The sequence below is a fragment of the Tenacibaculum aiptasiae genome (assembly GCF_965221665.1).
Classification (GTDB): domain Bacteria; phylum Bacteroidota; class Bacteroidia; order Flavobacteriales; family Flavobacteriaceae; genus Polaribacter; species Polaribacter aiptasiae.
The window spans coordinates 1,095,756-1,211,098 of record NZ_CBDCSN010000002.1 but is presented as its reverse complement, the minus strand read 5'-3'; the positions used below and the strand labels follow the sequence as shown (position 1 = coordinate 1,211,098).

The 115,343-nt window shown below is 29.5% G+C and carries 118 protein-coding genes, 1 tRNA gene and 1 pseudogene (2 of these 120 cut by a window edge); 39 read left to right on the top strand and 81 right to left on the bottom strand.

The genetic code is table 11. The annotated features are described in order from the left end of the window. The 23 genes and pseudogenes from ACOQN8_RS05880 to ACOQN8_RS05770 all read right to left on the bottom strand — a co-directional run. Positions 1 to 45: the 5' portion of a hypothetical protein gene (locus tag ACOQN8_RS05880; RefSeq protein WP_420551980.1), read on the bottom strand. It extends 756 nt beyond the left edge of the window; the window shows 45 of its 801 coding nt (coding positions 1-45); its start codon is at positions 43 to 45; its stop codon lies beyond the left edge, outside the window. Between the two features lie 314 nt (positions 46 to 359). Beyond that, positions 360 to 950, bottom strand: a complete 591-nt coding sequence (locus tag ACOQN8_RS05875; protein ID WP_420551979.1) for a DUF6624 domain-containing protein — start codon at positions 948 to 950, stop codon at positions 360 to 362. Between the two features lie 201 nt (positions 951 to 1,151). Continuing rightward, entirely contained in the window at positions 1,152 to 1,736 is a 585-nt protein-coding gene (locus ACOQN8_RS05870; RefSeq protein ID WP_420551978.1) for a nucleotidyltransferase family protein, read from the bottom strand. A 26-nt stretch (positions 1,737 to 1,762) separates the two neighbouring features. Further along, entirely contained in the window at positions 1,763 to 2,152 is a 390-nt protein-coding gene (locus ACOQN8_RS05865; protein ID WP_420551977.1) for a biotin/lipoyl-containing protein, read from the bottom strand. 189 nt (positions 2,153 to 2,341) lie between these two features. Continuing rightward, complete coding sequence (locus ACOQN8_RS05860) at positions 2,342 to 2,923, bottom strand: hypothetical protein (protein ID WP_420551976.1); 582 nt, start codon at positions 2,921 to 2,923, stop codon at positions 2,342 to 2,344. A 2-nt stretch (positions 2,924 to 2,925) separates the two neighbouring features. Next, positions 2,926 to 3,420, bottom strand: a complete 495-nt coding sequence (locus ACOQN8_RS05855; protein WP_420551975.1) for an RNA polymerase sigma factor — start codon at positions 3,418 to 3,420, stop codon at positions 2,926 to 2,928. Continuing rightward, positions 3,413 to 4,294: an alpha/beta fold hydrolase gene (locus ACOQN8_RS05850; RefSeq protein ID WP_420551974.1), complete on the bottom strand. Its 882-nt coding sequence runs from the start codon at positions 4,292 to 4,294 to the stop codon at positions 3,413 to 3,415. The genes ACOQN8_RS05855 and ACOQN8_RS05850 overlap by 8 nt, the downstream gene beginning before the upstream one ends. Before the next feature lie 73 nt (positions 4,295 to 4,367). Further along, a complete protein-coding gene (locus ACOQN8_RS05845; RefSeq protein WP_420551973.1) occupies positions 4,368 to 5,069 on the bottom strand; it encodes a hypothetical protein in 702 nt (233 codons plus the stop codon). Between the two features lie 153 nt (positions 5,070 to 5,222). Next, positions 5,223 to 5,885: a CPBP family intramembrane glutamic endopeptidase gene (locus ACOQN8_RS05840; RefSeq protein WP_420551972.1), complete on the bottom strand. Its 663-nt coding sequence runs from the start codon at positions 5,883 to 5,885 to the stop codon at positions 5,223 to 5,225. Between the two features lie 113 nt (positions 5,886 to 5,998). Then, positions 5,999 to 6,838 (bottom strand): LytR/AlgR family response regulator transcription factor, encoded by an 840-nt coding sequence (locus ACOQN8_RS05835; RefSeq protein WP_420551971.1) that lies wholly within the window; start codon positions 6,836 to 6,838, stop codon positions 5,999 to 6,001. A gap of 85 nt (positions 6,839 to 6,923) precedes the next feature. After that, complete coding sequence (locus ACOQN8_RS05830; RefSeq protein WP_420551970.1) at positions 6,924 to 7,424, bottom strand: hypothetical protein; 501 nt, start codon at positions 7,422 to 7,424, stop codon at positions 6,924 to 6,926. Positions 7,425 to 7,449: 25 nt separating this feature from the next. Next, a complete protein-coding gene (locus tag ACOQN8_RS05825; protein WP_420551969.1) occupies positions 7,450 to 8,196 on the bottom strand; it encodes a hypothetical protein in 747 nt (248 codons plus the stop codon). 18 nt (positions 8,197 to 8,214) lie between these two features. Then, a complete protein-coding gene (locus tag ACOQN8_RS05820) occupies positions 8,215 to 8,598 on the bottom strand; it encodes a hypothetical protein (protein ID WP_420551968.1) in 384 nt (127 codons plus the stop codon). Beyond that, a complete protein-coding gene (locus ACOQN8_RS05815) occupies positions 8,595 to 8,822 on the bottom strand; it encodes a DUF7660 family protein (RefSeq protein WP_420551967.1) in 228 nt (75 codons plus the stop codon). The genes ACOQN8_RS05820 and ACOQN8_RS05815 overlap by 4 nt, the downstream gene beginning before the upstream one ends. Before the next feature lie 39 nt (positions 8,823 to 8,861). Then, positions 8,862 to 10,100 (bottom strand): hypothetical protein, encoded by a 1,239-nt coding sequence (locus ACOQN8_RS05810; protein WP_420551966.1) that lies wholly within the window; start codon positions 10,098 to 10,100, stop codon positions 8,862 to 8,864. Positions 10,101 to 10,143: 43 nt separating this feature from the next. Then, positions 10,144 to 10,983: a tetratricopeptide repeat protein gene (locus tag ACOQN8_RS05805; protein ID WP_420551965.1), complete on the bottom strand. Its 840-nt coding sequence runs from the start codon at positions 10,981 to 10,983 to the stop codon at positions 10,144 to 10,146. A gap of 169 nt (positions 10,984 to 11,152) precedes the next feature. Next, positions 11,153 to 11,743 carry a hypothetical protein gene (locus tag ACOQN8_RS05800; RefSeq protein WP_420551964.1) on the bottom strand — a complete coding sequence of 197 codons (591 nt, stop codon included), beginning with the start codon at positions 11,741 to 11,743 and terminating at the stop codon, positions 11,153 to 11,155. 145 nt (positions 11,744 to 11,888) lie between these two features. After that, positions 11,889 to 12,956 carry an NAD(P)/FAD-dependent oxidoreductase gene (locus ACOQN8_RS05795; protein WP_420551963.1) on the bottom strand — a complete coding sequence of 356 codons (1,068 nt, stop codon included), beginning with the start codon at positions 12,954 to 12,956 and terminating at the stop codon, positions 11,889 to 11,891. A gap of 44 nt (positions 12,957 to 13,000) precedes the next feature. Continuing rightward, entirely contained in the window at positions 13,001 to 15,613 is a 2,613-nt protein-coding gene (locus tag ACOQN8_RS05790) for a LodA/GoxA family CTQ-dependent oxidase (RefSeq protein WP_420551962.1), read from the bottom strand. A gap of 605 nt (positions 15,614 to 16,218) precedes the next feature. Continuing rightward, complete coding sequence (locus ACOQN8_RS05785) at positions 16,219 to 16,440, bottom strand: hypothetical protein (protein WP_420551961.1); 222 nt, start codon at positions 16,438 to 16,440, stop codon at positions 16,219 to 16,221. Positions 16,441 to 17,018: 578 nt separating this feature from the next. Further along, positions 17,019 to 17,747, bottom strand: a pseudogene (bla, locus tag ACOQN8_RS05780) (subclass B1 metallo-beta-lactamase); the annotation flags it as partial. Between the two features lie 28 nt (positions 17,748 to 17,775). Further along, positions 17,776 to 18,462: a DUF6624 domain-containing protein gene (locus tag ACOQN8_RS05775; protein ID WP_420551960.1), complete on the bottom strand. Its 687-nt coding sequence runs from the start codon at positions 18,460 to 18,462 to the stop codon at positions 17,776 to 17,778. A 138-nt stretch (positions 18,463 to 18,600) separates the two neighbouring features. Then, positions 18,601 to 18,993 (bottom strand): nuclear transport factor 2 family protein, encoded by a 393-nt coding sequence (locus tag ACOQN8_RS05770; RefSeq protein WP_420551959.1) that lies wholly within the window; start codon positions 18,991 to 18,993, stop codon positions 18,601 to 18,603. A 129-nt stretch (positions 18,994 to 19,122) separates the two neighbouring features. On the opposite strand from ACOQN8_RS05770, the gene ACOQN8_RS05765 reads away from it, so the two are divergent. Next, positions 19,123 to 20,013, top strand: a complete 891-nt coding sequence (locus ACOQN8_RS05765) for a LysR family transcriptional regulator (RefSeq protein ID WP_420551958.1) — start codon at positions 19,123 to 19,125, stop codon at positions 20,011 to 20,013. On the opposite strand, the gene ACOQN8_RS05760 is transcribed toward ACOQN8_RS05765, so the two are convergent. The 6 genes from ACOQN8_RS05760 to ACOQN8_RS05735 form a co-directional block, all read right to left on the bottom strand. Then, positions 20,010 to 20,432, bottom strand: a complete 423-nt coding sequence (locus ACOQN8_RS05760) for an SRPBCC family protein (RefSeq protein ID WP_420551957.1) — start codon at positions 20,430 to 20,432, stop codon at positions 20,010 to 20,012. The genes ACOQN8_RS05765 and ACOQN8_RS05760 overlap by 4 nt on opposite strands. A gap of 58 nt (positions 20,433 to 20,490) precedes the next feature. After that, a complete protein-coding gene (locus ACOQN8_RS05755) occupies positions 20,491 to 21,060 on the bottom strand; it encodes a Crp/Fnr family transcriptional regulator (protein ID WP_420551956.1) in 570 nt (189 codons plus the stop codon). A 50-nt stretch (positions 21,061 to 21,110) separates the two neighbouring features. Further along, a complete protein-coding gene (locus tag ACOQN8_RS05750; RefSeq protein WP_420551955.1) occupies positions 21,111 to 21,398 on the bottom strand; it encodes a YciI family protein in 288 nt (95 codons plus the stop codon). 68 nt (positions 21,399 to 21,466) lie between these two features. Continuing rightward, positions 21,467 to 21,928 carry a hypothetical protein gene (locus ACOQN8_RS05745; protein ID WP_420551954.1) on the bottom strand — a complete coding sequence of 154 codons (462 nt, stop codon included), beginning with the start codon at positions 21,926 to 21,928 and terminating at the stop codon, positions 21,467 to 21,469. A gap of 21 nt (positions 21,929 to 21,949) precedes the next feature. Beyond that, entirely contained in the window at positions 21,950 to 23,542 is a 1,593-nt protein-coding gene (locus ACOQN8_RS05740; protein ID WP_420551953.1) for an alpha/beta hydrolase, read from the bottom strand. A 70-nt stretch (positions 23,543 to 23,612) separates the two neighbouring features. Then, positions 23,613 to 24,329: a 3'-5' exonuclease gene (locus tag ACOQN8_RS05735; RefSeq protein WP_420551952.1), complete on the bottom strand. Its 717-nt coding sequence runs from the start codon at positions 24,327 to 24,329 to the stop codon at positions 23,613 to 23,615. 360 nt (positions 24,330 to 24,689) lie between these two features. Between ACOQN8_RS05735 and ACOQN8_RS05730 the strand changes: the two genes are divergently transcribed. Continuing rightward, a complete protein-coding gene (locus ACOQN8_RS05730; protein WP_150898157.1) occupies positions 24,690 to 25,388 on the top strand; it encodes a response regulator transcription factor in 699 nt (232 codons plus the stop codon). Between the two features lie 55 nt (positions 25,389 to 25,443). Further along, positions 25,444 to 26,487 (top strand): sensor histidine kinase, encoded by a 1,044-nt coding sequence (locus tag ACOQN8_RS05725; protein ID WP_272151082.1) that lies wholly within the window; start codon positions 25,444 to 25,446, stop codon positions 26,485 to 26,487. Between the two features lie 38 nt (positions 26,488 to 26,525). Here ACOQN8_RS05725 and purD read toward each other — a convergent pair whose 3' ends face one another. The 4 genes from purD to rnpA all read right to left on the bottom strand — a co-directional run bounded on the left by purD (position 26,526) and on the right by rnpA (position 31,597). Further along, a complete protein-coding gene (gene purD, locus ACOQN8_RS05720; protein ID WP_420551951.1) occupies positions 26,526 to 27,800 on the bottom strand; it encodes a phosphoribosylamine--glycine ligase in 1,275 nt (424 codons plus the stop codon). Between the two features lie 76 nt (positions 27,801 to 27,876). Beyond that, a complete protein-coding gene (locus ACOQN8_RS05715) occupies positions 27,877 to 29,556 on the bottom strand; it encodes a DUF6909 family protein (RefSeq protein ID WP_235274435.1) in 1,680 nt (559 codons plus the stop codon). 42 nt (positions 29,557 to 29,598) lie between these two features. Further along, positions 29,599 to 31,224, bottom strand: coding sequence for a S41 family peptidase (locus ACOQN8_RS05710; RefSeq protein ID WP_420551950.1), 1,626 nt, complete (start codon positions 31,222 to 31,224; stop codon positions 29,599 to 29,601). Then, entirely contained in the window at positions 31,214 to 31,597 is a 384-nt protein-coding gene (rnpA, locus tag ACOQN8_RS05705; RefSeq protein ID WP_150898162.1) for a ribonuclease P protein component, read from the bottom strand. The genes ACOQN8_RS05710 and rnpA overlap by 11 nt, the downstream gene beginning before the upstream one ends. A gap of 139 nt (positions 31,598 to 31,736) precedes the next feature. Between rnpA and ACOQN8_RS05700 the strand changes: the two genes are divergently transcribed. Beyond that, positions 31,737 to 32,915 carry an acyl-CoA dehydrogenase family protein gene (locus ACOQN8_RS05700; protein ID WP_420551949.1) on the top strand — a complete coding sequence of 393 codons (1,179 nt, stop codon included), beginning with the start codon at positions 31,737 to 31,739 and terminating at the stop codon, positions 32,913 to 32,915. A 93-nt stretch (positions 32,916 to 33,008) separates the two neighbouring features. On the opposite strand, the gene ACOQN8_RS05695 is transcribed toward ACOQN8_RS05700, so the two are convergent. From ACOQN8_RS05695 to ACOQN8_RS05650, 10 genes are all read right to left on the bottom strand, one after another. Continuing rightward, on the bottom strand, positions 33,009 to 33,146 hold the full coding sequence (locus ACOQN8_RS05695) for a hypothetical protein (protein WP_175578591.1): 138 nt from the start codon (positions 33,144 to 33,146) through the stop codon (positions 33,009 to 33,011). A 104-nt stretch (positions 33,147 to 33,250) separates the two neighbouring features. After that, positions 33,251 to 33,793, bottom strand: a complete 543-nt coding sequence (locus ACOQN8_RS05690) for a pyridoxamine 5'-phosphate oxidase family protein (RefSeq protein ID WP_420551948.1) — start codon at positions 33,791 to 33,793, stop codon at positions 33,251 to 33,253. A gap of 1 nt (position 33,794) precedes the next feature. Beyond that, positions 33,795 to 34,466, bottom strand: coding sequence for a LytR/AlgR family response regulator transcription factor (locus ACOQN8_RS05685; protein ID WP_420551947.1), 672 nt, complete (start codon positions 34,464 to 34,466; stop codon positions 33,795 to 33,797). Next, positions 34,463 to 35,107, bottom strand: coding sequence for a sensor histidine kinase (locus ACOQN8_RS05680; RefSeq protein WP_420551946.1), 645 nt, complete (start codon positions 35,105 to 35,107; stop codon positions 34,463 to 34,465). Before ACOQN8_RS05680 ends, ACOQN8_RS05685 begins: the two co-directional genes overlap by 4 nt. Positions 35,108 to 35,492: 385 nt before the next feature. Then, entirely contained in the window at positions 35,493 to 36,149 is a 657-nt protein-coding gene (locus tag ACOQN8_RS05675) for a hypothetical protein (RefSeq protein WP_420551945.1), read from the bottom strand. 111 nt (positions 36,150 to 36,260) lie between these two features. Next, entirely contained in the window at positions 36,261 to 37,742 is a 1,482-nt protein-coding gene (glpK, locus tag ACOQN8_RS05670) for a glycerol kinase GlpK (RefSeq protein WP_420551944.1), read from the bottom strand. Positions 37,743 to 39,615: 1,873 nt separating this feature from the next. After that, positions 39,616 to 40,293 carry a response regulator gene (locus tag ACOQN8_RS05665; RefSeq protein WP_420551943.1) on the bottom strand — a complete coding sequence of 226 codons (678 nt, stop codon included), beginning with the start codon at positions 40,291 to 40,293 and terminating at the stop codon, positions 39,616 to 39,618. Further along, positions 40,286 to 42,121, bottom strand: a complete 1,836-nt coding sequence (locus ACOQN8_RS05660) for a tetratricopeptide repeat-containing sensor histidine kinase (protein WP_420551942.1) — start codon at positions 42,119 to 42,121, stop codon at positions 40,286 to 40,288. The genes ACOQN8_RS05665 and ACOQN8_RS05660 overlap by 8 nt, the downstream gene beginning before the upstream one ends. Positions 42,122 to 42,191: 70 nt before the next feature. Beyond that, entirely contained in the window at positions 42,192 to 42,341 is a 150-nt protein-coding gene (locus ACOQN8_RS05655) for a hypothetical protein (RefSeq protein WP_420551941.1), read from the bottom strand. Between the two features lie 270 nt (positions 42,342 to 42,611). Then, entirely contained in the window at positions 42,612 to 43,142 is a 531-nt protein-coding gene (locus tag ACOQN8_RS05650; RefSeq protein WP_420551940.1) for an RNA methyltransferase, read from the bottom strand. 64 nt (positions 43,143 to 43,206) lie between these two features. On the opposite strand from ACOQN8_RS05650, the gene mutS reads away from it, so the two are divergent. Further along, entirely contained in the window at positions 43,207 to 45,816 is a 2,610-nt protein-coding gene (mutS, locus tag ACOQN8_RS05645) for a DNA mismatch repair protein MutS (RefSeq protein ID WP_420551939.1), read from the top strand. Positions 45,817 to 45,899: 83 nt separating this feature from the next. Here mutS and ACOQN8_RS05640 read toward each other — a convergent pair whose 3' ends face one another. Further along, positions 45,900 to 46,694, bottom strand: coding sequence for a universal stress protein (locus tag ACOQN8_RS05640; protein ID WP_420551938.1), 795 nt, complete (start codon positions 46,692 to 46,694; stop codon positions 45,900 to 45,902). Positions 46,695 to 46,833: 139 nt separating this feature from the next. Here ACOQN8_RS05640 and ACOQN8_RS05635 point away from each other — a divergent pair, with 139 nt between their 5' ends. Further along, complete coding sequence (locus tag ACOQN8_RS05635) at positions 46,834 to 48,168, top strand: MATE family efflux transporter (protein WP_420551937.1); 1,335 nt, start codon at positions 46,834 to 46,836, stop codon at positions 48,166 to 48,168. Here ACOQN8_RS05635 and ACOQN8_RS05630 read toward each other — a convergent pair. Continuing rightward, positions 48,165 to 48,620, bottom strand: a complete 456-nt coding sequence (locus ACOQN8_RS05630) for a GNAT family N-acetyltransferase (RefSeq protein WP_420551936.1) — start codon at positions 48,618 to 48,620, stop codon at positions 48,165 to 48,167. The two genes, ACOQN8_RS05635 and ACOQN8_RS05630, sit on opposite strands and share 4 nt — an antisense overlap. Before the next feature lie 48 nt (positions 48,621 to 48,668). Here ACOQN8_RS05630 and ACOQN8_RS05625 point away from each other — a divergent pair, with 48 nt between their 5' ends. The 3 genes from ACOQN8_RS05625 to ACOQN8_RS05615 all read left to right on the top strand — a co-directional run bounded on the left by ACOQN8_RS05625 (position 48,669) and on the right by ACOQN8_RS05615 (position 50,171). After that, positions 48,669 to 49,436: an enoyl-CoA hydratase/isomerase family protein gene (locus ACOQN8_RS05625; RefSeq protein WP_420551935.1), complete on the top strand. Its 768-nt coding sequence runs from the start codon at positions 48,669 to 48,671 to the stop codon at positions 49,434 to 49,436. Between the two features lie 3 nt (positions 49,437 to 49,439). Beyond that, positions 49,440 to 49,613: a hypothetical protein gene (locus ACOQN8_RS05620; RefSeq protein WP_175578604.1), complete on the top strand. Its 174-nt coding sequence runs from the start codon at positions 49,440 to 49,442 to the stop codon at positions 49,611 to 49,613. A gap of 108 nt (positions 49,614 to 49,721) precedes the next feature. Further along, positions 49,722 to 50,171 (top strand): 6-pyruvoyl trahydropterin synthase family protein, encoded by a 450-nt coding sequence (locus tag ACOQN8_RS05615; protein WP_150898174.1) that lies wholly within the window; start codon positions 49,722 to 49,724, stop codon positions 50,169 to 50,171. A 170-nt stretch (positions 50,172 to 50,341) separates the two neighbouring features. Here ACOQN8_RS05615 and pth read toward each other — a convergent pair whose 3' ends face one another. From pth to ACOQN8_RS05600, 3 genes are all read right to left on the bottom strand, one after another. Beyond that, positions 50,342 to 50,908 (bottom strand): aminoacyl-tRNA hydrolase, encoded by a 567-nt coding sequence (gene pth / locus ACOQN8_RS05610; protein ID WP_420551934.1) that lies wholly within the window; start codon positions 50,906 to 50,908, stop codon positions 50,342 to 50,344. Between the two features lie 139 nt (positions 50,909 to 51,047). Further along, complete coding sequence (locus tag ACOQN8_RS05605) at positions 51,048 to 51,623, bottom strand: 50S ribosomal protein L25/general stress protein Ctc (protein WP_150898177.1); 576 nt, start codon at positions 51,621 to 51,623, stop codon at positions 51,048 to 51,050. Positions 51,624 to 51,645: 22 nt separating this feature from the next. Next, complete coding sequence (locus tag ACOQN8_RS05600; protein ID WP_150898178.1) at positions 51,646 to 52,587, bottom strand: ribose-phosphate pyrophosphokinase; 942 nt, start codon at positions 52,585 to 52,587, stop codon at positions 51,646 to 51,648. 123 nt (positions 52,588 to 52,710) lie between these two features. Here ACOQN8_RS05600 and ACOQN8_RS05595 point away from each other — a divergent pair. Beyond that, a tRNA-Leu gene (locus ACOQN8_RS05595) sits at positions 52,711 to 52,792 on the top strand. Between the two features lie 63 nt (positions 52,793 to 52,855). On the opposite strand, the gene ACOQN8_RS05590 is transcribed toward ACOQN8_RS05595, so the two are convergent. Genes ACOQN8_RS05590 through ACOQN8_RS05575 form a run of 4 tightly spaced genes read right to left on the bottom strand, consistent with a single transcriptional unit; the run spans position 52,856 to position 60,160 of the window. Next, positions 52,856 to 53,533, bottom strand: a complete 678-nt coding sequence (locus tag ACOQN8_RS05590; protein ID WP_420551933.1) for an ion channel — start codon at positions 53,531 to 53,533, stop codon at positions 52,856 to 52,858. A 7-nt stretch (positions 53,534 to 53,540) separates the two neighbouring features. Continuing rightward, entirely contained in the window at positions 53,541 to 56,654 is a 3,114-nt protein-coding gene (locus ACOQN8_RS05585; protein ID WP_420551932.1) for an efflux RND transporter permease subunit, read from the bottom strand. A 56-nt stretch (positions 56,655 to 56,710) separates the two neighbouring features. Further along, positions 56,711 to 57,799 (bottom strand): efflux RND transporter periplasmic adaptor subunit, encoded by a 1,089-nt coding sequence (locus ACOQN8_RS05580; RefSeq protein ID WP_420551931.1) that lies wholly within the window; start codon positions 57,797 to 57,799, stop codon positions 56,711 to 56,713. A gap of 27 nt (positions 57,800 to 57,826) precedes the next feature. Further along, on the bottom strand, positions 57,827 to 60,160 hold the full coding sequence (locus ACOQN8_RS05575) for a TolC family protein (RefSeq protein WP_420551930.1): 2,334 nt from the start codon (positions 60,158 to 60,160) through the stop codon (positions 57,827 to 57,829). A gap of 275 nt (positions 60,161 to 60,435) precedes the next feature. Here ACOQN8_RS05575 and ACOQN8_RS05570 point away from each other — a divergent pair, with 275 nt between their 5' ends. After that, positions 60,436 to 61,572, top strand: coding sequence for a helix-turn-helix domain-containing protein (locus ACOQN8_RS05570; protein WP_420551929.1), 1,137 nt, complete (start codon positions 60,436 to 60,438; stop codon positions 61,570 to 61,572). 4 nt (positions 61,573 to 61,576) lie between these two features. Here the strand turns inward: ACOQN8_RS05570 and ACOQN8_RS05565 are convergent, their stop codons facing one another. The 7 genes from ACOQN8_RS05565 to ACOQN8_RS05535 all read right to left on the bottom strand — a co-directional run bounded on the left by ACOQN8_RS05565 (position 61,577) and on the right by ACOQN8_RS05535 (position 68,168). Next, entirely contained in the window at positions 61,577 to 62,155 is a 579-nt protein-coding gene (locus ACOQN8_RS05565) for a DUF1835 domain-containing protein (protein ID WP_420551928.1), read from the bottom strand. Continuing rightward, on the bottom strand, positions 62,148 to 63,257 hold the full coding sequence (locus ACOQN8_RS05560; protein ID WP_420551927.1) for an NTP transferase domain-containing protein: 1,110 nt from the start codon (positions 63,255 to 63,257) through the stop codon (positions 62,148 to 62,150). Before ACOQN8_RS05560 ends, ACOQN8_RS05565 begins: the two co-directional genes overlap by 8 nt. After that, the gene (gene moaC, locus ACOQN8_RS05555; protein ID WP_420551926.1) at positions 63,250 to 63,726 is read right to left on the bottom strand and encodes a cyclic pyranopterin monophosphate synthase MoaC; all 477 of its coding nucleotides are present in this window, start codon (positions 63,724 to 63,726) and stop codon (positions 63,250 to 63,252) included. The genes ACOQN8_RS05560 and moaC overlap by 8 nt, the downstream gene beginning before the upstream one ends. Positions 63,727 to 63,735: 9 nt before the next feature. Further along, positions 63,736 to 64,980: a molybdopterin molybdotransferase MoeA gene (locus ACOQN8_RS05550; protein ID WP_420551925.1), complete on the bottom strand. Its 1,245-nt coding sequence runs from the start codon at positions 64,978 to 64,980 to the stop codon at positions 63,736 to 63,738. Positions 64,981 to 64,992: 12 nt separating this feature from the next. After that, complete coding sequence (locus ACOQN8_RS05545; protein ID WP_420551924.1) at positions 64,993 to 65,310, bottom strand: hypothetical protein; 318 nt, start codon at positions 65,308 to 65,310, stop codon at positions 64,993 to 64,995. 12 nt (positions 65,311 to 65,322) lie between these two features. Next, positions 65,323 to 66,315, bottom strand: a complete 993-nt coding sequence (gene moaA, locus ACOQN8_RS05540; protein ID WP_420551923.1) for a GTP 3',8-cyclase MoaA — start codon at positions 66,313 to 66,315, stop codon at positions 65,323 to 65,325. 83 nt (positions 66,316 to 66,398) lie between these two features. Beyond that, complete coding sequence (locus ACOQN8_RS05535; protein WP_420551922.1) at positions 66,399 to 68,168, bottom strand: MutS-related protein; 1,770 nt, start codon at positions 68,166 to 68,168, stop codon at positions 66,399 to 66,401. Between the two features lie 75 nt (positions 68,169 to 68,243). Between ACOQN8_RS05535 and uvrC the strand changes: the two genes are divergently transcribed. After that, positions 68,244 to 70,046, top strand: a complete 1,803-nt coding sequence (gene uvrC, locus ACOQN8_RS05530; protein ID WP_420551921.1) for an excinuclease ABC subunit UvrC — start codon at positions 68,244 to 68,246, stop codon at positions 70,044 to 70,046. Next, on the top strand, positions 70,043 to 72,238 hold the full coding sequence (locus tag ACOQN8_RS05525; protein WP_420551920.1) for a patatin-like phospholipase family protein: 2,196 nt from the start codon (positions 70,043 to 70,045) through the stop codon (positions 72,236 to 72,238). Before uvrC ends, ACOQN8_RS05525 begins: the two co-directional genes overlap by 4 nt. Before the next feature lie 59 nt (positions 72,239 to 72,297). Here ACOQN8_RS05525 and ACOQN8_RS05520 read toward each other — a convergent pair whose 3' ends face one another. Together ACOQN8_RS05520 and ACOQN8_RS05515 are read right to left on the bottom strand one after the other, a co-directional pair. Beyond that, the gene (locus tag ACOQN8_RS05520; RefSeq protein WP_150898193.1) at positions 72,298 to 73,842 is read right to left on the bottom strand and encodes an Rne/Rng family ribonuclease; all 1,545 of its coding nucleotides are present in this window, start codon (positions 73,840 to 73,842) and stop codon (positions 72,298 to 72,300) included. A 285-nt stretch (positions 73,843 to 74,127) separates the two neighbouring features. Next, positions 74,128 to 74,418, bottom strand: a complete 291-nt coding sequence (locus ACOQN8_RS05515; RefSeq protein WP_068702156.1) for an HU family DNA-binding protein — start codon at positions 74,416 to 74,418, stop codon at positions 74,128 to 74,130. Between the two features lie 129 nt (positions 74,419 to 74,547). Between ACOQN8_RS05515 and mutY the strand changes: the two genes are divergently transcribed. Genes mutY through ACOQN8_RS05490 form a run of 5 tightly spaced genes read left to right on the top strand, consistent with a single transcriptional unit; the run spans position 74,548 to position 78,441 of the window. Continuing rightward, entirely contained in the window at positions 74,548 to 75,594 is a 1,047-nt protein-coding gene (mutY, locus tag ACOQN8_RS05510; protein ID WP_420551919.1) for an A/G-specific adenine glycosylase, read from the top strand. Between the two features lie 36 nt (positions 75,595 to 75,630). After that, a complete protein-coding gene (locus tag ACOQN8_RS05505; protein WP_150898195.1) occupies positions 75,631 to 76,071 on the top strand; it encodes a single-stranded DNA-binding protein in 441 nt (146 codons plus the stop codon). Between the two features lie 19 nt (positions 76,072 to 76,090). Continuing rightward, positions 76,091 to 77,392 carry a gliding motility-associated protein GldE gene (gldE, locus tag ACOQN8_RS05500; RefSeq protein ID WP_420551918.1) on the top strand — a complete coding sequence of 434 codons (1,302 nt, stop codon included), beginning with the start codon at positions 76,091 to 76,093 and terminating at the stop codon, positions 77,390 to 77,392. Further along, positions 77,385 to 77,942: a gliding motility lipoprotein GldD gene (gene gldD, locus ACOQN8_RS05495; RefSeq protein ID WP_420551917.1), complete on the top strand. Its 558-nt coding sequence runs from the start codon at positions 77,385 to 77,387 to the stop codon at positions 77,940 to 77,942. The genes gldE and gldD overlap by 8 nt, the downstream gene beginning before the upstream one ends. Before the next feature lie 22 nt (positions 77,943 to 77,964). Further along, positions 77,965 to 78,441, top strand: coding sequence for a hypothetical protein (locus tag ACOQN8_RS05490; RefSeq protein WP_420551916.1), 477 nt, complete (start codon positions 77,965 to 77,967; stop codon positions 78,439 to 78,441). Between the two features lie 2 nt (positions 78,442 to 78,443). Here ACOQN8_RS05490 and ACOQN8_RS05485 read toward each other — a convergent pair whose 3' ends face one another. After that, on the bottom strand, positions 78,444 to 79,466 hold the full coding sequence (locus tag ACOQN8_RS05485) for a COX15/CtaA family protein (RefSeq protein WP_420551915.1): 1,023 nt from the start codon (positions 79,464 to 79,466) through the stop codon (positions 78,444 to 78,446). An 86-nt stretch (positions 79,467 to 79,552) separates the two neighbouring features. Continuing rightward, positions 79,553 to 80,008, bottom strand: a complete 456-nt coding sequence (locus ACOQN8_RS05480) for a cation transporter (protein ID WP_420551914.1) — start codon at positions 80,006 to 80,008, stop codon at positions 79,553 to 79,555. An 89-nt stretch (positions 80,009 to 80,097) separates the two neighbouring features. Between ACOQN8_RS05480 and ACOQN8_RS05475 the strand changes: the two genes are divergently transcribed. Next, positions 80,098 to 80,970 (top strand): DMT family transporter, encoded by an 873-nt coding sequence (locus tag ACOQN8_RS05475; protein ID WP_420551913.1) that lies wholly within the window; start codon positions 80,098 to 80,100, stop codon positions 80,968 to 80,970. 75 nt (positions 80,971 to 81,045) lie between these two features. On the opposite strand, the gene ACOQN8_RS05470 is transcribed toward ACOQN8_RS05475, so the two are convergent. Together ACOQN8_RS05470 and ACOQN8_RS05465 are read right to left on the bottom strand one after the other, a co-directional pair. Next, the gene (locus ACOQN8_RS05470) at positions 81,046 to 83,100 is read right to left on the bottom strand and encodes a M16 family metallopeptidase (RefSeq protein ID WP_420551912.1); all 2,055 of its coding nucleotides are present in this window, start codon (positions 83,098 to 83,100) and stop codon (positions 81,046 to 81,048) included. Positions 83,101 to 83,121: 21 nt separating this feature from the next. Next, the gene (locus ACOQN8_RS05465; protein WP_420551911.1) at positions 83,122 to 84,444 is read right to left on the bottom strand and encodes a M16 family metallopeptidase; all 1,323 of its coding nucleotides are present in this window, start codon (positions 84,442 to 84,444) and stop codon (positions 83,122 to 83,124) included. 208 nt (positions 84,445 to 84,652) lie between these two features. On the opposite strand from ACOQN8_RS05465, the gene rplU reads away from it, so the two are divergent. The 4 genes from rplU to ACOQN8_RS05445 all read left to right on the top strand — a co-directional run bounded on the left by rplU (position 84,653) and on the right by ACOQN8_RS05445 (position 88,431). Next, complete coding sequence (gene rplU / locus ACOQN8_RS05460) at positions 84,653 to 85,138, top strand: 50S ribosomal protein L21 (RefSeq protein ID WP_150898202.1); 486 nt, start codon at positions 84,653 to 84,655, stop codon at positions 85,136 to 85,138. A 22-nt stretch (positions 85,139 to 85,160) separates the two neighbouring features. After that, positions 85,161 to 85,421 (top strand): 50S ribosomal protein L27, encoded by a 261-nt coding sequence (rpmA, locus tag ACOQN8_RS05455; RefSeq protein WP_150898203.1) that lies wholly within the window; start codon positions 85,161 to 85,163, stop codon positions 85,419 to 85,421. Positions 85,422 to 85,778: 357 nt separating this feature from the next. After that, positions 85,779 to 86,516, top strand: a complete 738-nt coding sequence (locus ACOQN8_RS05450; RefSeq protein ID WP_420551910.1) for a LytR/AlgR family response regulator transcription factor — start codon at positions 85,779 to 85,781, stop codon at positions 86,514 to 86,516. A gap of 1 nt (position 86,517) precedes the next feature. Then, entirely contained in the window at positions 86,518 to 88,431 is a 1,914-nt protein-coding gene (locus tag ACOQN8_RS05445; protein ID WP_420551909.1) for a tetratricopeptide repeat-containing sensor histidine kinase, read from the top strand. On the opposite strand, the gene dinB is transcribed toward ACOQN8_RS05445, so the two are convergent. The 5 genes from dinB to trhO form a co-directional block, all read right to left on the bottom strand. Continuing rightward, positions 88,428 to 89,510 carry a DNA polymerase IV gene (gene dinB, locus ACOQN8_RS05440; RefSeq protein ID WP_420551908.1) on the bottom strand — a complete coding sequence of 361 codons (1,083 nt, stop codon included), beginning with the start codon at positions 89,508 to 89,510 and terminating at the stop codon, positions 88,428 to 88,430. The genes ACOQN8_RS05445 and dinB overlap by 4 nt on opposite strands. A 9-nt stretch (positions 89,511 to 89,519) precedes the next feature. After that, entirely contained in the window at positions 89,520 to 89,918 is a 399-nt protein-coding gene (locus tag ACOQN8_RS05435) for an ACT domain-containing protein (protein ID WP_420551907.1), read from the bottom strand. An 80-nt stretch (positions 89,919 to 89,998) separates the two neighbouring features. Beyond that, complete coding sequence (locus tag ACOQN8_RS05430) at positions 89,999 to 90,229, bottom strand: ferredoxin (protein ID WP_150898208.1); 231 nt, start codon at positions 90,227 to 90,229, stop codon at positions 89,999 to 90,001. After that, positions 90,229 to 91,476: a peptidase U32 family protein gene (locus tag ACOQN8_RS05425; protein ID WP_420551906.1), complete on the bottom strand. Its 1,248-nt coding sequence runs from the start codon at positions 91,474 to 91,476 to the stop codon at positions 90,229 to 90,231. The genes ACOQN8_RS05430 and ACOQN8_RS05425 overlap by 1 nt, the downstream gene beginning before the upstream one ends. After that, positions 91,476 to 92,507 (bottom strand): oxygen-dependent tRNA uridine(34) hydroxylase TrhO, encoded by a 1,032-nt coding sequence (gene trhO, locus ACOQN8_RS05420; RefSeq protein WP_420551905.1) that lies wholly within the window; start codon positions 92,505 to 92,507, stop codon positions 91,476 to 91,478. Before trhO ends, ACOQN8_RS05425 begins: the two co-directional genes overlap by 1 nt. 201 nt (positions 92,508 to 92,708) lie before the next feature. Here trhO and ACOQN8_RS05415 point away from each other — a divergent pair, with 201 nt between their 5' ends. From ACOQN8_RS05415 to ACOQN8_RS05405, 3 genes are all read left to right on the top strand, one after another. Continuing rightward, positions 92,709 to 93,206 carry a GNAT family N-acetyltransferase gene (locus ACOQN8_RS05415; RefSeq protein ID WP_150898211.1) on the top strand — a complete coding sequence of 166 codons (498 nt, stop codon included), beginning with the start codon at positions 92,709 to 92,711 and terminating at the stop codon, positions 93,204 to 93,206. Then, positions 93,203 to 94,210, top strand: a complete 1,008-nt coding sequence (locus ACOQN8_RS05410; protein ID WP_235274389.1) for an aspartate-semialdehyde dehydrogenase — start codon at positions 93,203 to 93,205, stop codon at positions 94,208 to 94,210. Before ACOQN8_RS05415 ends, ACOQN8_RS05410 begins: the two co-directional genes overlap by 4 nt. Positions 94,211 to 94,277: 67 nt before the next feature. Continuing rightward, positions 94,278 to 94,931 (top strand): HD domain-containing protein, encoded by a 654-nt coding sequence (locus ACOQN8_RS05405; RefSeq protein WP_235274388.1) that lies wholly within the window; start codon positions 94,278 to 94,280, stop codon positions 94,929 to 94,931. Between the two features lie 120 nt (positions 94,932 to 95,051). On the opposite strand, the gene ACOQN8_RS05400 is transcribed toward ACOQN8_RS05405, so the two are convergent. The 6 genes from ACOQN8_RS05400 to ACOQN8_RS05375 form a co-directional block, all read right to left on the bottom strand. Next, entirely contained in the window at positions 95,052 to 95,441 is a 390-nt protein-coding gene (locus ACOQN8_RS05400; RefSeq protein ID WP_420551904.1) for a hypothetical protein, read from the bottom strand. 228 nt (positions 95,442 to 95,669) lie between these two features. After that, on the bottom strand, positions 95,670 to 97,391 hold the full coding sequence (locus ACOQN8_RS05395) for a helix-turn-helix domain-containing protein (protein WP_420551903.1): 1,722 nt from the start codon (positions 97,389 to 97,391) through the stop codon (positions 95,670 to 95,672). Positions 97,392 to 97,394: 3 nt separating this feature from the next. Continuing rightward, entirely contained in the window at positions 97,395 to 98,177 is a 783-nt protein-coding gene (locus tag ACOQN8_RS05390) for an enoyl-CoA hydratase/isomerase family protein (RefSeq protein ID WP_272150463.1), read from the bottom strand. Positions 98,178 to 98,181: 4 nt separating this feature from the next. Next, entirely contained in the window at positions 98,182 to 99,594 is a 1,413-nt protein-coding gene (locus ACOQN8_RS05385; RefSeq protein ID WP_420551902.1) for a sensor histidine kinase, read from the bottom strand. 50 nt (positions 99,595 to 99,644) lie between these two features. Beyond that, positions 99,645 to 100,112, bottom strand: a complete 468-nt coding sequence (locus ACOQN8_RS05380) for a hypothetical protein (protein WP_420551901.1) — start codon at positions 100,110 to 100,112, stop codon at positions 99,645 to 99,647. Between the two features lie 3 nt (positions 100,113 to 100,115). Further along, complete coding sequence (locus ACOQN8_RS05375; protein WP_150898466.1) at positions 100,116 to 101,267, bottom strand: DNA polymerase III subunit; 1,152 nt, start codon at positions 101,265 to 101,267, stop codon at positions 100,116 to 100,118. A 127-nt stretch (positions 101,268 to 101,394) separates the two neighbouring features. Here ACOQN8_RS05375 and ACOQN8_RS05370 point away from each other — a divergent pair, with 127 nt between their 5' ends. The 3 genes from ACOQN8_RS05370 to ACOQN8_RS05360 all read left to right on the top strand — a co-directional run bounded on the left by ACOQN8_RS05370 (position 101,395) and on the right by ACOQN8_RS05360 (position 104,431). Continuing rightward, on the top strand, positions 101,395 to 101,619 hold the full coding sequence (locus ACOQN8_RS05370) for a FeoA family protein (RefSeq protein ID WP_150898219.1): 225 nt from the start codon (positions 101,395 to 101,397) through the stop codon (positions 101,617 to 101,619). A gap of 3 nt (positions 101,620 to 101,622) precedes the next feature. Then, positions 101,623 to 103,728, top strand: a complete 2,106-nt coding sequence (feoB, locus tag ACOQN8_RS05365; RefSeq protein ID WP_420551900.1) for a ferrous iron transport protein B — start codon at positions 101,623 to 101,625, stop codon at positions 103,726 to 103,728. 214 nt (positions 103,729 to 103,942) lie between these two features. Next, positions 103,943 to 104,431, top strand: a complete 489-nt coding sequence (locus ACOQN8_RS05360; protein ID WP_420551899.1) for a DUF3575 domain-containing protein — start codon at positions 103,943 to 103,945, stop codon at positions 104,429 to 104,431. Between the two features lie 58 nt (positions 104,432 to 104,489). Here ACOQN8_RS05360 and ACOQN8_RS05355 read toward each other — a convergent pair whose 3' ends face one another. From ACOQN8_RS05355 to ACOQN8_RS05345, 3 genes are all read right to left on the bottom strand, one after another. Beyond that, positions 104,490 to 104,945 (bottom strand): nuclear transport factor 2 family protein, encoded by a 456-nt coding sequence (locus tag ACOQN8_RS05355; RefSeq protein ID WP_420551898.1) that lies wholly within the window; start codon positions 104,943 to 104,945, stop codon positions 104,490 to 104,492. Between the two features lie 87 nt (positions 104,946 to 105,032). After that, the gene (gene brnQ, locus ACOQN8_RS05350; protein WP_420551897.1) at positions 105,033 to 106,304 is read right to left on the bottom strand and encodes a branched-chain amino acid transport system II carrier protein; all 1,272 of its coding nucleotides are present in this window, start codon (positions 106,302 to 106,304) and stop codon (positions 105,033 to 105,035) included. Beyond that, positions 106,305 to 106,760 carry a hypothetical protein gene (locus ACOQN8_RS05345; RefSeq protein ID WP_420551896.1) on the bottom strand — a complete coding sequence of 152 codons (456 nt, stop codon included), beginning with the start codon at positions 106,758 to 106,760 and terminating at the stop codon, positions 106,305 to 106,307. It abuts the gene before it with no gap. Positions 106,761 to 106,903: 143 nt separating this feature from the next. Here ACOQN8_RS05345 and ACOQN8_RS05340 point away from each other — a divergent pair, with 143 nt between their 5' ends. The 3 genes from ACOQN8_RS05340 (at position 106,904) to upp (ending at position 109,040) form a co-directional block, all read left to right on the top strand. Then, positions 106,904 to 107,680: an alpha/beta fold hydrolase gene (locus ACOQN8_RS05340; protein ID WP_420551895.1), complete on the top strand. Its 777-nt coding sequence runs from the start codon at positions 106,904 to 106,906 to the stop codon at positions 107,678 to 107,680. Positions 107,681 to 107,741: 61 nt separating this feature from the next. Beyond that, the gene (locus tag ACOQN8_RS05335; RefSeq protein WP_420551894.1) at positions 107,742 to 108,317 is read left to right on the top strand and encodes a hypothetical protein; all 576 of its coding nucleotides are present in this window, start codon (positions 107,742 to 107,744) and stop codon (positions 108,315 to 108,317) included. Between the two features lie 69 nt (positions 108,318 to 108,386). Further along, positions 108,387 to 109,040: a uracil phosphoribosyltransferase gene (gene upp, locus ACOQN8_RS05330; RefSeq protein WP_420551893.1), complete on the top strand. Its 654-nt coding sequence runs from the start codon at positions 108,387 to 108,389 to the stop codon at positions 109,038 to 109,040. A 2-nt stretch (positions 109,041 to 109,042) separates the two neighbouring features. Here upp and ACOQN8_RS05325 read toward each other — a convergent pair whose 3' ends face one another. Beyond that, the gene (locus tag ACOQN8_RS05325; protein ID WP_420551892.1) at positions 109,043 to 109,945 is read right to left on the bottom strand and encodes a DUF6427 family protein; all 903 of its coding nucleotides are present in this window, start codon (positions 109,943 to 109,945) and stop codon (positions 109,043 to 109,045) included. Between the two features lie 42 nt (positions 109,946 to 109,987). On the opposite strand from ACOQN8_RS05325, the gene ACOQN8_RS05320 reads away from it, so the two are divergent. The 4 genes from ACOQN8_RS05320 (at position 109,988) to ACOQN8_RS05305 (ending at position 111,927) form a co-directional block, all read left to right on the top strand. Continuing rightward, on the top strand, positions 109,988 to 110,206 hold the full coding sequence (locus ACOQN8_RS05320; protein ID WP_150898235.1) for a DUF6341 family protein: 219 nt from the start codon (positions 109,988 to 109,990) through the stop codon (positions 110,204 to 110,206). A 12-nt stretch (positions 110,207 to 110,218) separates the two neighbouring features. Continuing rightward, positions 110,219 to 110,890 (top strand): tRNA (guanosine(46)-N7)-methyltransferase TrmB, encoded by a 672-nt coding sequence (gene trmB, locus ACOQN8_RS05315; RefSeq protein WP_150898236.1) that lies wholly within the window; start codon positions 110,219 to 110,221, stop codon positions 110,888 to 110,890. Positions 110,891 to 110,985: 95 nt separating this feature from the next. Beyond that, positions 110,986 to 111,597: a hypothetical protein gene (locus ACOQN8_RS05310; RefSeq protein ID WP_420551891.1), complete on the top strand. Its 612-nt coding sequence runs from the start codon at positions 110,986 to 110,988 to the stop codon at positions 111,595 to 111,597. A gap of 3 nt (positions 111,598 to 111,600) precedes the next feature. Further along, the gene (locus tag ACOQN8_RS05305; protein WP_272150478.1) at positions 111,601 to 111,927 is read left to right on the top strand and encodes an MGMT family protein; all 327 of its coding nucleotides are present in this window, start codon (positions 111,601 to 111,603) and stop codon (positions 111,925 to 111,927) included. Here ACOQN8_RS05305 and ACOQN8_RS05300 read toward each other — a convergent pair. Continuing rightward, the gene (locus tag ACOQN8_RS05300; protein WP_420551890.1) at positions 111,922 to 112,821 is read right to left on the bottom strand and encodes a sterol desaturase family protein; all 900 of its coding nucleotides are present in this window, start codon (positions 112,819 to 112,821) and stop codon (positions 111,922 to 111,924) included. The genes ACOQN8_RS05305 and ACOQN8_RS05300 overlap by 6 nt on opposite strands. A gap of 127 nt (positions 112,822 to 112,948) precedes the next feature. Here ACOQN8_RS05300 and ACOQN8_RS05295 point away from each other — a divergent pair, with 127 nt between their 5' ends. The 3 genes from ACOQN8_RS05295 to ACOQN8_RS05285 all read left to right on the top strand — a co-directional run. Next, on the top strand, positions 112,949 to 114,079 hold the full coding sequence (locus ACOQN8_RS05295; protein WP_150898240.1) for an Mrp/NBP35 family ATP-binding protein: 1,131 nt from the start codon (positions 112,949 to 112,951) through the stop codon (positions 114,077 to 114,079). A gap of 9 nt (positions 114,080 to 114,088) precedes the next feature. Continuing rightward, positions 114,089 to 114,325 carry a NifU family protein gene (locus ACOQN8_RS05290; protein WP_150898241.1) on the top strand — a complete coding sequence of 79 codons (237 nt, stop codon included), beginning with the start codon at positions 114,089 to 114,091 and terminating at the stop codon, positions 114,323 to 114,325. Positions 114,326 to 114,389: 64 nt separating this feature from the next. Continuing rightward, positions 114,390 to 115,343, top strand: the 5' portion of a protein-coding gene (locus ACOQN8_RS05285) for an NAD(P)/FAD-dependent oxidoreductase (RefSeq protein ID WP_150898242.1). 102 nt of this gene lie beyond the right edge of the window; 954 of the gene's 1,056 nt are visible here — the first part of the coding sequence; the start codon lies at positions 114,390 to 114,392; the stop codon falls past the right edge of the window.

Sequence of the window (115,343 nt, the reverse complement as noted above, 5' to 3'; positions counted from 1 at the left end):
TGAAGTTGTAATTATGCACAATGCAATAAGTATCATTTTTTTCATAAAGTTTTTTTTAATGTGTAGTTACTTGTTTGTATGAGGAATTTTTAGGTACTCATAGTCAACTTATTTAAATCTTAAGAAGTGCAGCACTATTTTTTAATGTTTCTTTTTCAATTTTTGCGTGTCTAATGTACTAAAAGCTTATTAGTATTGCAAGTGGGGTAGAGGGTTTATGAAAGAGATTGATTGTGGAGGTGTTTTTGTTTTTTTATTTAGATACTAATAGTGCCAATAGCAATATTGATATTATTACTATTGACACTACTCTAAATGCTTTTTATATTATTTGATTATACGATCGATAATCTATATTTTTAATTTGAATTGGGTTGAATATCGAAATACTTTAAATAACCCTCTATTGGTTTCATTCCCATTTCCTTTCTTCTTTCGTTTACTGTTTCTGGATTTTCTAATTTATATAATTTACCATTCTTTATTTGTGAACCATATATTTGTGGTTTGCCCTCATCCATTAACATTCTATCTTTCATTAAAGCATATTGCTGTTTGGATAAGTCTCCATTTTCTACCGCTTTTTCTATTTGTGGAAAATACTTTTTTCTAATTTTTTTATTACTATGTTGCAGCCCTAACCAGATGGCATTCATTTGTTTTTGAGACACCTCCTTTAATGTTGGCATTCCACATTTTTCAATAATACTTATTACTAATTCTTGATTTCTATGATCTTCTTTACCGTACTTGATGAGGTCATTTGCTTTTCTAATCCTTTGATCGCTTTCATATACTTCGCTCAAGATTTGTTGTTTTTTACTGCAGTCTACTTCAATAACGTCTACTGAACCTACATAGACAAACCTGTCCCAATTTATATATAGGAATGTTGAAATTGCTACTATTAAAATAGTAAAAGTACTCAGGAAAATTTTTCTCTTTTTCATTTTTTTAGAATTTATTTTTTGATTTAATATAATTCATAACAGTTTTGTTATGATTTGTGTAAAATCGATTTTCAATAACTGAGCCAAGTAAAAACGTAAGACAATTTGTCTTTTTAAAGGACTTATTGACTGATTGTTTGAAGTTTTTTAACCAATTATTTCTGTTATATTCTATGAAGAAGAGTTACGATACTTTGTTTTTTATTTCCAAGGTTCTATTTGAATATTTTCCCACCTCTTTTTAAAACTATCGGTCATTTTAATATAATTATCCTCACTCATTGTGAGTTTATTTGGTTTTACAAGCATATTAAAAGCATCCTTCAAACCATATGGTGCATATATTTGGTACTCTTTTGTTTTTCGAATTCCAATTGCAAATGCTGAAAGCCAAGTTTGTATTCCGTTTTCTGTATTATTAAATGGTTTTATTTTATTTCCGAACTTTTCTGGATACCATTCGTGGACATATGCTTGATTGGTTATGTCGAGAGGGAATTTATGACTTATTAATTTTTCTATTTCTAATTGATGGACTTTTGATTGCTCCCTTTTTTCATTTTTTGAATAGTATACGATATCAAAATCTTTTACATTTTTAAGTGTTGATTCTCCGTTTAAATTATTCCAAATTATTTGTGTTATTGCTCCTCCTGCAACATAATAATCTTTTAGTCCATACTTTGTACAAGCCTCTAATGTTTCTACTATTTCGGGACAATCTATGATTAGTGAAATTAGCTTTTCTTTTAGCAATTTATTTTTCTGTGTGTTTAATGTATTCAATGTATGTTGGTGTTGTAAAAGGGAGGTTATATTCCTTCTATTTTTACAATTTCGGTTCCGTTTGTTAGTTTTTGATTGAGTCTGCAGGTGTTTACTATTTTTCCACTATAAAAAGTTTCAAATTCCATTGTAATCTTCTTGTTTTCTATTTCACAAATTACATTTCCACTTTTTACAATATCACCTGGTTTAACATACCATTTTGTTAAAATGAATCCTTTTTGGTTTCCCATTTTTGGTAGGAAGATTGATTTGGTTTTTCCTTTTTCTAATTTGGTTTCTGTTTGGGTTGAGGTAGTTCCCTTTTTCTCCATTTCTTCTTTTGTTTTGAAGTTTGGATTGCTTTTTAAATCGTTTATAACCGTATTTCGGTTTTCATTGGAAAGAAATAGTTTACGGATTAGGGATTTTATCATTATATAAGATTGATTTTGCTGTAGGTATAGCGTTGTATTTTGATGTTTCTTTTTCAATTTTTGTGAGCGTAATGTACTCAATGTATGTTGGTATTGCAAGTGGAGAATTTACTTCTATAAATACAAAGCGGTTCTAGTTTGCACTAAAACCGCTAATTCTTTTATACATTGTTTGAAACTGATTCTTTTCTAATTTTCATTTTCTAATTCAGTAATTAGATTTGATGTTTCTTTTTTTATTGCTGTCATAAACTTTTTATGCTTTAAATATCCAAGAATAAAAAGGACTATTGTTGAAAGATGATAGAAAATTCTGTTCTTACTGGTTAATGGAAAGCCGAAAATAGATTCCTTTTCATAAAATAAGCCTAGTAAAGCAAAGTTTAAAGCTAAGATTGCTAGAAATAGATATATTAAAATATGTGTTGTTTTAAATGCTTGTTGATTTTTTATTCTTTTTATGAAACTAAGGTTTGTATAATCTGACTCGTGAGAAATGATTTTATTCATTTTGTAGAGCGAAATCAATTTTATTATAATGGCTGCAAATAAAAACAAATAGGCTAGTGTGTAATATATACCTGCGACAATTTCTGTATAAAGTATTACCGAAACTATAATTAGAAATACTAAAATAATCATTAAGAATGTACTACGGAATTTTACTTTTTTTTCGATTTTACTTAATCGCTTAATTAGTTCTTCTATATTGTGTGAATTGGTCTTTTTTTCTAGCCACATGTTTTGCATCTTTTTAATTTGTTCGTCCATACTTATTTAATTTTTTTAGCCAGTTTTTTCTTGATTCGATTTACTCTTACTCCAACATTCGATATACTAATTCCTGTTATGTTTGCTACCTCATTATAACTAGTTTCTTCTAATATTAAACTAATAATTATTCTGTCAATTTTATTTAACGAAGCTATGGCTTGGTATAATTTGTTAACTTTTTCCTGATCGTAAACCGATTTTGTATTAATGGGCTCTGCTTTTAAATTTTCAGGTATTACATTAGTATGTTTGTTTTTTAATTTCTTTGTTTTATTTATGAAGGCGAGAGCTGTATTTGTGGTGATTCTATAGATCCAAGTATCTATACTACTTTCCTCTCTAAAGTTGCCTAGATTGTTCCAAATTTTAATTAAGACTTCTTGAAATAAGTCGTTTGCATCTTCTTCATTTCCCATAAAACCTAAACTAATACGATAGATTTTATCTTTGGAATGGTCGTAAACTTTAGTGAAATATTGGTCTTTGTTATTCATAAGCGAGCATAAACGATTTTATTTCTTGTAAAGTCCAATTTGGGTCATCTAGCATAATAAAGTGCTTCGCTTTTTTGGCAATTTTTATTTTACAGTTTTTGGCTGTTATAAATTGATTCTTATAATTTGCTTTTACAATTTCTTCTGTAAAGCCATAATTTTTTAAGCCATACCAACTACCTAAAACTAATATTGGGATGGTTACTTTTTTAATTTCAGGTCTTAAGTCTGTAATCATTAATTCGAATGTTGATTGAGCAATTGTTGCTCGGTCTGATTCTAATGACCATTTTGTAGCCAATTTAATATTATTTGAATCTGTAATCATCATTTTTAATGCTGTTTCTTGTTGAGCTGCAAATTGACTGTTTGAAGCAACAAGTAGCATTTCCTTCATCTGTTTGGCTTGTGGTTTTATATTCTGTTTTGTTGCATTAGGATTATATACCAATGGTCCAAAGGGATATGAATCGATGATTATAATTTTTGATAACAGTTTTGGGTATGTACTTGAAATTGATAAAATTAAAAAACCGCCTAAACTGTGACCTATCAGAATTGGTTTTTCGTTTAGTTCGGTTTTTATATATTTTACTATCTCTTCTTTTATTCTAGGTAAGAATCCCTTTTCTAAATTAATTGGTTTTTGTTTTTCAAAACCTGCTAACGTTAATATATGGCATTGATATTTCGTTTTTAACGAATCTACTGTTTGATTCCATACATCTCCTGAGCTAGCCATACCCGGAATAAGAATTATAGGTTTTCCTTTTCCTTTTGTTTCTACCTTAAATGGATATTCGTTTTTCTTAGTTTGTGAAAATGTAATATTTTGTATTAATAAGACTAATATTAAAATACCTAGTTGTTTCATTTTTCTTAATTGTTCTATTGTAAATATTATTTACTCTTTAGATTAACAACCAAGATATTTATTACACTTTTTTTTAAGGTTTTTTTGAGTTTGTATGTTGGTTGTTGTGGCGAAAACTTGTAAAACCACGGTTTGGACAAAATGTATAGATATTATCTTGATTTCTTTTTTTTCCTTCTCCAACTGTCCATCGAAATGTAAGGCAATGATTAGGTCCGTCTAGTTCTATAATTTCTATTCTTGTTGGTCTGCGTGATGGATAGGTACGTACTTCTCCTTGTTTCCAATATCCTAGTGGAAATTTACTTCCTAATCCGTCATATGCTCTTTCTCCCCATTGTTTTCGTTTATCATAAATTCTAACCAATCCATCTTTTGAATTGTTAATGGTAAAAAACGATTCTACATTCCCTCCTCGTTTGGTGTTATATATTCTTCGGTAATAGGGAATTTTATTACCTACCCATTCAATTTTTGTGTTGTTCTTTTCTGTTTTGAAAGGTCCTGTAATAGTATAGTTAGTGCATCGTTTTCCTGTTAACGGATGACAAGAAGTAGCTGTGGTAGCAACTTTTTTTAGTGTTAATTTATGTTTTCCATCCCATTTAGCTCCTGTAAATAATTCCACAGGAATGAATCTCTTTTTTGTGGATTTATTATATGCTTTTTCCCAATAATTCTTTTCTTCTGTGCTTGTTAAAACTTTGTTTTTTGTCTTTTGTCCGAATGATATGTTACTGATACTCACTATTAGGAATACTGCTAATAATCTCATTTTACTACTTTTTTAATTTAAAAGTTCAATATTAATTATGTGAAGCTTTTTAAAAAAAAGAGATGTAGTCAACTGTAGAATTCATGTTATGAAATGCTATTTTGATGGTAATTCAAAAGAAGAGTTATAAATACTAGAGTTTGTTTGGTATAATTATACCAAACCAAAGTATATACATATGAGTGCTATGGTATCAAAAAAACCATGTACTGCTATAATAAACCATAAATCGTATTTACGTAAGTAATATATGAGTGCTAAGAGTGCTCCTACTATTCCTGTAACTAATTGCCCTGTTATTCCTTGATAACTGTGCATAAAGCCAAAAAAACAAGCTAAAAGAATAATATTAAGAGCAATGCTTACTTTGCTTTCTCCAAAGAATTTTACAAATTGTCGCATGAAATAACCACGAAAGATAATTTCTTCTCCAAACCCGGCAGTTGCCCACACTAATAATAAAGCCACTAAACAGGCTGGAAGATTTCCTTTTAATTGATCAAAAGCTGAATAATCTATTGGTGCTCCTGTAAGTTTTGTAATTCCAGGAACTAATATTAATACATAGAAAATAAAGAGTGCCAGTGCAACTAATGGTGCTAGTATAAAGATGTTTTTGGTGGTAAATTTTTTGCGTTGAAAACCAAGTTCTAATAATGCTTCTTTTTTATATTCTATATAGTTTGCTATAATAACTAATATTGCAATGACTATGTTTTCTATGTAACCTATACTGAAGGGACCAAACCATAAAGTACAGATAATTATAATGGTAATTAAAGGGATTAATGTTTGTTTTAAGGTGATTTTGTTCATTGTTTGGAGTTTTTAATTCGAAACGAAATAATGAACTAATTTTTTTAAATCCCTTTTAAATACTGATGTTTTTGCTGAATGGTCGTGAATTTTTACTGAATAGTCGATATCTTTTATTGATACCAATTTAAAAATGCTTTTCGTTTGTAACGACTGATATTGATTTCGGCTATTGCATCATTTTCAAATGTTGTTTTTAACTTAATTAGCAACTTACCGTTTTCAATTTTTTCAACTTGATCTACTGCATTTTTATGAATGATAATTTTACGATTGGCTCTAAAAAATAACTGGTCGTTTATTTTTTCCTCTAGTTCATTTAATGTAAAATCGGTATTAATTGTTGTTCCATCATTTTGTACTGCAAAAACAATTTTATTTTCAATATAAAAACATCTAATATCTTCATAAGTAAGTTTTGTTATTTTTGTAGCGTTTTCTATAGTTATTTCTGCATCTTTTAAAGAAAACTTATATAAATTATAGATGTCTTGTGCGTAGAATAAGCTGATGAAAATAAAGCATATTAATAAGGTGATTAATAATCCTATTAATAAATAATAAAATACTCCTATTTGTCCTCCTGCAATTATATTTAAAAGGATATTTACAGGTATATACATGATGGCTATGTACCCTAGTGTTGAAATTATAAACCAGGTTATAGTTTTTATATCTACCTTTTTTGAGAAATGTTTTTTCTTATAATATTTGAAATTAAAGTCTGCTATGATTCCAATAAGAATTGATAAAATAATTGTTGAAAGAAACCCTTCTATAGGAAACCTATAAGATTCACTAGTTGGAAAACTTTCTCGTTTAGCTAAATGATTTACGACTAAAGAGAAAAAAATTAATATGACTACCTTCTGAAACCAATACCATGTAGCACTATTGATAAATTTATGCCATGTTGTTTTTATTGTATTCTTGGTTGGTTGTATAGAACTCATGGATTAGAAGCTATTTTTAATCCAAAAATAAAGAATAATTTTTGCTATGTTAGTATTGTAAATGTATGATAGGAATGCTTTGTTTTTAATCTTTTATTAAGTGTTCAATATCTTGGGTAGTAAAAATGTAAGAAAACCCATTTCCATCTGCTCCCATTGCTTCTGCATTTGCAATAACTATTTTGAGTTCTTTGAATAGATAATTTCCATGTTCTATTTCTTTAAACTCATATCCTTGAGAGCTTAGTTGATTTAAATAGCTGGTGATATCTTTTCCAAACTCCATTTCTATTTTATTTATTTTAACCTTAACACCCCAATGAATTTCTAATTCTTGTAGTTGATTGTTTTTATTATAATTTAAAAAGAAATAGTTTTCTTCTTCTTTAATGTTTTGATAAACATCTCTTCTTTGTTCTATGTTATGACTTGTATCTCCATCAAAGAATTGTGATACTTCTATAGTTTCATCTTCTTCTTTGTGCTTATCCTTTAACTTTTGTCTGACTAATTTTCTGTCTTCATTCCAGTTGAATATATCAGTATTTATTTTGAATCCTTTATTTGGTAATATTTCTAATATCATCCTTTGTTTGGTTTAGACGATTGTTTTAATACTTATAAGTAAAGTATTCTTCTAATTTTTCAGAATCATATTCTATTATTTCTCCTGTTGTAGCATTCATTTTAAAATGATGTTTTACTTCTGGAAAACAACTAGGCCCAAAAATACTTCCATTTCTAACTAATGTATTTGTCTCCCAAATAAAAGATTTAGTTTTTTTATCGAACCATAATTCTATACTGAGTTTTTTATATGGAATTTTTCTACGAATTAACTCTGAATGTACTGAGTCTATTGGTATTGTTTTATTGAATACTTCAGTTGTAGGGAACTGAATGTCTTTAATTATTTTTCCATTTTTATCTAGCATTAAATTCAAACCAATTTTTTCGATTCCGATTTCTGGTTTTTTTAAGTGATATGTTGCTGAATATACAGGAAATGCTATGATTGTATCACATTCTTCTTTTTCTTTTTGTTGTCCTAAAAGAGATACGATATCATCTGAATTTCTCTTAATTTTAATTGGCTTATTTGAAAATACATTAACGTTTTTAAATTCCAGTTTTTGAAAAATTGAATCTCCTAACCTTTGTTTGAAGTAAGCTTTTATGTTATTATGTATGTCAGTTGGAATTTTGTCTAAAGTATTTAATTCAGCAGAATAACAGCTGTTAATGTTTTTATAGGATTCTAACTTTGAAACTAATTGAGGGTATTTATCTCGTGAGTATTTATTACACGATATAAGAATGATGGTAATAAATAAGAAATGTAATATTTTATTTTTCATCTAGGAAGTAGCAATTTGTTATAAACAAAGTTTTATTTCTAAAGGGTATTTTTTTCCGTTGATATAGGTTTTTCCTAAAATTATAATCCAATTATTTAGAATACTTATATTAACATCAACATCATTATGTTCCATAAAATATAATGCTACTTCATAGTTATTTTGATTTTGTTCGTTGATAACAATTTGTTTGCTTTTACCTAAATCTATCTGATGTGCATAAAATTCTGGTGGATATAATCCATAGCTGAATTCAAAATTTTCTTTATCACATAATTGATCGAAGACATTTTCATCTGCTTTTATGGTTAAATCAATTATTTGATTTCCATTTATTTCAATAATACTTTCGTTACGATCTATGGAGAAATTATAATCTCCTATTGAAAATCTTTCTTTCATTCGTATATTTTTGCTCCTTCTAATATTGTTTTGAAGTTTTGCCAGCTAGGCTTGTCTGCATTAATATTCATTTTCATATTATCATAATAGCCTTGAATATCTTCTGTATATGCCTCCATTGCCTCTATGAAATCTTCTAAGGTCTTATTCTCCCAATCAGATTTATTTTCTTTTAAATCTTTTCTAAACTCTTTTAAAAAGTTTATAAATTCAATTCTAGTCACTGTGTTTTCTATTATTTCTTTTTCAGTTTTTGTAAGCTATTATATCTTTATTTGCTTATAGAATTCTTCAGGAAAATTTTTGATTGATCGTTTGAGTTTAGTTTTTAATCTGTTTTTTTCATTTTGTTCTATATGATTATATATATAGTTTTTCATAATATAAAAACATAAGACTCTATTATATAAATCTAATTTTTTGTTTTCAATAATTTCAAATAATTGATTTTCAACTTTACTTTTATTTTTCGTTTCCGATAATGCTCTTCCAATTCTTCTAATGTCTCCATTATAATGATTTTCAGAAGGGTTTTCAACCCTCAAAGAGGTACCAATGATTAAATCTAGGACATTAATATTTAGTTCTTCTAGTTCTTTAATGTAAGTTTTTCTTTCTCCAAAAGCATAACTTCCATCACTAACCCTTTCGAAGCGATCATTCATAACATCTAAATGTGCTCTTAAGAAGATTTTCCAATTTTGTGTTTCTGCTGAAACCATTGCAATATTTATAGCGTGTTTTCTTGGTCTGCTGTCCTGACTACAACTTCCAACCACGCGAGTACTTCTCAATTTATCTAAAAGTTTTTCTTGTTTTTTCTTGTGTTGTTTTTTCCAGTTTTTAGGTAAATCAACTCGTCCAAATTTTAAATCATCTTTAAATTTTGTAGTAGTTGTATCAATTAAACAATCAGCATAACTAATCATTTTAGCATATTGTACTGGTAATGTTTTACTCTCCATTTTATTTGGGAAATAAAAAGCTGAGATTTCTTCCTCTGAGTATGAATCTTTTTTATGGTATTTGAAAATCCATTTAGAAAGATTCTCTACTTTATATTTGTCTGTTTTTTTATTAAATTTAAGTTTAGAATTATAACCATTATTTAAGTTAATCATAGTAAATTCAACAACATCTTTATTTTGGTAATTCTTATAATTATATTTAACTATTAATACATTTCTAGTAATTTTAGCTTTAGGATATTTTTTTTGAAATAAATCAATATCAATATTGTTTTCAATATCTCTTTTTGCTTCTTTGACATTGTGTTTTTCAATATTAATTTTATGTCCTACTATTTGATATTTAGATTTAAATTTTTTTTGAACATTACATGTTTTAAAATTTAAATTTAATGAATCAACTACTTTTTTTAATTTGTTTATTGTTGATTCACTATAAATTAATCCGTTTTCTTGAATTTCAAATTCTCCATTTTGAGCAATTGAATATTGAAAAGTAAAAACTATTATTAGTATCAAGATTCTTTTTTTCATTTCAGTTTTTTTATTTGTAAATTATAATGTGTTAGTTATTATATTATTTACTCATATCTTTTTTCATTCTGTTAGCATATTCTCTAATCATATTGTTTTTTATATCAAGTTTTGAAAGTTCTTTATACCATTTTTTGAATTTTTTTTTGTCTTTTTGAAAGTAAAAATACTGTAAGATATTATAGCAATTTTCAGCATCGTATTGTTTGTTTTTTACTATTTTTTTTGCTGAATTATATTGTTGTACTGCTTTTTCAATTTTATTGTTTTTAGTTAAAGTATAGATATATTCTTTATTGACATAAGCATTTGAAGAATCTTTTTTTATATGCTTTTTTAAAATGTTTTCTGCTAAACTATATTGTTTTAAACAATTATAAGAATAAGCAAGTTCGACAGTAAGCCCTTTGTATTTTGGATTTATTTTTTCAGCCTTTTTAAGAAAACTTAAAGCTTTTTTACATTCATTCCAACCATTATACATGAAGCCCCATTTATAAAGCCTTTCAATTGAATTTACATTGGTTTTATAGTATTTTAACCAATTAGGAATAGAATCTATTTTAAGTTCAGAAAATTTCCTTTTAGGAATAAAAGCAATTAAAACATTATTAGGTTGTAATCTGACCTTCATATTAGCACTGTCAAGTTTTGTTGGAATGAATTCTCCTTTTGAAGAAATACTGAATGTTCCTTCATAGTTCAAAGTTAAACCAGCTTCTGGATCAATATAAATAAACCCATAAGGATATGTATTGTCTTTATTTTTTTGAAATACAACCCACTTATCTTCACTTTCAACAAAACGTTTGTTGAATTTTAAATCAGATTGTGCAGTTAATTTTGTACTAATTAGAATTAAAAGTAATAATAGATGTTTCATTTTTTTATGCAATTTTTGAATATAGTTATTAACTTTGATACAGATTTTAAAAGTAGATTTTTTTTAATAAAGGTTATATTATAAAAATAAGTAATCCAATAAGTTTGTATACTTAATGCAGGTTAGTATTTCAAGTTTAGAATTGTCGCGTTGATTTTAAGAAGTATTTCTATTTTTTATTTCCTTTAAACCTTATCTCGTTTGCTTTTTTAATATTGTCAGCTGTTTTAGTTATTATTTGTATTAGATTGATTTCTATTTTATTGTTTGATGTTTTTATTTTGGCAGGAATGATTTTTAAAATAAAGTTTTCATCTATTAGAAATTCGGTTTTATTACTTTCTAGCACTTTTTCGTTTATTTGATAGAGTGTTGGATTTTTATCTAGTGTCAAATGTTTTTCTGTAAGGCTTTTTAATGTTATAAAGTTTGGTTTATAGCCTGATTTCATTTCTACTAGAATCTTACCATCGTAGGTTGTTCCGTTTTTTTCGAACTTCTTCTTTTCTACTTTTAGCGTTTCTATTTTATCTGAATTTATAAAGTCTAAGGATGATTGATTACCTATAAAATTTCCATTTACAAAGATTCCTACAGGGCTTTGATTTTGGTAGATACTTTTTGTATTGTTTATTACTCTTATTTCTGAATCGCCCGAATAAATTGGTTTATTATTGATTCGCTTTTGTTGTATATTTTGACTAAACAAATTGAAAACTTGTAATATTATTATAGTTAAAGCAAGAATGTTTTTCTTCATAGTTATTTTAGTTGATGTTTATTCAAATATAAACTATGTTTTCTTGTTTTGGTACTGCTAATGAGTGAACTCGGCTTTTTGATTAGTTTTCCTGTCTTTTGATTCAATTAACTTATTGTTAGTGTTGTTTTTTGTAAGTAGGGGTTTATATTTTTATTAAATTTTTCTCTTTATTATATAACTTGTTTTTTTGTTTTAAATATTCATTAAACAGTAAAGAAAGAGTGTTTTCATAATTTTGAAAAGATGTAGTTGAATGATTTGTAGTATAGGATTCAATTGCTCTTGATGCAATATTTGCACAGTAGATTGCATTAGAAACTCCATGTGAAGAAAGTGGATCAAAGGCGATGGCTGCATCTCCTATAGCTAACCAATTTGTACCAGCAATTTTAGAAGCTCTTGACGAATTTGCCTCTCCTCCTATAATTTTTGAATTAGGGTTATCTGAGAGAAAGTCTTTTAATAGTTTTGTATTTGAGAGTAGCTTTTTCCAGTTTTGATATTTTTTTAGTTGAGGAAGTAATGGACTTTCTTTTTTCGTATAAAGAGTTATACCATTTATATCCTTATTTAAAGAAGAAACAATACCCCACCCGTGTTCAAATGTTTCTACATATACCTCATGCATTAATTTTGGATGCTTGTAATAAGGAAGGTGACAACTCAATGCTATTTGATTATCGAATTGTTTACTTGTAATTCCAATTTGTTTTAAAACAGCTCTATTTCTACCAGTTGCATCTACTATTATCTGACTGTTTATTGTATACTGGCAATCTTTATGTTCAATTTTAAGCCTAACGTTTTCATCTGATCGATTTATTTTAATTAGATTATTGAATTGAATTATTTGATCTGTTACCAATTTTTTTAAGTCTTTAAGTATTTCTTTTTTATTCAATTTTAAACCATATTTATATGGATTGTGGTTAAAGAAATTATTGGTAGTAAGTGCTTCTGAGTTCCAAATAGAATGATAACCAAAGGTCTTACTGGAACTCTTTTTGAAAAGTTCCAGTAAGTTCAATGATTCTAATAAAACTAATGCAGATGGTGGTAATGTTTCTGGTATTTCGAGTAATTTTCTTTTTTCTACTCGATCTAATACTACATGGTTAATTTTCTTTTCTTTTAAAAGATTAGAAAGTATTAATCCAGCAATTCCACTGCCAACAATAACTACTTCTGTATTTATAGTTGTTTTGTTCATTAGTTTGATGTTACTTAAGAATTAATTTAGCTTTTGTATATGGGTTATTTTTGAAATACATAACAAGCAATACCTTCATCTTTATATCCTTGCTCCAACTTTTTATTTCTATCAGTTTTCGAAGTAGTATAATAATGATCTACACCATTATAAAGTCTATAAAAAGGGATGGTATCTTCTTCTAAATTCAAATAAACAAAACCAGCAACTCCTTCTAAAGTATACCCATTTTTTTCAGCATTATCTCTTTCAACTACACTGGCTGTATAAAAATGATCTGCTCCATTGTAAAGACGATAGAAAGGGACACTGTCTTTTATTTGCGATAAATAAACACGACAAGCAATTCCTTGTGAAGTATAACCTAGCTCTTCTGCATTATCTCTTTCATTTGCAGAGTCTGTGTATAAGTGTTCCTTACCATTGAATAGCTCGTAAAGAGGTTTTTTTGTTGCTGTTACTGCATCTGATGCATCCATTGATACGTAAACTGTTTTAGGATAACCATCTAAATCTAATGCTCTAGCAGAAACCATTCCTATTTGATCCCATTTGTAAACCATATTGATTAAACCATTTAAATAGCCTCCTTCAGCATGGTAGCCTACAAATCCTGTATCTGTTGTATGAAGCCACGGTAAACGATTTGCATATAAATTACGTTTGGTGTCAGGTAAAGGAGCTGTATTTGTGGTATCTTTAATTTGCTCATAACTTTCATGATTTAGCACATCTATTGGTAGGTTTGCTGCCCACCATGCTGGTACTGGATATTGACTGTCTGTCCAAACAGCTTGACAACTTCCTGCATCTGATTGCCATGGTATTCCCATCCATTTTGTAAGATCACCTGGAGTTATTTTCCATAACCAATAATATTCTGGATTATTTTTATCCATTGATTTTTGTACATCATCTGGTGTCATAAGGAAACCAAAATCTTTAAAGAATACCTCCTCTTGTTCTTTTCCGGATACTGAGTTAATACGAATTTCTCTTAACCCAAATAGATTATATTTCTCTTCTTTTCCATCACTAACAGCATCGAATTTTAATGTGTTTTCACAATACATTTGGTTGTGACGCATTGGCCAAGTTAACTCCACTCCTGGATGAAATCCTCCTCCATATAATGTTTCCAAAACAGCACGTGTCATTAAAAGTGGCGCTTTTAATGGAGAACCATCTTTAACAGATTCTGCCGCGTTAATAAACTGACTTTGATAGTATTCTCCTAAAGCTATCATTGGATTTAAATTAGTTTTCTTTTCAACATAGTCTTTTAGGCTTTCTGGTGTTGTAAAGTTACCTTCGCTCCATTGTTTTAGTTGATCATAAAGCATTGGTGGGATGGCAAACCATTGTGCTGGACTTCCTGGGTAATTAATTCCATCACCAACATAATACGGTAGTTGAAGAGGAGTTGAACCAACACCCAAAGTATTAAAATCTGTGATGTCTTTGCTTGGAATTATTGGCTCGTTAATATAATCGTACCTTGGATTTCTGAATAGTTGGAAAATTGCCTCACGAGTAGCTTGACTTTCTTTACCAGGGGTGTATAGGTAGCTAAAATTTCCAGCAGCTGTTAATTGGTCAATTTCTTCCTTAAATGATGGGGAAAGAAAGTCTCCTAAATTTACCCATTGCATTTGGTAAAACTTAAAAAATAGTGGTAGTACCATACTTAAACAAGATGCTTCGTCTGTTTTAAGTTTTTCTGGATCAGCTCCAGTTACTAGGTCGTACAATGAAGAAATAGGATTAATCTGTGGAGCATAATCTGGTGGTGCAGTTGCTATCCATGCTGCAGCTTCTGGATCACTTAAACTATATGTTTCTCCAGTTTTTATATTTGTAACTTTTGCTGTTACTCGTCCATCACAGATATCGTCATACCAATTAGAATTATCGGCAAAATCTGTGTTAAGGTTTGATGGATTTAGAGAAGCCGAAATACCATCTCCACTGTAAAAAATAAGTGACCCTTCATGTTCTGGGTTCTCAGCGTCTTTGTCGTATTCTATTGTACCTAAACTTACTTCTTTTGATACTGTTCTCATTTTCGAAGCAATCTGGCTATTATTCTCTCCATCTCTAGGAAATGGGAATAAACCACCTATTTTCATTTTTTCATTGGTAAGTGAAACAGATGCGTAATTAGGTCCGTTTATAAGTTCTTTTCTTGAATTTGGAATATTTTCTCCTTTGTCATTCCGAAGAATATTTGGATTTCTTGAACTTGCACTTATACCTGGAGCAATACTATCTTCGTAAAAAGTTTTACTTAAATTTTTATTATTTTCTTTCCCTTTATTACCCTTATCTAAATTTACTGAAAGGTCTAAACTGTTATTAAAGTCGTACCAAAATGGTTTTTTGTTGGCTACTTCAACAGACCATTCAATTTTGTAATCTTTTGGATGAATTTTTTCTATTGGATTTCCTTCTTTGTCACATTTATAAATGTAAAAACGTTGTGCTTGTTTTTTTAAAGCTCCATATGGAGTATGTGGTTGAAGGTTTACATCGAATAAGTTTTTCCAAGGTACTTCTGGGCTGAAAACTACTTCGTTTTTATTTGCTGGTCCATTTCCCATTCGGGCTATTCCGATTGATGGATAAATTCTAAATTTTGGGGTTAGTTGATCTTTCATTTCTTTTGATTTATAGATGTTTAGTTGTAATAGTGGTCTATTCAAAGTTGATGAAATAATACATTAAACCTTAGAAGAATGTTGTGAAGACTAGTTTTTTGGGTATGAAAGCAATAAGTAGAGGTATAAAAGAGAAAAAGCGTACTAAACCTTTTTATATTAAGGCTTAATGACGTTTTTAATCAAATATTATACTAATAATAGTGAAACTATTCTGAAAGGTATGCTTCTATAAAAAGCAATTTAATAAAGTGAACTATATGTCTAATTATAATGAAGGAGTGAAACACTAAAGTGTAAGTTTTTAGTTTTTCATCTTAACTTTCTTCTTTAGTATGAAGTTATAAAGCGTTGTTTATTTTAATATATTCAACAACTTCACTTTTTGTAATTTAACCGTTTTTGATCCTTTTCAATAATTCCTTATTCCAATAAATAGGTTTTGATAATCCAATTATAAAAAGACCTAAAATTAGCTTTCCTTTTGATAGAGATATTAGGTTGTTAATAGTATTGGTATAGAATAAAATTCCAATAAAAATTATAGCAATAGCAGAAGAAAACCATATTGCTTTTCCTTTCAGGTTTTGTTTGTTTTTTGCTTTTCAGGTTATAAGTGCTATAGGAATTATAACTGTAGGATAATAAATAAATCCTGTTGCATAAGATAGAAAACCTAGTCGAACTATTAAATCTTTTCGATTAGCACTTATAAATTCTTGATAGGTGTAATGATAATAACCATTTATCAATACTATTAAAAAACCAAAAGAAAATATAGCTGATGCTAAAAAGAAAAAATATGGTTGTAAATTATCTTTTTTCATTACTCTATTTCATAATTTCCATTAGCCCATTTTGCTGCTGGTTCTATCCATTCTTTTAGAGGTTTGAATAAAAAACCATGTTTCATTCCCGTATGTAGCTCTATTTCTTTAAAATGTGCTATTTCGCATGTTGAATTTTGTTTTCGCTTGATGGCTGATTGTCCAAATGGATCTGTTTTTTCATAAATGTTTAAAATATTTCCACAGAAGTTTATTTCTGGAATATTTTCTAAATCACTGTTTTGAAAACTTGCCACAAATACAAAATTCAATTTTGGATTGTTTGCCAAGGTTGATACATACTGTGCTATATATCCTCCTTTTGAAGTTCCTACCACTGTTATATGCTCTGGTTTAATTCCATTTGTAACTAAACTGTCTATTTGATTAACAATCTTCGATGCATATTCTCTTGCATTTACATTGCCTTTTCTTTGTTCACTTATTACAGTTAATTTTCTTTTTTCGAAGGCTGCTATTATTTCTTTATATTCTGTTCTTCCATATTCTGGATGTGATTCTTCTAAATCGTATTCTTCTAAAAATCGATTATGTAAGAAGAATACATATTTTTTCTTCTCTTTTTCGAATAGTTTTATGGTGTAATCTAAGAGCTCTGTTCCGCCGCTTTTTCCATGTCCTGGGATAACTATTTTTATGTCTGTTAGTTCTTTTTTTAGCTTTTTTACACTTGTTGGCCATGCTGAGGTATTGGCATCTTCTAAGTTGCCTTTTGGTGCTTTTACTTGTTTTATAAAGCAGCCTCCAAACAATACTTTTTCTGATGGTACATAACCAACGATATTATCTTTTGTATGTCCTTCTCCATAGTATTTTGCTAGTATTGTTTTATTACCTATTTGGAATTCTTTTTCTTTTTCAAAACCATTTTGTGGCAGTACTTTTTCGTTGTTTGCTCTGGCAAGCTCAATTGTTTGTTTGGTAGCATAAGACTTTATTCCTTTTTCATGAAATTGTTCTAAAGTTGCCAAACAATCAATATGAAAATGCGTTGCTATTACTGCTTTAACTTTTCTCTTTCCTATCCAGTTTATTAGTTCTTCTGTTGCTTTTTTATTGGTTGGAGTATCAAATATAATTGCTTCGTTTCCATTTAAATATACCATTCCATTACATGGAACTGACCCCCAGCTTTCTGTCTCTAAGTATGATATATGTTGATAAACATTGTTAGCTACTTGTTTTATTTTTAATGTTTCCGATTCATAGTTTTTTGGTTCTTGCTTATTGGGTTTACAAGCATTAAAAAGTAATACATTTATAAGTAGGTATAATAAGTTTTTCATAGTTGTTAAAAATAAAGTCGTAGTATATTTATAAACCTTTTAAATCGTTAATTGTATATAGCTTAAATTCAACATCCATATCCTTTACATATTCCTCAACGTTTTGCTCAAAACCTACTTGTTTTCTCCAGATGTTTACTGAATCAGCATTTTTTAACGGCCATAGAAAGTAAATCCATTTTCCACTTTTGCTTTCTTGACCTCTTATTTGTGTTCCGTAAATTTGTTCACGTCCTTGGTTCATTAAATTTCTATCTTCCATCATTGCTAAAGCTGCTTTTGAAATATCTCCGTTTTTGGAAGCTTCTCTTATAATTGGTAAGTATTTATCTATTTTTTCCGAATGCTGAACTACATAAAAAACAGCTTTGTTTGCTGGTTCTCCAACCATAGATTTATTTGGATACCCATATTTTTCTACAATTTTTTCTACCTCAATTATATTAATACTATCTATTTTACGCATTAACTCAAAAGTGTCATTTCCTTCGAATTCTAATTCTTTTAAATTTAACTTAGCGTATAATTTTGTTTTTTGTTCTTTAGTTAAATTACCATTTACTATTTGTCTAATTCCTTGATCTCTTAGTAGAATTTTTTCAAGCTTATTTTTTAATTTCGTATTAATTTCAATTTGTTGGTGATTGGTTTTGTCCTTTTTCTTGCAACAAGTTAATATTATGAATACTAGGAAAACTAATCTGAATAATTTCATTTTCTATTTGGTTATAATGTTAACAAGTCTCGAATATAGTTAAAACTCACTTTTAACCATTACTGTTTTTATTAGTTAGCTGTCTTTTATATTTAAATTAACATTCTTAATAAAGTTCTTTTAAATAGTTTTTGATGTTTACTCCTCTATAACTTTTTCGAGGTGCCATATTTTAGAAACTATTTGCCATCCTTCTTCTCCGTTTACAAATCCTAGGTGATCTACAAATACGTTTTTATGTGCTCTAATTCTTATTTTGACTGTTGCACATGCTGGCGATAACCAATCAATCATTAAAATTTCAGCTGCTAATTTTTGTCCTTTGCTTGCTGGCGATATTCTTCCCCCTACATCTTTGCTAAAACTTGCTATTGGTTCTACAAAAAGCTTTCCTTCATCTACATCAAAAAGGCTGGAGCTTTTGTGAAATATTTGATTTAATTTTTTAGTGTCGCAATAATGAATTGCATCGAAATAGGTTTGTACTGCTTTTAGTAAGTTGTTTGTTGTATTGTTTTTTTGCTTCGACATAATTTTAATCTTTTTGTAAAATTAGTTTGAAAGTAGTGGTGTTTTGAATTTAGAAATTGAAGGTTTTTATTTCTTAACTGAATTTTTTTCAACTAAGCTTTAACCTCTAAATCGTTAACTTTGTGTGACATGGAAATCAAGTATTTTAGACTTATTAAAACAATTGTTGAAGAAGGTAGTATTGCCAATTCTGCCAATAAGTTGTTTTTAACACAATCGGCTTTGAGTCATCAATTAAGAGAATTAGAAGAACGTTTAGGTTTTAAGGTTTTTCTTAGAAGTCGAAATAGATGGAAATTGACTGATGAGGGTGCTGAGTTATACAAATTAGGTAACGAAATTCTTGAAAGTATTGAAAATGGTTTTCGAAATATTGAGCAGTTAAGAATGGGGTCTGTTGGTACCATTAAATTGAGCACTGAGTGTTATAGTTTTTATCAAGGCCTTCCAGTTTTTGTACAAAAAATGGGACTTCTATATCCTGAAATTACTATTGATTTAATTTTAGAAGCGACACACCAACCTATATCTAAAATTTTATCTAATGAAATTGATATTGCTATTGTTACCTCCAAACCCGAGAATGATACTTTATCGAGTATTGAAGTTTATGAAGATGAGGTTTTTGCTATTATGCATAAAGAAAACCCTTTTAGCAAAATGGATTTTTTAGATGTAAATGATTTTACTAATCTTCACTTAATTATTCATTCTTTTCCTTTAGAAACGGTTTCTGTGTATGAACGCTTTTTAAAACCCAATAAAATAATTCCTAAAAAGATTTCAGCGATTCCGTTAACAGAAGTTGCCTTGGAAATGGTTAATGCAAATATGGGAATATTATGCATGCCTCAATGGGCGGTTAAATCATTCAAAATTTCTGATGATTTGGTTTTTAAACGAATTGGGAAGAATGGCTTAAAAAGAAAGCATTATTTGGTTTTTCGTACAGCAGATACATCGAAGAAATTTATTCACGATTTTATCTCTAACTTTCAAGATAGTTTTTCGAAGGACTAGATATTTTCTGCTCGTAATTTTAATTCGTTATTCATTTGTTCAAAACCTGCTTTAGTGTTTTTATCTAAACTTTTTGAAAATAAAGGAACCAAAATTCCACTGAAGCTTTCACTTTGTTCAAAATAAGTAGTTCCATTTCCGTTGTCTGTGAGTTTGAATTTATGCTCTCCATCAAAAAGCCCATTAAACCAGAGACTACCAAGCCATTTTAATTCTAGATTTTTATCCAATGTTTTAATTATAGGATTGAAAGTCATCCCAGAAAGTTCCACATGAATTCTGTTTCCAACCTTAATTTCTCCAGAAATAACTTTAATAAAGGAGTTCCATTTCGAGTAATTCTCAAAATCCATAAGAACGTTCCAAACTTTCTCTTTGCTAGCGTTAATTGTAATTGATGTTGTGATTTGCTTTGCCATATTGTTTGAGTTATATAACAAAGCTAGATTGAAATTGAAGTGATGCTCTTGACAAAAATCAAGAATTTTTCTTGTTTCGTATTCTACTAAACGTTTCTGGAGACATTCCTAACATTGAAGCAAGATATTGTAAAGGAACTTGATTGAAAAGCTCCTTATTATTCTCAAAAAAATGATGGTAGCGTTCTTCTGCATTAAGTGATAAATGACTGAAAATTCTATCTTCTAATTGGATAAAACAACTTGCCATAAATTGCTTTTCTATTTCAGCCCAATTTGGAACTATATTGTTCAAAAGAGCATAATTTTCTTTATTTATGGTGTATAGTTCACAGTCGGTTAATGCTTGTATATTCCATCTAGCTCTTTGTTTAAAATTAAAACTGTATAATTCTGTTAAGAAATGTCCTTTGGTAGCAATCCATTGTGTTATTTCTTTGTCATTAGTCTTAGCAAAAAGCCTAACATATCCACTTTTTACAAAACTTAGTTTTTCGCAGTATTGTCCTGATTTAGTATAGTATTCTCCTTTTTTAAGCTCAGACTCGTTAAAAAGCGATGTTATTTTGTCTAAGTTTTGGTTTGTTATTCCAAAGTAGGATTTAATATAATTTTCTAAATCTGTCAATTTTGAGTGAAATTTATGTTGTCAGTATTTACATGTAGTAAGTTAAATATTTATTCAATTAAGAATTTTAATTCCTCGCAAGTTTTACTTGGTATAAATTCAGTGAATTCATAGTCAGCTAGCTCATTTTTCTTAAAAGGGTCTTTTTCGATAATCTTTTCTAATATTTCTTTTGATGTAACTTTGGATAATATTATGCCTCCTGTTCTTGGTATTTTTCGTCCTGAAGCTAAGAAGTGACCTAACTCATATTGTTTATTTAAAAATTCAATATGTTCGCTAAGAAATTGATCTACTTTTTCTAATTCTGTTTTATAAGTTAGATTTATTATGAACATCTATTTTGTGTTTGTTTCTTTTCAATTTTTTTCTAATAAGAAAGCTTATTTTTCATAACATTTTTGGTTTATATAATTAAAAATATCAGGTCAGCTATTAATAAGATTTGAAGTACAAATAACAGTGTATTCATTTTCTTTTTATATCGATAAGCTATAAATATTGAAAGAATAACTAATAATGGAAGTACTAGCCCTGATGCTATTCTTAAAGAATAAAACGATTTGTCATCTGAATTAGGTTGTTTATACCAGTTTATCTTTTTAAAAATTTGAGAAACTGAATATTCTATTTCTTCATTTTCTTTTACCAATACAGCAAATTCTTCTGTAACTGAAAACTCGTGTTTACCTGTGTTTATTTTATATGAATAATGATAGTTTCCACCTGCATTATAATATTCTTCTAAGCTCTTTTGAATGTTAGCAATTTTGTCAGTTATAATTTTTCCTGGTAAAGCAAAATCAGCTATGATTACAAGCGCAATCAAAATAGATATTGTATATACTGTTAAGCGTAATTTATTCATTTTCATAGTTTTTTATTGATATTATTTAGTACCCATCAAAGAAATCAATCCATTGGCAAGTGTACCTCTCCAATTAACATAATTATGTCCTCCTTTAAATTCATGATAGTCTACTTGATATCCCTTTATTTCGAGAATATCTCGGAATTGTCTATTCATTCCTAGCATTGAAGCTCCTGCATCATAAAGTCCAACATCCATATAAAAACGAATAGGTAATTTTTTACTTTGTTTGTATAAATTTATTAGTTTTCCATTGTCTTCAGGATATATCCAATGGTTTTCATTTTTTGTTCCTTTAATCCAATATGAACCCGATTGCGAAAGTACATTACCAATAATGTTTGGATATCTTAAAGCAATATAACTAGCAGCAAAAGCTCCTCTACTTGAACCTGCTAAGACTATGTTATTTGGTGTAGAATGAATATTGTATTTTGAACGTGTCCAAGGAATAAGTTCTTTCGCTATAAAATCTCCAAACTTTTCACTGATTAAATCTCTACTTCTTTTTCCCATTGCCCATACCAAAACAGTTACTGTTTGTGTAATTTTTTTGTCAGCAATAAGGTTGTCCATAATAGTTGAGGTAGGTATCCTTGATCTTCGATTTAACCTTGCTCCATATGATTCTCCATCAAAAACAATTAATAAATTGTGAGGCTTTTTTGCATCGTAATTTGCAGGTGTATGAATAGTTATTTTTCTTTCTTCGTTTAGATATTTACTTTTTATAGTAGTAGGAAGTAAAGTTCCTTTTTTTACATTTTCTCTTTCTGTAATATAAGATTGTTTTGGAGCATTCGGCATTTCGACTGTTCCATCATAAGCATGCTCTACAGTTCTATATTCAATTTCTCCGTTAGGTCCAGCCTTATCTAACTTAAAATAGTTAAAGCCATAATTAAAACGAGCATCTTTAGGAACTCTTTGCGTAACAAAAAATAAATTGGTACTTGGTAGTTTTTGAAAACGTAAACCTAAGAAATCTGGCCCTCCACTTAGCATTACATATTCTGTATTTTCATTAGGTACGCAAAAGTAAGTGACTAACATATGAGTTGTACTTCCTTTAATAGGCTCTATAATATGTTTTTGTTGGTGTTTAGCGATGAAAGCATCAATTGCTTTGTTGTTGGTAAGTGAAGATTCCCATAGATTATATAAGGTTTCTGTAGGTAACTCCCTTTTTGTAATTCGTTTTGTATTATCTGGAAGACTTAAAATCTGTTTAATTGTCAATGAGTATTTTCCTCTTTTTGCATTTTTATCTAATGAACGAACAACAAATTTATATTTCCCTGATTGATTGGCTGTAATATCAATTGGTTCATCTCCATTTGTGCCATTTGGACTATCGATTTGTTTTAAAAGTTCTCCGTTTGGTTTATATACATCTACAACAAGGTCTATTCCTTTTTGAGTTACTTTTCCTATAATGGCCATCCCATTACCTAATTGTGTAGTATAAATATGATTTTCGCCTGCTGAAATAGCTTTTTTTAGGGAAGTATTTACAACTAGTTCTTTTCCTTTTTGTGCTAAAATTGTATTCTGGAAGCTTATTAGAAATAATAAAAGCGTTAAGATTGTAAATTTAAAATGACTGTTCATTTATTCTTTTTTTGAGCGGTTTTGATTTATAGATAACGGTTTTGATTATAATTTGTTTTAAACTTTAATGTTATATAGTTACTATGTTTTTTGCTTCTAAAATAGGCTTGTTTAAAAAACGCAGTAAAAGCTGTGCTACAGCTATAGTATCTCTTTCACAATAGTCAACAATACGAGATAAGTTTTTCTCTTTATAATATACGTTAGCTACTTCGCTTCCATCAATATCCTGTTTGGGTGATGGAATATCTAAAATAGAAGTTAATAATTTTAGAGAAGTATAATGTTTATAATCGCCAAACTTCCATAAATCTAAAGTATCTAAATGGGGAACTTCCCATGGTTTTTTACCAAATAAGTTTAGTTTTTTAGGTAATTCAATGCGTTTGATTATCATCCTCCGAGCTATATAAGGAAAATCAAATTCTTTTCCATTATGAGCGCATAAAAGGTGTTTGTTTAAATTAAAATGTTGATTGAGTAAGTTTTTAAAATCGTTTAATATTTTAACTTCATCATCTCCATAAAAAGAAGTTACTCTAAACTGATTTTCGTCTTTTTTGTCGACAAAATATCCAACAGAAATACATATTATTTTTCCAAACTCTGCCCATATACCTGCACGATGATAAAAATCTTCGGCACTGATTTCATCTTTTCGTTGATATTGTGTTTTTAAAGCGTATAATTCTTGTTTTTCTTCCGATAAATCAGAAAACAATTCTACTTCTGGAACAGTTTCAATATCTAAGAATAAGATATTTTGAAGATTAATTTTATTCAACATTTTTTCTTTTTATTAAAATATAAACACTCTCATTTTTAAAGGTGAGTTTTCTTCTTTTTTGTGGAGGTTTTATAAACTAAATAATATTAAAGAAGGGTTTTGTCAGTAGGTTAGGAATTTCTTTTCTAAACTTATTAATAAAGGCTTCTTTAGTTTTAGAAAATATTTCATCAAATAAAGGAATAAGTTTCATAGTAAACAATTTTTATAAAGATACAAAAACAAAAAATTACAGATTAATTTTTCTATTAACTATTTAAGCGAAGGTTTATTAAAGATTAAATGAATGTTAAGTTAAATAAGAGAGCGAACGATTTATAATTTTATGGTTACTTTTGGATAACACAATACAAATGATCTATGAATACGAATGATATTAAAATTTTATTAGTTGATGACGAACCTGATATTTTAGAAATAGTAGGTTATAACTTAAAATCAGAAGGCTATCAAGTTTTTACAGCCAGTAATGGTAATGAAGCTGTAAAGACTGCTAAAAAGATACATCCACATTTAATATTATTAGATATAATGATGCCAGAAATGGATGGTATTGAAGCGTGTGAAAAGATTAGAAACATTAAACCATTAGAAGATGTTATCATTTCTTTTTTAACAGCTAGAGGTGAAGATTACTCACAAGTAGCAGGTTTTGATGCTGGTGCTGACGATTATATTACCAAGCCAGTAAAACCAAAAGTTTTGGTAAGTAAGGTGAAATCGTTGTTAAGACGTTTAAAAACAGAAGAATCTGTTGATACAACAACTAAGATTGGAGATATTATTATTAATAGAGATGAGTATGTTGTGTTTAAAGGAGATAAAAAAATAGCTTTACCAAGAAAAGAATTTGAATTATTCTCTTTATTAACATCTAAACCAGGAAAGGTATTTAAAAGAGAAGTTATTTTAGATAGCGTTTGGGGTAATGAAGTTGTAGTAGGAGGACGTACAATTGATGTACATATTCGAAAACTTAGAGAAAAAATCGGCGATGATTACTTTAAAACTGTAAAAGGAGTTGGTTATAAATTTGTTTTGGAAGGAGCAGAAAAATAAATTAAACTTTAAAATATTTATATAGATTGCTTAATTGGCAATCTATTTTTTTATAATGAAAAAAATTAAAAAAACATACAAATACGCACTTTGGTCGTCATTGTATTCTACGATTATTTCAGTAGTTATAGCATTACTTTCTTATTTATTCTTAATTAATTTATTAGGAATAGGTACTGTGCTTGTTTTTGGTGTTGTAATGTTTGTTATATCATTTTTTATTATCCAATACCGAGCAGAATATTTCATTTACCAACGTGTTAAAAAGTTATATCAGGACATTTCCATTTTAGATGTAAATGATTTGGAAAGAAAAAAAGTAACTACCGATGTTGAAGCACTTACAAAAAGTGTTCAAAAATATGTTGAAGGTAAGAGTGAAGAAATAGCGTTGTTAACTCAAAGAGATTCTTTTCGTAGAGATTTCCTAGGGAATGTTGCTCACGAGTTAAAAACACCTCTTTTTACTGTTCAAGGATATATTTTAACCTTAATTGAAGGAGCTGCTGAAGATGAAGAAATTCGTACAAAGTATTTAAACAGAGCAAATAAAGGTGTTGAAAGGTTAACATCTATTATCAAAGATTTAGATATGATTGCTAAATTAGAAACAGAAGGAATGAAAATGAATATTGAAACATTCAATATTCTTGAACTAATTCAAAATGTTTTTGATTTATTTGAAATGAAGGCCAAAAAGAGAAACATAACTTTAATGTTTGATCGAATTTATGAATTCCCTCATTTTGTAAAAGGTGATGTAGAACGTATAGAACAGGTTTTAATTAATTTAATTGTAAACTCTATAAAATACGGAAAAGTTGGAGGAGCAACTACAGTTAGTATAGAAACATACAATCCTAATAAGTTTATTATTAAAATTTCCGATAATGGAGAAGGTATAAAACAAGAACATGTTTCTCGTTTATTTGAGCGTTTTTATCGTGTAGATCAAAGTCGTTCAAGAGAACAAGGTGGTTCTGGTTTAGGATTGTCTATTGTAAAGCATATTATTGAAGCTCATAATGAGACAATTTTATTAAAAAGTGATTTTGGTAAAGGATCAGAATTTTCTTTTACTTTAGAAAAAGCAATGTAAAAAAGAAGGAGTTGATTTTTCAACTCCTTCTTTTTTATTTATACTAAATCGAATCCAATATCTTTTCGATAATTAATTTTATCGAAAGTTATTTTATCAATATTCTTATATGATTTTTTTAGGGCATCTTCAATAGAATCACCAAAAGAGGTAATTGCCATTACTCTTCCTCCATTTGTTACCACTTCTCCATCTTTTACAGTTGTTCCTGCATGAAAAACAATTGAATCATCGATAGTATCAAAACCTGTAATAGTTTTTCCTTTTTCGTAAGCTTCAGGATACCCACCAGAAACTAGCATTACTGTGGTTGCAGTTTGCGGTGTTACTTCGTATGATTTTTTGTTTAAAGTCTGATTAGCAACTCCTTCAAATAAATCAACTAAGTCCGATTCTATTCTTGGTAAAACTACTTCTGTTTCTGGATCCCCCATACGAACATTGTATTCAACTACTGAAGGATTTCCATTATCGTTCATTAATCCAATAAAAATAAATCCTCGATAATCTATTCCTTCTTTCTGTAAACCATTTATTGTTGGTTTTACGACTAGTTCTTCTACTTTTTGAAGGAAATCATCAGTAGCAAAAGGAACTGGGGAAATAGCACCCATTCCGCCTGTATTTAAACCTGTATCTCCTTCTCCAATTCTTTTATAATCTTTTGCAGAAGGTAATATTTTATAACTTTTACCATCTGTTAAAACAAATACAGAAAGTTCAATTCCTTTTAAAAACTCTTCAATAACCACTGTTGATGATGCTTCTCCAAATTTTTGATTTGAAAGCATTTCTTCAAGTTCCGATTTTGCTTCTTCTAAATCGTTTAAAATTAAAACACCTTTACCAGCAGCTAAACCATCGGCTTTCAATACATATGGAGGAGTTAAGGTTTCTAAAAAGCTTTTTCCTTGTGCCAAAGTACTACTTGTAAACGATTCATATTTAGCAGTTGGAACATTGTGTTTAATCATGAATTGCTTGGAGAAGTCTTTACTTCCTTCTAATAAAGCACCGTCTTTTTTAGGACCAATCACAGGGATGTTTTTCAAATCATCATCAGCTAAGAAGAAATCATGAACACCTGCTACTAATGGTGCTTCTGGACCTACCACAACCATATTAATATTGTGTTGTAATACTGTTTCTTTTACTTGCTGAAAATTGGTTGGGTTGATATTAATATTTGTAGCTATTGAATCTGTTCCAGCATTACCAGGAGCTACAAATAAGTTTTGAATTTTATTACTTTCAGAAAGCTTCTTTGCAAAGGCGTGCTCTCTACCACCTGATCCTAAAATTAGAATGTTCATTTTATGTGTTGTTGTGTTGTTGTTGCAAATATAGAATAAGAAAAAAGGCTATTTGAAAAAATAGCCTTTTAATTGTTTAAAATATTTGTTCTAATATTTTTTGTGTAATTGCATATGTTGGTGTTACTCCGCTCATTCCTAAACCACCAGAAGCTAGTGTTGCACCAGTTTCTAATGGGTTATCCGAAGCATAATATGCATATCTTACTTTGATATCCTCTCTAACGTTTCCTCTAATTTTTGAGGCTGATTGAATTGCTTTTTGATAGTGAGCTCCTTCCATTTCTAATCCAATTACATTCCATGTAGAATCGTGGAAGAATTTTAACAAGTCTTTATTTTGTAATGATGTTCCTAGTACACTTACCATAGCTCCATCAAATACTTGTACTCCAAACCCTTCTAAATCTTCTTTGGTTAATTCGTTATTAAAAGGATAATTGTCGGCAGTACCTTCAAAAATATGAGAAGAAGGAATCATAATGTCTCCTTTACCTCCTTCTAAAATACCAGCTTTACCCATTATAGAAACAGAAACTACATCTAAATGAACAGATTTATCTCCTATTTTATATGGTTTTAATAACTCGTCCATTGTTTCATACGCTTGCTCTCCAAATGCATAATCCATTACAATGATTACTGGTTTTTCTCCAACAGAGTTCTTCTTTTCAAAAGAAGTAGTGTCAAAGTTTATTTTTTCAGTATCAATAACTTGAACATTAATGTTTGTTCCAGATGTATCTTTAATATATATCAACCCATTTTCTGAAGCATAGTTTTTAACTGCTTTTTGTAGTGGTTGACTGTTAGCATTACTCAATACTTCAAAAAGCTCAAAACCTTTATGTTTTTTAACTTCATCAGGTAAGGCATTTTGAGCATAAATACTATTCATAACACTGTGCATGTTTGCACTAATAATATGAATAGGACGTTCTAATAAATCATTATCTACTAAAACTTTTTTAATGCTGTTTGCCCACATTTCTCCATAAAAATGATGTCCTATTTCTTCAATTAATACTGAACTGAATTTTACCGAACGCTTTTGTTCGTATAATTCTTCATTGATAGCCAGTTTTCCTAACCAGTAAATTAAATGGAAAAATCTATTAGGGTTTTCTTCCGTAGAAAAAGTATTATAAACATCATATACCTCGTCGTAAGTTCTACCTAAGATGTTTCCTAGATGTACAACAATTACATCTTTTTCTTCATCGGTAAGTGTTTTGTTATTTAAAACAATGTCTTCTAATTGAAGCCACTCTCTAATAAAACTTTCACCGTTATTAATAATTACACGGTCTTTTATTTTATGAGATTCAATAAATAAAAAGGTAAGGTGTGTAAGTATATCATAAATTTCAGAACGACCACGAGTAATTTCAATATTCATTTGATCCTTGTCAATACGATAACAATTTCTTCTTCTCTTTGGAGGAACTATTGCTTTGAATTTTGAGTTTCTATACCCTTCATCTGCAGTTAAGTAGATATATTGACATTCTTCAATACCTTCAGGTAATCGCTCAATAATATAAACCAAACCATTTAATTCGGTTTTGTTTTCAGCGATTGATCCATAAATTTCAGGACGTAATTGTAATAAGGATTTACGTAACGTTTCTCCAGAAACTCCCATTGGCTTATAAAATCCACGACTAAATAAATGACGCATTGAAATGTATAACTTTTCTATGGCATTTGTAGATTCTTGAGCTCTGGTACGTTCTTTATGATTAGGTTTTGACATATATTTTTTTAAAAGGCAAAGATACAAATTATGTAATGCATATTATTTTGTTAAAATACCGCTATATTTTTGCTGGTTTTTTAACAAATTAACTGCGTTTTTAATAGTAGGATCATTGTTTAGTTGGTGCTTAAACATTCCTTCCTGATAGGTGTATCTTTTTACTATTTCGTTTTGAATTTTGTTTGATAAAAGATCTTCGTTTACAGCGATTTTTTGAACTTTCTCTTTTTTTAATTTTTTAAGAATAGCATTGTATTCTGATGAAAGTTTCTCCTCATTTTCTACTGATGAATAAGCTTTTTTGAAAAGTTTTTCACTCTTTGTTACAAAAGCAGTGTCTTGTGTAAGTAAATAGTTTTTAAAGCTATTAAAATCGGCAGATTTAAAAGTATAGTTTTCTGTAGAGAAACTAGGATTTTTATGAGTGAAATCTGTCACGAAATTAAATATAGCTTTCGATTTTAAAAGTTTTTTTGTTTCCTCAGATTTTTCAGATATATCGATGCGAATATCTGGAGTTACTCCACCACCATCGTATACTTTACGGCCATTTTTTGTAGTAAATGTATTTACAGGACCGTCGGAAAATTTTGGAACTTTTCCTGTTTTTGAATCTCTATTAGCATAATCTAATTCTTGTATACAACGACCACTAGGAGTGTAATATTTAGAAATAGTTGCTTTCATTTGCGTTCCATAGTTCAAGTTAAAATAACGTTGTACTAAACCTTTACCAAATGAACGTTCTCCCATAATTACCGCACGATCATAATCCTGTAATGCTCCTGATACAATTTCTGAAGCAGACGCAGAACGATCATTTATTAAAACAATGATTGGAATTTGTGCGTCTAAAGGCTCTCTACTAGTTTTATAAGTTCTACTGTTTTTCTTAATTTTTCCGCGAGTATCTACAACTTTTAAACCTTTTGGAATAAATAAATTTGTAATGTTTACTGCATCAAATAAAGAACCTCCAGGATTATTACGTAAGTCAAAAACTAATTTTTTCATTCCTCTATCTTTTAACTCATTAAAAGCATCTTTAACTCCTTGTGTAGCTTTTTGACTTGTAAATCTGGTTAAAATAATGTAGCCTGTTTCCTCATCAATCATGTCATAAAAAGGAACTGGATTTACAATAACTTTATCTAGTTTTAAATTAACTATTAGATTCTTATTGTTCCTATTAACAATTAATGAAAGTTCTTTGTCTGGTGTTCCTTTTAACAGTTGTGAGTATTGACTTTTTTCTAAATCAGCTAATTTTTGCCCGTTGACATCGGTAATAATGTCTCCAGCTTTCATACCTGCTTTGTCTGCCGAAAAACCTTTATATATTTCAGCAATTACGATTCCTTGTTTTGTGTAAAAAGTAGAAACACCAATGCCTCCATATTCTCCTTCTCTACGAATACGAGCGTCTTCTACATCTTGTTCGTTATAAAAATTAGTATAAGGATCTAAGTTTTTTAAGGTGTTTTTAATAGCCTTGTCGGTTAAATCACCAGGGTTAATTTCATCAATATAATTGATGTTTAATTCCTTAAACAAATTGTTGTAAATTTCTATTTGCTTAGCAATCTCAAAAAAGCGAGACTGAAACGAGAATAAAAATGAAATAACAATTAGGGAACCAAAAAAAAGTATTTTTTTATTTTTCATCTTTGGTAATTTCTTCTGTAAAAAGCGTTAATAACTTCTTCATTTTATGCTCAATATCGGCATATTTCCATTCATCTCTTGCAATATAAGAAATCATAAACACATAAGGCTTATCTATTCCGTTGTAAACAGTATGTTTTTCTTTTCTATAAATTTCTCTTAACAAGCGTTTTATTCGGTTTCTGTCTACAGCTTTTTTAAAGTTTCTTTTAGGAACCGATACACCTACTTGGGCAGGGAATTTTGAAGTATGTTCGGTTTGTATGTATACCATTCGAAGAGGAAATACTTTTATCGCTTTTCCCTCTTCATAAAGTTTTCCTAATAACTTTTTACTCTTTAATCGTTCTTGCTGTCCTAATGTAAATCTCATCTAATACAAACATACGTAAACCTGTACTAATAACCATTTTTTTGAGTATTTTTGAGACTATACTATTAAATAAAATTAGGATAATTAATTTATCAATCATCAACACAAACAAAATCAGTATTTAACGTAAAAAAAACTTATGAAACCAGATTTATTTCAAGCACCTGATTATTATCAAGCTGATGATTTGTTAACTGACGAACACAAACTTGTTCGTGATACTGCCCGCGAATGGGTGAAGAAAAATTTATCTCCAATTATTGAAGATGCTGCACAAAACGCAACTTTTCCAACTCAATTAGTTAGTGGATTAGCTGAAGTTGGAGCTTTTGGTTCCTATATACCTGAAGAATATGGAGGAGCAGGATTAGACCAAATTTCTTATGGGTTAATTATGCAAGAATTAGAACGTGGTGATAGTGGTATTAGATCCACAGCCTCGGTTCAATCTTCTTTAGTAATGGGACCTATTTTTAATTATGGAACAGAAGCACAACGTCAAAAATATTTACCAAAATTAGCATCTGGTGAATGGATGGGAAGTTTTGGATTAACCGAGCCTAATCATGGATCAAATCCAGGAGGAATGGAAACTAAATTTAAAGACATGGGCGACCATTATTTATTAAATGGTGCTAAAATGTGGATTTCTAATGCTCCTATTTGTGATGTAGCTGTAGTTTGGGCGAAAAATGAAGAAGGACGTATTCATGGTTTGATTGTTGAAAGAGGAATGGAAGGTTTTTCAACTCCTGAAACTCATAATAAATGGTCACTAAGAGCTTCTATTACTGGAGAGCTTATTTTTGATAATGTTAAAGTTCCTAAAGAAAATTTATTACCAAACAAATCTGGTTTAGGTGCACCGTTGTTGTGTTTAGATTCTGCTCGTTACGGAATTGCTTGGGGTGCCATAGGTGCTGCAATGGATTGTTATGATACCGCTTTACGTTATGCTAAAGAGCGTACTCAATTTGGTAAACCAATTGGACAGTTTCAATTACAACAAAAGAAATTGGCTGAGATGATTACCGAAATAACCAAAGCACAATTGCTAACATGGCGATTAGGAGTTTTAAAAAATGAAGAACGTGCTACTTCTGCTCAAATATCAATGGCAAAACGAAATAATGTAGAAATGGCTTTACAAATAGCTAGAGAAGCAAGACAAGTTTTGGGAGCTATGGGAATTTCTGGAGAGTACTCTATTATGAGACACTCAATGAACTTAGAAAGTGTAATTACTTATGAAGGAACCCACGATGTTCATTTACTAATTACAGGTTTAGATATTACAGGATTAAATGCCTTTAAATAGTAAGAAGAAGTGCTCTTGAGTTAAACCACCAACACATCAAAAACGAGCACTTCTTCTAAATCAACTATTAAAAACTAAAAATACAACCCGTAACTACTTCTTTTTTTTCTCACCACCATTTACGAGAATTAAGAGAGTAGTAATTAATCCTACACAAACAACTCCAAATACTGCGATCATAATTGTGCCGTTTGTCCAAGAAACTAAAGGAGTATTAATCAATTGTATCATTTTATTTACTTTAATACCCCAAAAGTAGTTGTATGTATTTATTTAAAATATGATTTTTATCAGGGTTTGAAGTAAATTGTGAAAAAGTGCGATTTATGTTATGCTTACTCTTTAAACTTCGTGCTTAAACCATCTATACTTACTTGGTTACGATCTTTCCAGTATTGCTCAATACCGTTTTTACCTTTTTCGTCTGCCCAATCTAGTAACTGATTTCTTTCTTCTTTATATTCATAAAAAGGAATAGACATCCCACATGATGTTTGAACGCTTTCAATAGTTACATCAAAAATTTGTCGCGTTCCAGAGAGCTTTGGAAATAACGATATTAATGAATTCCATTCAGTATCATTTGGTAAAATTTCTTTAGCTTTTCCATATAAACGCAAAATATTAGGAGCTCCTTCAAAAGCACAAAACATAATAGTAATTCTATTGTCTTCTAATAAATGTGCTGAGGTTTCATTACCACTACCTGTTACACTTAACCAAGCAACTCTATTTTTGTTTAGTACACGGAAAGAGTCCATTCCTTTTGGAGATAAATTAATGCGCCCATTTTTTGGTGCTGTAGCTATAAAAAAGACTTTTTGTGCTTCTATAAATTTCTGAATTCTAGAGTTTATTTTGTCATAAAACTTTGCCATGTTATTCTTTTAATTTATTTAAAAAAGTTGATTTGTATTTTTGACCTAGAGGTATGTTTTTCGAGTTAATAACCGCTAAATTTCCTTCTATATAATCAAGTCTATTTTTATTAATAATATACGATTTATGCACTTGTACAAAATTTGATTTTGGTAACAAATCAGTTATTTTTTTCAAGGTTTTATATGTTATTAAAAAAGTATCTTTTAAATGTACTTTAATATAGTCTCCTAAGCCTTCAATATAATAAATGTCGTTTACTTTTATTTGATGTAGCTTTTTTTCAGATTTTATAATAATATAGTCAATACTATTATCTTTTAAGTTTTTAATTTTAGAAACAGCTTTTAAAAAACGATCAAAGGAAAAAGGTTTTAATAGGTAATCTATTGCATCAACTTCAAAACCATCAAGTGCATATTCCGAATAGGCTGTAGTAAAAATAACTTTTGGAGGGTTTTTTAACGATTTGTAAAAAGAAATTCCCGAAAGGTGAGGCATATTTATATCTAAAAAAAGTAAATCTATATCGTTGCTTTTCAAAAAATCTAAAGCTTCTAAAGCATCATTACAAATATGTATTAATTCTAAATATTCTATTTTATTGATAAATAGTTTTAATACGTTTTGAGAAGATGGCTCGTCATCAATTATTAAACAGCGGATATTCATTTTTCTAAATATATTGTGAGATTTACAGTAAAAACAGTACTCTTGTTTTCAATTAATAAATGATGCTTTTCAGGATAAACAACAGTTAAGTTTTCTTGAATATTTTTTAAACCAATTCCTTTAAAATCAGAGTTTATTTTTTCTTTAAAGTTATTAGAAATTTGAAAATCTAATTTTTTATTTGCTGCCTTTAACTTGATATTAATATAAGGATTCCTAATTCCACTTTTTAAACCATGTTTAAAGCTGTTTTCTAGTAAGGGTAATAATAACATAGGGTAAATTTCAAGATTATCGTTTATACTATAATTAAACTCAATATTTGAATTAGCAACATGTCTGTTTTTCTCAAATTCAATGTAGTTTTTAATTAATTCGACTTCTTTGTGAATAGAAATTTTCTTTAAATCTAAATCATAAATAACATACCTTAAAATTTCCGATAATTGTAAAATAGCATTTGTAACTTCTTGCTTTTTTTCAATAGAAAGAGCATATAAAACATTCAGTGAATTGAATAAAAAATGTGGGTTTATTTGACCTTTTAAATAATGTAATTGTTTTTCTATTTGTTGGTTTTTAATCTTTAATTTTTTGTTTTCTAACTGATTTAAATACACCCAGTTTTTAGCAAGTTTCATAAGTGTTGTTAAAACAAAAAACACAAAAAATATAAAGTATACTTCTAGAGTATTATGATAAGAAATAAAGAAATAGTCATTAAAAAAAGTATTGACAAATAGGTCAAACAAGAAGCTGTTTAATTCAGCAAAAATTATTAGATTTAAAATAAATAAAAGACTAAAAAGAAGGTGTTTTTCTTTTTTTAAATAAGTGGGGATTAACCAATATAAATTCAAACAAACAGGAAAGAATAGATTGATAATAAAAAAAGAAGTATATATATAATCAATTTTTGAAGGCGAAGAACTCTTAGAAAAAAGAAATAAAAAAATGAAAAAGGAACAACACCATAAAATGGTTTTAAAAACCAAGTTAGTTAATGTTGTTCCTTTTAAAAAAGATTTATTTTCTTCCATTTAGTTTAGATAATGTGAATTTTGTTGATGTTTCCCATTTTTTAGCATTATTAGAACTCATATATTTTTTTATAAACTTTTGAAGTTCTTTAGAACTCGCAGTTAATAAATACTTGTCTTTTGCTAAACCAACAGTTTCGTGCTTTATTTTAATTTTTTTATCCTTAAAAAATTGAGCTATTTTTTCTTCATCTAACCAACGTATTTCGATTCCCCCATTTTTTTTAATATCATATTTTACCAAGCTATGTGTATAAATAGAATGACTTTCTAATAGATTATCAACATCATCTTGATGGTCTAAAGGAATAAAATCTAAAAACTTTTGATTTTTAATTTTAAAGGGAGTTGCAATAAATATAACCTCTTTATTTTTATAGTTTCGTTGAATATAATAACTGTCTTTATATTCGTTATAAAGCTTTTTATCATTGGGTTTCATCTTTTCATATGGGTTGTTTTTAGATATTTCATTCCTGAATGAAACAACCTTCCAAATTCCTTTTTTAGAATCTTCCCATTCACCAATAAAGTTTTTATCAAAAGAGATTGTATCTTGAGTATAAAATGGATGTAATGATTTTACAACACAAGAGCTTAATAAAAGAATACAAAAGCCTAAAATTACTTTTCTAATTTTCATAAGTATCAAATTTAAAATTATTTAAAGTAAATAAAGGGCAGAAGTAGATTAAAGAAAAATATTTTAGATAAACGCTATTATTTTCTCGGTAAACAAAGTTTTTAATTTAAATCAATCAATCCAATCTTTAGTACGTTCTACTGCTTTTTGCCATTTTTTATATAGTCTTTCTCTTTTTTCTAAAGTGAAGTTGGAAGAGAATACTTTATTGATTTTTCTCCTGTTTAAAATATCCTCTTGTTTCCATAAACCAACACAAATACCTGCTAAATAAGCAGCGCCCATTACGGTAGTTTCGATAATTTCTGGTCGTTCAACTTTTGTATTTAAAATATCCGATTGAAATTGCATTAGATAATTGTTCGCACATGCGCCACCATCTACCTTTAAAGAAGTTAATTCAATAGCGCTATCTTTTTGCATAACATCTAATATATCTTTTGTTTGATAAGCTAGAGCATCAAGAGTTGCTTTTATTAAATGATTTTTACCAGTATCTCTAGTCAAACCAAAAACAGCACCTCTAGCATACATATCCCAATAAGGAGCTCCCAAGCCAGCAAAAGCAGGAACAACATATACTGGGTTTTCATCTTCTATACTTTTTGCGAAAGACTCACTTTCTTCAGCGTTATTTATAATTTGTAAACCATCACGTAACCATTGTATAGCTGATCCAGCTACAAAAACACTTCCTTCAAGAGCATAGTTTATTTTATTATCAATTCCCCAAGCAATTGTAGTTAATAAGCCGTTTTTAGAAAACTCTAAGTTTTCTCCAGTATTCATCAACATAAAGCAGCCTGTACCATAGGTGTTTTTTGCTTCACCTTTATGAAAACAAGCTTGTCCAAATAAAGCAGCTTGTTGATCGCCAGCAATTCCAGCAATTGGAATTTGATGACCTTCTAATTCATAATTTCCAAAGTGAAATGAAGAAGGTTTTACTTCAGGGAGTATAGAAGCTGGGATATTTAATTCTTGTAATAATTTATCATCCCAGCATAAATTTTTAATATCATAAAGCATCGTGCGAGAAGCATTACTATAATCTGTTGCATGAACTTTTCCTTTTGTTAAGTTCCATAATAACCATGTATCAATAGTTCCAAATAATAAGTTTCCTTTTTCTGCTTCTATCTTTGCTCCTTTTATATTATTTAGTATCCAGTTAATTTTTGTAGCAGAAAAATAACTGTCAATTACCAATCCAGTGGTTTTACGAACATGATTTTCTAGGCCCTTTTCTTTTAAAGACTCACAAATACTTGCAGTTCTTTTATCTTGCCAAACGATAGCATTATATATAGGTTTTCCTGTGTTTTTGTCCCATACCACAGTTGTTTCTCTCTGATTTGTAATACCAATTCCTGCAATTTCATTTGGGGGTATGTTTGCTTTTTGAATAACATTTTTTAGAGTAGAAAGCTGCGTAGTTAAAATTTCTTCTGCATTATGTTCTACCCATCCAGATTGTGGAAATATTTGCGAAAATTCTTGTTGATCTATTCCAATAATTTCTCCAGATTCATTAATGATAACAGAACGAGAACTTGTAGTGCCTTGGTCTAATGCTAGAATATACTTTGCCATTTAACAATTTTGATGAGTAATTTAAAATAGCAATTTACAATTTAAAGTTTGGGAAATAAAAAACCTCCCTGATAATTTTATCAGGAAGGTTTTTATCCCTTAGTTAGTTACTACTAGTGTCTTAAAGCATAGCTAGCTCCTTTACCAAGTTCTGATAAAGATGATAAAAATGCATTTAAAATCTCAGTAGCTTTTTGTAAAAATTTCCCCATTTTTTACTGGTTTTTAATAATTCCCCTTAATGTTTTGTTCAAAAGAACATTACAAATGTAAGCTAGGTATTTTGTTTTATAAAGGGGATAACCGCAAAGTAAGCTGTGAATTTCCGTAGTTAAGTTTCTGTAAGTGAGTTTTTTAAATAAAAAAAACCTTCCAGATGTGTCTAGAAGGTTTAATTTCCCCTTTAAATATCATTTTCCGTTATGAATCGAAATTTGATATTACAAATGTATAACAGCTTTAGGGTTATAAAAAGGGGATTAACGAATTAAAAAATGTGGATTTCCGCAATTGATAAAACTTTTAAAATATATGTTATTGTAATAAAAAACCTTCCAGACACATCTAGAAGGTTTAGTTTTCCCCTTAAAAATCGTTTTTCAAAGCGAGTTGAAATTCGATATAACAAATATACAAGAGATTTTTATTTATTTGAAAAAGAATGATATAATAAAAGAGAGATTTAAGTCAAGTTTATGATAATTTTTTGTAAAATTTAACCTATAAAAAAACCTTCTAGATTTAATTGTCTAGAAGGTTTAGTTTTTTCCCCTTAAATATCGATTTTCGCTAAGAAATGAAATTCGACAATTCAAAATTACAATAGATTTGTATTTATAAAAAGGGGATTTATGTAATAAAAAATGTGGATTTCCGCAAAAGCTTATTTTTTATAAAAGACTCTTTTGTATTGGATTTTATGTATAAAAAAACCTTCCAGATTTAATTATCTAGAAGGTTTAGTTTTTTCCCCTTAAATATCGTTTTTCACTATGAGATGAAATTCGATGTTACAAATGTATGATAGGTTTGAGTTAATAAAAAGGGGATTTATGTAGAGAATAATGTGGATTTCCGCAAAGGCTTATTTTTTATAAAAGACTCTTTTGTATTGGATTTTATGTATAAAAAAACCTTCCAGATTTAATTATCTAGAAGGTTTAGTTTTTTCCCCTTAAATATCGTTTTTCACTATGAGATGAAATTCGATGTTACAAATGTATGATAGGTTTGAGTTAATAAAAAGGGGATTTATGTAGAGAATAATGTGGATTTCCGCAAAGGCTTATTTTTTATAAAAGACTCTTTTTGTATTGGATTTTATGTATAAAAAACCTTCCAGATTTAATTATCTAGAAGGTTTAGTTTTTTCCCCTTAAATATCGTTTTTCACTATGAGATGAAATTCGATATTACAAATGTATGATAGGTTTGAGTTAATAAAAAGGGGATTTATGTAGAGAATAATGTGGATTTCCGCAAAGGCTTATTTTTTATAAAAGACTCTTTTTGTATTGGATTTTATGTATAAAAAAACCTTCCAGATTTAATTATCTAGAAGGTTTAGTTTTTTCCCCTTAAATATCGTTTTTCACTATGAGATGAAATTCGATGATACAAATGTATAATAGGTTTGAGTTAATAAAAAGGGGATTTGTGTAATAAAAAGTGTGGATTTCCGCAGTTATTTATATATAAATATATTCTATAAAATAAACAAACCTTTCAGATGTTAGTCTGAAAGGTTTGTTTTATCTTTTTTCCTTTTTTCAGAATTTTCCCCAAGAGTAGTTTAATTCTGATACAAAGATATAAGTAGTCTTTTTAGTATAAAAATGGATATCCGCAGCAAAAAATGTGGATTTCCGCAAAATTAGTCTAATATGCCTAATTCTTTAGCTTTTAATACTAAATCAGTATTGTTATTGGCTTGTAAGTCTGTACGAAGTTTTGCTAATTTACTCTCTATAGAACGTACTTTTATAGCCGAACCATCTCTTTTTTTTATCAATCCTTCTAAATTACCAATTTTTGCATGTTTAGGTAATTCTTTTAAGATTTGAATTGCAACTTCATCCATTTGAATTTCAATCAAAGCTCTTTTTAAAAGCTTTTGATGAATTTCATGAGTATAATATATTTCTCCTTTTAATATTTTTTTAATGGCAAAAGTTAATTCATCTGTGCTACAATTTCCTTTTAGGATATAAGCAGATGGATTTAAATTATGTATTACATTAAATACACGATTAGTTTCTGAATGTCCTGTAATTACCCCAATTTTAATGTCAATTTTTTCTTGTTGAAGGGCTTTTATCAAAGATTCTCCTCCATCAAGAGTATTGTTCTCCTGTTGGTTATCAAAACTCAAATCAGTAAAAACAATATGAAAAGGATCTTTACTAAGACTTGTTTTGATTTTAGAAAAAGCCTCATCACATGAATTAGCTGTTTCTATTTCTAAATTGTCAATATCTCTTAAATAGGAGAGTATTCCCTCAATTATTAATTGATGGTCATCAACGAGGAGTATTTTTATTGGTTCAGGCATTTAAGGGTATTTGAATATTAGTTTTGGTACCGTTACCTATTTCACTACTAATGTTTAAAGTTCCATTTAAATCTTCAACACGTTCCTGTAGGTTACGTAAACCTATTCCTTTTTTACTGATTTTAGTATCAAATCCGATACCATTATCACTAATACTCAAAAGTACGTAATTTTTCTGTATGGTGAGATCAATATTTATTTTACTTGCTTGAGCATATTTTTTACAGTTTTGTATGCTTTCACGTATGCCTAAATAGAGTAATCTTTTTATTGGACTGTTTACTTCTTGCCATTCGTATTCTTGTAATCCAGTCACTGATATTTTAAAGTCTAATTCAAAATAATCGCTTACTAAATTAATTATTTGATCTTTAAAAGAAACTTCATCAAAACTTACACTACTTAATTGATGCGATAAGTTTCGAACATTTTCTTTTACACTATTTAATTTTTTGGCTTCTGTTAGTAAATTAGATTTTTCTAATTTTTGATGTAGCATACGTAAATCACCAGCAACTTCATCATGTAATGATTTAGCAATTTGTTGACGTTCATTTTCTCTAGCTTTAGCTGCTTCTAATTGAGCTTGGTATAATAGCTTTTTTCTTCTGTGTAAAAAGAAAGTAATACTTAAAATAAGTAATAATAAAATACTAGCTGAAGTTAACCAACCAATAGTTTCTTGTTGTTGATGATAAGCTATTTGCGCTTGTTTTTTTTCATTTTCGGTTTTTAAAATAGCATTTTCCTTTTCTTTTTTACCCGTTTCATATCTAATTTTTGCAAATTGATTTTTAGATAATCGTTCTTTTTGAAATAAGCTATCATTAAGTGTAATGTATTCTTGTAAATATTGTTTAGATTGCTCACCTGTAGTTAATTCTGATAAATTTTTTAAAGCTTCTAGCCAGCGATTATTATTTTGAGTTTGTTTTGCATATTTTAGAGCTGCTTTAGAATGAAGTTTGGCTTTAGTATTTTGTTTAAGATCTTTATAATAATTTGAAATATTTATATGAGTTGTACTAGCACCGCTAAGATTGTTTATTTTCTTTTTAATATTTAGAACTTCTTCATATTGATTTAAAACATTTTTTTTCTTTTTTAACTGATAATTACTATAGGCTAAGTTTTCTAAAAGTAGAGAATATTGTCTAGGATATTTTTCTTTAATGTTATCAAAATCTAGCCCTTTTTTAAAATAAGAAATTGCTTTTTTATGTAGGTTTTGCTTTTGATACAGTAAACCAATATTGTTATTTATATATAAATACCCAATACTATTATGATTTGATTTATTATACTCTAATGCTTTGTTATAATATTTTAGGGCTTCATCTTTTTGATTCAATTCAACTGTGATAAGACCTAAACCATTATTAACTCGTTCTAAATATTTATAAGATTTTATTGGTTCTAAGTATTTTAAAGCTTCTATAAAACTAATTTCAGAACCTAAATAATCTTTTACTTTTCTTTGTAAAAAAGCGATACTAAGCAAGCGTCTGCCAACTTCTAAAGAATCACCTGTTTTTTTAGAAATGTTTTTTGATTGATGATAATAATAGTAAGCACTGTCTTTTTTATATCTTAACTCAAAAAACATAGCTTTATACTGATAGTGTTTAGCTAATAGTATAGAATCTGTATCTTCTTTATGAAAGTTTAGAAGCTTCTTATAAGAATTTTTTAAAGTAGTAGTATCATTGTTAAAATAGGCAGATAATCCAATATTTATTATTTTAAGTTTACTATTCTTTGGTAAAGAATCAGATTGTTGACTATAAGTGAGATTAATAAGAAAAAGGAAAAAGAAAAAGAATCTCATGGTGAAGTATTGATATGAAAATATAAAACTCTTAATTTATAAGAAAATTAAGAGTTTTTCTTGATAAAACTTATCCATTACCACCTTGGCCACCACCATCACCGCCACCAGTGTCACCAGTACCTGTGCTACTTCCACCACCATTTTGTATTCCGTCATCTGTTGACCCACCACCACGGTACATTTTCATTGCTGTTTTTAGAGTGTTTTTGTTTTCCATATTTAAGAGTGTTTAGATTACTTTATTTGCTGGGGGGATAATTGAAGACCCTAAATTAAAAGGTTTCAAGGAGAATGACAAGCAATTAAACTAGTTTTTATTTATTCTTTGTTGAGATTGCTCTTATTATTACTGGTATTAACTACTTAAAACTATTGTTTAGTTACTTAAAATTAAGAGATTGTTCGAGTATTGTTAGATTAGAACACTCCTATGTTAAAAAGTTCTAAAAACACCAATTTCCTTTGTTCTTTGTAAAGAAAATAAGGCTTACAAGGAAATTTTATTAAATAAATCCCAAAGAACAACTCCACAGCTTACAGAGATATTTAAAGAATGTTTGGTTCCTAACTGAGGTATTTCTATACAAACATCGGAAGCAGAAACAACTTCTTGTTGTACTCCTTTTACTTCATTCCCCATTACAATAGCATATTTCTGATTGGATTCTGGAGTAAATTCATTTAACATGGTGCTGTTTTCTGCTTGTTCAATAGCCAAAACTTTTATCTTGTCTTTTTTTAAGGACTCAACTAAATCAATAGTGTTTTCTACATACTCCCAAGCAACAGATTCTGTAGCACCTAAAGCAGTTTTATGAATTTCTTTGTTAGGAGGTGTTGCAGTAATACCACACAAATAGATTTTTTCAATTAAAAAAGCATCCGATGTTCTAAAAACTGAACCAATATTATTTAAACTTCTAATGTTGTCTAAAACAACTATAAGAGGCGTTTTTTTGGTTTGTTTAAACTCATCAACTGAAATTCTACCTAACTCACTATTCTTTAGTTTTCTCATAAAAAATGTTAACTTTAAATTCGAATATTTATCTTCGCAAAACTAATTGAAAAAATCTAGAAACTTGGCAAAAACAAAGGCAAAAAAGGTAACTCCACTAATGCAACAGTATAACGGAATTAAAGCTAAATATCCGGACGCTATGCTACTTTTTAGAGTAGGTGATTTTTATGAAACCTTTGGTGAAGATGCCATAAAAGCTTCGGAAGTTTTAGGGATAATTTTAACGAAAAGAGGAGCAGGTAGTGAAAGTGAAACTGCTTTGGCTGGTTTTCCGCATCATTCGTTAAATACTTATTTGCCAAAACTGGTTAAATCAGGATTACGAGTTGCTATTTGCGATCAGTTAGAAGATCCTAAAATGACTAAAAAGATTGTGAAACGTGGTGTTACCGAATTGGTAACTCCAGGAGTGGCTTTAAATGATGAAGTATTACAATCGAAGTCGAACAATTTTTTAGCAGCGGTACATTTTGGTAAAAAATTATTGGGAGTTTCTTTTTTAGATGTTTCTACAGGTGAATTTTTAATAGCACAAGGAAATGAAGAATATGTAGATAAGCTTTTACAAAATTTTACTCCAAGTGAGGTTTTAGTAGAGAAAAAACACAAACAACGTTTTTTAGATCTATTCACAAATCGTTTTCATACTTTTTATTTAGACGATTGGGTTTTTCAAAAAGAATATGGAAATGAATTATTAAGTAATCATTTCAAGGTTAAAAACTTAAAAGGTTTTGGTGTTGATGAATTAGAACACGGGATTATAGCTGGAGGTGCTGCCATGTATTATTTGTCAGAAACCCAGCATAACAAAATAGAACACATACAATCAATTAGTAGAATTGCTGAAGATAACTATGTTTGGATGGACCGTTTTACGGTTAAAAACCTAGAATTGTATGGAGGTAATTCGGTAAACTCGGTTTCTTTATTAGATGTTATAGATAAAACAATTTCTCCAATGGGAGGAAGATTGTTAAAGCGTTGGTTGGCTTTGCCATTAAAAGATTTGGAGCAAATTCAGCAACGTCATGAAATGGTCAAGTTTTTAATTGATAATGACGATTTCTTTGAAACAGTATCTTATCAGTTAAAACAGGTTTCAGATATTGAGCGATTGATATCAAAAGTAGCTACAGGTAAAGTATCGCCACGAGAGGTGATTTTATTAAAAAACTCGTTAAAAGCGATTTTACCTATAAAAGAAGCTGCTGAGAAAAGTAAAAATAAAACGGTTAAAGAGTTAGGAAAACAATTACACAATTGTAAGCCTTTAATAGATAAAATTATCGAAACTGTTTTAGAAGAAGCTCCTGTAAATATTAATAAAGGAAATGCGATAGCAAGTGGTGTTTCTAGCGAATTAGATGAATTAAGAAATATATCTAATTCAGGAAAAGAATACTTAGATAATATGCTTGCTCGTGAAACAGAAAGAACAGGAATTACGAGTTTAAAAATAGCGTTTAATAACGTTTTCGGGTATTATATTGAAGTTCGAAATACACATAAAGATAAAGTTCCAGAAGAATGGATTCGTAAACAAACATTGGTAAATGCCGAACGTTATATTACGGAAGAACTGAAAGAATACGAAGCAAAAATCTTAGGAGCAGAAGAAAAAATTCAACAAATAGAAGTTGAGATTTTTGCAAAACTTGTTCAGTATATTATCGATTTTGTACAACCTGTTCAACAGAATGCACAAAGCATAGCTAAAATAGATGTGTTGTTATCATTTGCAACCTTGGCAATGGATAATAATTATGTGCGTCCTTTAATGGATAATACTACAGATCTTGAAATTAAAAATGGTCGCCATCCTGTAATAGAAAAGCAATTGCCAATAGGCGAGGAATATATTGCTAATGATGTAGTTTTAAACTGTAATCAACAGCAAATAATTATGATTACAGGACCAAACATGTCGGGTAAGTCGGCAATATTACGTCAAACAGCCTTAATTGTTTTATTAGCTCAAATGGGGAGTTATATTCCAGCTCAAAATGCCCGTATAGGTATTGTAGATAAAATCTTTACAAGAGTGGGAGCGAGTGATAATATTTCTATGGGAGAATCAACTTTTATGGTTGAAATGAATGAAACGGCTTCTATTTTGAATAATATTTCAGAACGTAGTTTGGTTTTATTAGACGAAATTGGTCGTGGAACATCTACTTATGATGGTATTTCAATAGCTTGGGCTATAGCCGAATATTTGCATGAACATCCAGCAAAAGGAAAAACTTTATTTGCTACACATTATCATGAGTTAAATGAAATGACTACAACATTTGAGCGTATTAAAAACTTTAACGTCTCTGTAAAAGAGTTAGATAATAGTATAATTTTCTTACGTAAACTTGTTGCTGGAGGTAGTAATCATAGTTTTGGTATTCATGTAGCAAAATTAGCAGGAATGCCAAATATGGTAATTCACAGAGCGCAAAAAATATTAAAACAATTAGAAGAGAACCATTCACATAAAGAGGTAAAAGAAACCTTGAAAGAAACACAGCATGAAGAAATGCAGATGAGCTTTTTTCAATTAGATGACCCTTTATTAGAAGATATTAGAGAAGAGATTTTAGCAACCAATATTGATACACTTACACCAATTGAAGCTTTAATGAAGTTAAATGAAATTAAGAGAATGTTGGTAAAAAAGTAAATAAAAAAGGAAGCGATTAAGCTTCCTTTTTTAATATATTTAAGTCATTTCCTCTTAATCAAGAAGAAAAAAACTTTTGTAAATTATAATTTCCCTCTTAAAACAAGTACAGGAACATTACAATGAAATTCTTTTTTTAGAATTGTATTACTTTCCCAAAGTTTTTGAAAGAAACCTCTATTTCTTCTAAAAACACATAGTAAATCTGGGTTATGTGATTGGAAATGCTCTAAAACACCTTGAAACGTAGTTGCGTTTTCAGTAATAGTTAGTTCTGATTTTATAGTTTCTAATCCAGAATCTAATTTCAAATCATTATCAGTATAAGATGGAGTTTTTACTAATAATAAGTTAGATGTTGCTGAGAAAGCTGTTAACACTTTTTGTAAAGGAGTTAAAACACCTTCTTTATTTATAATTCCCGATTTAAATGCTGTTAATACCTTTTTAATAGGAGCAAAAGCATAGTTTTCAGGAACAATTAACATAGGAATATCAGTTTGTTTTAAAACACTTCCCGACGTATTTCCTAAAAACACCTCTTCTTTAATAGAGTTACTTTTAGGTCCCATAATAATTAAATCGATATTTAATTCTCTGTTTATAGAAGTAATACTTTCCAAAACATTTCCTTTGGCAGTAATCATTTTGATATCTACATTCTTTCTATCAACAGAATTAATCATAGTTCGTAAATACAAATTGGTTTCTCTTTGCATAGTATCATCTGCATTTACAAAAGCACCTGCTTTTGACAAAATCTTATAAGCACGCATTACCAAAACTTTTGCATTCATAGCTTCAGCAAAATTTATTGCATATTGTAATGTGTTTATTGAATTGTCTGAAGAACCAATAGGAACTAATATATGTTTCATAAAAATCTTTTTTTAAATAATAATCGTGTTTTTTGATACACAAGGGTGCAAAGATAATTAATATTTAAAACTCTTAATTTTAGGTGTTTTGTTTCTTAATATAACAGAATAGCCGTTTTTTTGTGGTGAATATTAGAATATGAATCACGATATAAGTTTTAAAAGGATTAATCAATTAGCAATACCAGCTTTAATTGCTGGAGTTGCCGAGCCTTTATTATCTACTACCGATTTAGCTATTGTAGGAAATATAAAATATAATGCCACTGAAAGTATTGCAGCAATTGGTATTGTAGGTGCTTTTTTATCAATGTTAATTTGGGTGTTTGGACAAACACGCAGTGGAATATCTTCTATAATTTCACAATATGTTGGTGCTAATAAATTAAATGAAGTAAAAGATTTACCAGCTCAAGCAATAGTTTTAGTAATTACTACCAGTTTAATCATCTTGGGTATAAGCTATCCTTTTGCAAAAGAAATATTTGAATTTTACAATGCCACTGGAACTATTTTAGAATATTCTATAGAGTACTATAAAATCCGGGTTTTTGGTTTTCCGTTTACGCTTTATGTAATTGCTGTTTTTGGAACATTTAGAGGGTTGCAAAACACCTATTATCCAATGCTTATTGCTATTATAGGAACAGTAGCTAATATTATTTTAGATATTGTATTGGTTTATGGTATTGAAGGATATTTACCAGCAATGAATATTCAAGGAGCAGCCTATGCTAGTGTTTTTGCGCAAATTATTATGGCAATAATAGCAACATATTTACTGCTTACAAAAACAGAAATTTCACTACAGTTTAAATTTCCTTTTAATAAAGAAATCCCTCGTTTTGTAGTAATGATTTTAAACTTGTTTGTTAGAACTATTGCTTTAAACGTAGCTTTGTATTTTGCCACATCTTACGCAGCTTCTTATGGTAAGGAATATATTGCAGCTTATACCATAGGATTGAATTTATGGTTAATGGGAGCTTTTATGATTGATGGATATTCATCTGCAGGAAACATCTTGTCAGGTAAATTATTAGGAGCAAAAGCATATAAAACGTTGGTTAAGCTGGGTAAGAATTTAATTATTTACGGATTTGTGTTTGGTGGTTTTTTAGCGTTAGTAGGATTTGTGTTTTACAATTTCATTGGAAGAATTTTTACACAAGAAAAAGAGGTTTTAGAGCAGTTTTATAATACTTTTTGGATTATTCTATTAATGCAGCCGGTTTGTTCTATTGCTTTTATTTACGATGGAATGTTTAAAGGAATGGGAGAAATGAAATACCTACGAAATGTATTGTTGTTGTCAACAGCTTTTGTTTTTATTCCAGTATTGTTGTTTTTTGATTCTATGGATTATAAGTTATATGCAATTTGGACAGCTTTTTACGCATGGATAATAGCAAGAGGAATTCCGTTGATTGTAAAGTTTAGAAATAAATTTTCTTCTCTAGTTGTAGAAGCTTAAATAGATTTTTCAAAAACAATTTTGGTTTGCCCTTTTTCATTGGTGTAAACTTGAATAATATCAAATCCGTTTTTTAAATTAAGAATTAGCATTGGTTTAAATTTATTCATTGATTTTGTTCTTAACTTTTTAAAATCGTTTTGTAAAGCCCAACTTTCCTGTAATTTAGCCAAGTTACTAGCAATTCCTTTTTTTCTGTATTGAGGTAATACTCCGCCAACCCAACTATAAAAAGTATTTGAATTGTATTGATATCCAATTTTAAAACCAACAGGATTGTTATTATAATAAGCTATTATCGAAAACACCTTTTCTTTAGTTTGAATTCTTTCTAGAAAAAAATCAGTAATAGCATCATTAAAAACAGAAGTATATAAAGTTAATAGTTCTTCTAAACCCTTTTTATCTGGAATACCATCTATTTGTTTAAAAAATAGGTTTTGATCTTTCATAATTTTTTAAAAACTAAAATTAAGATTATTTTTGAACAAAGAACAAAAATGACGACAACAAGAGAAAACGGAAGTTTATATACACATATAGAAAATAAGATAGCTACTATCGAATTTGGTCACCCAGCGAGTAACTCATTTCCAAGTGAATTATTAGAAAGATTAGCTAAAGAACTTGGTAAAGTCTCTGAAAATGATGAGGTAGCAATTATTATATTAAAATCTGAAGGAGAGCGTGCTTTTTGTGCAGGAGCTTCTTTTGATGAATTAGTTGCTATTGATAATTTAGATGACGGAAAAAATTTCTTTTCTGGATTTGCAAATGTGATTAATGCAATGCGTTGTTGCTCTAAATTAATTGTAGGTCGTGTACAAGGAAAAACTGTTGGTGGGGGAGTTGGATTAGCAGCTGCTTGCGACTATGTATTTGCCACAGAACATGCCTCTATTAAACTTTCTGAGTTTACAATAGGTATTGGTCCATTTGTTATAGCGCCTGCTGTAGAACGTAAAATAAGCGTTAGTGGATTAGCTGAATTAACTTTAGATGCTACTAATTGGAAAAATGCTTATTGGGCAAAAGAGAAAGGCTTATATGCGCGTGTTTTTGAATCTATTTCTGATTTAGATAAAGAGCTTGAGATTTTTTCTGAAAAACTAGCGTCTTATAATCCTGAAGCTTTAAAAGAAATGAAAAAAGCTTTGTGGAAAGGTACAGAACACTGGGAAGAGTTGCTGATAGAAAGAGCAGTTACTTCAGGAAAATTGGTGTTATCTGATTTTACTAAAAAAGCATTAGCTAAGTTTAAAAAGTAAATTATGTTTTTATTTCAAGAGGTAAAAGAAAGTAAAAGTTATCAATTTGGATATGAAGTTGGTAAATGGGTATATCATAACCCAATGCTTGCTATTCTACTAGGAATAGTTATTTCTTTAGGTTTCGTATGGTTATTAACTAAAGTTGTCAAACAAATTCGTACATTCGGCGAATAAAAAATTTAGAATTATGGGTGGAGATTATTTATTTGCCATTTTAGCAGCTGGAGTAGCAGTAGTATACTTTTATAACAAGTACAGAAGTAATAAAAAATTTAAAAGATAGTGAGCAACATTAGAATAACAAAGCAGTTTACTTTTGAAACAGGGCATGCTTTATATGGTTATGATGGAAAGTGTAAAAATGTTCACGGACATAGTTATAAACTTTCAGTAACTGTTTTAGGGCAACCTATTACCGATACGTCTAATGTAAAGTACGGAATGGTAATTGACTTTGGAGATCTGAAAAAGATTGTTAAAGAAGAAATTGTTGATGTTTTTGATCATGCAACAGTGTTTAATAAAAATACACCTCATGTTGAATTAGCTAAAGAGTTAAAAGATAGAGGACATCATGTTATTTTAGTTGATTATCAACCTACAAGTGAAATGATGGTAATTGATTTTGCTGAAAAAATTAAGAAACGTTTACCAGAAGGTCTTCAGTTACATGCAATAAAATTACAAGAAACAGAAACTAGCTTTGCTGAGTGGTTTGCTTCAGATAATTAATTAGAATGTAACATTTGTTCATATTTAATTACTAATTAGTATAAATAGAACAATATGAAAGAATTATTAAAAAAATGGAGTGATTTTTATAAATGTGAAATAAGGACATTTAATAAATTACTAGGAATTAAATAAAAAAAGCCAAGGTTTTTCCTTGGCTTTTTTTATTTTTATTTTCCATTAAATTCATTCATGGTATTGGCTAAACCTGCAGTAATAAAAGAAGTAACTGCTTTTACCGAAGTAGGAATACGTTCAATCATTTCGCTCTCTTCTTCATCAGACCATTCACCCAATACAAAATCAACTTGTCGCCCTCTACCATAATTAGCTCCTACACCAAAACGAAAACGTGGATAAGCACCTGTATTAAATTTATCTTGGATATCTTTTAATCCATTATGTCCACCTGAACTACCTTTTCCTTTAATACGAATTTTACCAAAATCGATATTTAAGTCATCAGTTATTACCAATAGATTTTCTACTTTAATGTTCTCTTGTTTCATCCAATACTGAATTGCTTTACCACTTAAGTTCATATAAGTGCTAGGTTTTAATACAATTACAGTTTTTCCTTTAATTCTTAGTTTGGCAATATCTCCAAGCTTTTCAGTTTCAAAACTACCTTCGTATTCTTTAACAAAAGCATCTACGATTTTAAAACCTATATTATGACGTGTATTGTGGTATTTCTCACCAATATTACCCAATCCTACCACTAAAAATTTCTTCATTGTATTCTTTTCTGTATTTGTTGATTGTGTTCTAAAAAAGCTTTTTAATTTAGAAAAACAAGAATTTAAAAACATGTGTCAAAAATAAAAAAAAGCGTTACACAACGGTAACGCTTTTATATTATAGTGTAAAAACTGATTATGATTCAGCTTCTGCAGCAGCTTTAGCAGCATTACGAGACATACGTACTTGAGCTACTACTGTGTTATCTGGGTGTAGTATTTCAAATTTGTCGCTCTTTAATTCAGTAACGTATAATTTGTTACCGATTTCTAATTCAGTAATATCAGCTTCGATAAAATCAGGTAAGTTAGCTGGTAAAGCTTTTACTTTTAATTTACGTAAGTTGTGACGTAAAGCACCCCCTACCATAACACCTTTAGAACTACCTACTAAACGTACAGGAATTTCCATAGTTACAGCTTTATCTTCAAATAACTGGTAGAAATCTACGTGTAAGATATTATCAGTTACTGGGTGAAACTGAATGTCTTGTAATACAGCGCTGTATTTTGTTCCATCTAATTCAATCGCAGCAGTAAATACGTCTGGAGTATATACTAATGGCGTGAACATTTTTGCATCAGCTGAAAAGTGTACAGGCTTATCTCCTCCGTATAATACGCAAGGAACCTTTCCAGCATTACGTAAGGCTTTTGTTGCTTTTTTACCTACGCTTTCTCTTTGAGATCCGTTGATTGTAATTGATTTCATTACTTCTATTTATTATATTTATTTACATTAAGAATTGATCGCTAATAGATGTATTATCTTGAACTTTATGCATCACATCAGCAAACAAAGCGGCGCAAGTTACAACTTTTATTTTAGATACACGCTTTTTTAAAGGAATTGTATCTGAAACAATTAACTCGGTTAGCTGTGAATTTTGAATTTTTTCATAAGCATTACCAGAAAGTATTGGGTGTGTACAAATAGCACGAACACTTTTTGCCCCTCTTTCCATCATTAAATCTGCTGCTTTTGTAAGTGTTCCTCCTGTATCAATCATATCATCAACAAGAATTACATTCTTGCCTTCTACGTTACCAATTAATTCCATATGAGAAATTACGTTGGCTTTTTGACGTTGTTTATAACAAATTACTACATCACTTTCTAAATATTTAGAATAAGCATAGGCTCTTTTTGACCCTCCCATGTCTGGTGAAGCTACTGTAAGATTGTCTAATTGTAAGCTTTTAATGTATGGAAGAAAAATAGTAGAAGCAAATAAGTGATCAACTGGTTTTTCGAAGAAACCTTGGATTTGATCAGCATGTAAATCCATTGTCATAATTCGAGTAGCACCGGCAGCTTCTAATAATTTAGCAGCTAATTTTGCTCCAATGGCTACACGTGGTTTGTCTTTTCTGTCTTGACGAGCCCAACCAAAATAAGGCATAACAGCTGTAATGTGTCTTGCAGAAGCACGTTTAGCAGCATCGCACATTAGTAACATTTCCATTAAATTGTCTGCATTTGGAAAAGTTGAACCAATAAGAAAAACTCTACGTCCTCTTACAGATTCTTCAAAAGCAGGTTGAAATTCACCGTCACTAAAATGAGTTGTTTTTACATTTCCTAATTCTGCTCCGTATTCTTTAGCAATTTCTTCTGCCAATTCCATACTTTGAGAGCATGCGAAAATCTTCGGGCTTAATTGATTTATAGCCATTTATAAAAGTATATTTATAGTTAATGTTGTTGTTAGGGCAAAAGTAAAACTATTTTGAGAGTTTAAAAGTTATTTTTAAACGAATTAATTAAAATATTTTTTAGATTTGCAGCGCACGATAGCGCTCGAGTGGCGGAATTGGTAGACGCGCTGGATTCAAAATCCAGTTCTTTCGGGAGTGTGGGTTCGATTCCCACCTCGAGTACAAAAGCCTCAACATAATATGTTGAGGCTTTTTTTAATTGCATAAATATGCACAAGGGGAGACTTAATTTTTTACCGAATGTCGAATGTATTTTTCAACAACGACTGCAGTAATAATCACTATATAAAATTGACCCATTAAGCCTGTTAAGATTGATGCTTTTTGAGCAATAGGTGTTAATGGAATAATTTCTCCATATCCTATTGTTAAGAGGGTTATATATGCGTAGTATAATAGTGAATCTATTTTTTCATCTATAGAAACTACCTCTAACAAAATTCCTCCAAACGATCCTGGATTGCTAATTTCTACTGAAAGAAACATAAGAAACGCTATTAGCCCCAGAGAAATATAACCACTCATTAAACCTATAATTACGTTTTTGTTTACGTTTTTAGCATTCCAAACTTGTTTTATAATAGCTATGGTTACTGTTGTATAAAACAAAAAGTAGAAACCTAAACGAACATACATATAAGAATCTGTTGTTGTATTCTGAATCATGCTCAATCCAAGAACGAAAAGAAGCAGAGTAAAAAGGGAAACAAAAAACCAAAAAAGCTTTTTCTTTTTAGAGATTAATATAATACCAGCTGCAATATTTATAAGAAAAAGAATAGGCATTAGTTTTTCTTGAAAAAATTGAACAGGAAACAATAATGAACCAAATAATATAGCAAGCAGACTAAAAAAGAAAGTCTCAAAGCGATGTTCGTATAATGTTTTATATAAATCTTTCATGTTATTCTTAATCTTCTAATAAAGCTTCGTTAAACTCGTAGTTTTTGTAATTTACTTTGAATAATGCACTATATAACGATGGAATAAATAATAAGGTAATAACGGTTCCGAATAATAATCCAATCATAATACTTACAGCCATACCTTCCCACATTTCTCCTCCTGAAAGGTATAATGGGATTAAACCTAGCACAGTGGTAAATGTAGCTAATAAAATTGGTCTAAATCGTTGTAAACAGGCTGCAATTACGGCATCTTGATTGTTTTTACCTAAGCCTTGTTCTACTTCCATCCTGTCTATGAGTACAATAGCATTGTTGATTACTATTCCCGCTAAAGATATTACTCCTAAAAAAGGCATAAAACCAAATGGTTCTTGGAAAGTTAATAATCCAACAACAACTCCAATTACCCCTAAAGGAATGGTTAAAACAACCATTGTCATTTTTCTAAAAGAATTGAACTGAATAATTAATAAAAGAACAATGATAAATCCTGAAAGTGGTAAGTATGAAATAACTGAACCCATACTTTCTGCCGATTGTTTTGCATCTCCACCTAATTCGTAAGTATATCCTTGAGGCCAATTTTTAACTTGCTCATCTAACCATGGGGTTACTTCTGCCATTACAGTAGTAGCGTTACCATCTGCTCTAAGTTTAGAAGAAATATTAATAGTTTTTCTTAAGTCTAAACGTTTTACTTTTGAATATTGCCATTGCGGAATAATGTTAGCCACCTGTAACAATGGTACAGTTTTTCCAGAATTTTGAGCAAAAATATTTAAAGTTTCTAAAGAAGCTAATGTTTGTTGCTGGCTATCTCCACTTCTCATTAAAATAGGAATCGACTTATTATCTTCTCTATATTCACCAGTATTAAATCCGTCTAAAACTGTTTGTAAAGAAGTAGCAATATCCTGACTAGAAACACCAGCTGTTTGCGCTCTATTTTGATCTATCTTTATTAAGAACTTTTTACTCTTTGGACCCCAATCATCTTTTACATTTTTTGTTCCTGATGTATTAGATAATTTTGTTTTAATAGTTTCTGAAATTTTAGCTAACTCATCAGGGTTAGGTCCAGATACTTTAATTTCAATTGGAGTTCCTCCTCCTCCAGCACCTAAAGCACCTACTTTGATATCAGCATTTGGAAAGTTTTCAAACGTATAACGATCTAATTTTTTGATCATTAATTTGTTTTCGTTGAAGGAGCTTGTATTTACTAAGATATGAGCATAACTTGAATTTGCTTCATCTTGTGAATATCCTAAATCATATGATTCTGGCCCTTGTCCAATATATGACGACCAATCAGTAATTCCTAAAGTTCTATCTTTTGAAGTTTTTAAAGAATCGAGCATATACTGTTCAATTTTCTCTACTACTTCTTTTGTGCGCTCTATTTTAGTTCCTAAAGGTAGATTTACATCAACAGTAATCATATTACGATCACTATCTGGGAAGAAAACAAAATCTACTTTAGTAAATCCATAAAGAGAGATAAAAAAGGCAACAAATATTCCAATGATTACTTTCCATTTGTTACTTAAAGCGATTAAAATTAAATCTTTATAATAGAATTTTAGTTTGTTTATAATTCGATCTATAAAACTTGGTTTTTTCTCTCCTTTTGGTTCAACCTTTAAGAAAAGGAAACAAAACATAGTTATAACGGTTAAAGCAATAATCCATGATGACATTAATGCTATAGTAATTACCACAAATATTGGCCCCACGATATCTCCCATGGTTGTTGGAGACATATAGAAGGCTAAAAAGGCTGCTGAAGTTGTTAATGTTGAAATTAATAAAGGCATCCATAATTCAGAAAAGGCATCTACAGCGGCTTTCTTTTTATCAACCCCTTGTTCCATTTTTACCATGATAGTTTCGGCAACCACAATAGCGTTATCAACCAGCATTCCCAATGCCATAATTAGTGCGGCTAATGTAACTTGGTTAAGTCCCATTCCCATAACTCCCATTATCATAAGTGTCATTATGGTTACGATAGGAATTAAACTTGCAATTACAAATCCTGTTCTTATTCCAAGAAATACAAGCATTACTACTAATACAATTCCTATTGATTGTAATAAGTTTGAAATAAAATTGTTGATTTTATCATCAATATAATTATCCAATGATGATACTCGAGTTAATTCTAATCCAACTGGTAGTTTAGCTTTCCATTGTGCTACAATAGTATTTACGGCATTACCTAATTTTATAACATTTGCTCCTTTTTTAAGGTTTACATGAAGAGAAACGGCACTTTTTCCGTCTACTTTTACAATTTGTGTTGGTGGATCAATGTAATCTTTCTTTATGGTAGTGATATCACCTAATTTTACTAACTGTGATCCACTAGTTCCAACAGGAATTAACATTTCTCTAATGTCTTCAACAGAGTTAAAGTTTCCTGTAGGTTCTAAAATGATACGTTCATCACCTACATTTATTTGTCCACCAGAACTTAAGATATTTGTTGAAGAAATTATCTGTTGTAATTTTGATGATGATAAGCCGTAGCTTTTTAATCGAGTATTATCAAATTCGATAAAAACACGTTCTTCTTGTATACCTCCTAAAGTTACTTTTGCTGCATCTGGCAACTTTATTAAATCGTCTTTAATATCATCAGCATAGTCTTTCATTTCAGCATAACTATATCCATCTGAAGTTAAACCAACAACAATACCATATACATCACCAATACCATCGTCGTTTAAATTTGGAGTTACCCCTTGAGGAAGTCCTTGCATAGCTGTTAGTTTTCTTCGTAAACGATCCCAAACTGCTTGCATTTTTGTTTTACTAACTTCATCTTTTAAGGTTACTGAGACTACCGATAATCCTGTTCTAGAAGTACTAGTAACTTCTTTAAGTTCTGGTAACTCTTGCGCGATTTTTTCAATTTTATCACTTACCAATTGCTCAACACGCTCTGGACTTGCTCCTGGAAATACAGATACCACTGTAGCTACTCTTACAGTATATGGTGGCATACTATCTCGTGATAACCCAGAATACATTACTAATCCCATTAAAATTATGGTAGCTAATACCATAAAAGTAATTCGGTTTTTATCTATAGAAAATTGTGCTAAATTCATTGTCTAATTAGTTTTTCTTTTCCCTGTAATGGAAGGTTAATTTTATATGAATTTTCTTATTGAAGTTTTACTTCTTGTCCGTTAAGTAAGGTTTGTAAACCAGCAGTAGCTATTTTTTGACCTTCCGATAATCCAGACTTGATAATAAAACCATCAGGAGTTAAATCGCCTATAGTAACCAATTGCTTATTGACTTTAGCGTTTTTACCATCCTCAGTAATTAAGAACACGAACTTTCCATTACTATCTTCTCCTACTGCATTTGCAGGAACTACTAATTCTTTAGCTGTAGTTTTTTTAGCACTTTCAAAATGAAAAATAACATTAGCAGCCATACCACTTTTTACTTCTTCTGAAGGATTTATTAATGCCACACGGATTGGATAGGTAGCGGTATTAGAATCTAAAGCTGGTGATATTTCTGTTACTTTTCCTTTGAAAACTTTTCCTTGTAAAGAAGAAAATGAAACATCTACAAGCATATTTTGAGTAACATCATTAATAACACTTTCAGGTAATCCTAGGAAAATTTCCATATCGGTACCAGCATTTAATGTAGCAATTGTTTGTCCAGGGTTTACATTTTCATCAATTTCAGCTTCTACTGAAGAAATAATTCCGTTTTCAGGAACCACTAAATATCCAAAACGGATTTGCTCTTGTTGTAATGCTACACTTTGTTTTGCCGAATTGTACGAGTTTTTAGCAGAGTTATATGAGTTTTTAGCTGATTCGTAATTGCTCAATGCTGTAGAACCTTTTTCGAAAAGTTTGCGTGTTCTTTCTAAGCTTAATTTTGCAGTATTCATTGCAGACTCTGCACTATTTAATGATGATAAAGCACTTTGGTAGTTTAAACGAGCTTGTACATTGTCTAAAGTAGCTAATTGTTGTCCTTTACGTACTTTTTGCCCTATTTTAATATTAAATTTTGTTATAATTCCAGAGCTTCTGAAGCTTAACTTTATAATTTTATCAGTTCGCGAAGTTCCACTAAATGAACGAACTTTATCGCCTCCAAAAAAACCAACAGTTTGATATTTTACAGGACGTAATAATTTTATAGTTTCCTTTTTTTCTTCACCACAAGATATAAACAGTACAACTGAAAAGATGAACGTTAAAAATTTGATATTATATTTCATTTTGATGATGTTTTTATGGTTGAGTTGTTATTGTTTGTTTAATAAGTAATTTTGAAAACGTTGTGTAAAATCTTCGTTTTCGGCTTTAGTGTGTAATAAGAAATAGTAACCAATGTTACGCTCTAACTGTACTGCATTAATTAAGAAATTATATACAGCATTTGCTTTTGCTAATTGTGCGTTTAAATAATTGTTTTGCGCATCTATTAGTTGTACAAATGTTACCGCTCCTTCTTGATATGAAGATTGTATTAATTCTAAAGACTCTTTTGCAGTTTCTTCTGATACTTTAGATAATTCAATATTCGAAATTTGATTCACTAAATTCAACACTCCATTTCTTACATTGGCAGCAATATTTAATTCACTGTTTTGACGATTGACCTCTATTTGATCTTTTTGAATTATTGCTGTTTGTTTGTTAATGTTATTTTGGTTTTGATTAAAAATAGGAATGGTTAAATTAATTCCTGCATTGTAATTTCCATTAATAAATGAAGCACCACCAGGAAGTGTGCTTCCAACACCACTTCTGTTAAATGTACGATTGTATTGCCCTTGCAAAGCTACAGTTGGTAAAAATCGATTACTTCCGCTTAATTTGATGTTGCGTTCTGTTGCTTTTAAGTTATAGTCTAACGATTTTAATTCGGGAGCGTTTTTCTTAGCTTCTTCTACTAAGAAAGAAATAAACGGTTCACGAGTTGTAGAGTTATCTAACAATTCTGTAAGTTGTGTGTATTTATAATCTTTGTATAATCCTTTATCTAATTCAGCGTCATCTATTTCAATTCGCATTTCTAAAGGATTGTTTAATAACTGATTTAAACCTATAAATCCTTGCTCCAATTGATTTATAGCTTGTATCATCGCTTGTGTGTTTTGTGCTAACTCACTACGGAAACGCAATACATCTGATTTATCAGATTGTCCAGCCTCAAAGTTTTCTTTAGCTATTTGTAAGTTTTTCTTTGTTAAATCCAAATTACGCATTCTTATTTGCACATTTGTTTTTAGTATCAAAGCATTAAAATATGCATTCGAAGCATTGAAAATTGTATTTAACTGTTCGGCATTATAATTTTCTTCTTCTGCTTTTTTAAGGTTCTTTTGTATAGTGATGTTTGCACTTGCAGCTGGAGAAAAAATAGTTTGTTGTAATGTAACATTTCCCCCAGTTGAAAACTCAGGGTTTCCGTTTGAAGCGATTTTAGGGTCAATATAAGTTCCAGTTGCTGTAGCCGTTAGATTTGGTAAATAATTGCTTTTAGCGGTTTTTACTTTTTGTTCGCTTAAATCAATATTCTTTTTAGTTGCTTGTAATGTTAAGTTGTCTCCTAAAACTTGTTTCATTACAGAAAGTAAGTTGTAGTTTCTTTCAGCATTAATGTCGTTAAACTCTCCAACAAAATCAGTATCGTTTAATAAACTGTATTTTATAGGAATACCAATAGCGCTTACAGTATTAAAATTAATCGTTAATCTTGGGCTAAACTCTATATAAACAGGCATGTCAGCTAAAGGTGTACCATTTATATAGCTTTCTACAGTTAAAGATACTCGTCGTAAAAACTGATCAGAATTATCTTCTGATTGATTTGTTGCCATAATCCCATTTTCAACATCGTTTATACTATTTATGGTAAATGATGGTAGTTTTTTATCGATTAATGCATTTGCTATTTGTTTTGTTTCGTTTTCAGTTAAAAAAAATCCACCAGCAATATATACTGCATCTATATCATCAAGGTTAGTAGTGATATCATTTACCGTTTTAAAAGGAATTAGTTTGTAGGTAGCTCCAACTTCTTTTAGTTCTCTATCAAAAGTTTCTTTTAGAGGAAGAAGATTAGCAAAAGGAGCTTCTACTACAATACCTACCTTTTTAAAGTTAGTAAGTTGTTTTAACTTTTTTAAATCGTCTAAATAAGACTGCGAGTTTATTAAATAGGTAAAGTTCTTAACTCCAGAAGTAACCTTTGTAACATCTATTGAATTAAAATCTTTATTAATAGCACCAAATAAAATAGTTGGTTTTTTGTATGCTGTTTGTGCTTCAATTATTTTACTATTTACAACACCAAAAGCTAAAATAATATCGGTAGTATTGTTTAGTAACGTATTGTAGTTTTGTTTAGCTTTTTCTAAATTGTAATCGTTAATTAGTAAGCTATTTGTTGGGAATGCAATTGTAGCATCTTCTCCTACTACTGTTTTAATTTGGGTTTTTAGTTTTTGTAACAGAGGTTCTAATTCGGTGGTTGCATTATCCAATAAGATACCAATGTTGTAGTTTTTCTTTTTTTGAGCGTAGGAAAACGTTACACTTAAAAATAATAGAAAAAGAAAAAATTTTCTCATTTTTTAGTTGTTTTTAATTTGATTTTTAATTCAACAGGGAGATAAAAGGGGAGAAATATTATAAGTGTTCAATTATAAATATAATAATAAAAAACTTAGGGGCAAAACTAGCGCTTTGTAACGAGTTTGAAGTTTAACTTTATAATATTAGATAAAATCGAGAAGCATGTAAGTTTCTGATAATTAATGGTTAATGTGTTTTTTGTGTGTAATTTTATAATAATAGATAAAATTATATTTAGAAATGTATTTTTGTAAATGAATTTAACGAGTCTATGAGTATAATAAAAGCCTTTCCCATTATAAGTGCCCTTTTAGGGTGTTTTTTAACTTTCTTTATAGTACAAACTAAAAATAGTTTTGGGAAAAATAATGTAGCAAAATATAGTTTAGCCTTAGTTGTATTTCTTTATACTATGATTTCTATTGGAAACTATATTGATACAAATCATTATGAGGCTCCGTTATATATAAGTTTTATTTCTTTCATCTCTTTTACTTTTGTAGGAATCTCATTTTATTATTTCTGTGCGTCGGTTATTGATAGAAAAATAAGATTTAAACCTATTGTATTATTAGTACTTGTTTATGGTATTTTTAAAACTTGGTTTTTTCTTTATATAGTAAAAGTGGTTGGTAATCGAGAAGCGATGGATTTGTTATTAAAGAAACCTTATACACCTATTATAATCTATGCTATTTACGATTATATAGCTTCTTGTTTATTAAACATATTTTTTATTTATCGAGCATTTGTTTTGTTTAAAACAACTCCACTTATTGTATCATTAAATACCAAACGAGAGGTTTATTTTAAATGGATTAATCTGTTGTTTTTTATCAACTTTGCGGTAATCTTGTTTTTAATGATTCAAGCTATATTGGTATTGTTTGATATAGGTAGCTTGGATATTATTTTTATGATAGAGCCTATTGTTTATACTGTCTATTTCTTTGTGTTTGTGTATTCTCTGATGTATTTTCCGGTATTTGCTTTTACTGGTGATTATAATGATTTACCTAAAAACGTTAAGGAGAAATACAGGAATTCTTCATTAAGTAATTCTGAAGAGTTATTCCAAAAAGTTGATATGTTAGTTACCGAAGAAAAAATGTTCTTGTCTCCCGAATTAAAGATAAATACATTATCAGAAAGATTAGAAACCTCCGTCCCACATATTTCTCAAGCAATTAATGAGAATAAAAATATTAGTTTCTCCGATTATATTAACGGTTTCCGAATTGATGAGGCAAAAAAAAGATTACTAGTTAAAAAACCAGACACCATTTTTGCTATTGCAATTGATGTTGGTTTTAATAGTAAAGCTACTTTTTATCATGCATTTAAAAAGTTAACAAATACTACACCTACTGAGTTTAGAAAGCATCATGTAAAAGATATGGTAGCGTAATTTTTTAATTGGTTAAAGCGTCTTTTAAGTATCTGAATTTGTTAGTAAACTCATCATATTTGAAAAGACTGTTTTTTGTAGCATAAGCTTCCCAGCATTTTTGTAAGTATTCTAAGTTTGGTAAAGTAATTTTTACTTTATAATTATATAGAATAGGAAATTCTGATGAGGTATAATTAGTTAGCTTTTGAAGGGCTGATTTTCCTTTGTGTTTTCCTGAGCAAACTAAAAAATATTGCGTGTTTTTTGAAAAATTTTGAGCTAAGAAGCTTCCCAAAGCTATTAAGTTAATTTGAGAAGCCTTAGTGTAATCTAACCATAATACAACTTCTGAGTATTCGCTTACATCTTCTAATTGCAATATGGGTTTTATAGTAGCATCAAAATATGCTATTCTTGGAGTTTCATACCTGTTTTCAAAAAATGAATAACGTTCAGACCAGAATTCGTCTGAAAAAACATCTTTTGTAAGAGGGCCTTCAGTAAGTTTTTCATTAAAAAATAAGGTATCCCCATCAATAGACGATTCTTTAAAAATGGTTAAGGCTTCTTCAGAACTAAATACATGTAATTCTTTATCCATTAATCTCTTTTTTAGCAAGTTCAAATTCTTCTGGAGTATTAATATTTCTAATTAGATTGTCATCTACTTCAATAATTTCTACTTCAGAATTGATTAACATTTTACGAGGACATGAATAACCTTGAGCTAAATATTGTAATAATTTGCTATAGGCTTTTGGTTCGTATATGGTAATTAATGGCTCAGGAAATTCCTTATCCTTTCCTTTTATAGCTGTTGCTAATTTGCTTGGGTTTCTTTTTTCTAACAATAACTGAATTAATGCATTATTTACAAAAGGAAGATCAGTAGCTAAAACCAACCAAGCTGAATTTGGATCTTTTTGAAATGCTGAACAAATACCACCAAAAGGCCCTAAATTTAAAAAGGTATCATGGATTTCATCAGTATGTTCAGAATTTGTTCTAACTGAGAAATAGGTTTCTAAACGATTAGATTCTAATAATTCTTTAGCAAATTGTTTTTGAGGTTTGCCATAATAATTTAATTCAGATTTATCTGTACCCATACGAGTACTTTTACCACCTGTTAATACCAATCCTTTAATAGGAGCAATATTCTCTTTAATTAAATTATGAATGTGTTTTGTAATTTTATCTACTTCATCAATTGAATAACTTGTAATGTTTTCTATATGAGGAAACTTTTCTTTTAAACAATCGAAATATGGAGTATCTGGATTCAATTTTATAACAAATTGAATGTTTGTTATTTGATCCATTCGCTTTTTTATAGAAGCCTCTTTTTCTCTATCTAAAATTAATATTTGTTTTGATCCTTGATAGTGATTACCATTTATGAAAACAAAGTCGTGGTTTATAAACTGTAATCGTTGTTCAAATTTATTAATGCTAGATACAGTATTCAACTGTAAATTTCCTTCATGATGAAAAGTATATTCTGATAAAGTGTTTAATGATACATCTTTAGCGTGTGAAGCATCAAAATAAGCTAAGTTATAAGTAGCTAAATTTTCAGAAACTTTATATACTAAATCGGCAATTATACCACATTTAGCTCCTAAAATTGCAACTTCATTGGTAGCAAAAGTGTCATTATACTTTTTGGTAATATTTGCGTGTTTTTGATGTTTTTTATCCATTTTTAATATCAGATTTACCCCCAGTTTTTTCTAATAGTTTCACTTCTTTAATCACCATTTCTTGATTAATGGCTTTACACATATCGTAAATTGTTAAACAAGTTGCAGAAGCTCCAGTTAATGCTTCCATTTCTACACCTGTTTTCCCTTCAATAGTAACTTTACAAAGCACTTCAATATGTTCTGTATCGATTATATTAATGTTAATATCAACCCCATTGATTAGTAATGGATGACACATAGGAATGATATCTGATGTTTTTTTTACCGCTTGTATACCAGCAATAATAGCTGTTTGAAAAACTGGGCCTTTTTTAGTAATTAATTCTTCATTATTAAAATGAGAAATTATTTCGGTACCTAAATACATGGTTGCTTTTGCAATAGCAGTTCGTTTCGTGATTTTTTTATCAGAAACGTTGACCATTTTAGGCTGATTTTGTTCGTTTATATGGGTAAAGTTGTTCACTTTGTAAAATTAAAATTTATAATTAATTATCGGAAAAACGCTCCCTTTCTTAAATATTACCTCTTTGGTTTTAGGAAGTTCTATAAAACCATCTGCAGCGACCAAACTAGCTAGATCACCAGAACCATTCCCTTTTACTGGCTTAGCGAATAATGTTCCGTTTTTGTTTTCTAATTTGACTTGTAAATAATATGTCAGATTTGGTTTAAAAGTTATATCTTCAGATAGTATTGCTTCTTGTATGTTATCTTCTATGGCTACCGATTTTTTATACCATGGATAAAAATAAACCATACAGTTTACAAAGGTAGATACTGGATTTCCTGGGAAGGCAAAGACAACTGTGTTTTTTTTGTTTTCTGAGTTTTGATAAACATTTTTCTCTCCCATATCTAAAGCATCTGCAAAGCCAAACCAAAATGGTTTTCCTGGTCGTTGAGCCACCTTATGAAATAGCTTTTCTACTTTTAACTCTGATAATACTTCTGGTAAAAAATCAAACTTTCCTTTACTTACAGCTCCGCTAAATAATAGTACATCGTATTCTTGTAGGTAGTTATAAACCTTTTCCTTTAAAACCTGTTTATTGTCTGTTAAGTGTTTGGTTTCTGAAGGAATATTCAGTTTGCTTAATAAAGAAACTAAAGTATAAACGTTTGATCTTCTTATTTGATAATCTAAAGGAGTTTCATGTACATCAACTAGTTCGTCACCAGTAGAAATAATAAGTACTTTGGGTTGTTTGGCAACTTTTACATTAGCTTTTCCCACAGTTGCAATTACTCCAATTTCCGCAGGAGAAATAATAGTATTTTCAGAAACTAAAATTGCTCCTTGCTTTTTGTCTTTTCCTTTTTGATGAATGTTTTGCTGACTGTTTATTGTATCCACATTAATGGTTGCAATTCCATTTGCTATATCAACATCTTCATAGCGAATTACAGTATCACAATTGTTAGGTAAAACAGCTCCAGTCATAACTTCTATACAGTTATTATCTTGTTGCATGGATAATTGTTTACTGCCAGCAGGCTGTATTCCTTCAACTTTAAAGTTTCTTTGTCCGTTTTTAAAAAAGGAATAATTAATTGCAATTCCATCCATAGCAACACGATTGAAAGGAGGGAAGTCTCTATCGGCAACAATATTTTCTTTTAAAACACGACCAGCAGATTGCATAAAAGGAATTTCTTCAATACCAAAATTCTGAGTGTTTTCTAATATGATATGTTTTGCTTCTTGTGTTGTTATCATTTGTAAGTTATTCTATTTAGAATGAAAATACTCATAAGCATAGGCTTCAATATCTCCACTGCTTATCTGTTTCCCTTTTTCATCTCTTATATCATATAGATATTGTTTTCCTCCTATAGAGACAGCTCCATCTAAACCCAAGAGAATTGTATAAAAAGCATCAGTTAAAGAGGTGTCTAAAACTTTAAATAATATTCTATATTGTTCATCATTCAAGTTTAATGAAGTTATTAATTTCTTAACCTCAGTTTGTGAGTTTTTAGAAAAATACTCTTCTAATAAATCTTGTTTTTCATTATGAAAAAGTTCAACAAAATCTTTGGCATTCATTTTATATAATTTTTAACCACCAATAGTACTCATACTTTCGCTTACATTTCCTTTTTTACGATTGGCTTCGGCAACAAAACCGTTTTCTGGCTTTTCTTTAATTAAGGATAAAAACAATTCTTTTAAATCTTCATTACTAGCACCATTTCTAATAAAGTCGCGCAGATTAAAAACACCATCGTCAAACAAACAATTTTTAAAAGTTCCAGTTGAAGTAATTCTTATTCGGTTGCAATCGTTGCAAATTGTTCTGGTAAAAGCAGGGATAATTCCTACAGTCCCTTGGTGATTTTCAATAGAAAAATTACGTGATGTTGATGATTTTTCTGAAATAATTGCTTTTACATCGTATACCGACTTTATTTCGTTTAAAATCTTAGTGTAATTCCAGTTTTCTTGAGTGTCGCGTTGCCCTTTCCCGTTAAAAGGCATTTCTTCAATAAAACGAACAGCTATATTTTTGTCTTTAGTTAAAGCAACAAAATCATTAATTTCATCAGTATTAAATCCTGATTGTACTACTACATTTAGTTTTAAATTCAACGAACTTTTTTCTAATAGTTCAAAAGTTTTATATACTTCAGGAAATACATCACGACGCGTAATCTTAGCAAATTTATCAGAATGTAAGCTATCAATACTTAAATTGATATTCTTAATTTTTTCAAGTTTTTCTAAGGTAGGAATATGTTTTGAAACTAAAGCTCCGTTTGTAGTAATGTTAATAGCATCTAACAAATCGTTATAAGATAACATTTCTAAGAAAGACATGAAGTCTTTGCGAGCAAATGGTTCTCCTCCTGTTAATCTTACTTTATTAACGCCTAATTCGGTAAGTACACGAATAATTCGGTACATTTCTTTGTAGCTCAAAAGCTCTTTTCTAGGAACAATATCTATTCCATGAGCAGGCATACAATATTGACAACGAAGGTTACAACGATCGGTTACAGCCAATCGAACATAACTAATTTGTCTTCCAAAATTGTCAATAAGTTTACTCATACTGTAAAGATATGGATTAATGAGTCAATTATTTGCTGTCATTTATCATAGTTATATAAAAATTAACTTATGATATAGTCATGTTATATGATTTCCATTTTGTTGAGTAAAAAAGAAGCATTCATATTTTTACAAACCCCATCTTTCATTTTATAATCAAAATGAAGTTCGTTATTTAAAATTTCAGCATCAAAATAATAGTTTTCAATAGTTTTATATTCACTTGCTAATTCACATAAACTCACATCATGTGTTGCTATAATTCCAGTTGAATTTGAATTGTTTAGTTTTTCAACAAATTTTTTAGATCCTATGGCTTTATCTTTACTATTGGTTCCTTTTAAAATTTCATCTAAAATGATAAAATAGTTTTCGGTTTTGATTTCGTTTACTATAAATTTTAAACGTTTCAATTCAGCATAAAAATAAGATTCATCTTCACTTAATGAATCTGAAGTTCGCATGCTAGTAATTAGTTTTATAGGATTATAATTAAATTCACTAGCACAAACAGGGAGACCGCAATTAGCCATAACTATAGATAAAGAAACAGTTCTTAAAAAAGTACTTTTACCAGCCATATTTGCTCCGGTAACAATAAAAAATTGTTCTTTATCTATGGTGAAGTTATTATCAACCCTTTTAGAAGAATCTAATAAAGGATGTCCTAGGCTTTTAGCGTTTATAACGTTTTTTTCTTTTTTAATACTTGGGAATACATAATCGTATTTATTAAAAGTAAAATTTGCTAATGAGTTTTGTGCATCAAAAAAAGAAACTACACTAAACCATTCTTCAACAGTGTTTTTGTAGGTGGAAATCCATTTTTCTATTTGAATAGAATTACGAATATCCCATAAAAATAAACCGTTACCTATTAGAGCAATTATAATATTATTTCGTTGGTCAAAGGCATCTAGTTTTTTAGAAAACTCTTTAAAAATAGCTGAAGCTTTCTTGTCTTTTAATCGAATTTTTTCTTGTTTTTCCTTTAGTGTTATATTAGAAAATTGTTCGTTTTCTATTTGTTCTAGAAGTTGATAGTATTGATTAAATGTATCTTTTGCTTTTCCTGTTTCTATTGATAATTGTTGAGTGTTTTTAATAAAAGAAACGGTAACTGATAAACCAATAAAAAACCAAATTAAAAGAACAGAAAATGGAATGAAGCTAAAACTTAATAAACCAATTAAAACAAGTGATATAAATGAAAATACGTACGCTGAAACTTTTAAAAAAGATGGAAGTTTTTGTTCGTAGTTGTGTATCCAGTTTACAATTGCAGATGTTGAGGTTTTTGTTTGAATTAAGCTAGCAAGGGCTGTAAAATGTTGACGCCATTTTGCTTTTAATGATAGTTCTTTTATTATTTGCTGTTTCTCTTCAATATTAGAAATATCATTACTTGTTAAAGTAGTAGCTAGTAATTTTCTTCCTTCTAGTGTTGCAGTTCTATTGAGGTATTGAAAAAAAGAACCATTTCCAAATAAGTCAATATCATTACTAAAATAATGATCTGGATTAACAAAATTATACCCTTCTACAAAATAATAGTAATTACCTTTTAAGGCATCGATTTCATCTTGGTTAATTTTGAGTTTAGCTTGAGTAAGTCTTATATTTTCTTTTAATTGATTGTGTTTAAGAATTAAAAAAACAAAGCAAATTATAGCCAAAAAACTACCAATAAAAAGCATTTTTACTCCTGTTAATGCAAAATAGATAGAAAAAGCAATAGCTAAAAAAGTTATAAGTCTTAAAATACGGGTGTAAAACAACTGTTTTTTAAGTTTGGCAAGTGCTGTATTTAAGCTATTTATTTCTTCTTTGTAAAATGAAATAGGTTGTTGCATTGTTTTGTGAATGAAAATTGATGTAAAAGTACGTATAGCAGCGTAAATATCTGTATAAAATCGTATTTTCGTTGTATGCCAAATTCATTAGAACTTCAAGTAAAAACGCTGCCTACATCTCCAGGAGTTTATCAATATTTTGATAAGGATGATGTAATTATTTATGTGGGTAAAGCAAAAAATTTAAAAAAGCGTGTTTCATCATATTTTACAAAGAATCATGAAAATGGTAAAACGAGAGTTTTAGTTAAAAAAATTGTACGAATAGAGCATGTTGTTGTTGATACTGAGACAGATGCTTTGTTGCTTGAAAATAACTTAATAAAAAAATACAAACCTAGATATAACGTTTTGCTAAAAGACGATAAATCATACCCATGGATTTGTATTAAGAAAGAACGTTTTCCTAGAGTGTTTTCAACTAGAAGAGTTATTAAAGATGGTTCTGAATATTTTGGTCCCTATACCAATATGAGAACTGTACATGCTTTGTTAGATTTAATTAAGGAATTATACCCTCTAAGAACTTGTAATTACGATTTACATCAAGAGAAAATAGATTCTGGGAAGTACAAGGTTTGTTTAGAGTATCACTTAGGTAATTGTAAAGGTGCTTGTGAAGGATATCAACATGAAGATGCTTACATGGATGATATTAGAGGTATTAGAAACATTATTAAAGGAAACTTTAAAGAAAGTTTAGAGCGATTACAAAATATCATGCTCGATTTTGCTTCTGAAATGAAATTTGAAGAGGCGCAAAAAATTAAAGATAAATTAGCCTCATTACAAAACTATCAAGCAAAGTCAACAATTGTAAATCCATCAATAAATAATGTAGATGTGTTCTCAATTATTTCTGATGAAACTCACGGGTATGCAAATTTCTTTAAGGTAATGAATGGTTCTATAGTTCAATCATATACAACCGAAATCAAAAAGAAATTAGATGAAACTGATAAAGAGTTGTTAGAATTATTTATTGTTGAAACACGTAATCGATTCAATTCTTTATCAAGAGAAGTATTTGTGCCTTTTAAAGTAGATTTAGGTGAGAAAATAAAAGTTACGGTACCTAAGTTAGGAGATAAAAAACGAATTGTTGAATTGTCTGAACGCAATGCAAAATATTATAGACAAGAACAATTTAAACAAATAAAGATTGTAGATCCTGATCGTCATGTAAAACGAATTATGGCTCAAATGCAAAAAGATTTACGTTTGCATGTAGAGCCAAGACATATTGAGTGTTTTGATAATTCAAACATTCAAGGAACTAATCCAGTAGCAGCTTGTGTTGTTTTTAAAGATGGTAAGCCAAGCAAAAAAGATTACCGTCATTTCAATATTAAAACAGTTGAAGGGCCAGACGATTTTGCTTCTATGGAGGAAGTTGTTTATCGTAGATATAAACGATTGTTAGATGAAAATCAACCTTTACCTCAATTAATTGTAATAGATGGTGGAAAAGGGCAATTATCATCTGCATTAAAGAGTTTAGATGTATTAGGGTTAAGAGGAAAAATAGCTATTATAGGAATTGCTAAAAGATTAGAGGAAATTTATTATCCAGGAGATAGTGTTCCGCTATATTTAGATAAAAAGTCAGAGAGTCTAAAAATAATTCAATACTTGCGTAACGAAGCGCACAGGTTTGGAATTACTTTTCATAGAAATAAAAGAAGTAAAAGTGCTATTCAGTCGGAATTAGAACAAATTCCAGATATAGGTAAACAAACGATAACGAATCTTTTACGTAAATTTAAATCAGCCAAAAGAGTAAAAGAAGCTACCTTAGATGACTTAAAAGAAGTGGTTGGTTTATCGAGAGCACAAAAGATTTATCAATACTATCAAAAAGAGAAAGAAAAAGGATGAGAAAATTATTACTGTTATTATTTTTTCCAATGCTTATGCTAGGACAAAATCAGCCTAAAGTTGGTTTAGTGCTAAGTGGTGGTGGTGCAAAAGGATTTGCTCATATTGGAATATTAAAAGAGCTAGAAAAATCAGGAGTACATTTAGACTATATTGGAGGAACTAGTATGGGATCAATAGTTGGCGGATTATACGCCTCTGGTTACTCGGCAAGTCAAATAGAAAAAATAGTTTTAGATACTGATTTTATAACATTACTTCAAGATAAAATTTCAAGAAGAGAAAAATCTCTTTTTAATAAAGAGCATGGCGAAAAGTATGCGATTACATTGCCAATTAAAGGAGGTAGTATTGGATTGCCATTGGGTTTGTCGAAAGGGCAAAATGTACTTAATTACTTAACAGAATTATTAGCGCCAGTTGATGATGTCGTTGATTTTTCTAAGTTGCCAATTCCATTTTATTGTATTGCTACAAATATAGAAACAGGTGAGGAAGAAGCTTTAGAGAGCGGTTCTTTGCCTTTAGCTTTAAGAGCTAGTGCAGCTTTTCCTTCTTTGCTGAACCCAGTAGAAATTGATGGAAAATTGTTGGTTGATGGAGGAGTGGTAAATAATTTTCCTGTTGATGTAATGAGGAGAAAAGGTTTAGATCTAGTTATTGGAGTTAGTGTTCAGGGACAATTGTTGAAAAGAGAAGAATTATCTTCAATAGCATCTTTATTGATGCAGATTGTGAACTTTCAGATGTATAAAAAGTCTGATGAACAAACACGATTGTTGAATATTTATATACGTCCAGATATTTTAGAGTACAGTGTAATTTCTTTCGATCAAAAAGGAGAAATTATAGAGAAAGGAATTGAAAAAGCAAAATCTTATAAAGTTGTTTTTGATAGTATTGCTAAGTTACAGACATATAAAAAGAAAAGACCTGTGCTTAAATTTACAAATGAGAAGTTTTTAATAGATAAGGTTGTGATAGAAGGAAATAAAAATTATACAAATAATCATATTTTAGGAAAGATGCAATTGAGAGAAGGAGATAGTGTTTCCTATAAAGATATTTCAAAGAAAATTAATACACTAACAGCTTCAAAAAACTTTAAAAGAATAGATTACCATTTTGAAAAATCTGCTAGAGGAAAGAAACTTGTGTTAACGGTAAAAGAAGAAAAAATACAATCTTATTTACGTTTTGGAGTACATTACGACTTGCTTTATAAATCTGCAGTATTACTAAATTATAACTATAAAAAGTTATTCCTACAAAATGATGAGTTGTCACTAGATATTGGTGTTGGTGATAAAATTAGATATGATTTTGAGTATTTTGTCGATAATGGCTTAATACCTAGTTATGGTTTTCAGTCTAGGTATAATACTTTTACTAGTGATTTTTTATTTAATAACAATTTAATTAATATTAGATATAGAGATTTTAGTAATCGAATTTATTTGCAAACTACAATGGATAAAAAGTTTGCTATTGGTGTTGGTTTAGAGCATAAGAATATTAAAGTTAGTTCTGAAAATGTTTTAACTAATGGACAGGAAACGATATTTGATTTTAGTAACTATATAAATGGGTATTCTTTTTTAAAATTAGATACGTATAATAAAGAAATGTTTCCTACAGAAGGTTTCTATGCCGATATAGGATTTAAGTGGTTTATATGGTCAGATAGAAATAGTAGGCTTTCTAGGTTTGCACAAGGAAGTGATCCCTTTAGGCAGTTTTCACAGATAAAAGGAACTTTAGGTTTTGCAACTACTTTTTATGATAAATTTACGTTTCAATATATTTCAGAAGCTGGATTTACATTAGGAAAAAAGTCTTCTCAAATGTTTGATTTCCGTTTAGGAGGATATAATCAAAACTATATTAATAATTTCACACCTTTATATGGTTATGATACAGGAGCATTAAATGACCAGTCATTTTTAAGGTCAGAGTTTAATCTAAGGTATCAGATTTTTAATAATTATAAACATTATGCGGTGTTTATTGCAAACTATGCTCGTGTTGAAGAAAATGTTTTTAAAGGGGCAAGTTTATTTGATAATACAAAATCAGGTTACGCTTTAGGTTATAGTGCAGAAACACTTATAGGTCCAATAGAATTAAAGTATACATGGTCGCCAGATCATAAGGAAAAGTACTGGTTATTTAATTTAGGTTTCTGGTTTTAAGACATAAAAAAACCTCATTTTATTAATAAAATGAGGTTTTATTTCATAATAAGATTGCCTTACTTACTCTTCTTTTTTTTCTTTAAAAAGAATTTATACTGTAGGTATTGATAAGCATCTCTAGGTAATATTTTAATCCACTTTTTGTGTTGAACAAACCACTTAAAACGAATTGAATTAACGCCTTTTGTTAAATATGCAGCTATAAAAGGATGTACGTTTAATGTAATTTCCTTGTACTTTTTACCGCTATTAATTATGCGTTCTAATTCAGCTTCTATTTTATCTACTAAAACAATAGGAGCTTCAACTTCACCGTTTTTGTTAGGGTTTGGTTCACGTGTTTTTATGTGTAATTCAGGTCGTACACGTTGTCTTGTAATTTGCACTAAACCAAATTTACTCGGAGGTAAAATTTTATGTTTTGTACGATCTAAAGACATAGCTTCTTTTAAATGTTGATATAATTTCTGTCTGTTTTCGGCAGTTTTCATATCAATAAAGTCAACAACTATAATTCCACCCATATCTCGTAACTGTAACTGACGAGCTATTTCGCTAGCGGCTATTAAATTGACTTCTAAAGCAGTTTCTTCTTGACTTAAAGCTTTGTTAGAACGATTTCCGCTATTTACATCAATAACATGTAGTGCTTCAGTATGTTCTATAACTAAATAAGCTCCCTTACTCATGGAAACTGTTTTTCCAAATGATGTTTTTATTTGACGTTCGATACCATATTTTTCAAAAATTGGTGTGTCAGATTTGTGTAGTTTCACAATGTTTTCCTTGTCAGGTGATATTTCTTGTAAATATTCTTTAATTTCAACCTTTAGGGCTTCATCATTGGTGATAATACTTGTAAAAGAATCGTTCATAACATCTCTTAAAATAGAAGATGCTCTGTTTAATTCACTCAGTATTTTAGTTGGTGTATTTTGATTTGCAATACTATTGCACATTGTTTTCCAACGATCAAGTGAATTTTGTAAATCTTTATCTAGTTCTGCTACCTTCTTTCCTTGGGCAACAGTACGTAAAATAAGTCCAAACCCTTTTGGTTTGATACTTTTTGCTAATTTTTTTAAACGTTCTTTTTCTTTTGGATCAGCTATTTTTTGCGATACTGATACTCTGTTTGAAAAAGGAACTAAAACTAAAAATCTACCTGCTATTGATAATTCCGAACTAATTCTCGGACCTTTGGTAGAAATAGGTTCTTTTACAATTTGTACTAATAAATTTTGACCTGATTTTAGTACATCATTAATGCTTCCATCTTTGTTGATGTCGTCTTCAAAACGGAAGTTTTTTAAAGTGAATTCTTTATAATTACCTGTGCTTACTTTCTTAATGAATTTGTTTAAAGATTGTACTTGTGGACCTAAGTCATGGTAGTGTAAAAAACCATCTTTAGGATACCCAACATTTACAAAGGAAGCGTTAAGACCAGTCATTACCTTTCCTATCTTAGCAAGAAAAATATCTCCGACTGAAAATTTATTATCGCTTGTTTCTTTATTTAATTCAGTAAGTCTACCATCTCTTAATAAGGCGAAATCAATATCAGAAGAATTTGAACGAATTATTAATTCTGTTTTCATTCTGAATTTGGTTTTGTGCCAACGATTAATCGTAGACGGGTTAATTTGTAAACAGGTATAAATTATATACCATTTTAAGGTGTTAAAACCTTAATGTCAATGAACGTAAGCTATAAAAGCAACGAAAAAGTAAGCGTTAGCTTACTTTTTCTTATGACGATTTGCTCTTGCTCTTTTCTTTCTTTTGTGAGTAGAGATCTTTGCTCTCTTTCTTTTTTTACCACTTGGCATAATTGAAATGTTTTGTAAAACCTTTAAACAAAGGTTTTGGTTAATATTGTTTTATTATTTTACAGATACTTTAGTCTTAACACCCTCTGTAAACACTTTTGAAGGTTTAAAAGCAGGAATGTTATGTGCAGGTATCTTGATAGTAGTGTTCTTAGAGATATTTCTACCAGTCTTTTCTGCTCTAGTCTTGATGATAAAGCTACCAAAACCTCTTAAATATACATTATCTCCACTCTCAAGTGCATCTTTTACTTCGTCCATAAATGCTTCAACAGTTGCTAAAACATCTGCTTTTTCAATTCCACTCTTATCTGAAATCTTAGATACGATATCTGCTTTTGTCATTCTATATATATTTTGAATTTATTTTTAAAAATGAGGGTGCAAATATATGATAATTAATCTATTCCGAAAAAAATAAGAATAAAAAAATCTAAATAAAATGCACTATTTTCGCTTACCCAATTTACATAAATGATTTTATCTAAACAACTAATTTACTGGTATTTACAAAATAAAAGAGACTTGCCTTGGCGTAAAACAAAGGACCCTTATAAGGTTTGGTTGAGTGAAATTATGCTTCAGCAAACTCGAGTTGCTCAAGGTTTGCCGTATTTTTTAAAATTTACAGAAGCATTTCCAACAGTGTTTGATTTAGCTAAATCAGATGAAAGTACAGTGCTTAAACTATGGCAAGGTTTAGGGTATTATTCTAGAGCAAGAAACCTGCATTTTACCTCCAAATATATAAGTGATGAATTGAAAGGAGTTTTTCCAAATAATTATAAGGAGTTATTAAAATTAAAAGGTGTAGGTGATTATACAGCGTCTGCTATTGCGTCTATTTGTTATGATGAACCAGTAGCAGTAGTTGATGGTAATGTGTATAGAGTTTTGTCTCGTTTTTTTGGGATAAGTACACCCATTAATTCTACTAAAGGAATAAAGGAGTTTAAGGAATTAGCAGGGACGTTAATTGACGTCAATCAGCCAGGAACATATAATCAGGCAATTATGGATTTTGGTGCCTTGCATTGTAAGCCACAAAACCCGTTATGTGATGAATGCCCAGTGTCTGAAAGTTGTGTGGCATTTGGGAAAAAATTAGTGAAAGAATTACCTGTTAAAGAGAAGAAAATTAAAGTTAAAAAGCGTTATTTTAATTATTTAGTAGTTGTTACTGATGATAATAAAACCTTATTTAATGAAAGGATTGGTAAAGGTATTTGGCAAGGTTTATATGAATTTCCTCTTTTAGAAGCTAAAATGTCTATTTCAGAAGAAGAACTAATAGAACATAAACAGTTTTTAGAATTATTTTCTGATAAAACGACGATGTCTTTATTTAATAAGGAGGATATAGTGCATAAACTGTCGCATCAACATTTGTTTACTAAGTTTTGGATTGTAAAAACAAAGAAAGTAGAAGGAGAAACAGTAGATTGGAATCAGGTGAAAAAATATCCTACACCTATATTAATAGATAAGTTTTTAAATGAATATTTAAGTGAGGCATTGTAATTTTTGTATATTTGATTTTACACTAATTTTTTAGCTATGGCAGGAACAATTAATAAGGTGATTTTGATAGGTCATTTAGGAGATGAGGTAAAAATGCATTATTTCGAAGGAGGTAATTCTGTAGGGCGTTTTCCTTTAGCTACAAATGAAACATATACCAATAGACAAACAGGAGAAAGAATAACAAATGTAGAATGGCATAATATTGTAGTACGTAATAAATTAGCTGAAATTTGTGAGAAATATTTAACAAAAGGAGACCGTGTATATTGTGAAGGACGAATTAAAACACGTCAATATGAGGTAGATGGTCAAAAAAGATATACTACTGAAATTCAAGTGCAAGACATGACTTTTTTATCAACTAAAAAAGATCCTAATAGTGTGCCTTCAAATATGAATCCTACACCAACTCAAGAAAGTAGTAAACCAACTCCTAATGTAGCTCCACAAGAAGACGATGATTTACCATTTTAGTTTAATTAAAATTTAAAAATTGGACCCAGAACCCGAATCTTTATTTTTAGCATTATCAAGTATCGACTTATTAACAACTCTTAACTGTTTACTGTTACTCTCATTGTTAATTTGTTCGGCTTTAGTGTCTGGTACAGAAATAGCTTTTTTTTCAATATCTCAAACGGAACTGGATGACTTAAAATCTAGTTCAAAAGGAGAAAATATTGTTGTAAAACTATTAAATAAGCCTAAGAAATTATTAGGAACTATTTTAATAACGAACAACTTTATTAATATTCTTATTGTTTTAATTTTTGCGTCTTTAGGGGAAGTGTTTTTCAAGGGACTTACAGGCTGGGTTAAGTTTTTTGTTGAAGTGGTTTTTGTAACGTTTTTAATTTTACTATTTGGAGAAGTATTGCCTAAGGTATATGCGAGTAGAAAATCGCTACAGTTTGCTAGTTTTATGGCGAGGCCATTGCAGTTTTTAAGTGTTATTTTAACACCTTTAAGTACGCCTTTAATTAAGCTTACTAGTATTGTTGAAAATAAGTTAGGTAATAAAAATAATAATTTATCTGTAGAACGCCTATCACAAGCATTAGAGTTAACCTCTGAAGGAGCAACAACAAAAGATGAACAAAAGATACTAGAAGGAATTGTAAGTTTTGGTAATACAGAAACTGTGCAAATTATGAAGCCAAGAACAGATGTTTGTGCTATTGCTGATGATGCATCATACGAAGAAGTTTTAAAAACTATTTTACAAAATGGTTACTCAAGAAACCCTGTGTATAATGAAAACATAGATAATATTAGAGGGGTTTTATATGCAAAAGATTTATTAGAGCATTTGAATAAGAAAACATTCAAATGGCAAAAATTAATTAGAGATCCATTTTTTGTTCCAGAAAATAAAAAACTTGATGATTTGTTAAGCGAATTTCAAGAGCAGAAAAAACACTTAGCAATTGTTGTTGATGAATATGGCGGAACAAGTGGGATAGTTACTTTAGAAGATGTTATTGAAGAAATAGTTGGAGATATAAATGATGAGTTTGATGATGATGATTTAACCTATTCTAAACTAGATGAAGATAATTATGTTTTTGAAGGGAAAATAACGATTAAAGATTTTTGTAGAGTTTTAGAAGATGATGATGTAGATAAGTTTGAAGAAGCAAAAGGGGAAAGTGAAACAATAGCTGGTTTTATTCTTGAAATATCAGGTAAGTTTCCTAAGAAAGGAGAGAAAATAAATTTTAGTAAGTATACGTTTACTATAGAGGTAATTGACAAAAAACGTATAAAACAAGTAAAAGCAACACGAAATGCATAAATTCTTATTACTAATTTTAGTAATGTTATTAGTAAGCTGTGGTAATGAAACGTTACCAAAACCAAAAGGATATTTAAGTTTAGAGTATCCACAGTTAGGATATAATAAATTAAATGATAGTAGGCCTTATCGTTTTGATGTAGCTAAAAACACAACAATTAAAAATTTACCTCAAAATTGGATTAAAGTTCAGTATCCTAAGTTAAAAGCTTCAGTTGATATTACATATCGTCCAATACAAAACAACTTAAGAGAGTTGTTAATGGAGTCTGAAAAGCTAGTTTTTGAACACGCTATCAAAGCCGATCAGATTACCGCGCCAGTAGAGTATTCTAATCCTAATAAAAAAGTTTATGGCAGTGTGTATCAAATATTAGGAAATGCAGCTTCTCAAGTACAGTTTCATGCTACTGATAGTAGTAAACATTTTTTAAAAGGGTCTTTGTTTTTTTATACCAAACCTAATTATGATTCTATCTTACCAGCAGTTGAATATATTAAGAATGATATGATTCATATGATGGAAACATTAGAGTGGGAGAAGAAATGATTTAATATAAAAAAGCTATGAAATGAAAAAAATGATTTTGATTGCTTTTTTGTTCCTTTTTTATAATTGTAGTCAGAAATTATGTTATGAAGAAAGGTCTATCGATGAGTTAAAGAAGTTGTATTTGAATAATGAGCTGAACTATAGTTTTTATCAAGCTTTAAAAGAATATAAATTATCTGTTAACAACATTAAAAATGTTGAAAAACTTATAGAAGAAGGTTTTAAAAAATATAATAGAAACCAAAATAAAGGAAAGTATAAGTTGAAAAAGTTACCTAATTTTAAACAATATGGTTACATTTTATCGCCTTGTATGAATAATAAAGGAGATAAATTAGTATTTGTTCATGCATATTGGACAAATAGAAATTGTTCTGATTTAGGATCTTTAGATGAGTGGTTTGAAGTTTGCGATGGAGGTAATTCAATGTTACAACTCGTAATTAATTTAACAAAAAAGAAAATTCCTTATGTAAGGCCAAATGGAGAAGCTTAATTTTAAGTTCTCAATTTTCTACTTTGAACCCATAAATAAAACTGCAATCCAAATAAAATAGCTCCAGATAATAAGTGTACTGCTTGCGTTCCTAATGGAAATTCAGCATAATACATTAAAATCCCTGTAATAGTTTCTAAAAAGATTAAGAAAACAATCCAATTCACAAGTTTAAAACCTAAGTCTTTAATTTGATTTAGATAAAACATTCCTAAGTTCACTAACACAATAGCAATGGTGAATGATCGGTGGAAATAAAATTTAAAATTAGGCTCTAATAAACTATACTGTTTATTTTCAAAACCATACAATTTTACTTGCTCATCTATAAATTGACGTACTTGTGTTCCCATAGCAATTTGAATTAACGAAAACACAGCTGAAGCAATTACTAATTTGTTAAATAAAGAATTGTATTTTAAAGTTGTTTTTTTACGATCGGAAATAATGTGTAATAACCAAAGTAACAGCGCAATTATGAGTAAACCAGCTACCATATGAATGGTAATGATAGTTGGTTTTAAATGAGTGTCGACAACAGTTTTTCCTAACCAAGCCTCAAAAAGCATTAAGAAGAATGCGCCAAATGCTAATAGTGTAATTTGTTTTTTCTCTTTCCAAAATGAAACCGAAGTAAAAATTAAGAATAGAAAAGGAATACCTGCAAGTGCTGAAGATAATCGGTTAATATATTCAGTCCAAGTATGGTACTTATTAAACTTAGCGTAGCTGTGTTTAGTGTATTTTGACCAATTACTGTTATTAAATTCACTAGAAGTTGTTAAATCATTTTCAGCAACAAATAAGGCTTCATTTTTTATAATAATCATGCCTTTTTCATAGGAGGTGTTAGGTTGCCAAGTAATTTGTTCTTCAGAGGTTGGAGGGATATAATAACCAAAACACTTTGGCCAATCTGGACATCCCATTCCTGAGCCTGTCATACGAACAACAGAACCTGCTAAAAAAATAAGATATACCGATATTAATGATATTTTTACTAGGAGAGGAAAGTGTTTTTTCATTACAAGAAATGTTTTTGCAAAGATAAGGTAAAACACAAAAAAAGCTTCTCATTTGAGAAGCTTGATTTTATTAATTTAAAGAAGAACTATGCTTTTTCTGTTTCGCCACAGCATTCTTTTTTACAATCTGTAGCGCAAGCTTGTTTGTCGCTTTCTTTTTTATCTGTATCAGCTTCTTTTGTTTCTTTTTTTGTCGCTTCAGAAGCTTTGTACATATCTCCACTTCCAATTCCTTCTACAAAAGAAATTAAGTCTTCTTTGTTAGTAATATTCGCGTCGTATTTTACAGTAGCAATACTATCTTTAAATATAACTTTTGCTTCTAATACACCTTCTTTTTTAGATAAATCAGAAGCTATCTTTTTAGCACAACCTATTTCACAAGTCATTCCAGAAATGTTTAAAGAAAGTTCTTTAGCATCTGCTGCAACTACAGTTTTAGGAGCTTTGTTAGTGTCTTCTTTTTTTGCTTCGTTTTTACATCCTACAGCTAAAAAGCTAACTAAAGTTAAGGCTAAAAGTATTTTTTGAATTTTCATCATTTCTATTTATTGGTTTATTTGACAAAGTTATTAATAAAATCAATTTTTTAAATGAAAATAGTCGATTTTTGTCGTTAAATGAATTGAAAATGAGTAGTCAACAACAAAAATGGTTGTATTTAATAGTGCTTTCGCTAGTTTGGGGAAGCTCTTTTATTTTGATAAAGAAAGCATTAATTGGTTTAACTCCAATACAGTTAGGGGCTTTGCGAATGTTAATTACTGCAGTGTTTTTATTATTGATAGGTTTTAAAAGTATCAAAAAGATTCAAAAAAAGCATTGGATTTATATCTTGTATACAGCATTATTAGGAACATTTTTTCCAGCCTTTTTATTTGCTTTTGCAATACAAGGGATAGATAGTTCAATTTCGGCAATTTTAAACTCTTTAACTCCATTTAATACTTTTATTTTTGGAGCATTAGTTTTTGGATTTTCTTTTAAAAGAAAACAGTTTATCGGTATTTTAATTGGACTTATTGGAACGCTGATTTTAATTTTAAAAGGAGCTGAATTAAACCCGAATCAGAATTATTGGTATGCTTTATTAGTTATAATTTCTTCTATAGGTTATGCTTTTAATGTAAATATTGTAAAAAAGTATTTACATGATTTAGATGCTTTGGCTATTACAACAGGAAACTTCTTGTTGCTAATTATTCCAGCTTTTTTAGTGTTGCTGTTTTCTGGTTTTTTCTCTTCTTTTGAAATAAACCAAGAAACTACAAGTGCTTTAGGTTATATTACTGTTTTATCGGTAGTAGGTACTGGAATAGCAAAAGTAATGTTTAATAAAATGGTACATTTATCGTCACCTATTTTTGCTTCATCGGTAACCTATCTAATACCAATTGTAGCAGTAATGTGGGGAATTATTGACGGAGAAAAATTAAGCTTAATTCAACTGTTAGCAGGAGGAGTTATTCTGTTTGGAGTTTGGTTGGTAAATAAAGCAAAATAGATTATGTTTTAAATATATAATGAAAGAGCCAAAACAATTTGTTTTGGCTCTTTTTAATTTTACTTAAGTAATTTTTTATTTAAAATCAGCGTCAGAAACACCTTCGTTTACTTTAGCATCTTTTAATATATATAGTACTTTTTGTGGCCCTAAGCTTCCCGATTTTTTTGTAGGAAATTTTACTCCTCCAAAATCTTTATAATCACTAAATATACTTTCATTATTTTGTGCTTGACCTCCAAAAAGAATTCTTTGAGTTTCTTTTACTTTAAGACCTGTATTTGCATCAAAATAACTATTTGTTGACACTACTTTTCCTGATTTAGATATAACATACACATCTTTACCATCTATATTTTCAATGGCAGTTAATTTAGCATCAGGATTTTCTAATAATCCTATTTCAGGTAAAACCCCTAAAATGTGGGTCATGTCTTTAGCCATAGCTGGAGGTAATGCTTGTCCGTTCATTTTAACAGCATCTTTATCTACTACAACTTTCATCATTACATTTCCATTCATTGCTGTAGAATTTCCATAATGTGAAGCTGTTCTTTTTTCTGTGCTTTCAATTTTAGCTCCTTGCATATCTGTAGTATAAACTAAGAATGTGCTTTTTAAGTTTTTAATTTTATCGGCACCTCCAATAGCGTCTAAATACTTATTAATAACAGTTGCTTTAGTAACACCAGCAGGAATTGGTTTGTTCATTTCTGGCTTTGTCGTTGGGTTACCATTCTTATCGAAGTAATTGATTTTATAATCAGAATTCTTTTCTAAATTCTTTAAAACATCAATTCCTTTACCAGTAATTATAATACGTGCTTTATCTCCTCTAAAATATTTAATAGCTGCATTTTGAATATCATCTAATGTAACAGCATTAATGTTTTTTAAATAGTTTTTATAATAATCTTTAGAAAGTTTATTTGTTAGAATATTTAAAGCATATGTAGCTACTGTTTGAGGCTTTTCAACATTTCTAACAAAGTTTCCAATATATTTAGCTTTTGCAATATCTAATTCTTCTTGTGTAGCTTTTTTATATCGAATTTTGTTAATTTCTTTCATAGCTTCAACCATAGCACTATCGGTTACCATGTTTCTTACCGAAGCAGAAACTTTAAATTTAGAAGCATATCTGCTAGCTCCAATTCCTGAATAAGAACCGTAAGTATACCCTTTGTCTTCACGTAAGTTTTTATACAATCTACCAGTACCACCACCACCAAGTATTTGGTTTGCTAATAAGGCAGCATAGTAATCTTTATCACCCATTTTTAAATCAACAGTGTTAACTATTGCTAATTCAGATTGAACAGCATTAGGCATGTTGATAAAATCGATTTCTGTTGTTGAAGGATTTTCAACTTTAGGTAAATTTTGTGCAACTAAATCTCCTTTCTTCCAATTACCAAATAATTTTTTTATTTGAGGTTTTATTTCTTTAAAATTAACATCACCAATAATTACTAAGTAAGCGTTATTAGGTTTGTAAGTTTTATTGTATAAATCTTTAACATCTTGAAGAGTAACGTTTTTTAATGTTTCTTCAGAAGTGAATTCTCCATATGGATGATTCTTACCATATGCAAGTACATCTTCTACTCTACTAGCGATAGCGGCTACACTATTTTCATTAGATTTAATTCCATCTAATGATTGTTTCATTTGTTTGTCAAATTCCTCTTGATTAAAAACAGGGTTAAAAGCTGCATCAGCCATTAATGTTAAAACTTGAGGAAAATATTTTGATAATGAACTAGCTCTAGCTCCTTCATCCCAAAAAGAAATATTAGCTCCTAAAAAGTCAACTTTTTCATCAAATTTTTCTTTAGGGGTATTTTTAGATCCAGTACCTAACATTCCGCTTAATAATCCTTCAACTCCTTTTTTGTTTCCATAAGACATTAATGGATTGTCTATAGATAAAGTAGCGGTAACTCTTGGTAATTTATGATTTTCTACAACTAAAACTTGTAGTCCGTTTGGTAATGTAAATTTTTCTGGTGTACCTAAATTAATTTTAGGAGCTGGTCCAGGTTTTGGTTGTTTACTTCTATCAATCTGTGCTGAAACAGTAAATGATAGAAATAATATTGTTACGATTGATAATATCTTCGTTTTCATTATATATTCAGTATTAGATGATTATTTCTTTTTAGGTTCAGGTAAATATTCAATTACAACTCTACGGTTCTTATTTAAATATTTTTTAGCAACATCTCTAATTTCTTCTTTTGTAATAGAGTTAACAACTTCTAATTCTTTATTGATCTTATTAGTATCACCCATTAACATGTAGTTTCTTGCTAAAGAGTTTGCAATACCTTGAACACTAGAGTTAGAAGAAACAAATCTATTCTCAAACTTATTTCTTACTTTTTGTAAGTCGTTATCAGAAACTAATTCAGTTTGAAGTTTTTTAATTTCTTCATCCATTTCTTTAATTAAATCATCTAAAGAAGTTTTTCCTAAAGGAATTGCAGCAATGTTATACACGCTATAATCTTCTAATGGTCTAGAAAAAGAAAATGCTTGTAAAGCCATTTTTTTATTGTCAACTAATTTTTTATATAATCTAGAGCTTTTACCATCACTTAAAATAGTAGAAATTACATCCAAAACTTTAGCATCTCTTTCTTTCATTGAAGGAGTTTTGTGGGCTAAAACAATAGCTGGTAATTGAATATTAGAATCGTATTCTTTTACTCTTTTTTCTTTAGTTCTTTCTGGCTCAACAATTTTTTCACGTTTAGGTAAAGTTCTAGCAGGAATAGGTTCAAAGTAATCTTTGATTAATTTTTTTGTAGCTTTAACTTCAAAATCACCAGCTACTACTAAAACAGCATTGTTTGGCATATACCATTTATTGTAAAAGGCTTTAAACTCTTCTAATTTAGAAGCGTCTAAATCTTTAATATAACCAATCATAGGTCTACCATAATTGTGCTTGTCAAAAATATGACGATATACATCACCGTAAATGATTTTACCATAAGGAGCGTTATCCATACGTTGACGTTTTTCTTCTTTAACAACTTCATTTTGAGTGTCAACTGCTTTTTGATCTATGATAGGGTGTAATAATCTTTCAGATTCCATCCATAACCCTAATTCTAAATTGTTCGAAGGAAAAGTTTCATAATAATATGTTCTATCCCAGTTTGTATTAGCGTTACCTGTACCTCCGTTTGCAGCTTCAATTTTATTCCATTCACCACGACCAATATGTTTTGTTCCAGTAAATAATAAATGCTCATAAAAGTGAGCCATTCCAGTTTTTCCAGTAACTTCATCTTTAGCACCTACATGGTACATTACTCCAACTGTAACTACAGGAGCAGAATTATCTTGATGCAAAATTACATGCATCCCATTTTTTAAATCATACTCTTCAAACTCTACTTTTTGTGCCTTAGCAGTTAAGCCAACTAATAAAGCAGTAGCAAGAGTTATAACACTTTTTTTCATTGATTTATATATTAGTTCTTGACTGATTTTGACATATGTGACGTGAGTTTAGATAATTTGTTACATAGAAAGGAAAATATTTTTTAACTTGTTAATTATTAAAAGATTAATTTTCTGTGTTATAGGTTGTTTTCTGTATTAAAAAACGTATATTTGCACCCGCATTTTCATTAAGAAGGTGTGAATAATATAACGCAAAACAAAAAGTATGTACGCAATCGTAGAGATAGCAGGGCAGCAATTTAAAGTAGCAAAAGACCAAAAAGTATACGTACACCGTTTACAAGAGGCAGAAGGATCAAAAGTAACTTTTGATAACGTAATGCTTATTGAAGATAAAGGTAACGTAACTATTGGCGCCCCAGCTATAGAAGGAGCAGGAGTAACTGCTAAGGTATTAGGTCACTTAAAAGGTGATAAAGTAATCGTTTTCAAAAAGAAAAGAAGAAAAGGTTACAAAAAGAAAAATGGACACAGACAGTCTTTAACTGAGATTCAAATCGAAGGTATTTCTGCTTCTGGTGTAAAAAAGGCGGCTGCTAAAAAAGAAGCTCCTAAAGCAGAAGTTAAAGCTGAATCTAAAGATATTAGTTCAATGACTGTTGCAGAATTAAAAGCTTTAGCTAAAGAAAAAGGTATTTCTGGATACACTTCTTTAAAGAAAGCTGAATTAATTGAAGCATTAAGTAAATAATTAACTTTAAAAACTTACAGAAATGGCTCATAAAAAAGGTGTTGGTAGTTCGAAGAATGGTAGAGAATCAGAATCGAAACGACTAGGAGTAAAGATTTTTGGAGGACAAGCTGCTATTGCAGGTAACATTATTGTTCGTCAAAGAGGTACAACTCACAATCCAGGTGAAAACGTTTACATGGGGAAAGATCATACTTTACACGCTAAAGTTGATGGTGTAGTTGAATTTAGAAAGAAAAGAGACAACAAGTCTTATGTTTCTATAGTTCCTTTCGAGGCTTAAGAAACTACTTGATTAAATAAGAAAAAGCTCAAACAAATTGTTTGAGCTTTTTTTTGCATATAAATTTATTTCAAATAAAAAAGCATCTCTTTATTAAAGTGATGCTTTTTAGTTTAATATCATTATTGATTAATCCCCTAATTTATCATAATGATTCCCCTTGTGTATTATGATGCAAATATCAGACGAAAATATATTTTTTTAAATAACATATGTATAAATAGTAGGAAATTGTGTGTAAATGGTTGGTCTTTCGTTTTTTTAGGTGAAAAAAGAGTCTTTTTTTAGCTTTAAATAGCAAAAGCTGATTTTAATTTTACAATTATAACAGTTACATTTGGTTGCAAATCCCACTTTATGTTAAAAGCAGTTATTGTCGATGATGAACCAAAAGCTATCAAAAGTCTTTTGTGGGAATTATCGAATTTTAATGATGATCTAGAAATCATACAAACATTTACAGAAGCTGATAAGGCTATAAAATATCTTAACGAAAATGTTATTGATTGCCTTTTTTTAGATATTGAAATGCCTACAATGGATGGGTTTCAGTTGCTAGAGAAGTTAGAAAAATCAGATTTTGCTGTTGTTATAACAACTGCTTATAATGAATATGCTATTAAGGCATTAAAAAATCAAGCTATTGATTATTTGTTAAAACCTATAGATACTGATGACTTGGAAGAAACGTTGAACAGGATAAAAAAGCATTATTCAAAAAACAATAATTATGATGATAAGTTTGAGAAAATACTTTCAAGCTTCAATAAAAAATTCAATAGAAGAAAAATAACAATAAATACAGATGGTAAACTTATTTTTTTAGAACAATTTGAAATATTATTTGTTGAGTCTGACGGTAATTATTGCTCAATTCATACTACAAATAATAAGAAAATAGTAGTTACTAAAAAATTAAAAGAAATTAATTTATTGTTACCTGAAGAACATTTTTTTAGAATTCATAATTCCTACATCATTAACTTAAATAAAATTAAAGAGTTTTTAAAGTCTGATGGTTATGTAATTATTGAAAACAATCATAAAATCCCTGTGTCAAGACAACGAAAATCGGACCTGTTAGAAAAGTTTTAAGATGAAAAAAATCTTCACATTAGTATTGTTCTTTTTGTTCAGCATTAAATGTTTTTCTCAAAAAAATGTAGATAGCTTAATAGTTAAAGCGCTGGAAATAAAAGAAACTAATTATTTTGAACTTCAAAAACACTTTAGAAGAATTCGATTTACTAGTGAGGAATTAAATTTACTTTTAAACGAAAGTAGAAAGAAGAATTATGTTTTAGGTCAGATTTTTGCCAAAAATGTACAAGGACGATCTCATAGAAATGTTACAGAATATAATAAAGCAATAAAGAAATATAAAGAAGCTTTAGATTTAGCTAAAGAGATTAAAAGTGTAGAGGCGGAAATTGTAACACTAAATCAGTTAGGTGTTGTTTACAGAAGGCAAGATAAAATAAGAATGGCATTAAACTATCATCAATCTGCCTTAGAAATTATTTCAAAAATTGACAAGCCTAATAAGAATATCAAGATTAGTCACAGTATTTCAATCAATAGCTTAGGTAATATTTATTTAGCTTTAAAACAATATGAAAAAGCTTTAGAAAAATTTAGTAAGTCTATTGCTATTCAAAAGGATTTAGACGATAAAAGAGGTTTAGCAATTAATCATCAAAATATTGGTTATGCTTATAAACACATAGGAGACCTAAATCAAGCTCTAGACAATTATCGAAAATCACTAAAATATAATAACCTAAATAAAGATCGGTTAGGAAAAGTAATTTGTCATAATAGTATAAGTGGTATTTTAATAAAGCAATCTAAATATGAAGAAGCTCATAAGTATATAAAAGAGGTTGTTGAGTTAGCTGAATCTATTGGGAATAGATATTACCTATCAGAAGTATATAATACTTTAGGTTGCGCTCTTTTAAAATTGAATAGATTAAATGAGGCTAAAATTTACATCAATAAAGCACTAAGAATTTCTTTGAAGAATAATATTCCTTCTAGTCTAACGGTGTCTTATGATCATTTGTCTGAACTTTATCAAAAACAAAAGAAATACAAGAAATCTTTAGAGTATTACAAAATGGCAATTGAATTAGAAAAAAAGACATTCAATGCTAAAAATATTCGTTATGTAAATAGCTTAATTAGCAAGTACGATAATGAAGTTAAGAGTAATAAAATCAAAGATCTTGCAAAGCAAAATGAAATAGGTAAGTTAAAATTAACAAGAAATCGTAATATTCTAATTATAGCTTTGGTTTCTATAGCTTTATTTGGTGTTTTATTGTATTCAATATATAGACAACGTTTGTTAAAAAATGATAAGCAAATTTTACTTTTAGAGCAAGAAGCATTAAGAATTCAAATGAACCCACATTTTGTGTTCAATGCTCTGAATTCTATTAAGCTTTATATTATCAATAATGAACAAAAGAATGCGGTTTATTATTTAAATAAGTTTTCAAAGTTAATTCGTAGTATTTTAGATTCTTCTAGAGTAAAAGAGGTAACACTGGGAGAAGAGTTAAAAACGATGAACTTGTATATGAGTATTGAAAATATTAGGTTTTCAAATGAAATAGAATATGAGGAATATATTAGTCCTGATTTAGAGTTAGAGAGAATAAAAATACCTCCATTAATATTACAGCCGTTTTTAGAAAATTCTATTTGGCATGGATTGTCTTCAAAAAAAGGGAGTAAAAAAGTAGAGTTATCAGTAGAAAAAATTTCGGATGAGTTTATTCAAATTGATATATCAGATAATGGAATAGGAAGAGATGCTGCTTTAAAAATTAAAAAAAATAAATCCCTGAATAGAGATTCTATAGGGATAGAATTAACTACGGAAAGGTTGAAAAACTTCGCTAATCAATATCAAAATGATTTTTCTTTAGTTTACATAGATTTGGTTGATGAAAAAGGTCAATCTATTGGAACAAGAGTTACTTTAAGGCTTCCAATAATCTAAAAATTAAATTTTAGTTGTACCCAAATTGGCTCTTTCTTTTCGGTATTTAAATTACTAAAAGAAATTCCTAATAAGCGAACAGAGTTTTTTAAAGCTTCCTGAAATAATAATTCCTTAATTATAGGGTAAAAGTCTCTTTTTTGATAAATATAATGGTTGGTGGTTTTGCTTCGAGTTTGTTGAGTAAAATCGCTGTATTTTATTTTTAAAGTAATGGTTTTACCTTTAGTGTTCGACTTTTTCATTCTGCGCTCTAATTCATCAGCAATTTTATCTAAACGTTCTAACATAAACACTTCGGAAGATAAATTTTCATTAAAAGTACGTTCGGCTGCTATTGATTTTCTTATTCTATTAGGTTTTACTTGGCTGTTGTGAATCCCTCTAACGATATTGTAATAATGTAAGCCAGACTTTCCAAATAATTTAGAAAGCTCATTTATTGATTTTTTCTTTAAATCTAAACCTGTGAAAATTCCTAAATTATGCATTTTAGCAGCAGTTACTTTTCCAACGCCGTAAAATTTATTGATAGGCAATTCTTCTAAAAAACTAATTACTTCTTCAGGGTTTATGGTTTTTTGACCATTTGGTTTGTTAATGTCTGAAGCAACTTTTGCTATAAACTTGTTAATAGAAATCCCAGCTGAAGCTCTTAATTCTAGTTCATCCCAGATGCGTTTTCTTATTTCTTCTGCAATTAAACTGGCAGATAAAATTCCTTTTTTATTTTCAGTAACATCTAAGTAAGCTTCGTCAAGAGAAAGAGGTTCTACTAAATCGGTATAATCATAAAATATTTTTCTAATCTTAGAAGAAATTTCTTTGTATCTGTCAAACCTAGGAGGCACAAAGATTATGTGTGGGCATTTTCTTTTAGCAAGTACTCCACTCATGGCAGAACGGACACCGTATTTTCTAGCTTCGTAACTAGCAGCAGAGACAACTCCTCTAATCTCACTTCCACCAACAGCAACAGGTTTATTCCTTAAATCAGGATTGTCTAGTTGTTCTACCGATGCATAAAAAGCATCCATATCTACATGAATAATTTTACGATATGGTGGTTGTAATTCCATTTTACAAAGCTAAAAACTATTAGAAAGATTTGTTAATACTTCGATGGTTTTAGCCTCATCTTTTTTTGCAACAAAAATATGATCGTGATAATAGCCGGCAACAACATTACAGCTAATGTTGTTTTTTGCAAGCTCTGTTGAAAAAGCAGCTGTAAGCCCTACAGCGTCTAGAGCTGAATGTATTTTTAAAGTAATCCAAGAAGCTATAAAGCTATATGTTAGATTTAAATTGTCGGCAACAGACTTTTTTAGAATAAGTGTTACACCTTCTTGCTCTTTAAAAAAACTAATAATTTCTTCTTTGTCAATATTAGAAGTGTTTGAAACAGAAGTAAAAACATATTCTCCTTTATTAACAAAAGGTTTCATTTCTTTAATTAAGGTAGTTAAATTCTTTTCTCCAGACATTTAAATTATTTAGTATAAAATTACATTATTTAAAATAAAAAAGCTCTCAGAAGAGAGCTTTGATATATAGTAAAAAGTATTTAGAGTTGTTTTACTTCTATAATTTTAACTGGGCAAGCCTTTTTGGCTTCATATGATGCTTCGTAAATAGAATCATCGTGAGTTTTTATTGTGAAAAAACCTTTTTTTTCAGAAGAATGTAAAAGAACTGATTTTCCATCTTTTTTCGACATCTGAAATTGTGCAGGAGCTACCTCTACACAATAATTACAACCAATACATTTTTTTCTTTGTAAAGTAACTACTACCATTAGGCTTGTGAAAATTCGGTTTTTACAATTTTATATAACTTATCTGAAGAGCGAATTTTAAAATCTAATTTCATCGTTACTTCATCACCTTTAGTAGCTTTTTCAGCAGGAGTATCATTTACAAACATTTGTTTTAGCTCCATTTCTTTTGCTCCTGTAGTTGGACCTGTAATTAAAATTGTATCACCTACATTTACATCATAAGCTTCAATTTTAAATTCACCAACTTGAGCTTTTTGGAAATAATGAACCCCTTTACCTAAGTATACTTTCTTTTGAGTGGCATGAGAACCTGGTTCTTTACTCCATTCCCCTAGTTTTTGTCCTAAATAATATCCATTCCAAAAACCACGATTGTATACTTTTTCTAGTTCTTGCATCCAGCTAATTACTTTCTCTTTATCATAAGTACCATTGGATAAGCTATCAATAGCATCACGATAACATTTAATTACTTTGGCAACATATTCTGGAGCTCTTCCTCTACCTTCAATTTTTAATACTTTAATCCCAGCATCGGCAACCTGATCTAAGAAATCAATTGTGCATAAATCTTTTGGAGACATGATATACTCGTTATCTAGTTCCATTTCAAATCCTGATTCTTGATCAATTACCGTATATTTTTTACGACAATTTTGCTTGCAAGCACCTCTGTTTGCTGAAGAATTGTGAGAGTGTAAACTCATATAGCATTTACCTGAAACAGCCATGCATAATGCACCATGTCCAAAAATTTCTATTTCAAGTAAACGGCCTGAGGGACCTTTAATTTCTTCTTTTTCTATTTGTTCGGTAATCTTTTTTACTTGACGTAAACTAAGTTCTCTACTCAATACAACCGTATCGGCAAACATTGCATAAAACTTTACAGTTTCAATATTTGTAATGTTTATTTGTGTAGAAATATGAACTTCCATTCCTTCAGCTCTTGCCATAGCAATTACTGCTTGATCCATAGCAATTACCGCAGTAATATCTGCTTCTTTTGCTCTTTTTATCAATGTTTTTACAATTGATAAATCATGATCGTAAACAATAGTGTTTAAGGTTAAATAAGTACGAACATTTTTCTCTTTACATCTTTGTGAGATTTCTTCTAAATCGTCAAGAGTAAAATTAATAGATGCTCTAGCACGCATATTTAATTGTTCAACACCAAAATACACAGAATCACATCCATTGTCTAACGCTGCTTGTAACGATTCAAAATTACCAGCAGGTGCCATTAGTTCAATTTTTTGCATTATTTCTTGTATTTTAAAGCTTCAGAACGTCCTTTTTTAAATATTTTATTGCTAGCATGTTTACCTTTACGTAAAGCTTTTTGCTCTTCATAAGGTAAATGGATAATTTCTTGACATTCATAAGAACAAGTGTTTTCCATTTGTTCAGCACATTCGTCACATTGAATAAATAATAAGTGACAACCTTCGTTTGCACAGTTGGTATGTGTGTCGCATGGTTTTCCACATTGATGACAATTAGAAATTACATCTTCAGAAATACGTTCAGCACGTCTATGATCGAAAACAAAATTCTTTCCTTTGAATTTGTTTTCTAATCCTTCTGATTTTACTTGACGAGTATATTCAATAATTCCTCCTTCTAATTGGAATACATTTTTAAAACCTTTATGCTTGTAATAAGCTGATGCTTTTTCACAACGGATACCACCAGTACAATACATTAATAGGTTTTTATCTTCTTTATGATCTTTTAAATCTTCTTCAATAATATCTAAAGAGTCTCTAAATGTGTCTACATCTGGAGTTACAGCTCCTTCGAAATGGCCTATTTCACTTTCATAATGGTTACGCATATCAACACATACAGTGTTTGGATTTGCTAACATTTCATTAAACTCTTTAGCCGATAAGTGAACTCCTTTATTTGTTACATCGAAAGTATCATCGTTTAATCCGTCAGCTACAATTTTATTACGAACCTTTACCTTTAATTTTAAAAACGACTTATTGTCCTGCTCTACGGCAACATTTAAACGAATATCTTTTAAGAAAGAAATGTTATCTAATTGTTCTTTTAAAGCTAAGAAATTTTCTGCTGGAACAGAGATTTGAGCATTTATACCTTCATAAGACACATAGGTTCTACCTAATACATCTAATTCGTTCCATTCTAGGAATAATTTGTTTCTAAATAAGGTTGGATTTTCTATCTTAAAATATTGATAGAATGAAATTGTCAAACGGTCTTTTCCCGCTTCGTCTATTAATGCAGCGCGTTCACTTGCGCTTAACTTATTGTACAGTTGCATGCTATACTTTTTTAGTTAAACAAAATATGTTATGATCTTTTTTAAAAATCGCTGCAAAAGTACATAATTTTTATTTTTTATGTTTAAAATAATACATTTAGTATCAAATTGATAGGAATTCAAATTTTTGAGAAAATTTAGCGGTAAAACAGATACAACTAATCTCATTTTTTTGAACCTTTGTACTAGTATTTCAAAGAAATGATACGAAGTGTAACTATAAATGATGCTGAAGCAATAACTAATATTTACAATTACTATGTTGTAAGTCACATTGCTACGTTTGTAGAGGAACCTGTTTCTGTAACTTACTTTAAAAATAAAATAGAAAAAATAACAAAGGATTTTCCTTGGTTTGTTTTTGAAGAGAATAATAGAATTGTAGGTTATGCACATGGAAATTTTTGGAATACAAGAAGTGCATATGGTAAAACAGCTGAAGTTTCTATTTACTTAGATGTTAATGTTGGAGGCAAAGGAATAGGTTCTCAGTTGTACAATAATTTAATTAGAGTGTTAATTGAAAAAGGTTTTCATGTGTTAATAGGTGGAATATCATTGCCTAATAAAGCAAGTGTTGCTTTGCATGAAAAGTTTGGTTTTACCAAAGTAGCACATTTTAAAGAAGTTGGATATAAGTTTAATAAATGGGTAGATGTTGGTTATTGGCAACTTACCGTAAATAATAATAATAAATGAGAGTAGCAGTAGTAGGAGCTACCGGAATGGTAGGTAATGTAATGTTACAAGTGTTAGCAGAACGTAACTTTCCTGTAACAGAATTAATTCCTGTAGCATCAGAACGTTCAGTTGGAAAACAAATTGAGTTTAAAGGAACAAATTATACCATTGTTGGATTAGAAACCGCTGTTTCTATGAAGCCAGATGTAGCGTTGTTTTCTGCAGGAGGAAGTACATCATTAGAATGGGCTCCTAAATTTGCAGAGGCTGGAACAACTGTAATTGATAATTCTTCGGCATGGAGAATGGATACTACTAAAAAACTAGTAGTACCAGAAATTAATGCTTCTGAATTAACGGAGAATGATAAAATTATAGCAAATCCAAATTGTTCTACAATTCAAATGGTTTTAGCTTTGGCACCATTACATAAAAAATATGGTATCAAACGTTTGGTAATTTCTACCTATCAGTCAATTACAGGAACAGGAGTTAAAGCTGTTCAACAATTAGAAAATGAATCTAAAGGAATAGAGGGGGAAACAGCATATCCTCATCAAATTCATAAAAATGCATTACCTCATTGTGATGTTTTTGAAGAAGCAGGTTATACTAAAGAGGAATTAAAATTGGTAAGAGAAACTCATAAGATTTTAAATGACCCTAGTATTGGTATTACAGCTACATCAGTAAGAATACCTGTTGTAGGTGGCCATAGTGAGGCTGTAAATATTGAGTTTGAAAATCATTTTGAAGTAGAGGATATTCGCAAAATTTTATCTGAAACAGATGGAGTTGTTGTACAAGATGATATTGAGAATAATGTATACCCTATGCCGTTCTATTCTGAAGGAAAAGATGAAGTTTTTGTAGGTAGAATTAGAAGAGATTTATCGCAACCAAATAGTTTAAATATGTGGATTGTTTCTGATAATTTACGAAAAGGGGCAGCTACAAATACAATTCAAATAGCTGAATATTTAGTAGCTAATAACTTAATAGGGAAAGCAGTTACAGCTTAAAAGTAATTCGAACATAATTTTTCAAAACCTGTATTTATTTAAATGCAGGTTTTTTATTTTTGAACCTATGAACAGAGCGCAAATTATACAGGATACTATTGAGTTTGTAAAAGAAACTTTGAAAGGAGCAGAGGGAGGACATGATTATTTTCATGTAGAACGAGTATATAAAAATGCATTATTAATAGCAAAGACGGAAAAAGTAGATGAATTCATAGTGGCTTTAGGTGCTTTATTACATGATATTGCCGATAGTAAGTTTTATAATGGGGATGAAACTGTTGGTCCTAAAAAGGCACGAGTATTTTTAGAGTCTCAAAATGTAAGTGAAGCAATAATTGTTCATGTTGAAAAGATTATTCAAAATATATCTTTTAAAGGAGGTAATTTCGAACAAAAGTTCACATCGCCAGAATTAGAAGTTATTCAAGATGCAGATAGATTAGATGCAATAGGTGCTATAGGAATAGCTCGTTGTTTTAACTACGGAGGTTATAAAAATAGAGAGTTATATAATCCGAGTATTCTTCCAAATCTAAACATGACCAAAGAAGAATATAAAAAGTCTACAGCACCAACGATAAATCACTTTTATGAAAAACTATTGTTGTTAAAAGATAAAATGAATACAGCTACAGGTAAAAGTATTGCAGCAAAAAGACATGAGTTTATGGAGCAATTTTTACAACAGTTCTATAATGAATGGGATGGAACTGTTTAATTAACTTTTAAGATAGTATCGAATAATCCTGTATTTAAAATATCGCTAAGACTAAATTTAATAGTAATTGTGCTATTTCTAAAATGATGGTTGTTATTATAATTATCATGATGTTCGGTTTTATTTAATGATTCCTTTTTTTATTAAGACTACTTTACTTTCGTTTTGGTTAATAAATTCTAACTCTAATAAGTCTATTTCTTTAAAATCTTTTATTTCAGATTCTAATAAAGATTGAATTCTTTTAGCTTCAGCTTCTACTGATTCAAAATTGCAGTCAACTAATTGGTATTCTCCTTTTTCAGTTGAAAGACCATTTTCCCCAAACTGAATTCCTTTTGCATAAATGATTTGGTTAACCTCTTTACAATCGCAATTTTCTTTTAATGTTTGGAAAATTTTATCAGACTTATTAGAACTTTTTATTGAGGAAGCTACTGTGTAACCAAATAGTCCTCCAAGTAATAAGAATGAGATGATAACAATTAAAGTTCTTGTTGATTTTTTCATTTCTCAATAAATTTTATATGAGCTTAGTTGCTGATACAAAGATTCTACTTTAAAAGAGCTATTCCAAGTAAAGTATACCCAGTTTTAGGAAAATAGGGTTGTATTTTTACTTGTTAAGTTGTTGTTTTATAGTTGTTTGATGTGTTTTTTAAAAAAGAAAGGTCTCAAAAATGAAAAAGCCCCAAATTTATAAATTTAGGGCTTTTGTAGCGTCTTTTTGATGTTGATTTAAGAAATAGAATTCAATTTTTTGATATAAACAGAAGGTAATAAACCAGTTCTTTTTTTAAAGTATTTGGTAAAAGAATCTGGACTTTTATAACCTATTTCTTCTGAAATTGATTGAATAGAATAGGATCTAAATTTGCTGCTTTCTTTTAATTTTAAAATGATGTAATTAATTCTTAAATCGTTTATGTATGTATTAAAGTTTTTCTGATAATGCGCATTGATTACTTTCGATAAATACGAAGTATTTGTTTTTATTTTCTTTGCTACGTTATATGAATTACATTCTTGTTTTAAATAATAATGCTGTTCTTCTATTTTTTGTAAGCCAGCTAAAATCTCATTAAAAGTTTCTTGATTAATATCTGAAGTAGTATTCTTTTCTTCTAATGAAATGTCTTTAGTGTCTACAAGAGTTTGTTGTTTTTCTAAAGATTCTATTTTAGTCAATAATTCATTAAACCTCTTGGTGGTTTTTGCTCTTCTTTTTGATGTAATAAATAAGAAAAGTAGCAAAAGTGCAATGACAAAAGAGCCTCCTATAAGTAAAAGAGAAGTTTTATTTTGTTGTTTTTGTTTAGCTGTTTCTAAATCAGAAATTTTCTTTTTATGAAAAGAGTCTACAATATGTTTTCTGTTTTTTTCTAATGCAGTTTGATTTAAAACATATTTTTCAAAATACTCATTTGATTTTTCAATGTTTCCAGCTTTTTTATAAATTTTAGCAAGTTTTTTATAGTCTTCTACTAAATTGAATTCTTTGGTTTTGTTTTTTATTTTGTCAATACCTTTAAGCATTATAGCTATTGCCTTATCATAGTTTTTTAGATTACTATTGGCCTCAGCTAATTCTTTATAGTAGTACGTTTCTCCTGAATTTGTATCGTATTTATGACTTAAATCTTTTAACTTTTCTAATACAATTAAAGCTTCTTCGTTTTTATTTTCAGCAATTAAGATTTTACTTTTTTGAGACAAGTAGTTTAATCGAATAACATCATTAATGGTATCTAAGTGTTTCTCAATTCCTTTATTTAAATAAAAGTTAGCTGAATCTAATTTTTTTAGTTTAAGATAAGAGTCACTGATGCTTACAATAGTGAGTGAACTATTGAATTTCCTATTTATTTCATCTATATCTTTTGCAGACTCTATAAGTTGTAAGCCTTTTTTATACTGTTTTATAGCTTCTTCATATTCCCCTGCAGTATTATTCATTCCGCCAATTAAAACAGGTATTACAGCTTTATAAAAACCTAAGTCTTCTTTTTCAGCGATGGCTTCACCAATAGAATAATAATCCAACCCTATTTTAGTTTCTCCTATGGCAGCATAACTATTTCCAAGTTGTACTTGTATTTCTATAGGAGTTATTTTAGCTAAGAGTATGGCTTTTTTTTCTTTCTTGCTAAATTGATACCTGTTGTATAAATCTAATTCTCTTTTATAAGATTTAATAGATGTGTAATGCTCATTAATGAATTGACTTTGCCTAGCAATTCTATGCAATAGAAGAATTGTTCTAAAGGTGTCTTTTTGTTCTTCGGCAAGAACTAACATTTTGTTCATTAAAAGAACTCTTTCTCTACTCCCGTCCTCTACTCTTAAAGAATCAGAAAGCGTTTTAAGACTTTTTACATATAGACTATCAATAGTTTTTTGTGCAAAAAAACTATAGCTAAAGAGAAAAAGAATTAGAAAAAGAGTTTTCTTTAATGTCATATGTTATGCTCCAGGGAAATTAGGTTTTCTTTTTTCTAGAAAAGCAGTAGTCCCTTCTTTAAAATCTTCTGTACCAAAACAGTTTCCAAATTCAGTAATTTCTGTTTCGAAACCATTAATACCGTCTTTAAAATTATCGTTTACAGCTTTAATAGCAGCACTAATTGCAACAGATGAATTTCTCATTATTTTGCTAGCTAATTTCTCAGCTAATGGAATTAATTCTTCTTGTGTTGTAACGTGATTTACTAATCCAGAATCTTTAGCTTCCTCAGCAGAAATCATTCCAGCTGTCATTACCATTTCCATAGCTTTTCCTTTACCTACAAGCTGAGGTAAACGCTGTGTACCTCCATAGCCTGGTATTACACCTAAAGATACTTCTGGTAATCCCATTTTAGCATTGTCAGAAGCAACTCTGAAATGACACGACATTGCCAATTCTAACCCACCACCTAATGCAAATCCATTAACAGCAGCGATTACTGGAGTAGATAAATTTTCTACAAAATCAAATAAAGTTTCTTGTCCTTTTCTGGCTAATTCAGCACCTTCTGCTACTGAGAAATGAGCAAATTCAGAAATGTCTGCACCAGCAACAAAAGCTTTTTCTCCACTACCTGTAATAATGATTGCTTTTATTGAAGAATCATTATTTAAGCTATCAAAAGCTGTATGTAATTCCTCAATAGTTGCTTTGTTTAAAGCATTTAATTTTTTTGGACGATTAATAGTTATTGTAGCTAATCCGTTAGAAGTATCAACTAAGATGTTTTCGAAATTCATTTGATTATGTTTTGGGTAAAATTACATTAAAAACAGTTCCTATACCCTCAGTTGAGGTAAAAGTAATAGAACCGTCATATGCTTCAATTATATTTTTTATCATTGGTAAACCTAATCCCATTCCACTAGTTTTAGTAGTAAACTTAGGTTCAAAAATTAATTCTTTATTTTTTTCAGTAATACCTTTTCCATTATCAGAAACAGAAATTTTAACGTTATTACCTTCTGAAGTGACTTTTACTTCAACTCTAGGATTTTGTTCGTTTTCTTTTATTGCCTGTGTTGCATTTTTTACTAGGTTGGTTACAATTCTAATCAATTGTGTTTTATCTAGATTGGCAAATAATTCTGTTTCTTGTGGGATGTAATGTATGTACCCTTCTGTAAATATGTCTAACGAGTGTTTTACAACATCTACTACATCTAATTTTTCACGTCGTTGTGTAGGCATTTTAGCAAAATCAGAGAACGCTGAGGCAATAGAACTCATTACATCTATTTGCTGAATAAGTGTCTCACTATATTCAGACATTTTTTCTTTAATTTTAGGGTCGTCCGGATTGAACTTTCTTTCAAAACTTTGAACAGAAAGTCGCATAGGAGTCAATGGATTTTTAATTTCATGAGCAACCTGTTTTGCCATTTCTCTCCATGCTTGTTCACGCTCGCTCATAGCTAATTTTACAGCACTTTCTTCTAGTTGGTCAATCATGTTATTGTAAGAATCAACCAAAGAATTGATTTCTGAACTGGCAGAGTTTAAAGTGATTTTTTCGTTTCGTTTGTTTAAACGAGTCTCTTTAATTTTTTCTGAAATTGTTTGAATAGATCGTGTAATATAGCTTGATAAAAAGTAGGCTAAAGCAATTGCTACTAGGAACATAAGGATGTATACAAGTGACAAGCGTGAAATAAATTCTTGTAACTCCTTTTTTTGTTCTTCGTTATTTTGCGCTATTTGTATTTCAAGTATTCCAATACGTTTAAAGCGTAAATCGTTTATATACGTATAGGAAGATTGGTAGGTAATTCCGTTTTTACTTCTACTTTTTAAAATTTTATGATCAGAATTATTAGCTAATTCAGTAGTTATTTCACTAGAAAGAGGTTTATCTTCTACTTTTTCAAAATTATAAGGTTTTGACGATTTTAAAAACCGACCATCCATACCATACATTGTAATTGTAAGCTTATGAACAGCAGCCATCTCATAAATTCTGTCCTGAAAAATTTTAGATAAGTTTTCTGTGTTAACAGGATATGTTGTTCTACGTTTTAATTCAATTTCAATAGCTTGTTTAATGGTAGTTTCCTTTCTTCCAAAACGATGAATGTTATAATCTTTGGTTTGTTCACCATACTGATAAACAGTTACTAATACAATTAAAACAGAAGCCAATAATACAAGAAGTATCATTGACAAAAATATTCGGATACGTAAGGATATGTTGTTAACGTTTAGCAATTTTATTCTTTTATTCTTTTAGTTTTCATAATTAAAGTATCGTCAAATTCTCCATCATTATCCCAATCATAAACTACTTTACCTTCAAAACCTTCTTTTGTTTTAGTTATTTTATACCAAGCTTGGACCTGTTTTCCTAAATAAGGGTAATCTACATACAAACTATCATTTTTTGTTTTCCATTTACCATTAGTTTCTCCAGTTTTTTCACCATTAGGCTGTTGAAACCAAGCTTTAAAAGTTCCATCTTTTTTATAAGTAGATTGAGCTCTACCAGTATTAGGCTTACTAAAATTATCTTCAAAAACAGAGGTGCTATCAGTTTTATTAATAGTTGGCATTTCAATTTTGATATATTCAGTTTGCCAACTTCCAACCATATAATCGTTTAAAGCAGCTTTTTTTTCCTGTTTACATGCAGCAAAAAGTATTCCGAAAATAATAACCGTAATTATATAAGATGTTCTCATGTTTTAAGCATTAATTTTTTCTTCTTTGGTATGCAAAAGACGAGTTAATTTGATTGATAAATCTAATAAAATAATTTTTGCATTTCCATTTCGTTCAATATGATATAAAGCATCGCTAACTTCTTTCTCTATAGTTAAGATATTTGCACTATTTATAAAAGGAGCAAATTTTTCTAATTTGAAGTTATTCGTTTTTGTTTCTAAAAAAACTAAATCAGGAGTACCATAATTTAATAATAAGGCTTGTCTAAAGAATTGTAAACAATATTGTAAGAATTGTTTTTGTGTTTCTCTTCCCGATTTTGCAATGGTTTCTGACCAGCCTATTAAGTCTTGAATTACAGCTGCATTACCTTTTGCTTTAAAAGCCGCTCGAATCCAAGTTATAAACCATTCTTCAAAAATTAAATCATTAGAATTATTGTTTAATAACTGAAGCGCTTTGTTGTAATTTCCTTCTGCCTGATAAGCTGTTTTTGTAGCTTCATTTTCAGAAACGTTTTCCTGTTGAATTAAAGTATTTGCTATATCAGCACTACTTAATGAAGGGAAATGCAATGCTTGACATCTAGATTTGATAGTATTGATAATTTGACCTTCATCTTCAGTAACTAACAAAAAGATAGTTTGACTAGGTGGTTCTTCAATAAGTTTTAATAATTTATTGGAAGCAGCTACATTCATTTTTTCAGCCATCCAAATTATCATTACTTTAAAACCTCCTTCGTATGATTTTAGTTGTAATTTTTTTACAATATCTTCAGCTTCATCTACTCCAATTTGTCCTTGCTTATTTTCAACTCCAATATGTTGCAACCAATTAAATAAACTTCCATAAGGTTGTTTTTCAATAAAGTCTCTCCAATCGTTTAAAAATAAATTACTTACTGGGTGTTTCTTTACAGAATCGTTTGTAGTTACTGGAAAAGCAAAATGTAAATCAGGGTGCTGTAGTTTACTACATTTTAAATTACAAGCCTCGGCATTTGCAGAGGAATTACATAATAAATATTGAGCATATGCAATGGCAGTAGCTAAAGTACCAGAACCTTCTTTACCAACAAAAAGTTGAGCATGAGGTATTCTGTTGTTTTTAACAGTTTGTTGTAAATGCTTTTTAATATGTTCTTGTCCGATGATTTGGTCGAAAGTCATAGCACAAATATAAGGTTTCATACACATAGGACAATTAATAAATGAAGCTTGAGCTTATAATTAACAAAGCTTGTTGTTTAGAATCGTTCTATTTTAATATATTTGTGGGTTAATTTATACATGTCGTTTGAATTCAATTGCAACTTTACAAATCGGAGAAAGAGGAATTATATCTGAAGAAAGCTTAGATGTTATACCGTTAAAATTATTAGAAATGGGCTGCTTACCTGGCACAGAAGTGGAGCTATTACAAATAGCCCCTTTAAAAGACCCAATTTACATTTGTGTAAATGGTAGTCATTTAGCAATAAGAAAAGAAACAGCTAGTCAAATAATAGTTACTAAAATTTAACTGATGAGTAAACGTATTAAAGTAGCATTAATAGGAAATCCTAATACAGGAAAAACATCATTATTTAATCAGTTAACCGGTTTAAATCAGAAAGTTGGAAACTATCCTGGAGTTACTGTTGATAAAAAACAAGGTGTATGTAAATTATCAAACAAAGAATCGGCTATAATTACCGATTTACCTGGTACTTACAGTATTAATCCAACTTCGATTGATGAAAGTATTGTGTTAAAAAACTTATTAACTTCTAATGAAGATGATAAGCCAGAAGTAATTGTAGTAGTTGCTGATGTAGAGAATTTGAAAAGAAACTTACTATTGTTTACTCAAATTCAAGATTTAGAGATTCCAGTAATTTTAGCCTTGAATATGGCCGATCAGTTACAACGAAAAGGAATTTCAATTGATATTGATAGCTTAGAAAAAGAACTACACACTAAAGTAGTTTTAATTTCAGCAAGAAACAATCAAGGGATTGATGATTTAAAAGAAGAAATTGCAAATTATAAAGAGATAAAACCATATTCAAACTTTGAAGAAATTTCATCTAGAATTGATGCTGATTACTTTAAAGAATTATCAGAAAAAAGTCAAAGATTTTCTATTTATGAATTATGGTTAATGTATACCAAGCAATATACATCGTTGCTTTCAAGTAAGGAAGAAGAGGAATTAGAGCAGTTTGGTCATGATGTGTCTAAACAGAAGAAGTATCAGCATAAAGAAACAATTTATAGATACCAAAAAATTAATTCAATTTTAAAGAAAACTTATGAGGTAGATAGCTCTAAAGGAACAGATATAAGATCTAAATTAGATCGTGTTTTTACTCATAAAATATTTGGATATGTTATTTTCTTTGGAATGCTGTTATTGATTTTTCAATCGATTTTTGAATGGGCATCAACTCCAATGGATTTTATAGATGGCTTGTTTGCTAACATTGCAGAGTTTACTAAATCTAAACTACCAGAAGGTATGTTTACTGATTTACTAACTGATGGAATTATTCCAGGTATTGGAGGAGTTGTAATTTTTATTCCACAAATAGCCATTTTATTTTTATTTATAGCTCTTCTAGAGGAAACAGGTTATATGAGTAGAGTTGTCTTTTTAATGGATAAAATTATGAGACGATTTGGTATGAGTGGTAAAAGTGTAATTCCTTTAATTTCGGGAACTGCATGTGCAATACCAGCAGTAATGGCAACACGTACTATTTCTAGTTGGAAAGAACGTTTAATTACAATCTTAGTTACGCCATTTACCACATGTTCAGCTCGTTTACCAGTGTATGCTATTTTAATTGCTTTAATTATTCCAAACACTAAAGTTTTAGGTTTTGTAAGTTTACAAGGACTTACATTATTAGCTCTGTATGTTCTTGGTTTTGGAGCGGCAATAATAGCAGCATTTATTTTACATAAAACACTAAAAATTAAAAGTAATTCGTTTTTTGTAATAGAGATGCCTGATTATAAAGTGCCTTCAGTAAAAAATGTCTTTTTAGATGTATTAGAAAAAACAAAAGCATTTGTATTTGGAGCGGGAAAAATAATATTAGCAATCTCTATAGTTTTATGGTTTTTGGCATCGCATGGGCCTTCGTCATTTGATAATGTTGAAAAAGACATAGCTCAAAAAACAATGAACCAACAGTTATCAGAGCAAGAGCTAGAACAAAAAATAGCTTCAGCTAAGTTGGAGAATTCTTATATAGGTATTGCAGGAAAAACAATAGAACCAATTGTAAAACCATTAGGTTACGATTGGAAAATAGGAATTGGTTTAATAGCGTCTTTTGCTGCAAGAGAAGTTTTTGTTGGAACCTTAGCAACTATTTATAGTGTAGAGAATAATGATGAAGACACAACTACAATTAAAGAAAAAATGGCTTCAGAGATGAATCCAGAAACAGGTAAAAGTCGATTTAACTTTGCTACAGGGATATCTTTGTTGTTGTTTTATGCTTTTGCAATGCAGTGTATGGCTACATTGGCTATTGTTAAAAGAGAAACTAAAAGCTGGAAATGGCCGTTAATACAATTAGTAGGAATGGGTGTTTTAGCATATTTATCGGCATTAGGAGCCTATCAATTTTTAAGTTAATGCAAGAAGTTTTAACATATATAGTTGTTTTACTGGCAGTTGTTTTTTTGATTAAAAAGTTTTTTATAAAATCAAAAAAGAAAAATAATTGCGATACAAACTGTAATTGTTCATAGTTATAAAATATTGTTGTAAGTTTTTAAAGCATTAAACAATTAATGTATGTTTGTGGTACTATAATTGATAGATAATTTAAATCAATAAAAAGTAAAAGATGAAAAAAATAATATTAGTTGCTGTGATATTTATCAGCGCATTTGCTCAAGCACAACAAGAGGTAAAAGTTGACATATTTGATGCTTTAGCACTTAAAACCTTAGACATATCTTACGAATATTATACAAGCGAACAATCTTCTGTTGGGGTTTCTGCATTATTTAATTTTGAGAAGAGATCAGCAGATTTTAGATACAATGAAAAAAGAATGATTACGCCATTTTTCCGTCATTACTTTACAAATAATAGAAACTGGAATTACTTTGGAGAAGTTTTTTTAGGAATTAACACAGGTGAAAGAAAAATTGGAACAAATCAATACAAAGAATACACAGATGGAGCTTTAGGTATAGCTGTTGGATCTAAGTATGTATCTTCAGGAGGTTTTGTTATTGATGTTCATGGAGGTTTAGGTAGAAATATGTTTTCTTCAGACTCAAGATCTATTGTGCCTAGAGTAGGTATTAATTTAGGGTATAGATTTTAATAACTCTTTATAAATAAAATAAAAAACCGAACTTAAACTAGTTCGGTTTTTTTATGGATTAATCTTTTAAAGAAAATTTAGGTTTTGACTGCCAGATAATATTGATAGACTTCCAGCCATCTTTAGTTTTTACCATATTCAAATAATCTATTCCCCAAACTGCCGTAACCTTTACTACAGCAATTTTATCGGAAACCTCTAAAACGTTTATTTTTCTAATTGAATTTTCATTGGCTCTATTGCCTTTAGCGTTCCATTTTTTTGCCAATGCAATTAGTTTATGAAAAGGCATTTCAGATTTACTAGAAAATTTTCCTTTTTTCTTGTCAAACCACCAGCCTACTTTCCTGAGGTCTTTATGAACACTTTTGTAAGCTAAAGTAGTATCAGCTTTGTAAAAAGTATCAATGTAATTATAGGCAGCTTGCTTTACGTCCTTAATTGCTTGCTCTTTCTCTTGAGCAGTGAGTTGAGTTGTAATAAATAAAATGATTAACAAATAAAAAGTTTTCATGACTTTTGGTTTTGTTAAAAATAATCAATTTGCTGATTTTTAGATATTAACAACTTGTTAAAGTGCTTATTAGTGAGTTCTTTAGATTTAAATAATTGTTTCTTTTGTTAAGTTAATACCAACAAAACTTAAAATAGCTGGTAATACCCATCCCAAGTGATTATTAGCTAAAGGAATTATGTTTTTTACATCAACTAAACTTTCTTTAGGAACAATAAAACCTAAAAAATCTGGAATACTAAAAATAAAAGTAATTATAACAACCACTTTAAAAACTCGAGCAGACGTGTACTTGTTAGGAAGTACATTTAAGATGATTAAAACTATGGTTATAGGATAAATAAACATTAATGCAGGTAGTGCAATGTTTATAATATAATGTACATCAAACTGTCCAACTAAAACACCTAAAACACAACTAATAACAGCAGTAATCGTGTAAGCATTTTGTGAATTATTTGTAATTCCTTTAATATAGTCTGCAGTACCAGTTATAATACCTACAGCAGTAGTAAAACAAGCCAAGGCTACTAAAATACCTAAGAAAACAGTTCCTATATTTCCTAATGTTTGTGTACTTAATGTATTTAAAACATCTGTTCTAGTAGCATCATTGCTAAAAATACCATTGTGTATAGCGCCATTATAAATAAGTCCAGCATATATAATTAAAAGACCAATACCAGCTATGATACCAGCTTTTGTAATTAACTCTTTTTTTGCTTCAAAAGAAGTGTTTTTATTAAAGTTCATTGAAATAACTAGAATTCCACCTACTACCACAGCTCCAATGGCATCAAAAGTTTGATAGCCTTCAAGAAGCCCATCGACAAAAGGAGAATTAAAAGTAGAAGGATTTGTAGCTACGGGAGCTGTAAACATTCCAATAAATATAATAGCAAGTAGTATTAATATGATTAACGGAGTTAAAAACTTACCTAATAAATTTAAAATCTTGGTTCTATTCATTACAAATAAAAAAACCAGACCAAAATATATTGTACTTGTAATTATTGAATTGATATCAAAGTATGGAGCAATAGCCATTTCATGAGTAACAGAAGCAGTTCTGGGAGCAGGTAAAGCAATCGAAATAGCGTATACAATAAAACAATAAATAGTACTGAATAAAGGAGAAACCTTTTTACCGAAATCATACATAGTTCCTTGTAATTTAGCATGTGCCAAAATTCCTAGAATAGGTATAAAAACAGCCGTTATAAAAAAACCTAGAGTAACCCAAGACCAATTATCTCCAGCATTTTTTCCTAAAAAAGGAGGAAGAATTAAGTTTCCAGCCCCAAAGAACATAGAAAATAAAGCAAAACCGGTAATCAATACTTCTTTTGAGAGTTTCATCTAAATATATTTTTTGATTAACAAATAAACAAAATTGAAAAGAATATAGAGGATACCAATTAAAATTATTACAAACTTAGGTACAGCAAAATAATAGGCTATTGAACTCCAAGTTTGTTTTAGGTTTCCCAATAATAGTTGAATAAGTCCAATATTCTCGATAGCATCAAATAATGCAGCAAAAAACAATGAAAGTATTAGAATTACTCCAAAACTATAAAGTCGAGTATTCTTCCATAAATGAGAGTTGAGTTTATGAATTAAAATAGCAATTAGAGAAGAGTAAGAAATTAAAAATAGAAAATCGAGTCCTAAACTAATACCTGCACTAATTTTTGAAGTTTCATTCCATGAATTAATAATTCTTTCAGAGACTTTTAAATCTTTAGCTAATTCAAAACTAACAATGCCATGTTTACATACAGAATTGGTAAGAAAACTATCTAAATAAAGCATGCAGATAATTAGAATCATGGTAGAAAAAACAAGCAGGTATGTAAGTCTTTTTTCTTGAGTTTTAGTTAATTTATTGAAGGGAGAAAGAAGCATTTTTTATAGTATAGAATTTTTAACTAGTGAAAGATACATATTTTTGCAGGATGCAAGAATTTATCAATTACAAAAACAGTAAAATAGCATATTCAGATATAGGAAAAGGAGGAGCTATTGTTTTACTTCATGGGTTTCTCGAAAACGCTGCTATGTGGAATGGAATAGCCAATGAACTAAAAAAAAATAATCGTGTAATTTGTGTTGATTTATTAGGGCATGGTAATTCTGAATGTATAGGTTATATGCATTCTATGGAAGATATGGCAGAAGCTGTTAAAGCAGTTTTAAAACATTTGAGAGTTAGAAGATTTTTTATAATTGGACACTCTATGGGAGGATATGTTTCTTTAGCTTTTGCAGAAAAATATTTAGAAAATATTAAAGGATTGTGTTTGCTTAACTCAACATCGCAAGAAGATTCAGAAGAACGAAAAGAAATACGTTTGAAAGCTTGTGAAGTAGCACAAACAAACTATACAAGTTTGATAAAAATGTCTATTGCAAATTTATTTGCAGAAGAAACTAGAAAAGAATTTTTGTTTGAAATTGATGAGGTTAAAAAGGAAGCATTAAAAACTCCGCTTCAAGGTTATATAGCAGCAACACAAGGAATGCGTCTAAGGAAGAATAAAGAAAATGTTTTAAAGAAAATTGAAAAACGTTTAATTGTTTCTGGAGAAAATGACCCTATTATCAATGAGGAGTCAATTAGAGAGGAAGCGAAAAGAACAAAAACACCAATTCAGTTTTTATCAAATGGACATATGAGTCATATTGAAAATAAGAAAGAAGTTATAAAAATGTTAAAGACATTTGTAAAATAACTGCTGGCATAAAACTTGGTTTTTGATAGCTTAAATTTTAAAAGAAACTAAATATTAAGTTATGAAGAACAACAAATTACTACTATCAATTGCAACAACTTTGTTAATGTGTTTTTCAATGTTTTCACAAGAAGATGAAAAATTGAAATCATTATTTAAAACAGATTTTAACTTATCTGGTTTAGGAATTTCTTATGAAATACCATTAGCAGAAAAATGGACTGTAGATTTAAGTACAGGTATAGGTGCATCATATAATGTAAGTAATGGATTAGAAGCTCGTTGGATAATTAATAAATCACCATCAGCATATTTGAAATCAGAATTTAAATACATTTATAATAGAGAAAAACGATTCAAAGAAGGTAAAAACAATTCGAATAATTCAGGGAATTATTGGGCTTTTCAAACAAAATATATAACAAAAAGATTTTCAGAAGCAATAGGAGAAAAACCAGGGAATAATGTTTTAATGAATGAAGTTCACTGGGGTATTCAAAGATCTTTAGGGGGAAATTGGTTGTTTAATGCACATGTAGGATTAGGATTTGCTAAGGATTTTGATACTCCAAAATGGATTGATAGTTCAACAATTTATCCAGCAGTAGGGGTTAAATTTTCTTATGTTATTTTTTAATAATTTAAAACTCCATCATTCAAGATGGAGTTTTTCTTTTTTGTAATTTCGCAGGAAATAATTTAAAACATGCACATTCATCACCTAGCCCAAGAAAACTCTATACTTAATAAATTTTTAGCAGAAATTAGAGACGTTAACGTACAAAAAGATTCAATGCGTTTTCGTAGAAATATAGAAAGAATTGGAGAGGTTTTAGGTTATGAGTTAAGTAAAAAATTATCTTTCAAAAATAAGGATGTTCAAACTCCTTTGGGAATAAAACCAACAAACTTACCAGTTAACAATACAGTTTTATGTTCAATTCTAAGAGCAGGACTGCCTTTGCATAATGGATTATTAAACTATTTTGATGATGCAGAAAATGCTTTCATCTCTGCGTACCGCCATCACCCAAATAATGATGAAGAATTTGAAATTGTAGTAGAATATTTTGCTTCACCATCAATAGATGGAAAAACATTATTATTGGTAGATCCAATGTTAGCAACAGGACGTTCGTTAGTAGCAGTTTATGAGGCCATAAAAAAATATGGCACTCCTAAAGAAATTAAAATTGTTTCAGTGATAGGTTCATCGGAAGGAGTTGATTATATTAAAGAATTCTTTCCAGACGATACAGAATTATGGATTGCTGATATTGACGAAAAGCTTAACGACAAAGGATACATCATTCCAGGATTAGGAGATGCAGGAGATTTAGCATTTGGAACAAAAATGTAATTCTATATAAAATACAGAATAATTGAACATGCTAATGCAGTTATAACAAATAAATCTGCAAACCATCTTTTTTGGAATAATTCCAAACCATTAGCTAGTACTACAGAAATAGGAAAGAAAGAGAATAATAATTCACTACCTATCTTATCTTTTATTAAGAAAATTATAGATAAAGAAATAGTTAGATGAGTTAAAGTTAGTATCCAGTTTTTTCTAAAAGTGTTAAGAACAGCTAATGCTTTTGGACTTTTTAACAGTATAGAAGACAATGTAAAAAGGGAAATGAAGATAATTGGAAATAAATACTTAGTATTTAAATAGAAATCCAATTTGTAAGAGAAGTTCCAATTAAAAAGAAGCTGGAAGTCTTCAGTTTTATCATACCAAAAACAATAAGTAAAATATAAAAAAACAGGACTGCTAAATCCAATAATAGGAATTAGTAATGTTTGATACGTAAAACGCTGATGTAAGAATATAGAAAGATACAATAGAATAATAAATATGGCGGTATAAGGTTCAATTAAAAATGAAAACCCAAGCCATAAACCACCATCAAATATTTTATGAAAAACATTCTTTGACGATTGCAAACTATATACTTTACGTAAAAAGAGTAATACAGTTAAACAAGCATAAAAAGTATTGTTAATATTTAAAGTGTCTGGGAAAAACCCCAGAAGAATTACAAAGAATAAAAAAGCATAAGAATTATCAAAAGTGAGTTGATTCTTTGCAATAATGAAATTATAAACAGAAAAAACCACAATAAACCAAAGTAGTTCTTTAAAAAGACCAAAGGATAACTCTTTAGAAAATAGGCTTAAAGAAAAATAAATTAAAAAGAGTGCAAAAAGCACTACGAAATTTACAGGTTTAGATTTACCGAAAAAATTGGCTAACATCGTTTCTTTTTATATTTTTGCAAACGTAAAGATAATCAAGTTATGTTAGGATTAAATATTTTTAGATTAATAGGAGATTTATTTGAAGTATTATTCGTCCCTTTTAAGTGGTTACGATTAGAAGTAGCTAAAGGAGATGCAGGATGGTGGACTTCTAACACTGTTAATTGGATTTTCTTAGGAGTTTTAGTAGTGTTATTTGCTTATTGGATGAACCAATCAGCTACTTTCCTACGTGAAGGAACTGAAGATAGAGCTTAATTTCTACACACATTGGGAAGTAAAAACAAATTAAAACGTTTCAAAGAAAATGAAACGTTTGCTAATGTTATCCAACCATCGAGAGAAGAAGTAATCAATAATTTTTCTTTAAAAGGAAAATGGAATACTTTTTTTAAAAATGATAACCCTATTGTTTTAGAATTGGGTTGTGGTAAAGGAGAATATACTATTGCATTAGCTGAAAAAAATCCAGATAAAAATTTTATTGGTATCGATATAAAGGGTGCTCGTTTTTGGCGTGGAGCTAAAACAGCTCTAGAAAACAACATGGATAATGTTGCCTTTATTAGAACACAAATAGAATTAGTCGATTACATTTTTGCAGAAAATGAAGTTGATGAAATATGGATTACTTTTCCAGATCCACAAATAAAGTATCAACGTACTAAGCATCGTATGACAAATGCTACCTTCTTAAGAAGATATTACCATATTTTAAAAGAAGGAGGTTTTATGAATTTAAAAACCGATAGCGAGTTTATGCATGGATATACATTAGGTTTGTTACATGGTGAAGGACATGAAATAATACATGCAAACCACAATGTGTATAAAAATGAAGGAGCTCCGGAGGAAGTAACTTCAACACAAACTTTTTACGAAAAACAATACTTAGAAATTGGTAAACCAATTACTTATATCCGTTTTAAATTAAAATACTAGATAAATTCAATTTATAAAGAGTTTTTAAGCTATTTTTGAGAAAGGATTGCTCATTCTTTCCGTCCAACACAATAGTAAAACAAAACTCATAAGAAATGATATTATCACACTTGGCACTAGGATTTATAACTTCCTATATAGGTTATACACCACCAAGTATGTTAAATATTACAGCGAGTAAAATTTGTATTGAAAATAATAGAAAAATTGCCTATCAATTTGCTCTTGGAGCTTCGGTAATTGTTTTAATTCAGGTTTTGTTAGCAGTTTTGTTATCATCTTTTTTGAAAGAATATCCTCAAATAATAATTTGGGTTAAAAAAATAGCAATCTTTGTTTTTGCTATTATTTCTGCAACTTTTATATATAAAGGGCTGTCAAAGTCTAAACAAAAAGAAAACAAACCTATCCGAAATGGTTTTTTCTTTGGCTTGTCATTGTCTTCTGTTAATATGTTTGCAATTCCTTTTTTTGCAGTAGCACATTCATCATTTGTAATGCACGGATGGGCAATGTCAGGACTTGTTTGTACTTCAGTTTTTGGGTTGGGTACCGTTCTTGGGACTTTTGCTATTTTAAGTAGTTATCTTTTTTTAGCACAAAAGTTTGAGAATAAACTTATAGAGTATTCTAAATATTTTACAATATTAATAGGGGGAATTACGGGATTTATTGCAATTTATTCAGCTGTCAAATTATATTTTTAATAAGTGGGAAAATCTGATAATTTTTTTGAAAAAGTCTACGAAGTAGCACGTTTAATACCATACGGTAGAGTTACTAGTTATGGAGCTATAGCAACGTATTTAGGAGCAGCACGTTCTGCAAGAATGGTGGGCTGGGCGATGAATAATTCCAGTGCTAAAAATGTTCCTGCGCATAGAGTTGTAAATAGAATAGGCTTGCTAACAGGTAAACAGCATTTTGATGGAACAAACCTTATGCAGCAACTTTTAGAAAGTGAAGGTATAAAGGTTAAAGAAAATCAAATTCAAGATTTTGATAAGGTTTTTTGGAACCCATCTGAAGAATTATAGTTTTTTATCACCAAGACTTTTCCTCAGTTCTTTTGTAGTTAAAGTACTCTTATCATGACTCCAACCCGGAGGCATTAATAAATATTTAATTCCATTAAGTAAACTTCCACTGTTAAAAGCTCTAGTAAGCATGCTTTTCCATTCATGAAACTCAACTTTAAATAAGTTATGAGTTTTAATGTTAGAAGTTAACCCGTAAGTAGGAGTTTCTTCTTCTTTTTGAAAAGTTCCAAACATACGATCCCAAATAATTAAAACGCCAGCATGATTTTTGTCTAAATATTTTAAGTTAGAACCATGATGTACTCTATGATGAGAAGGTGTGTTGAAAACAAATTCAAACCAAGAAGGAAGCTTTTTAATTTTTTCTGTGTGAATCCAATATTGATAAATAAAATTTAAAGTTTTAATAGCAAATATTTGTAGAGGATGAAAACCTACTAAAGGCAACCAAATCCAAAATAAAAAATGTCCAGTAACATCATAGGTCCAAGTTTTTCGTAAAGCAGTTGAAAAATTGAAACGTTCAGAAGAGTGATGTACTACATGACTAGCCCAATAAAAGGATACGGTATGAGAAATTCTATGCCCCCAATAAAAAACAAAATCATCTAAAAAGAATAAAACTACCCATGATGGCCAAGAGTTATATTCAATTGTAAACAATCTAAAATTATTATACACAAAAAAGAATAGTAATAATTTTAATGATTTTGTGAGTAATGAAATTATAAAGAAGATTAATCCCGAAAGAATATTTACACCAGAGTCCTTGAATTCATGATTCTGATTTCGGTCTTTCCAACCAAGATATATTTCTACTAAAATTAAGAGAATAAATATAGGAATAGCTATAGGGTAAGCCAGTAAGTTTATTTGATTTATTAGATCCATAGGTTAACGAAAATACTAAAAATAAATATCGCTTATAAATCTATAAATAATCACGATGTAAACGCTTTATTTTATGAGGGCTAAAGCGTATCTTTGTAATTTAGAATTAATTTAATTTATTACTCTAATGAGTTTTAAGAAACAAGATATATACAAGGCGTTAGAAACTATTACTGCACCTGGAGAAGGTAAAAGTTTGGTTGAAAACGAAAATATAAAAAACGTAGTAGCTTTTGGCGATGAGGTTATTGTTGATGTAACAATTTCTAATCCGACATTACAAGCAAAAAAGAAAGTTGAAGTTGAGATAATGAAAGCAATTCACCAACACGTCGATGAAAAGATTGATGTAAAAGTGAATGTGAAGGTTGAAGTTCAACAAAAAGAAAATCCAAACCAGATAAGAGGAAAAGAGATTCCTAATATTCAAAATATTATTGCAGTAGCATCTGGTAAAGGAGGAGTAGGAAAATCTACTATTACTTCTAACATGGCAGTATCTTTAGCAAAGATGGGGTTCAAAGTTGGAGTTTTAGATGCCGATGTTTATGGGCCATCACAACACTTAATGTTTGATGTAGAATTAGAAAAGCCATTAGCAGTAAATGTGAATGGACGTTCAAAAATGAAACCAGTAGAAAACTATGGAGTTAAATTATTATCTCTAGGTTTTTTTACAAACCCAAACCAAGCAGTAATTTGGCGTGGACCAATGGCTTCAAAAGCATTAAACCAATTAATTTTTGATGCAGATTGGGGAGAGCTAGATTTTCTATTAATTGATTTGCCTCCAGGAACAGGAGATGTACATTTATCAATAGTACAAGCAGTTCCAATTAATGGAGCAGTAGTAGTAAGTACACCGCAAAACATTGCCTTAGCAGATGCTAAAAAAGGAGTAGCAATGTTTCAACAAGAAAGTATTAATGTGCCAGTTTTAGGTATTGTGGAAAACATGGCGTATTTTACACCAGCTGAATTGCCAGATAATAAATATTACATTTTTGGAGAAGGAGGCGCAAAAAATTTAGCTGAAGATATTGAAACTAGTTTCTTAGGAGAAATTCCATTGGTGCAAAGTATTCGTGAAGCAGGGGATGCAGGACGTCCAGTAGCTTTACAAGAAAACTCACCATTAGAAAAAGCATTTACTGATGTAACAAAAGAAATGGTTTCTCAATTATTAAAAAGAAATGCAAATTTACCACCAACTGAAGTAGTTCGTATTACAACAATGAGTGGTTGTAGCACAAAATAATCAAAGATTATGACAGCAACAGAAACAAAAAATAACGTAGAGAAGGCGTTAGAAGAAATCCGCCCGTTTTTAGTAAGCGATGGTGGAAATATTAAGTTATTATCTATTGAAAATAATACAGTAAAAGTACAATTAGAAGGAGCGTGTAGTGGTTGTTCAGTAAATCAAATGACGTTAAAAAACGGAGTTGAGGCAACAATTAAAAAATACGCACCAGAAATTGAAGAAGTAATTAATGTTGAATAACTGATAAAAATCAGTATTTAAAAAAATTACAACTAATAAATTTACTCGATTTTATTATTTGAAAATGATTAAGACAGATATACTAATTATCGGTGCTGGTCCCACTGGACTGTTCACCGTTTTTGAAGCAGGATTATTAAAGTTAAAATGTCACTTAATTGATGCATTGCCACAACCAGGAGGGCAATGTTCAGAAATATATCCTAAAAAACCAATATTCGATATTCCAGCTTATCCAGAAATTTTAGCAGGTGATTTAACCGATAAATTGATGGAACAAATAAAGCAATTTGAACCAGGTTTTACTTTAGGAGAGCGTGCAGATACTATCGAAAAACAAGACGATGGGTCTTTTATTGTAACTACAAATAAAGGAACAAAACACCAAGCACCTGTGGTAGCTATTGCAGGAGGATTAGGAAGTTTTGAACCTCGTAAACCACCTATTCCAAATATTGCTGATTTTGAAGATAATGGAGTAGAATATATGATCCGTGAACCTGAATTATATCGCGATAAAGATGTAGTTATTGCGGGTGGTGGAGATTCTGCATTAGACTGGTCTATTTTCTTGGCAGACGTAGCTTCTTCAGTTACATTAATTCATAGAAGAAATGAATTCCGTGGAGCTTTAGATTCAGTAGATAAAGTTCAGGAATTAAAGAACGAAGGTAAGATTAATCTAATAACACCAGCTGAGGTTAAAGGAATTGTTGGAGAAGGCAAAGTGGAAGGTGTTATGGTAGAGCAAAAAGATAAAGAACCATTTACTTTAGCATGTGATCATTTCATTCCATTATTCGGATTGGCTCCTAAATTAGGACCTATAGCTAATTGGGGATTAGAGATTGAGAAAAATGCAATTAAAGTAAATAACGCATTAGACTATCAAACAAATATTCCTGGAATTTATGCTATTGGTGATGTGAATACATATCCAGGAAAATTAAAGTTAATTTTATGTGGTTTTCACGAAGCAACTTTAATGTGCCAGAGTGCTTTTCAACGTATTTATCCA

Coding starts and splice junctions, on each gene's coding strand:
- ACOQN8_RS05875 (WP_420551979.1), bottom strand. CDS start 950: ATGAAAAAGAGAAAAATTTTCCTGAGTACTTTTACTATTTTAATAGTA.
- ACOQN8_RS05865 (WP_420551977.1), bottom strand. CDS start 2,152: ATGATAAAATCCCTAATCCGTAAACTATTTCTTTCCAATGAAAACCGA.
- ACOQN8_RS05860 (WP_420551976.1), bottom strand. CDS start 2,923: ATGGACGAACAAATTAAAAAGATGCAAAACATGTGGCTAGAAAAAAAG.
- ACOQN8_RS05855 (WP_420551975.1), bottom strand. CDS start 3,420: ATGAATAACAAAGACCAATATTTCACTAAAGTTTACGACCATTCCAAA.
- ACOQN8_RS05850 (WP_420551974.1), bottom strand. CDS start 4,294: ATGAAACAACTAGGTATTTTAATATTAGTCTTATTAATACAAAATATT.
- ACOQN8_RS05845 (WP_420551973.1), bottom strand. CDS start 5,069: ATGAGATTATTAGCAGTATTCCTAATAGTGAGTATCAGTAACATATCA.
- ACOQN8_RS05840 (WP_420551972.1), bottom strand. CDS start 5,885: ATGAACAAAATCACCTTAAAACAAACATTAATCCCTTTAATTACCATT.
- ACOQN8_RS05835 (WP_420551971.1), bottom strand. CDS start 6,838: ATGAGTTCTATACAACCAACCAAGAATACAATAAAAACAACATGGCAT.
- ACOQN8_RS05830 (WP_420551970.1), bottom strand. CDS start 7,424: ATGATATTAGAAATATTACCAAATAAAGGATTCAAAATAAATACTGAT.
- ACOQN8_RS05825 (WP_420551969.1), bottom strand. CDS start 8,196: ATGAAAAATAAAATATTACATTTCTTATTTATTACCATCATTCTTATA.
- ACOQN8_RS05820 (WP_420551968.1), bottom strand. CDS start 8,598: ATGAAAGAAAGATTTTCAATAGGAGATTATAATTTCTCCATAGATCGT.
- ACOQN8_RS05810 (WP_420551966.1), bottom strand. CDS start 10,100: ATGAAAAAAAGAATCTTGATACTAATAATAGTTTTTACTTTTCAATAT.
- ACOQN8_RS05805 (WP_420551965.1), bottom strand. CDS start 10,983: ATGAAACATCTATTATTACTTTTAATTCTAATTAGTACAAAATTAACT.
- ACOQN8_RS05800 (WP_420551964.1), bottom strand. CDS start 11,743: ATGAAGAAAAACATTCTTGCTTTAACTATAATAATATTACAAGTTTTC.
- ACOQN8_RS05795 (WP_420551963.1), bottom strand. CDS start 12,956: ATGAACAAAACAACTATAAATACAGAAGTAGTTATTGTTGGCAGTGGA.
- ACOQN8_RS05790 (WP_420551962.1), bottom strand. CDS start 15,613: ATGAAAGATCAACTAACCCCAAAATTTAGAATTTATCCATCAATCGGA.
- ACOQN8_RS05785 (WP_420551961.1), bottom strand. CDS start 16,440: ATGAAAAAAGATAATTTACAACCATATTTTTTCTTTTTAGCATCAGCT.
- ACOQN8_RS05775 (WP_420551960.1), bottom strand. CDS start 18,462: ATGAAATTATTCAGATTAGTTTTCCTAGTATTCATAATATTAACTTGT.
- ACOQN8_RS05770 (WP_420551959.1), bottom strand. CDS start 18,993: ATGTCGAAGCAAAAAAACAATACAACAAACAACTTACTAAAAGCAGTA.
- ACOQN8_RS05765 (WP_420551958.1), top strand. CDS start 19,123: ATGGAAATCAAGTATTTTAGACTTATTAAAACAATTGTTGAAGAAGGT.
- ACOQN8_RS05760 (WP_420551957.1), bottom strand. CDS start 20,432: ATGGCAAAGCAAATCACAACATCAATTACAATTAACGCTAGCAAAGAG.
- ACOQN8_RS05750 (WP_420551955.1), bottom strand. CDS start 21,398: ATGTTCATAATAAATCTAACTTATAAAACAGAATTAGAAAAAGTAGAT.
- ACOQN8_RS05745 (WP_420551954.1), bottom strand. CDS start 21,928: ATGAATAAATTACGCTTAACAGTATATACAATATCTATTTTGATTGCG.
- ACOQN8_RS05740 (WP_420551953.1), bottom strand. CDS start 23,542: ATGAACAGTCATTTTAAATTTACAATCTTAACGCTTTTATTATTTCTA.
- ACOQN8_RS05735 (WP_420551952.1), bottom strand. CDS start 24,329: ATGTTGAATAAAATTAATCTTCAAAATATCTTATTCTTAGATATTGAA.
- ACOQN8_RS05730 (WP_150898157.1), top strand. CDS start 24,690: ATGAATACGAATGATATTAAAATTTTATTAGTTGATGACGAACCTGAT.
- ACOQN8_RS05725 (WP_272151082.1), top strand. CDS start 25,444: ATGAAAAAAATTAAAAAAACATACAAATACGCACTTTGGTCGTCATTG.
- purD (WP_420551951.1), bottom strand. CDS start 27,800: ATGAACATTCTAATTTTAGGATCAGGTGGTAGAGAGCACGCCTTTGCA.
- ACOQN8_RS05715 (WP_235274435.1), bottom strand. CDS start 29,556: ATGTCAAAACCTAATCATAAAGAACGTACCAGAGCTCAAGAATCTACA.
- ACOQN8_RS05710 (WP_420551950.1), bottom strand. CDS start 31,224: ATGAAAAATAAAAAAATACTTTTTTTTGGTTCCCTAATTGTTATTTCA.
- rnpA (WP_150898162.1), bottom strand. CDS start 31,597: ATGAGATTTACATTAGGACAGCAAGAACGATTAAAGAGTAAAAAGTTA.
- ACOQN8_RS05700 (WP_420551949.1), top strand. CDS start 31,737: ATGAAACCAGATTTATTTCAAGCACCTGATTATTATCAAGCTGATGAT.
- ACOQN8_RS05695 (WP_175578591.1), bottom strand. CDS start 33,146: ATGATACAATTGATTAATACTCCTTTAGTTTCTTGGACAAACGGCACA.
- ACOQN8_RS05690 (WP_420551948.1), bottom strand. CDS start 33,793: ATGGCAAAGTTTTATGACAAAATAAACTCTAGAATTCAGAAATTTATA.
- ACOQN8_RS05685 (WP_420551947.1), bottom strand. CDS start 34,466: ATGAATATCCGCTGTTTAATAATTGATGACGAGCCATCTTCTCAAAAC.
- ACOQN8_RS05680 (WP_420551946.1), bottom strand. CDS start 35,107: ATGAAACTTGCTAAAAACTGGGTGTATTTAAATCAGTTAGAAAACAAA.
- ACOQN8_RS05675 (WP_420551945.1), bottom strand. CDS start 36,149: ATGAAAATTAGAAAAGTAATTTTAGGCTTTTGTATTCTTTTATTAAGC.
- glpK (WP_420551944.1), bottom strand. CDS start 37,742: ATGGCAAAGTATATTCTAGCATTAGACCAAGGCACTACAAGTTCTCGT.
- ACOQN8_RS05665 (WP_420551943.1), bottom strand. CDS start 40,293: ATGCCTGAACCAATAAAAATACTCCTCGTTGATGACCATCAATTAATA.
- ACOQN8_RS05660 (WP_420551942.1), bottom strand. CDS start 42,121: ATGAGATTCTTTTTCTTTTTCCTTTTTCTTATTAATCTCACTTATAGT.
- ACOQN8_RS05655 (WP_420551941.1), bottom strand. CDS start 42,341: ATGGAAAACAAAAACACTCTAAAAACAGCAATGAAAATGTACCGTGGT.
- ACOQN8_RS05650 (WP_420551940.1), bottom strand. CDS start 43,142: ATGAGAAAACTAAAGAATAGTGAGTTAGGTAGAATTTCAGTTGATGAG.
- ACOQN8_RS05640 (WP_420551938.1), bottom strand. CDS start 46,694: ATGAAACATATATTAGTTCCTATTGGTTCTTCAGACAATTCAATAAAC.
- ACOQN8_RS05635 (WP_420551937.1), top strand. CDS start 46,834: ATGAATCACGATATAAGTTTTAAAAGGATTAATCAATTAGCAATACCA.
- ACOQN8_RS05630 (WP_420551936.1), bottom strand. CDS start 48,620: ATGAAAGATCAAAACCTATTTTTTAAACAAATAGATGGTATTCCAGAT.
- ACOQN8_RS05625 (WP_420551935.1), top strand. CDS start 48,669: ATGACGACAACAAGAGAAAACGGAAGTTTATATACACATATAGAAAAT.
- ACOQN8_RS05620 (WP_175578604.1), top strand. CDS start 49,440: ATGTTTTTATTTCAAGAGGTAAAAGAAAGTAAAAGTTATCAATTTGGA.
- pth (WP_420551934.1), bottom strand. CDS start 50,908: ATGAAGAAATTTTTAGTGGTAGGATTGGGTAATATTGGTGAGAAATAC.
- ACOQN8_RS05605 (WP_150898177.1), bottom strand. CDS start 51,623: ATGAAATCAATTACAATCAACGGATCTCAAAGAGAAAGCGTAGGTAAA.
- ACOQN8_RS05600 (WP_150898178.1), bottom strand. CDS start 52,587: ATGGCTATAAATCAATTAAGCCCGAAGATTTTCGCATGCTCTCAAAGT.
- ACOQN8_RS05590 (WP_420551933.1), bottom strand. CDS start 53,533: ATGAAAGATTTATATAAAACATTATACGAACATCGCTTTGAGACTTTC.
- ACOQN8_RS05585 (WP_420551932.1), bottom strand. CDS start 56,654: ATGAATTTAGCACAATTTTCTATAGATAAAAACCGAATTACTTTTATG.
- ACOQN8_RS05580 (WP_420551931.1), bottom strand. CDS start 57,799: ATGAAATATAATATCAAATTTTTAACGTTCATCTTTTCAGTTGTACTG.
- ACOQN8_RS05575 (WP_420551930.1), bottom strand. CDS start 60,160: ATGAGAAAATTTTTTCTTTTTCTATTATTTTTAAGTGTAACGTTTTCC.
- ACOQN8_RS05570 (WP_420551929.1), top strand. CDS start 60,436: ATGAGTATAATAAAAGCCTTTCCCATTATAAGTGCCCTTTTAGGGTGT.
- ACOQN8_RS05565 (WP_420551928.1), bottom strand. CDS start 62,155: ATGGATAAAGAATTACATGTATTTAGTTCTGAAGAAGCCTTAACCATT.
- ACOQN8_RS05560 (WP_420551927.1), bottom strand. CDS start 63,257: ATGGATAAAAAACATCAAAAACACGCAAATATTACCAAAAAGTATAAT.
- ACOQN8_RS05550 (WP_420551925.1), bottom strand. CDS start 64,980: ATGATAACAACACAAGAAGCAAAACATATCATATTAGAAAACACTCAG.
- ACOQN8_RS05545 (WP_420551924.1), bottom strand. CDS start 65,310: ATGAATGCCAAAGATTTTGTTGAACTTTTTCATAATGAAAAACAAGAT.
- moaA (WP_420551923.1), bottom strand. CDS start 66,315: ATGAGTAAACTTATTGACAATTTTGGAAGACAAATTAGTTATGTTCGA.
- ACOQN8_RS05535 (WP_420551922.1), bottom strand. CDS start 68,168: ATGCAACAACCTATTTCATTTTACAAAGAAGAAATAAATAGCTTAAAT.
- uvrC (WP_420551921.1), top strand. CDS start 68,244: ATGCCAAATTCATTAGAACTTCAAGTAAAAACGCTGCCTACATCTCCA.
- ACOQN8_RS05525 (WP_420551920.1), top strand. CDS start 70,043: ATGAGAAAATTATTACTGTTATTATTTTTTCCAATGCTTATGCTAGGA.
- ACOQN8_RS05520 (WP_150898193.1), bottom strand. CDS start 73,842: ATGAAAACAGAATTAATAATTCGTTCAAATTCTTCTGATATTGATTTC.
- ACOQN8_RS05515 (WP_068702156.1), bottom strand. CDS start 74,418: ATGACAAAAGCAGATATCGTATCTAAGATTTCAGATAAGAGTGGAATT.
- mutY (WP_420551919.1), top strand. CDS start 74,548: ATGATTTTATCTAAACAACTAATTTACTGGTATTTACAAAATAAAAGA.
- ACOQN8_RS05505 (WP_150898195.1), top strand. CDS start 75,631: ATGGCAGGAACAATTAATAAGGTGATTTTGATAGGTCATTTAGGAGAT.
- gldD (WP_420551917.1), top strand. CDS start 77,385: ATGCATAAATTCTTATTACTAATTTTAGTAATGTTATTAGTAAGCTGT.
- ACOQN8_RS05490 (WP_420551916.1), top strand. CDS start 77,965: ATGAAAAAAATGATTTTGATTGCTTTTTTGTTCCTTTTTTATAATTGT.
- ACOQN8_RS05485 (WP_420551915.1), bottom strand. CDS start 79,466: ATGAAAAAACACTTTCCTCTCCTAGTAAAAATATCATTAATATCGGTA.
- ACOQN8_RS05480 (WP_420551914.1), bottom strand. CDS start 80,008: ATGATGAAAATTCAAAAAATACTTTTAGCCTTAACTTTAGTTAGCTTT.
- ACOQN8_RS05475 (WP_420551913.1), top strand. CDS start 80,098: ATGAGTAGTCAACAACAAAAATGGTTGTATTTAATAGTGCTTTCGCTA.
- ACOQN8_RS05470 (WP_420551912.1), bottom strand. CDS start 83,100: ATGAAAACGAAGATATTATCAATCGTAACAATATTATTTCTATCATTT.
- ACOQN8_RS05465 (WP_420551911.1), bottom strand. CDS start 84,444: ATGAAAAAAAGTGTTATAACTCTTGCTACTGCTTTATTAGTTGGCTTA.
- rplU (WP_150898202.1), top strand. CDS start 84,653: ATGTACGCAATCGTAGAGATAGCAGGGCAGCAATTTAAAGTAGCAAAA.
- rpmA (WP_150898203.1), top strand. CDS start 85,161: ATGGCTCATAAAAAAGGTGTTGGTAGTTCGAAGAATGGTAGAGAATCA.
- ACOQN8_RS05450 (WP_420551910.1), top strand. CDS start 85,779: ATGTTAAAAGCAGTTATTGTCGATGATGAACCAAAAGCTATCAAAAGT.
- ACOQN8_RS05445 (WP_420551909.1), top strand. CDS start 86,518: ATGAAAAAAATCTTCACATTAGTATTGTTCTTTTTGTTCAGCATTAAA.
- dinB (WP_420551908.1), bottom strand. CDS start 89,510: ATGGAATTACAACCACCATATCGTAAAATTATTCATGTAGATATGGAT.
- ACOQN8_RS05435 (WP_420551907.1), bottom strand. CDS start 89,918: ATGTCTGGAGAAAAGAATTTAACTACCTTAATTAAAGAAATGAAACCT.
- ACOQN8_RS05430 (WP_150898208.1), bottom strand. CDS start 90,229: ATGGTAGTAGTTACTTTACAAAGAAAAAAATGTATTGGTTGTAATTAT.
- ACOQN8_RS05425 (WP_420551906.1), bottom strand. CDS start 91,476: ATGCAAAAAATTGAACTAATGGCACCTGCTGGTAATTTTGAATCGTTA.
- trhO (WP_420551905.1), bottom strand. CDS start 92,507: ATGCAACTGTACAATAAGTTAAGCGCAAGTGAACGCGCTGCATTAATA.
- ACOQN8_RS05415 (WP_150898211.1), top strand. CDS start 92,709: ATGATACGAAGTGTAACTATAAATGATGCTGAAGCAATAACTAATATT.
- ACOQN8_RS05410 (WP_235274389.1), top strand. CDS start 93,203: ATGAGAGTAGCAGTAGTAGGAGCTACCGGAATGGTAGGTAATGTAATG.
- ACOQN8_RS05405 (WP_235274388.1), top strand. CDS start 94,278: ATGAACAGAGCGCAAATTATACAGGATACTATTGAGTTTGTAAAAGAA.
- ACOQN8_RS05400 (WP_420551904.1), bottom strand. CDS start 95,441: ATGAAAAAATCAACAAGAACTTTAATTGTTATCATCTCATTCTTATTA.
- ACOQN8_RS05395 (WP_420551903.1), bottom strand. CDS start 97,391: ATGACATTAAAGAAAACTCTTTTTCTAATTCTTTTTCTCTTTAGCTAT.
- ACOQN8_RS05390 (WP_272150463.1), bottom strand. CDS start 98,177: ATGAATTTCGAAAACATCTTAGTTGATACTTCTAACGGATTAGCTACA.
- ACOQN8_RS05385 (WP_420551902.1), bottom strand. CDS start 99,594: ATGATACTTCTTGTATTATTGGCTTCTGTTTTAATTGTATTAGTAACT.
- ACOQN8_RS05380 (WP_420551901.1), bottom strand. CDS start 100,112: ATGAGAACATCTTATATAATTACGGTTATTATTTTCGGAATACTTTTT.
- ACOQN8_RS05375 (WP_150898466.1), bottom strand. CDS start 101,267: ATGACTTTCGACCAAATCATCGGACAAGAACATATTAAAAAGCATTTA.
- feoB (WP_420551900.1), top strand. CDS start 101,623: ATGAGTAAACGTATTAAAGTAGCATTAATAGGAAATCCTAATACAGGA.
- ACOQN8_RS05360 (WP_420551899.1), top strand. CDS start 103,943: ATGAAAAAAATAATATTAGTTGCTGTGATATTTATCAGCGCATTTGCT.
- ACOQN8_RS05355 (WP_420551898.1), bottom strand. CDS start 104,945: ATGAAAACTTTTTATTTGTTAATCATTTTATTTATTACAACTCAACTC.
- brnQ (WP_420551897.1), bottom strand. CDS start 106,304: ATGAAACTCTCAAAAGAAGTATTGATTACCGGTTTTGCTTTATTTTCT.
- ACOQN8_RS05345 (WP_420551896.1), bottom strand. CDS start 106,760: ATGCTTTATTTAGATAGTTTTCTTACCAATTCTGTATGTAAACATGGC.
- ACOQN8_RS05340 (WP_420551895.1), top strand. CDS start 106,904: ATGCAAGAATTTATCAATTACAAAAACAGTAAAATAGCATATTCAGAT.
- ACOQN8_RS05335 (WP_420551894.1), top strand. CDS start 107,742: ATGAAGAACAACAAATTACTACTATCAATTGCAACAACTTTGTTAATG.
- upp (WP_420551893.1), top strand. CDS start 108,387: ATGCACATTCATCACCTAGCCCAAGAAAACTCTATACTTAATAAATTT.
- ACOQN8_RS05325 (WP_420551892.1), bottom strand. CDS start 109,945: ATGTTAGCCAATTTTTTCGGTAAATCTAAACCTGTAAATTTCGTAGTG.
- ACOQN8_RS05320 (WP_150898235.1), top strand. CDS start 109,988: ATGTTAGGATTAAATATTTTTAGATTAATAGGAGATTTATTTGAAGTA.
- ACOQN8_RS05310 (WP_420551891.1), top strand. CDS start 110,986: ATGATATTATCACACTTGGCACTAGGATTTATAACTTCCTATATAGGT.
- ACOQN8_RS05300 (WP_420551890.1), bottom strand. CDS start 112,821: ATGGATCTAATAAATCAAATAAACTTACTGGCTTACCCTATAGCTATT.
- ACOQN8_RS05295 (WP_150898240.1), top strand. CDS start 112,949: ATGAGTTTTAAGAAACAAGATATATACAAGGCGTTAGAAACTATTACT.
- ACOQN8_RS05290 (WP_150898241.1), top strand. CDS start 114,089: ATGACAGCAACAGAAACAAAAAATAACGTAGAGAAGGCGTTAGAAGAA.